The 115,343-nt window shown below is 47.5% G+C and carries 117 protein-coding genes and 1 tRNA gene (1 of these 118 running past the window's edge); 80 read left to right on the top strand and 38 right to left on the bottom strand.

Annotation, left to right across the window (positions count from 1 at the left end; genetic code table 11):
- Positions 1–759 carry the 5' portion of an FAD-binding oxidoreductase gene (locus AC3WTF_RS15980; protein ID WP_047936395.1) on the bottom strand. Its footprint begins 597 nt before the window's first position, so the window shows 759 of its 1,356 coding nt (coding positions 1–759); the start codon lies at positions 757–759; the stop codon falls past the left edge of the window.
- A gap of 258 nt (positions 760–1,017) precedes the next feature.
- On the opposite strand from AC3WTF_RS15980, the gene AC3WTF_RS15975 reads away from it, so the two are divergent.
- The 6 genes from AC3WTF_RS15975 (at position 1,018) to AC3WTF_RS15950 (ending at position 6,805) form a co-directional block, all read left to right on the top strand.
- Positions 1,018–1,197, top strand: coding sequence for an FbpB family small basic protein (locus AC3WTF_RS15975; RefSeq protein ID WP_003155431.1), 180 nt, complete (start codon positions 1,018–1,020; stop codon positions 1,195–1,197).
- Positions 1,198–1,199: 2 nt separating this feature from the next.
- Complete coding sequence (locus AC3WTF_RS15970; RefSeq protein WP_047935494.1) at positions 1,200–2,921, top strand: ABC transporter substrate-binding protein; 1,722 nt, start codon at positions 1,200–1,202, stop codon at positions 2,919–2,921.
- Between the two features lie 68 nt (positions 2,922–2,989).
- Positions 2,990–3,946, top strand: a complete 957-nt coding sequence (locus tag AC3WTF_RS15965; protein WP_047935496.1) for an ABC transporter permease — start codon at positions 2,990–2,992, stop codon at positions 3,944–3,946.
- A gap of 12 nt (positions 3,947–3,958) precedes the next feature.
- Positions 3,959–4,864: an oligopeptide ABC transporter permease gene (gene opp4C / locus AC3WTF_RS15960; RefSeq protein WP_014417251.1), complete on the top strand. Its 906-nt coding sequence runs from the start codon at positions 3,959–3,961 to the stop codon at positions 4,862–4,864.
- Entirely contained in the window at positions 4,861–5,847 is a 987-nt protein-coding gene (locus AC3WTF_RS15955; RefSeq protein ID WP_020955542.1) for an ABC transporter ATP-binding protein, read from the top strand. The genes opp4C and AC3WTF_RS15955 overlap by 4 nt, the downstream gene beginning before the upstream one ends.
- On the top strand, positions 5,840–6,805 hold the full coding sequence (locus AC3WTF_RS15950; RefSeq protein ID WP_020955543.1) for an ABC transporter ATP-binding protein: 966 nt from the start codon (positions 5,840–5,842) through the stop codon (positions 6,803–6,805). The genes AC3WTF_RS15955 and AC3WTF_RS15950 overlap by 8 nt, the downstream gene beginning before the upstream one ends.
- Positions 6,806–6,876: 71 nt before the next feature.
- On the opposite strand, the gene katA is transcribed toward AC3WTF_RS15950, so the two are convergent.
- Entirely contained in the window at positions 6,877–8,322 is a 1,446-nt protein-coding gene (katA, locus tag AC3WTF_RS15945; protein WP_003155420.1) for a catalase KatA, read from the bottom strand.
- 256 nt (positions 8,323–8,578) lie between these two features.
- Between katA and AC3WTF_RS15940 the strand changes: the two genes are divergently transcribed.
- The 6 genes from AC3WTF_RS15940 (at position 8,579) to rpsN (ending at position 13,947) form a co-directional block, all read left to right on the top strand.
- Entirely contained in the window at positions 8,579–9,514 is a 936-nt protein-coding gene (locus AC3WTF_RS15940; RefSeq protein WP_039062853.1) for an amidohydrolase family protein, read from the top strand.
- Between the two features lie 222 nt (positions 9,515–9,736).
- Positions 9,737–10,504 (top strand): ABC transporter ATP-binding protein, encoded by a 768-nt coding sequence (locus AC3WTF_RS15935; protein ID WP_047935500.1) that lies wholly within the window; start codon positions 9,737–9,739, stop codon positions 10,502–10,504.
- 15 nt (positions 10,505–10,519) lie between these two features.
- Positions 10,520–11,509 (top strand): aliphatic sulfonate ABC transporter substrate-binding protein, encoded by a 990-nt coding sequence (locus AC3WTF_RS15930; RefSeq protein ID WP_047935501.1) that lies wholly within the window; start codon positions 10,520–10,522, stop codon positions 11,507–11,509.
- Positions 11,509–12,342: an ABC transporter permease gene (locus AC3WTF_RS15925; protein WP_047935502.1), complete on the top strand. Its 834-nt coding sequence runs from the start codon at positions 11,509–11,511 to the stop codon at positions 12,340–12,342. Before AC3WTF_RS15930 ends, AC3WTF_RS15925 begins: the two co-directional genes overlap by 1 nt.
- Before the next feature lie 24 nt (positions 12,343–12,366).
- The gene (gene ssuD / locus AC3WTF_RS15920; RefSeq protein ID WP_039252247.1) at positions 12,367–13,503 is read left to right on the top strand and encodes an FMNH2-dependent alkanesulfonate monooxygenase; all 1,137 of its coding nucleotides are present in this window, start codon (positions 12,367–12,369) and stop codon (positions 13,501–13,503) included.
- Between the two features lie 174 nt (positions 13,504–13,677).
- The gene (rpsN, locus tag AC3WTF_RS15915) at positions 13,678–13,947 is read left to right on the top strand and encodes a 30S ribosomal protein S14 (RefSeq protein WP_047935505.1); all 270 of its coding nucleotides are present in this window, start codon (positions 13,678–13,680) and stop codon (positions 13,945–13,947) included.
- Positions 13,948–13,967: 20 nt separating this feature from the next.
- Here rpsN and AC3WTF_RS15910 read toward each other — a convergent pair whose 3' ends face one another.
- A complete protein-coding gene (locus AC3WTF_RS15910) occupies positions 13,968–14,435 on the bottom strand; it encodes a hypothetical protein (RefSeq protein ID WP_025284464.1) in 468 nt (155 codons plus the stop codon).
- Positions 14,432–14,635 (bottom strand): helix-turn-helix transcriptional regulator, encoded by a 204-nt coding sequence (locus tag AC3WTF_RS15905; protein WP_003155407.1) that lies wholly within the window; start codon positions 14,633–14,635, stop codon positions 14,432–14,434. Before AC3WTF_RS15905 ends, AC3WTF_RS15910 begins: the two co-directional genes overlap by 4 nt.
- A gap of 190 nt (positions 14,636–14,825) precedes the next feature.
- Between AC3WTF_RS15905 and AC3WTF_RS15900 the strand changes: the two genes are divergently transcribed.
- Positions 14,826–14,899, top strand: a tRNA-Gly gene (locus AC3WTF_RS15900).
- Positions 14,900–14,989: 90 nt separating this feature from the next.
- Here the strand turns inward: AC3WTF_RS15900 and AC3WTF_RS15895 are convergent.
- Positions 14,990–15,613 (bottom strand): hypothetical protein, encoded by a 624-nt coding sequence (locus AC3WTF_RS15895; protein WP_047935512.1) that lies wholly within the window; start codon positions 15,611–15,613, stop codon positions 14,990–14,992.
- A gap of 84 nt (positions 15,614–15,697) precedes the next feature.
- Between AC3WTF_RS15895 and queG the strand changes: the two genes are divergently transcribed.
- The 18 genes from queG (at position 15,698) to AC3WTF_RS15805 (ending at position 31,945) form a co-directional block, all read left to right on the top strand.
- On the top strand, positions 15,698–16,858 hold the full coding sequence (gene queG / locus AC3WTF_RS15890; protein WP_039062847.1) for a tRNA epoxyqueuosine(34) reductase QueG: 1,161 nt from the start codon (positions 15,698–15,700) through the stop codon (positions 16,856–16,858).
- 75 nt (positions 16,859–16,933) lie between these two features.
- Positions 16,934–17,845 (top strand): amidase domain-containing protein, encoded by a 912-nt coding sequence (locus tag AC3WTF_RS15885; RefSeq protein WP_042634993.1) that lies wholly within the window; start codon positions 16,934–16,936, stop codon positions 17,843–17,845.
- A gap of 36 nt (positions 17,846–17,881) precedes the next feature.
- Positions 17,882–18,364 (top strand): tRNA (uridine(34)/cytosine(34)/5-carboxymethylaminomethyluridine(34)-2'-O)-methyltransferase TrmL, encoded by a 483-nt coding sequence (gene trmL, locus AC3WTF_RS15880; protein WP_492314308.1) that lies wholly within the window; start codon positions 17,882–17,884, stop codon positions 18,362–18,364.
- A 137-nt stretch (positions 18,365–18,501) separates the two neighbouring features.
- Positions 18,502–19,134: a YhbD family protein gene (locus AC3WTF_RS15875; protein ID WP_007408428.1), complete on the top strand. Its 633-nt coding sequence runs from the start codon at positions 18,502–18,504 to the stop codon at positions 19,132–19,134.
- On the top strand, positions 19,125–19,838 hold the full coding sequence (locus tag AC3WTF_RS15870; RefSeq protein WP_012117144.1) for a polymer-forming cytoskeletal protein: 714 nt from the start codon (positions 19,125–19,127) through the stop codon (positions 19,836–19,838). Before AC3WTF_RS15875 ends, AC3WTF_RS15870 begins: the two co-directional genes overlap by 10 nt.
- An 11-nt stretch (positions 19,839–19,849) precedes the next feature.
- On the top strand, positions 19,850–20,560 hold the full coding sequence (locus AC3WTF_RS15865) for a hypothetical protein (RefSeq protein WP_053104661.1): 711 nt from the start codon (positions 19,850–19,852) through the stop codon (positions 20,558–20,560).
- Positions 20,561–20,918: 358 nt separating this feature from the next.
- Entirely contained in the window at positions 20,919–22,814 is a 1,896-nt protein-coding gene (gene prkA / locus AC3WTF_RS15860; RefSeq protein WP_003155391.1) for a serine/threonine protein kinase PrkA, read from the top strand.
- 190 nt (positions 22,815–23,004) lie between these two features.
- On the top strand, positions 23,005–24,189 hold the full coding sequence (gene yhbH, locus AC3WTF_RS15855; RefSeq protein WP_007408433.1) for a sporulation protein YhbH: 1,185 nt from the start codon (positions 23,005–23,007) through the stop codon (positions 24,187–24,189).
- A gap of 180 nt (positions 24,190–24,369) precedes the next feature.
- On the top strand, positions 24,370–24,834 hold the full coding sequence (locus AC3WTF_RS15850) for a MarR family transcriptional regulator (RefSeq protein WP_003155389.1): 465 nt from the start codon (positions 24,370–24,372) through the stop codon (positions 24,832–24,834).
- Positions 24,835–24,870: 36 nt separating this feature from the next.
- Positions 24,871–25,536 carry an HlyD family secretion protein gene (locus AC3WTF_RS15845; RefSeq protein ID WP_007610259.1) on the top strand — a complete coding sequence of 222 codons (666 nt, stop codon included), beginning with the start codon at positions 24,871–24,873 and terminating at the stop codon, positions 25,534–25,536.
- Positions 25,537–25,576: 40 nt separating this feature from the next.
- Positions 25,577–27,172 carry an MFS transporter gene (locus tag AC3WTF_RS15840; protein ID WP_003155387.1) on the top strand — a complete coding sequence of 532 codons (1,596 nt, stop codon included), beginning with the start codon at positions 25,577–25,579 and terminating at the stop codon, positions 27,170–27,172.
- A gap of 24 nt (positions 27,173–27,196) precedes the next feature.
- Positions 27,197–27,730: an NAD(P)H-dependent oxidoreductase gene (locus tag AC3WTF_RS15835; RefSeq protein ID WP_003155386.1), complete on the top strand. Its 534-nt coding sequence runs from the start codon at positions 27,197–27,199 to the stop codon at positions 27,728–27,730.
- Between the two features lie 12 nt (positions 27,731–27,742).
- Positions 27,743–28,114: a hypothetical protein gene (locus AC3WTF_RS15830; protein WP_025284468.1), complete on the top strand. Its 372-nt coding sequence runs from the start codon at positions 27,743–27,745 to the stop codon at positions 28,112–28,114.
- A gap of 119 nt (positions 28,115–28,233) precedes the next feature.
- Positions 28,234–29,001 carry a hypothetical protein gene (locus AC3WTF_RS15825; protein ID WP_012117148.1) on the top strand — a complete coding sequence of 256 codons (768 nt, stop codon included), beginning with the start codon at positions 28,234–28,236 and terminating at the stop codon, positions 28,999–29,001.
- A gap of 2 nt (positions 29,002–29,003) precedes the next feature.
- Positions 29,004–29,381: a GntR family transcriptional regulator gene (locus AC3WTF_RS15820; RefSeq protein WP_012117149.1), complete on the top strand. Its 378-nt coding sequence runs from the start codon at positions 29,004–29,006 to the stop codon at positions 29,379–29,381.
- Positions 29,371–30,087 carry an ATP-binding cassette domain-containing protein gene (locus AC3WTF_RS15815; protein ID WP_059366816.1) on the top strand — a complete coding sequence of 239 codons (717 nt, stop codon included), beginning with the start codon at positions 29,371–29,373 and terminating at the stop codon, positions 30,085–30,087. The genes AC3WTF_RS15820 and AC3WTF_RS15815 overlap by 11 nt, the downstream gene beginning before the upstream one ends.
- Positions 30,088–31,005, top strand: coding sequence for an ABC transporter ATP-binding protein (locus tag AC3WTF_RS15810; protein ID WP_025284470.1), 918 nt, complete (start codon positions 30,088–30,090; stop codon positions 31,003–31,005).
- Positions 30,998–31,945, top strand: a complete 948-nt coding sequence (locus AC3WTF_RS15805; protein ID WP_025284471.1) for an ABC transporter permease — start codon at positions 30,998–31,000, stop codon at positions 31,943–31,945. Before AC3WTF_RS15810 ends, AC3WTF_RS15805 begins: the two co-directional genes overlap by 8 nt.
- Positions 31,946–32,036: 91 nt before the next feature.
- On the opposite strand, the gene cspB is transcribed toward AC3WTF_RS15805, so the two are convergent.
- Positions 32,037–32,237: a cold shock-like protein CspB gene (gene cspB / locus AC3WTF_RS15800; protein WP_003155376.1), complete on the bottom strand. Its 201-nt coding sequence runs from the start codon at positions 32,235–32,237 to the stop codon at positions 32,037–32,039.
- Between the two features lie 382 nt (positions 32,238–32,619).
- Between cspB and AC3WTF_RS15795 the strand changes: the two genes are divergently transcribed.
- Complete coding sequence (locus AC3WTF_RS15795) at positions 32,620–33,450, top strand: MetQ/NlpA family ABC transporter substrate-binding protein (protein ID WP_053104659.1); 831 nt, start codon at positions 32,620–32,622, stop codon at positions 33,448–33,450.
- A 16-nt stretch (positions 33,451–33,466) separates the two neighbouring features.
- Here AC3WTF_RS15795 and AC3WTF_RS15790 read toward each other — a convergent pair whose 3' ends face one another.
- Positions 33,467–34,546: a GGDEF domain-containing protein gene (locus tag AC3WTF_RS15790; protein WP_015239460.1), complete on the bottom strand. Its 1,080-nt coding sequence runs from the start codon at positions 34,544–34,546 to the stop codon at positions 33,467–33,469.
- Between the two features lie 151 nt (positions 34,547–34,697).
- Here AC3WTF_RS15790 and AC3WTF_RS15785 point away from each other — a divergent pair, with 151 nt between their 5' ends.
- Positions 34,698–36,089 carry an L-cystine transporter gene (locus tag AC3WTF_RS15785; RefSeq protein ID WP_015239461.1) on the top strand — a complete coding sequence of 464 codons (1,392 nt, stop codon included), beginning with the start codon at positions 34,698–34,700 and terminating at the stop codon, positions 36,087–36,089.
- A gap of 67 nt (positions 36,090–36,156) precedes the next feature.
- On the opposite strand, the gene AC3WTF_RS15780 is transcribed toward AC3WTF_RS15785, so the two are convergent.
- Positions 36,157–36,642 carry a hypothetical protein gene (locus tag AC3WTF_RS15780; protein ID WP_327948240.1) on the bottom strand — a complete coding sequence of 162 codons (486 nt, stop codon included), beginning with the start codon at positions 36,640–36,642 and terminating at the stop codon, positions 36,157–36,159.
- Positions 36,643–36,786: 144 nt separating this feature from the next.
- On the opposite strand from AC3WTF_RS15780, the gene AC3WTF_RS15775 reads away from it, so the two are divergent.
- Together AC3WTF_RS15775 and AC3WTF_RS15770 are read left to right on the top strand one after the other, a co-directional pair.
- Positions 36,787–37,326: a YhcN/YlaJ family sporulation lipoprotein gene (locus AC3WTF_RS15775; protein WP_003155362.1), complete on the top strand. Its 540-nt coding sequence runs from the start codon at positions 36,787–36,789 to the stop codon at positions 37,324–37,326.
- Positions 37,327–37,446: 120 nt separating this feature from the next.
- Positions 37,447–38,349, top strand: coding sequence for a hypothetical protein (locus AC3WTF_RS15770; protein ID WP_015239463.1), 903 nt, complete (start codon positions 37,447–37,449; stop codon positions 38,347–38,349).
- On the opposite strand, the gene AC3WTF_RS15765 is transcribed toward AC3WTF_RS15770, so the two are convergent.
- Positions 38,350–39,015: a spore coat protein gene (locus AC3WTF_RS15765; protein ID WP_007408445.1), complete on the bottom strand. Its 666-nt coding sequence runs from the start codon at positions 39,013–39,015 to the stop codon at positions 38,350–38,352.
- 192 nt (positions 39,016–39,207) lie between these two features.
- On the opposite strand from AC3WTF_RS15765, the gene AC3WTF_RS15760 reads away from it, so the two are divergent.
- Both AC3WTF_RS15760 and srtD read left to right on the top strand, forming a co-directional pair.
- Positions 39,208–41,262, top strand: coding sequence for a bifunctional metallophosphatase/5'-nucleotidase (locus tag AC3WTF_RS15760; RefSeq protein ID WP_492314307.1), 2,055 nt, complete (start codon positions 39,208–39,210; stop codon positions 41,260–41,262).
- Positions 41,259–41,855, top strand: coding sequence for a class D sortase, LPxTATN-specific (srtD, locus tag AC3WTF_RS15755; RefSeq protein ID WP_031378431.1), 597 nt, complete (start codon positions 41,259–41,261; stop codon positions 41,853–41,855). Before AC3WTF_RS15760 ends, srtD begins: the two co-directional genes overlap by 4 nt.
- On the opposite strand, the gene AC3WTF_RS15750 is transcribed toward srtD, so the two are convergent.
- Positions 41,852–42,760: an RluA family pseudouridine synthase gene (locus AC3WTF_RS15750; protein ID WP_007408447.1), complete on the bottom strand. Its 909-nt coding sequence runs from the start codon at positions 42,758–42,760 to the stop codon at positions 41,852–41,854. The two genes, srtD and AC3WTF_RS15750, sit on opposite strands and share 4 nt — an antisense overlap.
- 109 nt (positions 42,761–42,869) lie before the next feature.
- On the opposite strand from AC3WTF_RS15750, the gene AC3WTF_RS15745 reads away from it, so the two are divergent.
- The 13 genes from AC3WTF_RS15745 (at position 42,870) to AC3WTF_RS15685 (ending at position 56,999) form a co-directional block, all read left to right on the top strand.
- A complete protein-coding gene (locus AC3WTF_RS15745) occupies positions 42,870–43,265 on the top strand; it encodes a DUF5365 family protein (protein WP_007408448.1) in 396 nt (131 codons plus the stop codon).
- 130 nt (positions 43,266–43,395) lie between these two features.
- Complete coding sequence (locus AC3WTF_RS15740; RefSeq protein WP_007408449.1) at positions 43,396–43,818, top strand: CBS domain-containing protein; 423 nt, start codon at positions 43,396–43,398, stop codon at positions 43,816–43,818.
- Positions 43,819–43,945: 127 nt separating this feature from the next.
- Positions 43,946–44,635, top strand: a complete 690-nt coding sequence (locus AC3WTF_RS15735; protein ID WP_007408450.1) for an HAD family hydrolase — start codon at positions 43,946–43,948, stop codon at positions 44,633–44,635.
- Positions 44,628–46,166: a bifunctional GNAT family N-acetyltransferase/carbon-nitrogen hydrolase family protein gene (locus tag AC3WTF_RS15730; RefSeq protein ID WP_007408451.1), complete on the top strand. Its 1,539-nt coding sequence runs from the start codon at positions 44,628–44,630 to the stop codon at positions 46,164–46,166. The genes AC3WTF_RS15735 and AC3WTF_RS15730 overlap by 8 nt, the downstream gene beginning before the upstream one ends.
- Positions 46,167–46,410: 244 nt before the next feature.
- Positions 46,411–47,763 (top strand): aspartate aminotransferase family protein, encoded by a 1,353-nt coding sequence (locus AC3WTF_RS15725; RefSeq protein ID WP_492314306.1) that lies wholly within the window; start codon positions 46,411–46,413, stop codon positions 47,761–47,763.
- Positions 47,764–47,779: 16 nt separating this feature from the next.
- Complete coding sequence (locus AC3WTF_RS15720; protein WP_007409286.1) at positions 47,780–48,355, top strand: glycerol-3-phosphate responsive antiterminator; 576 nt, start codon at positions 47,780–47,782, stop codon at positions 48,353–48,355.
- Between the two features lie 172 nt (positions 48,356–48,527).
- Positions 48,528–49,355, top strand: a complete 828-nt coding sequence (locus tag AC3WTF_RS15715; RefSeq protein WP_007409285.1) for an MIP/aquaporin family protein — start codon at positions 48,528–48,530, stop codon at positions 49,353–49,355.
- A gap of 16 nt (positions 49,356–49,371) precedes the next feature.
- Complete coding sequence (glpK, locus tag AC3WTF_RS15710; protein ID WP_007409284.1) at positions 49,372–50,862, top strand: glycerol kinase GlpK; 1,491 nt, start codon at positions 49,372–49,374, stop codon at positions 50,860–50,862.
- 137 nt (positions 50,863–50,999) lie between these two features.
- Positions 51,000–52,667 carry a glycerol-3-phosphate dehydrogenase gene (gene glpD / locus AC3WTF_RS15705; RefSeq protein WP_003155341.1) on the top strand — a complete coding sequence of 556 codons (1,668 nt, stop codon included), beginning with the start codon at positions 51,000–51,002 and terminating at the stop codon, positions 52,665–52,667.
- Positions 52,668–52,806: 139 nt separating this feature from the next.
- Entirely contained in the window at positions 52,807–54,549 is a 1,743-nt protein-coding gene (locus tag AC3WTF_RS15700; RefSeq protein WP_007409283.1) for a phospho-sugar mutase, read from the top strand.
- Positions 54,550–54,694: 145 nt separating this feature from the next.
- The gene (locus AC3WTF_RS15695; RefSeq protein WP_129003801.1) at positions 54,695–55,831 is read left to right on the top strand and encodes a GAF domain-containing sensor histidine kinase; all 1,137 of its coding nucleotides are present in this window, start codon (positions 54,695–54,697) and stop codon (positions 55,829–55,831) included.
- Complete coding sequence (locus AC3WTF_RS15690) at positions 55,831–56,478, top strand: response regulator (protein ID WP_047935530.1); 648 nt, start codon at positions 55,831–55,833, stop codon at positions 56,476–56,478. The genes AC3WTF_RS15695 and AC3WTF_RS15690 overlap by 1 nt, the downstream gene beginning before the upstream one ends.
- Positions 56,475–56,999, top strand: coding sequence for an NADPH-dependent FMN reductase (locus tag AC3WTF_RS15685; RefSeq protein ID WP_007409280.1), 525 nt, complete (start codon positions 56,475–56,477; stop codon positions 56,997–56,999). The genes AC3WTF_RS15690 and AC3WTF_RS15685 overlap by 4 nt, the downstream gene beginning before the upstream one ends.
- A 13-nt stretch (positions 57,000–57,012) precedes the next feature.
- Here the strand turns inward: AC3WTF_RS15685 and AC3WTF_RS15680 are convergent, their stop codons facing one another.
- Positions 57,013–57,255: a YhdB family protein gene (locus tag AC3WTF_RS15680; RefSeq protein ID WP_003155335.1), complete on the bottom strand. Its 243-nt coding sequence runs from the start codon at positions 57,253–57,255 to the stop codon at positions 57,013–57,015.
- Between the two features lie 190 nt (positions 57,256–57,445).
- Here AC3WTF_RS15680 and AC3WTF_RS15675 point away from each other — a divergent pair, with 190 nt between their 5' ends.
- Positions 57,446–57,769: a DUF3889 domain-containing protein gene (locus tag AC3WTF_RS15675; protein ID WP_007409279.1), complete on the top strand. Its 324-nt coding sequence runs from the start codon at positions 57,446–57,448 to the stop codon at positions 57,767–57,769.
- A 44-nt stretch (positions 57,770–57,813) separates the two neighbouring features.
- On the opposite strand, the gene lytF is transcribed toward AC3WTF_RS15675, so the two are convergent.
- The 3 genes from lytF to AC3WTF_RS15660 all read right to left on the bottom strand — a co-directional run bounded on the left by lytF (position 57,814) and on the right by AC3WTF_RS15660 (position 61,529).
- Positions 57,814–59,268, bottom strand: coding sequence for a peptidoglycan endopeptidase LytF (gene lytF, locus AC3WTF_RS15670; protein WP_492314305.1), 1,455 nt, complete (start codon positions 59,266–59,268; stop codon positions 57,814–57,816).
- 180 nt (positions 59,269–59,448) lie between these two features.
- Positions 59,449–59,883, bottom strand: coding sequence for a nitric oxide-sensing transcriptional repressor NsrR (gene nsrR, locus AC3WTF_RS15665; RefSeq protein WP_007610306.1), 435 nt, complete (start codon positions 59,881–59,883; stop codon positions 59,449–59,451).
- 131 nt (positions 59,884–60,014) lie between these two features.
- Positions 60,015–61,529 carry a mechanosensitive ion channel gene (locus AC3WTF_RS15660; protein WP_492314304.1) on the bottom strand — a complete coding sequence of 505 codons (1,515 nt, stop codon included), beginning with the start codon at positions 61,527–61,529 and terminating at the stop codon, positions 60,015–60,017.
- A gap of 169 nt (positions 61,530–61,698) precedes the next feature.
- Between AC3WTF_RS15660 and AC3WTF_RS15655 the strand changes: the two genes are divergently transcribed.
- Positions 61,699–63,105, top strand: coding sequence for a SpoVR family protein (locus tag AC3WTF_RS15655; RefSeq protein WP_007409274.1), 1,407 nt, complete (start codon positions 61,699–61,701; stop codon positions 63,103–63,105).
- A gap of 37 nt (positions 63,106–63,142) precedes the next feature.
- Here AC3WTF_RS15655 and phoA read toward each other — a convergent pair whose 3' ends face one another.
- Positions 63,143–64,522, bottom strand: a complete 1,380-nt coding sequence (gene phoA, locus AC3WTF_RS15650; protein WP_043021357.1) for an alkaline phosphatase PhoA — start codon at positions 64,520–64,522, stop codon at positions 63,143–63,145.
- Positions 64,523–64,981: 459 nt separating this feature from the next.
- On the opposite strand from phoA, the gene AC3WTF_RS15645 reads away from it, so the two are divergent.
- On the top strand, positions 64,982–65,806 hold the full coding sequence (locus tag AC3WTF_RS15645) for a C40 family peptidase (protein ID WP_007409272.1): 825 nt from the start codon (positions 64,982–64,984) through the stop codon (positions 65,804–65,806).
- 68 nt (positions 65,807–65,874) lie between these two features.
- Here the strand turns inward: AC3WTF_RS15645 and citR are convergent, their stop codons facing one another.
- The gene (gene citR / locus AC3WTF_RS15640) at positions 65,875–66,750 is read right to left on the bottom strand and encodes a transcriptional regulator CitR (protein ID WP_007409271.1); all 876 of its coding nucleotides are present in this window, start codon (positions 66,748–66,750) and stop codon (positions 65,875–65,877) included.
- A gap of 109 nt (positions 66,751–66,859) precedes the next feature.
- Here citR and AC3WTF_RS15635 point away from each other — a divergent pair, with 109 nt between their 5' ends.
- The 4 genes from AC3WTF_RS15635 (at position 66,860) to AC3WTF_RS15620 (ending at position 72,119) form a co-directional block, all read left to right on the top strand.
- A complete protein-coding gene (locus tag AC3WTF_RS15635; protein ID WP_039062859.1) occupies positions 66,860–67,963 on the top strand; it encodes a citrate synthase/methylcitrate synthase in 1,104 nt (367 codons plus the stop codon).
- A 79-nt stretch (positions 67,964–68,042) separates the two neighbouring features.
- Positions 68,043–68,912 carry an SDR family oxidoreductase gene (locus AC3WTF_RS15630; RefSeq protein WP_015417120.1) on the top strand — a complete coding sequence of 290 codons (870 nt, stop codon included), beginning with the start codon at positions 68,043–68,045 and terminating at the stop codon, positions 68,910–68,912.
- 333 nt (positions 68,913–69,245) lie between these two features.
- Complete coding sequence (gene bcaP / locus AC3WTF_RS15625) at positions 69,246–70,649, top strand: branched-chain amino acid transporter BcaP (protein ID WP_327948239.1); 1,404 nt, start codon at positions 69,246–69,248, stop codon at positions 70,647–70,649.
- A 114-nt stretch (positions 70,650–70,763) separates the two neighbouring features.
- Positions 70,764–72,119 carry a sodium-dependent transporter gene (locus tag AC3WTF_RS15620; protein ID WP_015239483.1) on the top strand — a complete coding sequence of 452 codons (1,356 nt, stop codon included), beginning with the start codon at positions 70,764–70,766 and terminating at the stop codon, positions 72,117–72,119.
- A gap of 36 nt (positions 72,120–72,155) precedes the next feature.
- Here the strand turns inward: AC3WTF_RS15620 and AC3WTF_RS15615 are convergent, their stop codons facing one another.
- The 3 genes from AC3WTF_RS15615 to sigM are packed head-to-tail and all read right to left on the bottom strand — an operon-like array spanning position 72,156 to position 73,991.
- A complete protein-coding gene (locus tag AC3WTF_RS15615) occupies positions 72,156–72,446 on the bottom strand; it encodes an anti-sigma-M factor (RefSeq protein ID WP_003155315.1) in 291 nt (96 codons plus the stop codon).
- Entirely contained in the window at positions 72,434–73,507 is a 1,074-nt protein-coding gene (locus AC3WTF_RS15610) for an anti-sigma factor (RefSeq protein WP_042635015.1), read from the bottom strand. Before AC3WTF_RS15610 ends, AC3WTF_RS15615 begins: the two co-directional genes overlap by 13 nt.
- A complete protein-coding gene (sigM, locus tag AC3WTF_RS15605) occupies positions 73,500–73,991 on the bottom strand; it encodes an RNA polymerase sigma factor SigM (RefSeq protein WP_003155312.1) in 492 nt (163 codons plus the stop codon). Before sigM ends, AC3WTF_RS15610 begins: the two co-directional genes overlap by 8 nt.
- A 240-nt stretch (positions 73,992–74,231) precedes the next feature.
- Here sigM and AC3WTF_RS15600 point away from each other — a divergent pair, with 240 nt between their 5' ends.
- On the top strand, positions 74,232–74,831 hold the full coding sequence (locus tag AC3WTF_RS15600) for a lysophospholipid acyltransferase family protein (RefSeq protein WP_007409265.1): 600 nt from the start codon (positions 74,232–74,234) through the stop codon (positions 74,829–74,831).
- Between the two features lie 45 nt (positions 74,832–74,876).
- Here AC3WTF_RS15600 and AC3WTF_RS15595 read toward each other — a convergent pair whose 3' ends face one another.
- Complete coding sequence (locus AC3WTF_RS15595) at positions 74,877–76,211, bottom strand: hemolysin family protein (RefSeq protein WP_047935535.1); 1,335 nt, start codon at positions 76,209–76,211, stop codon at positions 74,877–74,879.
- 61 nt (positions 76,212–76,272) lie between these two features.
- The gene (gene cueR / locus AC3WTF_RS15590; RefSeq protein ID WP_007409263.1) at positions 76,273–76,698 is read right to left on the bottom strand and encodes a Cu(I)-responsive transcriptional regulator; all 426 of its coding nucleotides are present in this window, start codon (positions 76,696–76,698) and stop codon (positions 76,273–76,275) included.
- A gap of 179 nt (positions 76,699–76,877) precedes the next feature.
- Between cueR and AC3WTF_RS15585 the strand changes: the two genes are divergently transcribed.
- The 3 genes from AC3WTF_RS15585 to AC3WTF_RS15575 all read left to right on the top strand — a co-directional run bounded on the left by AC3WTF_RS15585 (position 76,878) and on the right by AC3WTF_RS15575 (position 80,958).
- A complete protein-coding gene (locus tag AC3WTF_RS15585; protein ID WP_015417125.1) occupies positions 76,878–78,062 on the top strand; it encodes a pyridoxal phosphate-dependent aminotransferase in 1,185 nt (394 codons plus the stop codon).
- Positions 78,063–78,094: 32 nt separating this feature from the next.
- Positions 78,095–79,339 carry a beta-ketoacyl synthase N-terminal-like domain-containing protein gene (locus tag AC3WTF_RS15580; protein WP_492314303.1) on the top strand — a complete coding sequence of 415 codons (1,245 nt, stop codon included), beginning with the start codon at positions 78,095–78,097 and terminating at the stop codon, positions 79,337–79,339.
- Between the two features lie 230 nt (positions 79,340–79,569).
- Complete coding sequence (locus AC3WTF_RS15575; protein ID WP_047935536.1) at positions 79,570–80,958, top strand: hemolysin family protein; 1,389 nt, start codon at positions 79,570–79,572, stop codon at positions 80,956–80,958.
- A 13-nt stretch (positions 80,959–80,971) separates the two neighbouring features.
- Here the strand turns inward: AC3WTF_RS15575 and crcB are convergent, their stop codons facing one another.
- The 3 genes from crcB to AC3WTF_RS15560 are packed head-to-tail and all read right to left on the bottom strand — an operon-like array spanning position 80,972 to position 82,441.
- Positions 80,972–81,331: a fluoride efflux transporter CrcB gene (crcB, locus tag AC3WTF_RS15570; protein ID WP_047935537.1), complete on the bottom strand. Its 360-nt coding sequence runs from the start codon at positions 81,329–81,331 to the stop codon at positions 80,972–80,974.
- Positions 81,328–81,723 carry a fluoride efflux transporter FluC gene (locus AC3WTF_RS15565; protein ID WP_007409258.1) on the bottom strand — a complete coding sequence of 132 codons (396 nt, stop codon included), beginning with the start codon at positions 81,721–81,723 and terminating at the stop codon, positions 81,328–81,330. Before AC3WTF_RS15565 ends, crcB begins: the two co-directional genes overlap by 4 nt.
- A 1-nt stretch (position 81,724) precedes the next feature.
- Positions 81,725–82,441, bottom strand: a complete 717-nt coding sequence (locus AC3WTF_RS15560) for a glycerophosphodiester phosphodiesterase (protein ID WP_047935538.1) — start codon at positions 82,439–82,441, stop codon at positions 81,725–81,727.
- 169 nt (positions 82,442–82,610) lie between these two features.
- On the opposite strand from AC3WTF_RS15560, the gene AC3WTF_RS15555 reads away from it, so the two are divergent.
- From AC3WTF_RS15555 to AC3WTF_RS15545, 3 genes are all read left to right on the top strand, one after another.
- Positions 82,611–82,715: a YhdX family protein gene (locus tag AC3WTF_RS15555; protein WP_003155299.1), complete on the top strand. Its 105-nt coding sequence runs from the start codon at positions 82,611–82,613 to the stop codon at positions 82,713–82,715.
- Positions 82,716–82,878: 163 nt separating this feature from the next.
- A complete protein-coding gene (locus AC3WTF_RS15550) occupies positions 82,879–83,994 on the top strand; it encodes a mechanosensitive ion channel family protein (protein WP_007409256.1) in 1,116 nt (371 codons plus the stop codon).
- A 63-nt stretch (positions 83,995–84,057) separates the two neighbouring features.
- Complete coding sequence (locus tag AC3WTF_RS15545) at positions 84,058–84,789, top strand: NAD-dependent protein deacylase (RefSeq protein ID WP_369878810.1); 732 nt, start codon at positions 84,058–84,060, stop codon at positions 84,787–84,789.
- Positions 84,790–84,822: 33 nt separating this feature from the next.
- On the opposite strand, the gene AC3WTF_RS15540 is transcribed toward AC3WTF_RS15545, so the two are convergent.
- The gene (locus tag AC3WTF_RS15540) at positions 84,823–85,671 is read right to left on the bottom strand and encodes a polysaccharide deacetylase family protein (RefSeq protein WP_025284491.1); all 849 of its coding nucleotides are present in this window, start codon (positions 85,669–85,671) and stop codon (positions 84,823–84,825) included.
- 256 nt (positions 85,672–85,927) lie between these two features.
- On the opposite strand from AC3WTF_RS15540, the gene dat reads away from it, so the two are divergent.
- The gene (gene dat, locus AC3WTF_RS15535; RefSeq protein WP_047935539.1) at positions 85,928–86,779 is read left to right on the top strand and encodes a D-amino-acid transaminase; all 852 of its coding nucleotides are present in this window, start codon (positions 85,928–85,930) and stop codon (positions 86,777–86,779) included.
- Positions 86,780–86,820: 41 nt separating this feature from the next.
- Here the strand turns inward: dat and AC3WTF_RS15530 are convergent, their stop codons facing one another.
- Positions 86,821–87,405, bottom strand: a complete 585-nt coding sequence (locus tag AC3WTF_RS15530; protein ID WP_012117186.1) for a TetR/AcrR family transcriptional regulator — start codon at positions 87,403–87,405, stop codon at positions 86,821–86,823.
- A gap of 108 nt (positions 87,406–87,513) precedes the next feature.
- Here AC3WTF_RS15530 and AC3WTF_RS15525 point away from each other — a divergent pair, with 108 nt between their 5' ends.
- Positions 87,514–88,065, top strand: coding sequence for a hypothetical protein (locus AC3WTF_RS15525; protein ID WP_007409251.1), 552 nt, complete (start codon positions 87,514–87,516; stop codon positions 88,063–88,065).
- Between the two features lie 38 nt (positions 88,066–88,103).
- Here the strand turns inward: AC3WTF_RS15525 and AC3WTF_RS15520 are convergent, their stop codons facing one another.
- Entirely contained in the window at positions 88,104–88,604 is a 501-nt protein-coding gene (locus AC3WTF_RS15520; protein ID WP_007409250.1) for a universal stress protein, read from the bottom strand.
- 421 nt (positions 88,605–89,025) lie between these two features.
- Here AC3WTF_RS15520 and bmrC point away from each other — a divergent pair, with 421 nt between their 5' ends.
- Complete coding sequence (gene bmrC, locus AC3WTF_RS15515; protein ID WP_047935540.1) at positions 89,026–90,783, top strand: multidrug ABC transporter ATP-binding protein BmrC; 1,758 nt, start codon at positions 89,026–89,028, stop codon at positions 90,781–90,783.
- Positions 90,780–92,801 (top strand): multidrug resistance ABC transporter ATP-binding protein/permease BmrD, encoded by a 2,022-nt coding sequence (bmrD, locus tag AC3WTF_RS15510; RefSeq protein ID WP_492314302.1) that lies wholly within the window; start codon positions 90,780–90,782, stop codon positions 92,799–92,801. The genes bmrC and bmrD overlap by 4 nt, the downstream gene beginning before the upstream one ends.
- A gap of 39 nt (positions 92,802–92,840) precedes the next feature.
- On the opposite strand, the gene AC3WTF_RS15505 is transcribed toward bmrD, so the two are convergent.
- The 6 genes from AC3WTF_RS15505 to AC3WTF_RS15480 form a co-directional block, all read right to left on the bottom strand.
- Positions 92,841–93,461: an NAD(P)-dependent oxidoreductase gene (locus tag AC3WTF_RS15505; RefSeq protein ID WP_015417136.1), complete on the bottom strand. Its 621-nt coding sequence runs from the start codon at positions 93,459–93,461 to the stop codon at positions 92,841–92,843.
- 28 nt (positions 93,462–93,489) lie between these two features.
- The gene (locus tag AC3WTF_RS15500) at positions 93,490–93,615 is read right to left on the bottom strand and encodes a hypothetical protein (protein ID WP_007409245.1); all 126 of its coding nucleotides are present in this window, start codon (positions 93,613–93,615) and stop codon (positions 93,490–93,492) included.
- Positions 93,616–93,716: 101 nt separating this feature from the next.
- Positions 93,717–93,923, bottom strand: a complete 207-nt coding sequence (locus tag AC3WTF_RS15495) for an alpha/beta-type small acid-soluble spore protein (protein WP_007409244.1) — start codon at positions 93,921–93,923, stop codon at positions 93,717–93,719.
- 224 nt (positions 93,924–94,147) lie between these two features.
- Positions 94,148–94,363 carry a YheE family protein gene (locus tag AC3WTF_RS15490; RefSeq protein WP_096335138.1) on the bottom strand — a complete coding sequence of 72 codons (216 nt, stop codon included), beginning with the start codon at positions 94,361–94,363 and terminating at the stop codon, positions 94,148–94,150.
- 82 nt (positions 94,364–94,445) lie between these two features.
- Positions 94,446–95,804, bottom strand: a complete 1,359-nt coding sequence (locus tag AC3WTF_RS15485; RefSeq protein ID WP_007409242.1) for a YheC/YheD family endospore coat-associated protein — start codon at positions 95,802–95,804, stop codon at positions 94,446–94,448.
- On the bottom strand, positions 95,794–96,885 hold the full coding sequence (locus tag AC3WTF_RS15480) for a YheC/YheD family endospore coat-associated protein (protein ID WP_012117192.1): 1,092 nt from the start codon (positions 96,883–96,885) through the stop codon (positions 95,794–95,796). The genes AC3WTF_RS15485 and AC3WTF_RS15480 overlap by 11 nt, the downstream gene beginning before the upstream one ends.
- 237 nt (positions 96,886–97,122) lie before the next feature.
- Between AC3WTF_RS15480 and AC3WTF_RS15475 the strand changes: the two genes are divergently transcribed.
- Together AC3WTF_RS15475 and AC3WTF_RS15470 are read left to right on the top strand one after the other, a co-directional pair.
- Positions 97,123–98,256, top strand: a complete 1,134-nt coding sequence (locus AC3WTF_RS15475; RefSeq protein ID WP_025284496.1) for a DUF445 domain-containing protein — start codon at positions 97,123–97,125, stop codon at positions 98,254–98,256.
- An 85-nt stretch (positions 98,257–98,341) separates the two neighbouring features.
- On the top strand, positions 98,342–98,692 hold the full coding sequence (locus tag AC3WTF_RS15470) for a YlbF/YmcA family competence regulator (protein WP_007409239.1): 351 nt from the start codon (positions 98,342–98,344) through the stop codon (positions 98,690–98,692).
- Between the two features lie 39 nt (positions 98,693–98,731).
- Here the strand turns inward: AC3WTF_RS15470 and AC3WTF_RS15465 are convergent, their stop codons facing one another.
- Positions 98,732–99,805, bottom strand: coding sequence for a DNA alkylation repair protein (locus AC3WTF_RS15465; RefSeq protein WP_047936397.1), 1,074 nt, complete (start codon positions 99,803–99,805; stop codon positions 98,732–98,734).
- Positions 99,806–100,254: 449 nt separating this feature from the next.
- Here AC3WTF_RS15465 and AC3WTF_RS15460 point away from each other — a divergent pair, with 449 nt between their 5' ends.
- From AC3WTF_RS15460 to AC3WTF_RS15450, 3 genes are all read left to right on the top strand, one after another.
- Positions 100,255–101,121, top strand: a complete 867-nt coding sequence (locus AC3WTF_RS15460; protein WP_007409237.1) for a Cof-type HAD-IIB family hydrolase — start codon at positions 100,255–100,257, stop codon at positions 101,119–101,121.
- A 112-nt stretch (positions 101,122–101,233) separates the two neighbouring features.
- Complete coding sequence (locus AC3WTF_RS15455) at positions 101,234–102,736, top strand: coproporphyrinogen III oxidase (protein WP_007409236.1); 1,503 nt, start codon at positions 101,234–101,236, stop codon at positions 102,734–102,736.
- 102 nt (positions 102,737–102,838) lie between these two features.
- Positions 102,839–104,128: a lysine N(6)-hydroxylase/L-ornithine N(5)-oxygenase family protein gene (locus AC3WTF_RS15450; RefSeq protein ID WP_047935543.1), complete on the top strand. Its 1,290-nt coding sequence runs from the start codon at positions 102,839–102,841 to the stop codon at positions 104,126–104,128.
- A 24-nt stretch (positions 104,129–104,152) separates the two neighbouring features.
- Here AC3WTF_RS15450 and AC3WTF_RS15445 read toward each other — a convergent pair whose 3' ends face one another.
- The 3 genes from AC3WTF_RS15445 to AC3WTF_RS15435 are packed head-to-tail and all read right to left on the bottom strand — an operon-like array spanning position 104,153 to position 106,253.
- Positions 104,153–105,367 carry a cation:proton antiporter gene (locus AC3WTF_RS15445; RefSeq protein ID WP_003155266.1) on the bottom strand — a complete coding sequence of 405 codons (1,215 nt, stop codon included), beginning with the start codon at positions 105,365–105,367 and terminating at the stop codon, positions 104,153–104,155.
- Between the two features lie 7 nt (positions 105,368–105,374).
- Positions 105,375–105,872: a cation:proton antiporter regulatory subunit gene (locus AC3WTF_RS15440; protein ID WP_007409234.1), complete on the bottom strand. Its 498-nt coding sequence runs from the start codon at positions 105,870–105,872 to the stop codon at positions 105,375–105,377.
- Positions 105,873–105,899: 27 nt separating this feature from the next.
- Entirely contained in the window at positions 105,900–106,253 is a 354-nt protein-coding gene (locus tag AC3WTF_RS15435) for a hypothetical protein (RefSeq protein ID WP_007409233.1), read from the bottom strand.
- 183 nt (positions 106,254–106,436) lie between these two features.
- Here AC3WTF_RS15435 and AC3WTF_RS15430 point away from each other — a divergent pair, with 183 nt between their 5' ends.
- Positions 106,437–107,204, top strand: a complete 768-nt coding sequence (locus tag AC3WTF_RS15430) for an enoyl-CoA hydratase (RefSeq protein ID WP_007409232.1) — start codon at positions 106,437–106,439, stop codon at positions 107,202–107,204.
- A 24-nt stretch (positions 107,205–107,228) separates the two neighbouring features.
- Here the strand turns inward: AC3WTF_RS15430 and AC3WTF_RS15425 are convergent, their stop codons facing one another.
- A complete protein-coding gene (locus AC3WTF_RS15425) occupies positions 107,229–107,414 on the bottom strand; it encodes a YhzD family protein (protein WP_003155259.1) in 186 nt (61 codons plus the stop codon).
- Positions 107,415–107,519: 105 nt separating this feature from the next.
- On the opposite strand from AC3WTF_RS15425, the gene AC3WTF_RS15420 reads away from it, so the two are divergent.
- The 6 genes from AC3WTF_RS15420 (at position 107,520) to AC3WTF_RS15395 (ending at position 115,241) form a co-directional block, all read left to right on the top strand.
- Positions 107,520–108,416 carry an ABC transporter ATP-binding protein gene (locus tag AC3WTF_RS15420; protein WP_003155257.1) on the top strand — a complete coding sequence of 299 codons (897 nt, stop codon included), beginning with the start codon at positions 107,520–107,522 and terminating at the stop codon, positions 108,414–108,416.
- Positions 108,409–109,668 (top strand): ABC transporter permease, encoded by a 1,260-nt coding sequence (locus AC3WTF_RS15415; protein WP_020955581.1) that lies wholly within the window; start codon positions 108,409–108,411, stop codon positions 109,666–109,668. Before AC3WTF_RS15420 ends, AC3WTF_RS15415 begins: the two co-directional genes overlap by 8 nt.
- Before the next feature lie 110 nt (positions 109,669–109,778).
- Entirely contained in the window at positions 109,779–111,002 is a 1,224-nt protein-coding gene (locus AC3WTF_RS15410) for a metallophosphoesterase family protein (RefSeq protein WP_047935544.1), read from the top strand.
- Positions 110,999–113,881, top strand: a complete 2,883-nt coding sequence (locus tag AC3WTF_RS15405) for an ATP-binding protein (protein WP_492314301.1) — start codon at positions 110,999–111,001, stop codon at positions 113,879–113,881. Before AC3WTF_RS15410 ends, AC3WTF_RS15405 begins: the two co-directional genes overlap by 4 nt.
- A 73-nt stretch (positions 113,882–113,954) precedes the next feature.
- Entirely contained in the window at positions 113,955–114,899 is a 945-nt protein-coding gene (gene yhaM / locus AC3WTF_RS15400) for a 3'-5' exoribonuclease YhaM (RefSeq protein WP_003155251.1), read from the top strand.
- A gap of 114 nt (positions 114,900–115,013) precedes the next feature.
- A complete protein-coding gene (locus AC3WTF_RS15395; protein WP_012117207.1) occupies positions 115,014–115,241 on the top strand; it encodes a sporulation YhaL family protein in 228 nt (75 codons plus the stop codon).
- Positions 115,242–115,343: the final 102 nt, after the last annotated feature.

Genomic DNA, 115,343 nt, shown 5'->3' with positions numbered 1-115,343 from the left:
CGCTTCTATGCGGTTGACTTCCTTAGGCCAAAACTGAATTGATGAGGTAAGCCGGTTGTCTGTAAATGGAGCCCAGCGCTGCCATGTGTTAAATACTTCCTCAAAATCATCCCAGCCCCAAGTGACAGAAAAAACAGACACGCACGAGATCGGCACGGCTTTAAACATCATGGATGTGACAATGCCGAAGTTGCCTCCCCCTCCTCCCTGAGACGCCCAAAATAGATCAGAGTGCTTTGAACGGTTGACTGTGATCAAGTCAGCACCTGTTTTTTCGTCCGCTATGATCATTTCGAGCTGGAGGAGACGATCGCAAGTAAGTCCGGCTGTCCTTGTTAAATATCCGATTCCTCCCCCGAGCGTCAGCCCCGTGATTCCCACATTCGCAATGGTTCCCGCAGGAAGGGTCAAGCCGTACCGCCAGAGTGTCCGGTAGACTTCCCCCAATTCGGCTCCCGCTTCAATCGAGACCAGCCGCTTATCCTCATTTACTCTTATTTTCTTCATTTCACTGAGATCAATGACTAGTCCGTCATTTAACAGAGAAAAGTTTTCGTAGCTGTGTCTTCCGCCTCTGATACGGAAAGGCACATTGTTCTCACGCGCCCATCTCACCGCATTGAGGGCGTCATGTTTGTTTTGACAAAACACAATGATGTCTGGATATCTTTGCAGGCTTAAATTGATATTGGTTCTCGCAGCATTATAGTCCGGGTCATCTTTTTTGACGATGCGACCGGTCAATGTTGTCTTTTCCACATTCTCACTCACTTTCACTTGTAATCTGCTATGTTTTCTAGCATATGCGGAAAAATGAGAGAGTGTATGAGGAAAACCCCCGGAAGGAAACGATATTTTAAATTGTAGTTGACAGGTAGGGAATGTATGAATTAACATAATCATTACATATTTCCAAACAATGGCTGATCGGATCACCGAAGGCTCTTATCTTTTAAACAGATAAGGGCCTTTTTTGCGTGAAAGTCATGAATGAAATGAAAAGCGGAGGGATGAAAAGTGGCGTTAAAAAAGGTATCACATGTGCGCAAAAAGAGCAAAAAACGAAAAAAGTACAGAAAACACACATTGAATTTCGAACTGCTTGTAGAGAAAAACAAACGGGAGATTATGAGAAATGAGGAACAGATGGAGCAGATTTATATAAAGATAGATGAAAAGCATGCGGGGGTTCGATAAAGATGAAGGAGAGAAAATGGAGGATAAAAACAACGGTACTCGCGCTGTCGGTATCCATCATGTTATCAGGGTGCGCGTTCGGGAGTGCCGGAGAAGAACCGTCATCTGCGGCGGATAAAAAGGAAGAAACACGTATTGCCCATGTCAAGACAAAGGAATTTAAAGCTTCTCATCCGGCGGCGATTCCCGCTAAATCGAAAGCCAGAACTGACACTTTTGTTGCTGGGATTTCCGCGCCGGGCGGCGTGTTTCTGCCGTACTTTTACGAAAACGGCTGGGACGGAAATGCGACAGATCCTATTTTTGAACCGTTAGTCAAACTGGATAAAACGGGGAAGCCTGCCCCGGCTCTTGCGGAAAGCTGGAAAATTTCCAAAGATCAGCTTACATACACGTTCCGTTTAAGAAAAAATCTCGTTTTCAGCGACGGTTCACCGCTGACCGCAAAGGATGCCGCATTCACTTTAACACTGTTGCATGATCCTGCCTACGCGGGCTATGAAGATATCACCACGGCCTATATTAAAGGCGGTAAGGCTTACAAAGAAGGAAAGGCAAAGACGATAGAGGGCATTTGCGTCCTTGATGACAGAACCATTCAAATCACGACTGAGAAAGTCAGTGCGAAGTCGCTGCTTCTTTTAGGCGGGCAGGTGCTGTCAGAAGCCTACTACGGGAAGAAATATCAATTCGGCAAACTGGACTATTTAAAAGAGCTTTATGCCAAACCGCTCGGAGCGGGACCTTATCAATTTACAGAATATCTTCCGGGACAGGAAATACGCTATCAGGCTAATGAACACTATTATGCAGGAAAACCGAAAACGGAAAAGCTCATTTATAAAATTATCGATCCGTCAACTTCCCTTCAGCTGTTTGAAACGGGTGACCTTGATTACGCTTCTTTCTCACCTGATGATGATACGGTTCAGCATTTAAAAAGTCTCGGTTTTGCTAATATAAGCGTATCTGTCGTGAATGATTACGGGCTTGTGTACGTCAATCACAAGCGTCCGCCTTTTCGAGATAAGAAAGTGTCCCAGGCGCTTATTTACGGACTTGACCGTCAAAAAATCGTCGATGTCCGCTTTAAACGCTACGGAGAAGTCGCGAATGTGCCGGTGTCTCCGGTTTCGTGGGCTTATGATGACAAAGATGTCAATCGGTACGCGTTTAACCCTGAAAAAGCCAGAAAGCTTCTCGATGAAGCAGGCTGGAAAACGGGCAAAGACGGTGTACGTGAAAAAAACGACAAAAAGCTTGAAATCAGCTATTACACGTCTAAAGCGGATGATGATTTTATCCCGATCGCGAAAGAAAATTACGCGGACATCGGAATCTCATTAAAACCGGAAGTGATGGATTTTAATACAGAAGTAGCGAAAATAAATGACAAACAATATGACCTTGCCGCCGTTTCCACCTCGCAGATTCTTGATCCGAATGACACGGTGGAAAAGCTGGCTTCCGGCCATCCCAATAATGTAACGGGGTATTCCAATCCGAAAGCGGACCGGCTGATAGAGAAAGGAGCCGGCACGCTTGATATCAGCAAAAGAAAAGAGATTTATCACCAGCTGTACCGGGAGCTCGGGGAAAACCCGCCTTACATTCTGATTCATTACCGTCAGAGCGCAAGGGCGGTCAGCGGAAAAATAAAAGGGCTTGAGCCTGACAATTATTCTGGAATCAGTTCAAGTCTCTCAAATGTCTCAATTCAATAGAACGGTTGGGCAAAATACCCGGTGCATCCCGGGGATTTTGCCCTTTCAGCGGAAAGGAGGGGCTTTTTATGAAACGGTATGCCGCAGAACGATTCATTCAAATGCTTGTGATCTTATTCGGTACGTCCTTTATTATTTTTTTCTTATTCGCCATGCTGCCGGGCGACTATATTGATTCCAATGTAAACCTGACTCCTGAAAGAGCGAAGGAGTTAAAAGCGCTTTACGGGCTGGATCAGCCGATTTGGCAGCGCTATGTGACATGGCTCGGAAATGTGCTCAGCGGAGATTTTGGGTTTTCTTTGAAATATCAGGAGAACGTCCTGTCACTGCTTCGGGAATATGTCTGGAATTCGTTTTTTGTCGCGTTTTTGGCGTTGCTTGTCACATGGTCAGCCGCGATGATAACGGGTGTCATATCCGCTGTCAGGAAATACTCATGGTTTGACGGGATCGTGACGTTTCTTGTTTTTGCTTCCATGGCGTTCCCGTCTTTTTTTATCAGCCTTCTGTTTATTAAGTGGTTTGGGGTGGATTTGAAAATATTGCCCGTCGGCGGGATGATTGATACCGGAAGCACGAGTACAGGTTTTTCGTACGTGCTTGAAGCCGCCAGACATATGATTCTTCCGGTCGTGATTTTATCTATGCTCGGCATCGGCTCGCTGACAAGGTATTTCCGCTCCGGCATGCTGGACGTGATCAGACAGGATTATATCAGAACGGCGAGAGCGAAGGGATTGAAAGAGCGCACCGTCATCTGGAAACATGCGTTGAAAAACGCGCTCATTCCGGCCATCACCCTGCTTGCTTTTGAACTGCCGGGACTGTTTTCCGGAGCCATCATTATTGAACAGATTTTCGGGTGGCCGGGTGTCGGACGTATTCAGCTGGAATCTGTGCATTATCGTGATTATCCGGTTTTGATGGCGTTTACCTTGTTTTTGTCTTGTTTAACGATTGTGGGGAACTTCTTGGCGGATATCGCTTATGCCGCGGTTGATCCGCGGGTCAGGCTGAAATAGGGGGTGTTCGGAATGAAAAAACAAAAAGGGGTGCCGCCTTCTCTTTGGAAGCAGACGTACCGCCGCCTGCTGCAGCATAAGCTGACGGTCATCAGTCTTCTTTTCTTATGTTTTATGTTTTTATTGTGCTTTATCGGGCCGTCTTTTTCTCCGTACATAACAGATCGGACGGATATTTCAAATGCCAATCAGCAGCCGGGAATCCATCATTGGCTGGGAACTGACCAGTACGGGAGAGATGTGCTGACGAGGCTGATGCTGGCGGGGCAGATTTCTCTGACCGTGGGGCTTGCTTCAATGGTGCTGTCGCTTGTCATCGGTTCTTTACTCGGGGCTGCGGCCGGATTTTATCGGGGAGCCGCTGATATGATCATTATGCGCATCGCTGATATGCTCATGTCCATCCCGGGCCTGCCGCTGCTTTTGATTTTGGCTGCGGTGATGTCGGAGTGGAAAGTGCCTTCTGAATACAGGATGTACCTGATTATGATGATGTTAAGCCTGATCGGATGGCCCGGTCTGGCGCGGCTTGTACGCGGACAGATTTTGTCGCTGAAGGAGCAGCCGTTTATGATGGCCGCGGAAGTTTTGGGGCTTAGTGATAAACGGAAAATCCTCTATCATTTGCTTCCCAATACATTGCCGTTATTACTGGTAGCGGCGACTTTGCATGTGGCGGGAGCGATGCTGAGTGAATCGGCGCTGAGTTTTCTCGGGCTTGGCGTTGCTCCGCCGACACCTTCTTGGGGAAACATGATGGAAGCGGCGAATCATTTTATGGATTTTACACTCCGTCCGTGGCTGTGGATTCCGCCGGGAACGGCCATTTTTCTGACCGTTGTGGCGATTCATCTTCTTGGAGACGGTTTAAGAGACGCTTTTGATCCTAAGGTAAAACGGCAGGTGAAAATGAAATGAAAAAACCGCTTTTAGAAGTGATGCATTTGGAAACGGCTTTTTATACAGAGGAGGGGGCGGTAAAGGCCGTGGACGATGTCAGCTTTACGATACATGAGGAGGAAACGGTTTGTATTGTAGGGGAGTCCGGCTGCGGGAAAAGCATGGCGTCATTGTCCATTATGCAGCTTATTCCCGAGACGGGGAGAATCGAACGGGGAGCGGTGCATTTTTCCGGACGGAACCTGTTGGAATTGAAACCAAAAGACATGCAGAAAATCCGCGGCAGCGAAATCGGGATGATATTTCAGGAACCGATGACATCTTTGAATCCGGTGTTTACAATCGGTGAGCAGCTGGCCGAACCGATTCGCGAACATTTATTGCTGAGTAAGAAAGAAGCATGGCGGAGGGCCGTTGAACTGATCACGTTAGTGGAGATCCCGCATGCCGAGCAGGTTATGCACCAATATCCTCATGAACTGAGCGGCGGCATGCTGCAGCGCATCATGACGGCTGTCGCGCTAAGCTGCGAACCGAAACTGATCATTGCCGACGAGCCGACGACAGCGCTTGACGTAACCATTCAGGCGCAGATATTGGATTTATTGCGGGATATGAAAAAGCAATTTCGCATGTCTATTTTATTCATTACTCATGACCTTGGCGTAGTTGCTGAAATGGCTGATTATGTGATTGTCATGTATGCGGGAAAAATTGTGGAGGAAGGACCGGTTGCAAAGCTGTTTTCTGATCCGAAGCATCCGTATACGAAAGGGCTGCTCGCGGCCAAGCCGGTTATCGGTCAAAGAAGGGAGACGCTGTACACCATTCCGGGGCAGGTCCCCGAGCTTGCGGACCTGTCGGGATCGTCTTGTTATTTTGCGGAGCGATGTGAACACAGCATGGAAATATGCCGGAAATCGAGCCCGCATTTTACTGAATTCGGGAAGGGGCATCAGGCGGCGTGCTGGCTTTACAGAGAGGAGAAAGCAGATGAGTGATGTATTGCTGGAGGTCAAGGGGCTGAAAAAATATTACGAGGAGCATGGGGGGATGAGAAAGACCCGCAAAAATCCCGTAAAAGCAGTTGACGGTGTCAGTTTTACGATAGAAAAGGGAGAAGTGTTCGGCTTAGCGGGAGAATCGGGCAGCGGAAAGTCATCAATCGGCAAGACCATTTTGAGGCTTCATGAAAAAACAGCGGGAGAGGTGTTTTTTCAGGGGCGTGATGTGTTTCGGATGAGCCGGCGCGAGCTCAAAACTTTCAGATCAGAAGCGCAGCTCATCTTTCAAGATCCGTTCAGTTCTTTAAATCCCCGGCGCCGGATCGGAGAAGCCATCGGTGAAGCGATGATCGAGCATCAATTGGCGGTGAAGCGGAACGCGCGTGATAAAGCGGCGGAAGTTCTTGAAGCCTGCGGACTTTCCGCAAACTTTATCGACCGTTATCCGCATGAATTTTCCGGAGGGCAGCGGCAGCGGATCGTGATTGCAAGAGCAATGGCGCTCAAGCCGCAATTTATCATTATGGATGAACCCGTGGCGGCGTTAGATGTCTCCATCCAGGCGCAGATGATCAATTTGTTCAGCAGCCTTCAAAAACAGCATGGGCTGTCATATTTGTTCATTTCTCATGATTTAAGCGTGGTGGAGCACTTATGTACGAAGGTCGCCATTATGTATTTAGGGACGATTGTGGAATACGCGTCAAAGGAGGAGCTCTTTTCACGGCCGCTTCATCCTTATACGAAAGCGCTGTTATCAGCCGTGCCTGTTCCTGATCCCGGAGTGAAAAGGGAGCGGATAATTTTAAAGGGTGATATACCGAGCCCCTCTGATCCGCCTTCAGGCTGTAAATTCCGAACGAGATGCCCGGCAGCCAAGAAGATATGTGCTGAGAAAAGTCCGGCGCTGTCAGAAAAAGGGCTTCATCATTTTGCGGCATGCCACTTCGTATAATTGAGAAAAAAACGGTTTTATTGATAATAAACAGGAAAAACCTGCCGGGCAGACCGGCAGGTTTTTTGATGTTATTTTGGTGATGGCAGTCCGAGTCCTTCGGCAACGCGTCTGCCGTATTCAGGATCAGCTTTGTAGAAGTGGCCGATCTGGCGCAGCTTAATTTCTTCTTTTTCCACAGGTTTCATCGCACTGACGATATTGGCGACAAGGCGCGCGCGCTCTTCTTCGCTCATCAGGCGGTACAGGTCGCCGGCTTGTGTGTAATGATCATGATGATTATAGCTTACACTGTCTGCGAAACCTGATACAGGATATGCCGCCTGTTTATCTTCAGGTGACTCTTTCGGGCCGCCGAAGCTGTTAGGCTCGTAATAGACGGAGCGGCCGCCGTTATCATCAAAACGCATTTGTCCGTCACGCTGATAGTTTTTCACTTCATTGCGGGAACGGTTGATCGGCAGCGCCTGATGGTTCGCGCCGACACGGTAGCGATGCGCGTCATGGTATGCGAACAACCGGCCTTGAAGCATTTTGTCAGGTGAGACGTCGACGCCGGGGACTAATGTGCCGGGAGAGAACGTCGCCTGTTCTACTTCCGCAAAGTAATTTTCCGGATTGCGGTTCAGAACCATGCGGCCGACTTCAATGAGCGGATAGTCTTTTTGAGACCATACTTTTGTGACGTCAAACGGATCAAAGCGATATGTGTTTGCGTCTTCTAACGGCATGATTTGAACATATAATTTCCATGCGGGGAAATCGCCGTTTTCAATCGCATTGAACAAATCTTCCGTATGGTAATCGGGATTTTCGCCCGCGATTTTTGCGGCTGTATTAACATCAAGGTTTTTCACGCCTTGCTCTGTTTTAAAGTGATATTTGATCCAGACGCCTTCGCCTTTATCATTTGTCCATTTAAATGTATGGCTTCCGAATCCGTGCATATGGCGAAGAGTCGCCGGAATGCCCCGGTCTGACATCAGAATGGTTACCTGGTGCAGGGATTCCGGTGACAGAGACCAGAAATCCCAAACGGCCGTCGGGTTTTTCAGATGTGTTCTCGGATCTCTTTTTTGTGTATGGATAAAGTCAGGGAACTTGATGGCATCGCGGATGAAGAACACGGGTGTATTGTTTCCGACGATGTCGTAGTTTCCTTCTTCTGTATAAAACTTAACGGCAAATCCGCGCGGGTCGCGCACTGTGTCACTAGAGCCCAGTTCGCCCGCAACGGTTGAGAAACGGATGAAGAGCGGCGTGCGTTTACCGACTTCTGACAGAAATGCGGCTTTCGTATATTTTGTAACGTCATTTGTGACTTCAAAATAACCGTGTGCGCCCGCGCCTTTTGCGTGAACGACACGCTCGGGAACGCGTTCTCTGTTAAAGTGCGCCAATTTCTCAAGCAGATGGACGTCTTGTATTAAAGCAGGACCGCGATCGCCGGCCGTCATTGAGTTTTGGTTATCTCCGACAGGAGCGCCCCAGCTGGTTGTCAATTTATTTGAACTCATGTGATCACCTCTTTAGATTTATAAAAATATAATATCACCTATCATTAAAAAGTCAATATTATTTTATAATGATTATAAAATAATTATTTTTATTATCGAAAAAAGGGTTTGGATTTGAAAGCCTACTTGACTGACGGGAATAATGGGTTTAAGATGAGAAAAAATAGAAACCGCTGACTTGGACACAAGAGGCTCTTATTCTTCACTGGATAAGGGCCTTTTTTTATTGTCAGGCGGTAAGGGAGGCGGCGATTGTATGCTTTTCCGGCAGCATTTTAAACCTGTCGATATTCACGGTCATCTGCCGTACAGCCTTTATTTCGGCAAAAACGATAAGACATTTTCCGATTATAACCGGGAGCGGTCAGATAGAATGAATCTGACTTGGGATTTTCCTGATCCGCATGATGTTGAGGGCGATGACGGCGAAATCGCTTTGATGACAAGATGGGAGAATGAATTAGATAAGTACGGCATTGACGTGCTGAATTTTTTAACAGCAGAGAGCAATGACCGGATGGCGGCGTTTATTCAAGCCAATCCCGCGAGATTTACCGGATTTGCATATCATCCTTTGGAGCGGGAGGATGCGTATGAAGAGCTGAAAAGAGCGGTAGAAGAGCTCGGTCTGAAAGGATATAAACTGTTCGGGCCGCTGACAGACATCGATTTTCATGATCCGTCGCTGAAAAAGCTGTGGACGTATCTGGCTGACAAAAGGCTGCCTGTATTAATTCACTTCGGGCTTTTAGGAAGAGCGGGGGGCATTGTCAGCCATCGCAACATCAACCCGCTCTCCATCTATCGCGTCGCGAGAGAGTATGCTGATATCCCGTTCATCATTCCGCATTTCGGCGCCGGATATTATCAGGAACTGCTGCAGCTGTGCTGGAGCTGTCCGAATGTGTATATTGACACGTCCGGCTCAAATCAGTGGATGAGGTGGATGCCGTACCCGCTTGATTTGGAAATTCTGTTTCGGAAGACATCTGAATTAATCGGTGCTGAACGGATCATCTTCGGGACGGATTCGAACGGATTTCCGAGAGGATATGTATACAGATATCTTCAGGAGCAGGTGAGGACCTGCCGGGAAATCAATATGCGGGAAGAAGATATAGAGAACATTTTCGGCAACAATGCGCGGACATTATTGAAAATCGCCCGCCAAGAAAAGGAAGTAAATACGTGATACAGCCGATGCGCTCTCTGGCAGGGTTATGCCGGAGGGCGTATTTTAATCCTTATAAAAAACAGTTGACAAGTCGGAATAATTTGAATTAACATGATATTCAAATTTAAAAACAAACGGGTTGCCGATCGGACCGCCGAAGGCTCCCATCTCTGCAAGCAATCGGAGATGGGGGCCTTTTTGTTTTTCGATCGCACGCGGCAGAAAGAGAGGGGAAGACAGATGGCTGTAACCATCAGCATACAAGAAAAAGCTTTTGAGCATGAAGGCCGGAAAACGCCGGTGCTGAATGATATTGAGCTGTCAATTGCATCGGGAGAATTTTTGACTGTCATCGGGCCGAGCGGATGCGGCAAAAGCACGCTTTTAAAATTGATTGCCGGTCTTGATACCGATTATAAAGGCTCTGTCACAATAAACGGCCGCAATGTATCGGGACCGGGCATCCGGCAGGGATTTATCTTTCAGGAGCACCGGCTGTTTCCCTGGCTGACGGTAAAACAAAACATCGCTGCCGATCTCAATATGAACGACCCGGCCGTTCGGAAAAAAGTGGATGAACTGATTGAGGTTGTCAGGCTGCAGGGAGCGGAGAACGCTTATCCGCGCGAATTATCCGGCGGCATGTCGCAGCGGGTTGCCATCGCCAGAGCCCTTTTGCGTGAGCCGGAGGTGCTGCTTTTAGATGAACCGTTCGGGGCGCTTGACGCTTTTACGAGAAAACATTTGCAGGATGTGCTGCTTGATATATGGCGCGAGAAAAAAACGACGATGATTCTGGTCACGCATGATATTGATGAATCCGTCTATTTAGGCGATAAGCTGGCGATCCTCAGGGCAAAGCCCGGCCGGCTGCACAGCCTGATGCCGATTCAGCTTCCGCATCCGCGCAATCGGACGTCAGCGGATTTTCAGGCCGTCCGGCAGAAGGTGCTTTCTGAGTTTGAGAAAACGGAAGACCTCCGGTTTGCGGATGGGTCCGGGATATAGAAGGGACGAAGCAAAGTGAAAAAAATCATCATTCTTTTAGCCGCAGCAGTCATGGTGTCAGCCGGATGCAGTGCAGACGGGACAGGAGGGAGCGGGAAAACGGTGAAAGAAATCCGGATCGGCATCCAGCAGAGTTTAAGCCCGCTTCTCATTGCCAAGGAAAAAGGCTGGTTTGAAGAGGCCTTCAAAAAAGACGGAATAAAAGTAAAATGGGTCGAATTCCAAAGCGGTCCTCCGCAGTTTGAAGGTCTTGCCGCCGATAAGCTTGATTTTTCCCAGGTCGGCAATTCACCGGTCATTTCCGGTCAGGCGGCAGGGATTGATTTTAAAGAGATCGGGCTGTCTCAGGACGGGTTAAAGGCAAACGGCATTCTCGTAAACAAGGGCAGCGGGATTCAGAGCCTGAAAGAATTGAAAGGTAAAAAAATCGCTGTAGCCAAAGGCAGCAGCGGCTTTGATTTTCTCTATAAAGCTTTAGATAAAGCGGGGCTTTCCGCCGATGACGTCACCATCATCCAGCTTCAGCCTGATGAGGCGGTTTCCGCTTTTGAAAACAAATCAGTTGACGCATGGTCCATTTGGGAGCCGTATTTGTCGATTGAAACGCTGCAGCACGGGGCGGAAATATTGGCGAACGGAGAAAGCACAGATTTATATTCTCCCGGTTTCACGTTAGTCAGAACGGGATTTTCCAAAGAACACCCGGATGAGGTGGTCCGTTTTCTGAAAGTGTTCAATAAAGCAGTTACATGGCAAAAGGAACACAAAGATGAAGCTGTCTCCTTATATGCGAAAATCAAACATCTTGATCCGAAAGTCGTCAGAAACGTGCTTAACAATACTGAGCCTCTCAATGAACCGATCAATGATGATATTGTCAAAGCCCAGCAGGAAACCGCTGATTTTCAATATCAAACAAAAGCGATTCATAAGAAAATTCATGTAAAAGACGTTGTCGACAATTCATTTATTAAAAAAGCGCTTGAAACGGGGGATGGCAAGTAATGAAAGCAGAAGCATCAACGGCTGCCGGCGCAATAAGCCAATCAGAAAAGAAAGCTCTGGCAAGATCCCGGAAGTATTCATACCAATGGATGAAAGGGATTGTACTCCCGGCTGCGGTCATCGCAGTATGGCAGGTTATCGCAAGTCTGGGCATCGTCTCGGCCACGGTGCTCCCCTCACCTGTCGTCATCTTGCAGACGTTTCAGGAACTTCTTCTTTCAGGTGAGCTTTGGGGTCATTTAGAGATCAGCTTATACCGGGCGGCTGCCGGATTTCTGCTTGGCGCGGGCCTCGGCCTTGTTTTCGGGCTGCTGGTCGGTTTCTCAAAGCGGACGGAAGCATATCTTGATCCGTCTCTGCAAATGCTCAGAACGGTTCCGCACTTGGCCGTGACTCCTCTGTTCATTTTGTGGTTCGGATTTGATGAGACATCAAAAATTCTGCTGATCGCATTGGGGGCTTTTTTCCCCGTGTACATTAATACGTTTCTCGGAATCCGCAGTGTGGACGCGAAGCTGTTTGACGTCGCGCGGGTGCTGGAATTTAACTGGTATCAGCAGATGACGAAATTAATTCTTCCGGCATCTCTGCCGAATATCCTGCTCGGCATCAGGCTCTCTCTCGGCATTGCGTGGCTCGGTCTCGTGGTGGCGGAACTGATGGGATCGAGCGAGGGCGTCGGTTATATGATTATGGATGCCAGACAATTTTCACAGACAAATAAGGTGTTTGTCGGCATTATCATTTTTGCGGCTGTCGGCAAGCTGACAGATGCATTGGTCAGAATGCTCGAACGGAAACTATTAAAATGGCGGAACAGTTATGAAGGGTAACCTATTAAAAAAGGAGAGATTCATATGGAGATTCTTTGGTTTATTCCGACGCATGGTGACGGCCGGTATTTAGGGACGCAAACGGGAGGGAGAACGGCGGATCATCTTTATTTTAAGCAAGTGGCACAGGCGGCGGACAGACTCGGGTATACGGGGGTTCTGCTGCCGACGGGGAGATCATGTGAAGACCCGTGGCTGACGGCTGCCGCTTTAGCGGGGGAAACGAGTGACTTGAAATTTTTAGTGGCGGTCCGTCCGGGACTGATGCAGCCGTCTGTCGCCGCGAGAATGGCGTCGACAATGGACCGGCTGTCAGACGGCCGTTTGCTCGTAAATGTCGTAGCGGGCGGAGATCCTTATGAACTGGCGGGAGACGGCATGTTTATCAGCCACGACGAACGTTATAAGGCGACTGAAGAATTTTTAACCGTCTGGCGCGGACTCATGCGGGGCGAAACGGTGACATATGAAGGGGACCATATCAAAGTGGAAAACAGCAATCTGCTGTTTCCGCCAAAGCAGTCTCCGCATCCGCCATTATATTTCGGCGGTTCATCACAGGCGGGAATTGAAGCTGCGGCGAAACATACAGATGTCTATTTAACATGGGGAGAGCCGCCGGAGCAGGTAAAAGAAAAGATTGAAACCGTTAAAAAACAGGCTGCCAAGGAAGGAAGGACGATGCGTTTTGGCATCAGGCTTCACGTGATTGTCCGGGAGACTGAGGAAGAGGCATGGGAAGCGGCTGATCGATTAATCAGCCACTTAGACGAAGAGACGATTGCGAAAGCGCAGGCTGCGCTTCGGCGCGCTGATTCATCGGGACAAAAACGGATGGCCGATCTCCATAACGGTGACCGCTCGAAGCTTGAGATCAGCCCGAATCTCTGGGCCGGCATCGGACTGGTCAGAGGCGGAGCGGGCACGGCGCTTGTCGGTGATCCGCAGACTGTCGCTGCTCGAATTTTAGAGTATCAGGCACTCGGCATTGAGTCGTTTATCTTTTCAGGCTACCCGCATCTGGAAGAAGCTTATTATCTGGCTGAACTCGTGTTTCCGCTTCTGCCGTTTCAGAATGAACGGACTAAAAAGCTTGAGCGCAGACTGGGTGAAGCAATGGGAAACGACCATTTTGCAAGAGGAAATAAAGCGACAGTCTGATGACGTCGCAAGGCGGATAATTGACGGCGGGCGCTTTCTGCGGTTTCATTTCCGGGGAAATGCCGGCAGTGAAGGCGGGTATTCACCCGCCTTTTTAAGCGCTTAGCTTGCACGATGCTCATATGGATGATATGATACAAAACGTAACAATTACGATTTGAAAGGAGTGCTGAAATGGCAAAAAAATCAAAAGTGATCAAAGAGCTCAAGCGGCAGAAGCTTGTTGAACAATATGCGGACATCCGAAGAGAATTAAAGGCAAAAGGAGACTGGGAAGCGCTGAGCAAACTGCCGCGTGATACTGCTCCGGCCAGGCTTCATAACCGCTGTACGGTGACGGGGCGGCCCCGCGGATATATGAGAAAATTTAAACTGTCCAGAATCGCATTCAGGGAGCTGGCCCATAAAGGCCGGATTCCCGGGGTGAAAAAAGCGAGCTGGTAATGTAAAAAACTCCGGATCTGTCATGAACCGGAGTTTTTGCCGTGCTTATGAAAAGTGAAAGCATAAGCCAAATGCTGAATCATCATCAGAATGAAAATCAAAAGAATCGGAAAAAAGGGTAGATGCGGCTGAATCAGCGGATAAAACAAAAGCAGAACGGCTGCGGCTGGCAATGAGAAGTAAACGGCGATATACGAGGAACGGCAAGCTTTAGCCGTCATCATTCGTTCTCTTTCATCCTGTTCCTCAAATTCATCGGGCACAAGCCTGTGCTTTTTGCCGTTCCGTTTTTTCTTTTCAGTATAGATATATAATGCGGCACAAACGGTAAACAGCAGAAACGGAGTGATATTCAGCTCAAATGAACCGCTCCCCTCCGTTTGGAAAAACTGAGCGATCCGCGGCGCCGCTTCCATAAAGGAAATAAGCGTCCAGCAGGCCAATCCGTAGAGTGCAAGGTGAAAACACGCTTTTCTTTTCAAACTCATTTTTTCTCCTCCTCCAGCCAGAAAACTTCCTCCATCGGCAGGGAGAAAGCCCGGCAGATGTTAAGCGCCAATAAAAGTGAAGGCACATAATCTCCTTTTTCAATCGCTGCAATCGTCTGTCTGGTGGCTCCGGCTTCTTTTCCGAGCGTTTCCTGAGAATAGCCGAATCTGGCTCTCAGCTCTTTTACTTTATTTTTCATCATCAGGCGTACCTCAAGTTTTCTTCTTTTTTATATTGTATGAGACTCTTAACAAAATGTAAACCCAACTTAACATGTGGACAAAAAAAGAACTTTTTTCGACAAATTTTTTAACATTCCCTTGACGAAAAAAAAATAAACATGTAATATTAGAAACATCAAATCGGTACTGACAAAAAATAATTTTGATGCGGGTGTAGTTTAGTGGTAAAACCTCAGCCTTCCAAGCTGATGTCGTGAGTTCGATTCTCATCACCCGCTCCATACATACGTTATTAACGCAGTGTTTCGTTTCTCTGATAAACGAAGTATTGCGTTTTTTTATGTGAAAAAAGACACGAAAGGCGTGTCTTTTTATGAAAGCCAAGAGACGGTATGCGTGCCTCCGTGAATTTGTTCAAACATTTTTGTTAAGGATGATAGCAGCTCATCCGCCGCGTCGGCATGAAATGAAGGCGGGAAAAAGATCAGCTGCAGCATTTTCTTTGTGCCGGGCGTGACAGGGCGTGTATTGATATGTCCGGTGAAGTCGCCGAAAACGCCGTCCGGGCCGGAGAAGGACAGTACGCTTTCTTTTTCTCCGATCGTAATTGAAATTGGTTCATCTATTTCTGAGGAATCATACGCCATGATAGGCAATGAATATTTCAAGGAGAAAAAAAGTATGGTATCATGGGCTGAATTCACACTTTCAATGAATCGTTCCCGGGAAATATCGCCGAGCATAAGCTCCATCGGCGTTTTTTGTCCTGAAAAGGCGGGACTGAGCTGTTCCATTATACGCGCCCACTCTTTTACAAAAGGCTGCTCTTCTATACCGCCGTCAGGATAATCAAAGTAAAGAGATTCTTGAAATAAACGGAGGCGGCCTTTCAGCATTTGCGGAGCAGGCCCGACTTCGATCTGTTCATATAAGACGGCTGCCGCTTTGATCCCCGGCACCCGTTCAGCAATAAGTGGATCTAAACTGATGTTCAAGTGTGTTCACTCCATTTCGGGATGATAAAACTCTATTATACCTGTGCGGGAGCCTGATCACAAAGAAAGGAGGCTGTGCAAAAAATGAATATTCATAAACTGAAAGAGGAATTAATCGAATACGCCAAAAGCATCGGAGTCGACAAAATCGGGTTTACGACGGCTGATACGTTCGACAGTCTGCGGGACCGGCTGATTCTTCAGGAATCACTCGGCTATTTATCCGGGTTTGAAGAGCCGGATATTGAAAAACGGGTTACACCGTCTTTGCTTCTCCCGAAAGCCAAATCAATCGTCGCCATCGCCCTTGCTTATCCTTCCAAAATGAAAGATGCGCCGAGGAGCACGAGGGACGGGCGGCGCGGCATTTTTTGCAGAGCTTCCTGGGGGAAGGATTATCATGACGTGCTGAGGGAAAAGCTTGATCTGCTGGAGAATTTTCTCCAAAGCAAACATGAGGATATCCGCACAAAGTCAATGGTGGATACAGGGGAATTGTCCGACAGGGCCGTGGCTGAACGGGCGGGAATCGGCTTCAGCGCCAAAAACTGCATGATCACCACGCCTGAATACGGCTCTTACGTCTATCTGGCTGAAATGATTACCAATCTGCCCTTTGAACCGGATGTGCCGATTGAAGATATGTGCGGTACGTGCACAAAATGTTTAGATGCGTGTCCGACCGGCGCGCTCGTCAATCCCGGACAGCTTAACGCCCAGCGCTGTATTTCGTTCCTGACCCAGACAAAGGGATTTTTGCCGGATGAATTCCGCACGAAAATCGGAAACCGTCTGTATGGCTGTGACACGTGCCAGACGGTCTGTCCGATTAATAAGGGGAAAGATTTTCATCTTCATCCGCAGATGGAGCCTGATCCGGAAATCGCAAAGCCGCTGTTAAAGCCGCTTTTGACCATAAGCAACCGCGAATTCAAAGAAAAATTCGGACATGTATCGGGATCATGGCGCGGCAAGAAGCCGATACAGCGGAATGCGATTTTAGCTTTGGCTCATTTTAAAGATGCCTCGTCTCTTCCGGAATTAACGGCCTTGATGCACCAAGATCCGCGCCCCGTTATCAGGGGGACGGCCGCCTGGGCCATCGGGAAAATCGGTGATCCTGATTATGCGGGGGAATTAGAAAAAGCGCTTCAAAAGGAGCAGGATGAGGAAGCTATACGGGAATTTGAAAAGGGACTGGAGCTGTTATCGGTTTCTGATAAGACTAAAACCGGCCGGTCCTGACATATGTATAGAGAAAAAGCACTTGGCGTGAGTTCAAGTGTTTTTCTTTATAAAACAGTATGGTGGGTGGAGCGCTTGAAGCATATTATTGAAGATTTAGCGGAGGCCCGGCTTCATTATTTAATCAACGGAACCGAGATGAGACACAATGGGCAGCCCGGCGATCTTGAGGTCCTGACGAGAAAAAAAGAGCTGTTTGAAAAACGGAAAGTTGACATTGTGAAAGCGAAGGCAAAAGCCGTCATTGTCAAAAGCAGCCTTGAGGACGACGGCACGTTATGCGTCATGTACACGATTCATTTCGAATATTTGTGCAAGGAGCATGACGGACACCTTTACTTAGAAGAGCAGATTGAGGAACGGACTGCATTTCTCTATGATCAGCTTTTGATTAAAGACCGGGAAGTAAAGAAAAAACCGGCGGGATTTTCTGACGGAAACAGCGTAATTGAATATGAGCGGAGTGAACGGGAAGATTTCGGGCGGGCGTTTCTATACGACCGTCTGGCTGCCGTGCAGTACGCGGAGAAGTTTTGGAATAAACGAAATCCCGCTTATAACAATTTCAGCGACAACTGCACCAATTTTATTTCCCAATGTTTACATGCCGGAAAAGCACCGATGCGGGGGCATCCGAACAGAGGCTCAGGCTGGTGGATGAAGGCAAGCTCGTGGAGCTACAGCTGGACGGTCGCGCATTCGATGAAGATGTATCTGGCCCAATCCAAGGCAGGGCTTCGCGCGGTGCAAGTATCAAGAGCCGAAGAACTGATGCCCGGAGATATCATTTGCTATGATTTTGAAGGGGACGGCCGTTTTAATCATACGGCGATCGTGGTCGCGAAAGATAAAAGCAATATGCCGCTTGTCAATGCCCAAACGTATGACAGCAGAATGAGATATTGGTCATATGAGGATTCAACGGCGTATACTCCTTCCATCAGATATGCGTTTTTTCATATTACGGATGATACGACAAAAGTGTAATTAATGATATAATGGTGGGCGGAATAAAAAACAGAGGTGAACATCGTGACATTACATGTCGTTTTATATCAACCCGAAATCCCGGCCAATACGGGAAATATCGCACGTACTTGTGCGGCAACAGACACAACGCTTCATTTGATCCGCCCGCTCGGATTCTCGACCGATGATAAAATGCTGAAGCGCGCCGGACTCGATTATTGGGAGTTCGTCAACGTCGTATATCATGATTCATTGGAAGAGTTATTTGAGGCATATGAGAACGGAAAGTTTTTCTTCATTACAAAATTCGGCCAAAAGCCGCACACATCATTTGATTACTCAAATACGGAGGAAGACTTTTTCTTCGTATTCGGCAGAGAAACGAGCGGACTTCCGAAAGAATTGATCGAAAACAATATGGACCGCTGCCTGCGTCTGCCGATGACCGAGCATGTGAGATCATTAAACCTGTCCAACACGGCCGCGATTCTTGTATATGAAGCGCTGCGCCAGCAAAATTACAGAGATTTGACGTGAAAAAAACGCCCGCATCCGGGCGTTTTTTTTATTGAATAAAAAAGACGGACAGCAGCTGTTCACAGCATTTTTATATTTCCAGGCTTAACAACGTAACAGTGTTATGTTACAATGCATTCATCGAAGGAGCTGGATTCATGGAGGAACAACTGATTTCTAAAAAAGAATTGCTGGAAGAAACATCAATTTCATACGGGCAGCTGTACCGCTGGAAACGGAAAAATTTAATTCCTGAAGAATGGTTTATCCGAAAATCAACATTTACAGGCCAGGAAACATTTTTTCCGAGAGCGGAAATATTAAAACGCATCTCAAAAATACAGAAAATGAAAGAAAATCTGTCTTTGGATGAAATGAGAGAAATGCTGTCTCCGCAAATGACTGATGTCAATATAACGTCTGCGGAGCTGCTTCAAAAGGGACTGATTTCAAAAGCCGCGCTGCAAGTTTATGGCGAAGACGGCGTGACATTCACGTCCCGCGCGCTGCTGTCTTTATATGTGCTTGAAGGACTTTTGCGATCGGGCAATATCAGCCTTGAGGAAGGAAAATTGGCGGCAGGGGTGCTGAAAACGTATGAGGCTTCCGAACTGAAAGCAAATACGGAGCTTGTCATGCTCCGAAAGCTTGGCGTAACGACGTGCTTCATCGCAGACGCGGAACATATTTTATTTGAACCGACTGTCAAAGTGGTTGAACGGGTGGCGCTTGCTGCGGCATCGGAAGAATTAAAAACGAAATGGATGCAGGAGGACCATCAATGGAAGTAACAGATAAATTAATCATCAACGGTTCAGGAAGTTCAAAAGGAGGCCGTTTTCATACAGTGGAGATCAACGGAAGCGGCACGGTGTCAGGTGATGTGGAGTGCGCGAGCTTTTTGTTTAACGGCAGCGGAAAAACAGACGGACATGTCAAGACGCAAACGCTGACGATCAGCGGTTCGGGGAAAATTTCCGGCAGTGCCGAAGCTGAATCCATCCGTATCAACGGAACGGGTGTCATTAAAGGTGATGTCAAAACGGAGCGGCTGAACGTCGCGGGATTTTCATCTTTCGGCGGCGGTGTGAAAGCTGATGATATTTTCATATCCGGGAAAGCCGGGATTGAAGGCGATTGCGAGACAGAGACGTTCCGTTCGGAAGGCAAATGCAAGATCGGCGGCCTGCTGAATGCCGATGAAGTCAGTATTAAGCTGACGGCGGGAGAGAGCCATGTGAAAGAGATCGGCTGCCGCCATTTGAAAGTGATGAGCAGAAAGAGCGTGCTTACGCGTTTTAAGCTGATGCCGGCCCCGGTGCTGACAGCGGAGCTGATTGAAGGTGACATCATTGAATTGGCGGACACGAACGCGAAGACAGTCCGCGGAAATCATGTGCGGATCGGCGCAGGCTGCACCATTGGGACTGTGGAATACAGCGGCGATTTTACATGTGATCCTTCCGCTTTGGTTAACAAAGTCGTGAAACGATAGGAGGAACTGCGATGGAAACGACAAAAAAATTGAGTCATTTAAAAATGTACGGAGCCGGACACGCCTCCGGCGGCTCCTACCAAAATGTAAGCATTAAAGGGGAAGGAACTGTCGGCGAAGGACTTCAAAGCGAACGCTGCCGGGTATTCGGTACGGGACTTTTTCTCGGAGATGCCGAGATCAACAGGCTGAAAATTTTCGGAGAGCATGAAGTTGCAGGAGATTTATCAGTACGTTCAGCAAACGTGATGGGCACATTGAAAGTCGGCGGCTCCATGCGTTTCGCCACGATGAGGCTGAAAGGACTTGCTGAAATTGGCGGCGGGGCCGCGGGAGAGCAGTGTCATATAAAAGGCAGTCTCACCGTCGGCGGCGATTGCGAGACGGAGCTGCTTCATGTAACAGGATGTATCAATGTGGCGGGATTGTTAAACGCGGGGGACGTAAACATCCATTTGCGTTATGACCGAAGCCGCGTGAAAGAAATCGGCGGCACATCGATCACCGTCAGACGGAAACCCGGTTTTCTTAAACGGAAAGCCGGCACGCTTTCTGCTGAATTGATCGAAGGAGACGCAATTTACCTCGAATACACGGAAGCGGACATCGTCAGAGGGAAACATGTGGAAATCGGCCCGGGTTGCAAAATCGAAAAAATCGAGTATCAAACAAGCTGCAAATCTCATGAAAAATCAACTGTCCAAGAACATATTCAAATATGAAACATTGTTATGTTGTACAGGAAAGGGTGCTCTTCATAAAGAGCACCCTTTTGCCGTTATTTGTTTTCAGGTTTGCTGTCGTAACCCGCCGTAAAAATGGATACTAAAAAAGTGAGAATGACACCAAGTAAAATGATCGTTTTCATCATTTCTCCTCCTCTTTGCTTTTCCATTTGATGTCCGAGTCTGGATGAAACTGTATTTCTTTCATTATGAACGGTACACCGGACCCTTGTCAATGACGGCCTTGTAACGTCTTTATTTTTAAGAAACGAAAAGCATGTATTATCACGTCACCGCATAGATTGTAACAAAGTACCTTATTTCTAGTGCATTAACCATGATAGAGGAGGTTCTTATGGATATATTAAAGAAAATTGAAAAGTACAGAGAGGAAGAGCAGCGTCTCAAATGGGAAGGGACGTTCGCTGATTATTTGGAGATCATAAAAGAAAATCCATTGGTCGCGCAGTCTGCTCATTCTCGCGTTTTTAATATGATAAAAGACAGCGGAATCGAGGAGGATGACGGTAAAAAGACATACAGCTTTTTCTCGCGGGAGCTGTTCGGCCTTGAGGAATCTCTGGAACGGCTCGTGGAGGAATACTTTCACCCGGCTGCCAAGCGGCTCGATGTAAGAAAGCGGATTTTACTATTGATGGGACCCGTCAGCGGCGGAAAATCAACTCTTGTCACTATGCTGAAAAAAGGGCTTGAAGCCTACTCGTTGACAGACAACGGCGCTGTTTACGCCATTAAAGGCTGCCCGATGCATGAAGATCCTCTCCATCTCATTCCCCATCATCTGCGCGACGACTTCTACAGAGAATACGGCATCAGAATTGAGGGCAGCCTTTCTCCGCTTAATGTCATGCGGCTTGAAGAAGAATACGGCGGCAGAATTGAGGATGTAAAGGTTGAACGTATATTCTTCTCGGAGGATAAACGTACCGGAATCGGAACCTTCAGCCCGTCTGACCCGAAATCACAGGATATCGCCGACTTGACGGGGAGTATTGATTTTTCAACAATTGCCGAATACGGCTCAGAATCAGATCCGCGCGCTTATCGGTTTGACGGTGAATTAAATAAAGCGAACCGCGGAATGATGGAGTTTCAGGAAATGCTGAAATGCGATGAAAAATTTCTGTGGCACCTTCTGTCACTCACGCAGGAAGGGAATTTCAAAGCCGGACGGTTTGCGCTCATCTCAGCCGACGAATTGGTTGTTGCGCATACGAACGAAACGGAGTACCGCTCGTTTATTGCCAATAAGAAAAATGAAGCCCTTCACTCCAGGATCATCGTGATGCCTGTTCCTTATAATTTAAAGGTGTCAGAGGAAGAACGGATTTATGAAAAAATGATTTCTGAAAGTGATGTTTCTGACGTACACATCGCCCCCCATACATTAAAAGTGGCCGCGATGTTTTCTATTTTGACCCGGCTGAAGGAACCGAACCGCTCTGATATTGATCTCGTCAAAAAAATGAGGCTCTATGACGGAGAAAGCGTTGAAGGTTACAATTCCGTTGATCTTGAGGATATGAAGAAGGAATTCCATGATGAAGGAATGAGCGGAATTGACCCGCGTTATGTCATCAACCGCATTTCCTCAACGATTATCAGGAAAAATATGGAATCTATCAATTCGCTTGACGTGCTGCGTTCCTTAAAAGAAGGACTCGACCAGCATCCGTCCATCTCCGCCGAGGACAAAGAGCGGTATATGAATTTTATTTCCGCCGCCAGGAAAGAGTACGATGACATCGCTAAAAAAGAAGTGCAGAAGGCGTTCGTCTATTCATATGAAGAATCCGCGAAAACTCTCATGGACAATTATTTAGATAATGTGGAAGCGTACTGCAATAAAAATAAGCTCCGCGACCCGCTGACGGGTGAAGAAATGAATCCTGACGAAAAACTGATGAGATCCATTGAAGAGCAGATCGGCATTTCAGAAAACGCGAAAAAAGCGTTCCGCGAAGAAATTTTAATCCGCATATCCGCCTATGCAAGAAAAGGAAAACGCTTTGACTATAATTCGCACGAAAGACTCCGCGAGGCGATTCAGAAAAAGCTGTTCGCAGACTTAAAAGATGTGGTGAAAATTACGACCTCAACCAAAACGCCGGATGAGCAGCAGCTTAAAAAGGTCAATGAGGTAGTGGCAAGGTTAATAGATGAACACGGCTATAATTCGACTAGCGCTAATGAACTGCTGAAGTATGTCGGAAGCTTGTTAAACCGTTGATGTTTGATTTCATTGAGAGGCCCGTCTGTAAAAGGACGGGTTCTTTTGTCTGTTTTTCGCAATTGTTTGTCAATTGGAGAGTCCGGCCGGCATAATATAAAAATAAATCTTTTCGCCGGACTTGTTTCATAAACAGGACCAAGCCGGAATACACATGTAAAACGACCATAACGGTTAAGGAGGGGAATTCATGTCCCGTAATGACAGCGGAAATTTTTTGATTTCAGAGGAAGACTGGTCCCTCCATCGCAAAGGCTTTGACGACCAGCAGCGCCACCAAAAGAAAGTACAGGAAGCGATAAAAAACAACCTTCCGGATCTTGTCACTGAGGAAAGCATTATTATGTCCAACGGAAAAGATGTCGTGAAAATCCCGATTCGTTCGCTTGATGAATATAAAATCCGTTATAACTATGATAAAAATAAACATGTCGGCCAAGGCGACGGCGACAGCGAAGTCGGCGATGTCGTCGCAAGAGACGGCGCAGATAAAAAGCAGGGTGCTGGAAAAGGCCAGGGAGCAGGCGATCAGGCAGGCGAGGATTATTATGAAGCGGAAGTTTCATTGATGGATCTGGAAGAAGCGCTGTTTCAGGAATTAGAACTGCCGAATCTGCAGCAAAAGGAAAGGGACAATATCGTCCATACCGATATCGAGTTCAATGATATCCGGAAAACCGGGCTGACAGGGAATATCGATAAGAAAAGGACGATGCTGTCGGCCTATAAACGAAACGCCATGACAGGCAAGCCGTCGTTTTACCCTATTTATCCGGAAGATCTGAAATACAAAACATGGAATGATGTGACGAAGCCGGAATCGAAAGCTGTCGTTTTAGCGATGATGGATACAAGCGGTTCGATGGGCGTATGGGAAAAGTATATGGCGAGGAGCTTCTTTTTTTGGATGACACGATTTTTACGGACAAAGTATGAAACGGTTGATATCGAATTTATCGCCCACCATACGGAAGCGAAGGTTGTGTCGGAAGAAGATTTTTTCTCGAAAGGGGAGAGCGGGGGCACCATCTGTTCCTCCGTTTACCGGAAGTCTCTTGAATTAATTGATGAAAAATATGACCCCGCCCGCTACAATATCTATCCCTTTCATTTTTCAGACGGAGATAACCTGACTTCGGATAACGCCCGGTGCGTAAAGCTCGTCAATGACATCATGAAAAAATCGAATCTGTTCTGTTACGGTGAGGTCAATCAATATAACAGGCATTCCACCCTCATGTCCGCCTATAAAAATGTCAAAGATGATAAATTTAAATACTACATCCTGAAACAGAAATCAGACGTATTTCAAGCGCTGAAAAGCTTTTTTAAAAATGAGGAAGCCGGTGTAAGCAAAGCATCGTATGAAATATAAAGCCGAGTGAAGAATCGTGCGGCCGCGGTTCTTCACCCGGCTTTTTTAAATTAAAAATAAAGAGAAAAAACGGCATAAAAAAAATCCTTAAAAAATGAAACTTTTCTCTTTACAAACCTTCTTTCATTTATTAATATTTTATCTTGTGAACTATTATTAAGGGAATGAGGTGAAAATACGGTGATTGAATCAGAGCTCGCTTTGCTCAGTTTTGAACAACTGTTTGATACTTCCAGATCGATTTACAAAAAGCAGAAAATGATTCTGGAGACAGTTCTTGAACCTTTTGATATTACAGTGCTGCAGTATCTGCTGATGTTCAAAATACATAAGAGCAAAAGCACGCAGCTTTCAAGGCTGGCTTTGTCGCTTGATCTGAAACCGGCGTCTGTCACGAGAATGACCGATATTCTGTATAAGCGCCGCCTAATGGTTCGGAGCGACTATCACGACGACCGGCGTGTTGTTATGATTCAGTTAACCGAAGAGGGGGAAGAACTTCTAAAGAAAGCTGCTGTTCAATATGCCGAAAAAGCGGCGGTCTTATACCGGCAGCTCAATACCGCTGAACTGCAGTACCTGCGCAAGCTTGCGGAAAGTTTAACGAAGCTTGCAAACGGCTGTGCAGTGAAAAACGGAAAATAAAAAAATCCCCACATATTTTTATCATCATTCCACAAAATGATAGAGGAAGAAACGAAAGGAGAAAACAAAATGAACAGAGGACGTTTAATTCTGACCAACATTATCGGTTTGATTGTTGTTCTTGCAATTATAGGCGGAGGTGCTTACTACTATTATCAAAGCACACACTATGTAAAAACCGATGAAGCAAAAGTTGCCGGCGACATGGCTGCTATCACAGCTCCTGCTGCGGGTAAAGTAACTGACTGGAACCTTGATGAGGGGAAAGAAGTAAGCAAAAACGACGTTGTTGCAAAAATCAAAGGACAGCAAAATGCTGACGTAAAAGCCATCATGGATGGAACAATCGTGAAAAACGAAGTGAAAAACGGCCAAATGGTGCAAGCCGGTACGACAATTGCCCAGGAAATTGACATGAAACACCTTTACATCACTGCAAACATTAAAGAAACAGACATTAGAGACATTGAAGTAGGAAACAAAGTAGACGTAATTGTTGACGGCGACCCTAATACAACATTTGACGGAACAGTAGAAGAAATCGGTTATGCGACAAATTCAACATTTGATATGCTGCCTTCTTCAAACTCAAGCGGCAACTACACAAAAGTAACGCAAAAAGTTCCTGTTAAAATTTCACTCAGCAACCCATCTGACAAGGTGCTTCCTGGTATGAACGCATCTGTAAAAATCTCTGAATAATACAGATCAGTCATCAAACCATGAAGGGAGGTTGTCTTAGGTGGCTAAATCAGATAATCAAGTAAAAAGTCCTAAAACATTGCTTATTGTGCTTATGGCCGGGTTATTCCTGGCGATCTTGAACCAAACGCTTCTTAACGTGGCGATGCCGCACTTAATGACCGAGTTCGGTGTGAGTGCGACGACGATTCAGTGGCTTACGACCGGATACATGCTGGTCAACGGTGTTTTGATTCCGTTATCTGCGTTCTTAATTACCCGGTTCGGACAGAGAAGCCTCTTTCTCGTAGCCATGTTCTGTTTTACAGCGGGAACGTTAGTCTGCGGAATCGCGCCTAACTTCTCAACAATGCTGATCGGCCGGTTAATTCAGGCGGTCGGCGGCGGTATCCTGCAGCCGCTGGTCATGACAACCATTCTGCTTATCTTCCCGCCTGAAAGCAGGGGGAAAGGAATGGGGATTTTCGGTCTTGCGATGATGTTTGCTCCGGCGGTCGGACCGACTCTTTCCGGCTGGATCATCGAGCATTACACATGGCGCATTATGTTCTACGGCCTTGTTCCGATCGGGGCAATCGTTATTATCATAGCGTTCTTCCTCTTTAAGAACTTGGTGGAACCGCAAAAAATCAAACTCGACAGCTTGGGTGCGATTCTATCCATTGTCGGATTTGCCTCATTGCTTTACGGAGTCAGTGAAGCGGGCAGCGACGGCTGGGGAGATCCGATCGTGCTGTCTACCGTCATTGTCGGTGTCATCGCGATTGCCGCGTTTGTCATTCAGCAATTGCGCTCTGAAAAACCGATGCTCGACTTCCGGGTATTTAAATATGATATTTTCTCACTTTCCAGTGTGATTAACATCATTATTACCGTTGCGCTTTACACAGGAATGTTCCTGCTTCCGATTTACCTGCAGAACTTAGTCGGCTTTACGGCGCTGCAATCGGGCCTCTTGCTATTGCCGGGCGCGATTGTCATGCTGATCATGTCGCCGATTTCCGGTATTCTGTTTGACAAAATCGGTCCAAGACCGCTTGCGATTATCGGGCTGGTCATCACGGTCGCAACGACATTCCAGTACACAAAATTAACAATTGACACACCTTACACGCACATTATGCTTGTCTATGCCATCCGCGCATTCGGTATGTCACTGTTAATGATGCCTGTTATGACAGCCGGAATGAACCAGCTTCCGGCACGGTTGAACAGCCACGGCACGGCGATGAGCAACACGCTCCGCCAGATCAGCGGTTCAATCGGAACAAGTTTGATCACAACGATTTATACGAACCGTACGACAATGCACTATTCGCAGATTGCGGATAAAACGAGCACGGCTGATCCAAGCTTCATGCAGTCGTTCCAAAGCGCGGTTTCGAATTTAATGGTCAACATGAACATGTCGCTTGATGCGGCGAAACAAACCGTTTATTCTTATCTCTACAAAACAGCTTCACTTAATTCCAACGTTATGGGGATTAATGACGCGTTTATGTGGGCGACGATCTTTGCGGTTATCGGCGTAGTCCTGAGCCTGTTCTTGCGTGACGTACGGAAAGACAAACAGCGGGCGAAGAAAAAAGAGGAGCTGTCATTGCTTCCGGCCCCTAAAGAAGTGAAGGAATCTTAATCATCTGAATGGGAGGTTTCCTGAATGAAAATTTACGTAGTGTACGATAGTGAAGGCGAACATACAAAACACCTTGCTGAAGCCATTGCCGAAGGAGCACGAGAAAACGCTGAGGCTGAAGTCCTGATCGACCATGTCGATCAAGCAGACATCCGCAAGCTGAAAGACATGGATGCCATTATCTGGGGATGCCCGGGACACTTTGGCACCATCAGTTCAGGCTTAAAAGCGTGGATCGACAGACTCGGCTATCTGTGGGCTGAAGGCGAGCTGATTGATAAAGTCGGCGCCGTATTCTGTACGACGGCGACAACACATGGCGGATTAGAAATGACAATGCACAATCTGATCACTCCTATGTTTCACCAAGGCATGATTGTTGTCGGACTTCCCGGCAACGTTCCTGAAAACGCGCTGTACGGCTCTTACTACGGTGCGGGCGTCACATGCCCGGTTGACAGCGATGTGCTGATGACGGAAGAAGGCCTTCAATTAGGCCGTGCGCTTGGCAGACGTGTCAGCCAAGTCACAGGTAATCTAACTGCCGGACGACAGTAAGGAGAGGGTTATATGGCCATTATTATAGCGGTTATTGCTGCTGTCATTGTGATTGCACTTCTTATCACATTCAATGTCCGCAGCACTTCTGCAGGACAGAATGTCAAAGAAGAAAAGAGAGAAGCGATCGGCACTACAGCCGAACAGCCGGAAAAGCATGATCCGGCCGAGGAGCGCTCAGCCGAGCATGCTCCCGTCGTTGTAAAATCTGAATCTCCCCGTGAGAAAAAGAATACAATGGGCGATGATGTGTACCGTCAGGCGCTTCAGAAGTTTAAGACTTCTGAGACGGATCAGGAACCAAACGATCCTGATAGCGGCGGCAAAATGCAGGATAGCAGCTATCGTGATGCGCTGCTCTCCTTAAAAAACAAAAAGAAGTAATTGAAAAGGCAAATCTGCGTAAGAGCGGATTTGTCTTTTTTTTATTGAAGATATTGTAATACGTGATGATCTAGTGTACTATGTTACTCATACACTTGATCCGAATGGAGAGAGAAAGAATGACATCGTTTTTAGGTTTGCTGAAAAAAGATGCGAAAGTTTCATGGATTTGGCTCGCGGTGTGGCTTTGCGGCATGATTTGCTGGGCGTTTGCAGCCCACGTCATCGCTGCCCGTCAGAAAGAACCGCTCGTCATTTTCGGCTTTTTTACGGCAATGGGGTTTTTTCAATTTCTTGTAGCGCCGCTTTTTATGTACTATCACCTTCATAAAGAAGGAAAAAACCAGCTGTGGCTTTACAATCCGAATGGAGGATTTTATCTGCTGGCTTCCAAGCTGACGGCCTCACTGCTGTATCAGTTGATCGGGCAGCTGGCGCTGACCGGTTACGGCATTTGGATGTACCGGATGCTTTCTGCAAAAGGAGCGCTGGAACACACCATTCCCCTGGCCGGCACATTAACCGGACTGAATGCTTACCTGCTGATCAGTTCAGCGTATTTATCTGTGATCGTGGCCGTATTTTGGACTGTTTTTCACTCATTAAAACATGTTCCCGTCCTCCGGTGGGTGATCTGCATCGTGCTTGCGTTTGTCTGGACCTATATTGACGATAAAATCATTACGCCATTCACTTCATCTCAACATGATTTATGGCCGGTAAAAGTGTATGCGGATTTTGATTTTCACTATACAAAATTGACCGGCTGGACGGTGGAGCTGAAGGCCGTCCACATCTCGCTTTTCAGCTTCCTGGCAGTGATCGTGCTTGCGGCGCTCTGTCTCGCGCTGGCCTCTATGCTGCTGAATCGAAAGGTTGAGGTGTAATGATGGAGAATGAATTTCAGTCATCCAAGCCGATTTATCTGCAGATTGCCGATCGTGTATATTACCGGCTGATCCGAAGTGAGCTTTCACCGGGGGACAAACTGCCGTCCGTAAGGGAGATGGCCGTACAGATGAAAGTGAATCCGAATACGATACAAAGAACGTACAGTGAAATGGAAAGGCTGGGGATCGTGGAGACGAGAAGAGGACAGGGAACCTTTATAGCGGAAAGGTCCGATCTGAAAGCGGAGCTGAAAGACAGGCTGACTAAAGACGTTTTCAAACGCTTTATTCAGGAAATGGCGGAGCTGGGGTTATCTCCTGAGGAAATGATCGACGGGATCAAACAATATGCGGAGGAAGCAAACGATGAATCTTGATTTTGAACGCGTAACAAAAAAATACGGCCGCAGGCTCGCGGTCAGCGATGTATCATTTTCATTGTCTCCGGGTAAAATCTATGGAATTTTAGGGCCGAACGGAAGCGGTAAATCAACAACGCTTAAAATGCTTGCCGGGCTTGCGTTCCCGACCTCGGGCGCCGTCCGGATCGGAGACTGCGCAGTAAGCAGGAACATGCTGTTTCGTACGGCTTATTTAACCGAACATGATATGTTTTTCGCCCGGACGACCGTCGGTGATATGCTCACATTTTATCATTCGCAATTCCCGGATTTTCAGCTGGAAAAAGCACATAACCTATTAACGGAAATGAATCTTTCAGCGGGGCAGAAGATAAAAGAGCTGTCCAAAGGCAGCCGGGGCAGGCTGAAAATCGTTTTGGCCCTGTCGAGAAAAGCATCCGTCATTCTGCTGGATGAGCCGTTTTCAGGTCTTGATCCGGCGGTCAGGGAGTCGATTGTCAACAGTCTCGTATCTTATATTGATTTTGACAGCCAGATCGTCGTCATCGCCACGCATGAGATCGGCGAGATTGAGACGCTGTTAGACGAAGTGATGGTTTTCATAAAAGGGAAAATCGCTGAACGGCGCGAGGTCGAAGAAATTCGGGAACAGGAAGGAATGTCCGTGCTGCAATGGTACAGAAGCGTCATGCAGGCGCACGAAATAGAAGGGGGATTCTAATTGGAAACGGTATTAGAACTGCAACAGGTAAAGAAAACGATAAAAGGACGAACGATTATTCATGATCTGAGCTTCTCCGTCCGGGCGGGCGAAGTGTTTGGGTTTCTAGGGCCGAACGGAGCGGGGAAAACCACTACGATCAGAATGATGGTCGGATTAATGAAACTGTCTCAGGGAGACATCGTAATCTGCGGGGAATCCATTACGAAAAACTATGCAAAAGCGGTCAGGCACGTCGGAGCCATCGTGGAAAACCCGGAGCTGTACAAATTCCTGAGCGGTTATAAAAATTTACAGCAGTACGCAAGGATGGTAAAAGGCGTTACGAAAGAAAAAATAGATGAGGTCATCGAGCTCGTCGGGTTGCAGGACAGAATACATGACAAAGTAAAAACCTACTCTCTCGGAATGAGACAGCGTCTCGGCCTCGCCCAAAGCCTGCTGCATAATCCTAAGGTGCTGATTCTGGATGAACCGACAAACGGCCTTGATCCCGCGGGCATCAGGGAAATCAGGGACCATCTGAAAAAGCTGACACGTGAAAAAGGAATGGCTGTCATCGTCTCAAGCCATCTGCTGTCAGAAATGGAGTTAATGTGCGACCGAATCGGCATTCTGCAAAAAGGGGAGCTTGTCGATATTCAAAAAGTAAGGGATGAAGGAAAAGAGGATAAAGATACATACTTCTTCCATATTGAACAAAGAGAAGAGGCTCTTGCCGTTCTGAGTCAGTTTGACTGTGTGAAGAAGACAAACGGCATTGAGATCAGGCTGTCAAAACAGGAAGTACCTGATGTGATTTCACTGCTCGTCCGTGAAAACATCCGCTTATATGAAGTGAAAATCATGACAAAATCTTTGGAAGACCGTTTCTTGGAGATTACCGGCGGGACGAAAGAGGAGGTTCAATATGTTTAAGCTGATCTATAATGAATGGATAAAAATTTTCAGCCGCGTCGGCACGTGGGCTATGATTGTAATTTTAGGCGTTTCGATGATCGGTTTTGCGCTTCTGTCAAACCATTTCACCTCGAGCGAAGCCAATCCGAATTGGAAACAGGAGCTCCAGGCCGAAAACAAAGAAATGAAACAGCAGATGAAGGAAACCGGAAACCAGACTCTCATTGATAACCTGAAACAGAATGTCGCGATAAATCAATACCGTATGGATCATAACATCCCTGAGGATACAGGGTACACAGTGTGGTCATACGTAGCTGATTCTTCGATGATGACTGTTTTGACCGGGCTGTTTACGATTATCATTGCCGCAGGCATTGTGGCGAATGAGTTCAACTGGGGCACGATCAAGCTGCTTGCCATTCGTCCGCTCAGCCGTTTTCAGATTTTGCTATCTAAATATATGACGGTGCTGCTGTTCGGACTGCTGATGCTTGTGATTTTATTTGCCGGCTCCGCTCTGTTGGGATTGGTCTTTTTCGGTACAGGCGGAGATACTGCGGCTGATGTTCATCTCGTATACAAAGACGGCCATGTTTTTGAGCAAAATATCATCGCCTTCCTCGCTAAAACATATGTCTATGAATCTGTCTCCGCTTTTATGCTTGCGACGATGGCGTTTATGCTGTCTGCGGTATTCCGGAACAGCTCATTAGCGGTCGGATTTTCTATTTTTCTATTGGTTATGGGAAACACGGCGACTGTATTTCTTGCCACGAAATTTGAATGGACCAAATATATTTTATTCGCCAACACGGATTTGTCGCAATATATGAACGGGACTCCTTTAGTAGAGGGGATGACGATGACATTTTCGGTTGTGATGCTTGTGATTTACTTCGTTATTTTTCTGGCGCTCGCATTCGGCGTCTTCTTAAAACGCGATATTGCCACCTGATATAAAAAAGCTGTTTTGCCTTTGCAAAACAGCTTTTCGTTTTAGATGAAAAAAACCCTGCCGGCGTACACCGGCAGGGTTTTTAAACAATTTATGCTTTTGTTACGTTAGCAGCTTGTGGTCCGCGGTTTCCTTCAACGATTTCGAAAGAAACAGATTGGCCTTCTTCTAAAGTTTTGAAGCCTTCGCCTTGAATAGCAGAGAAGTGAACGAATACATCGTCTTGACCTTCTACTTCGATGAATCCGAATCCTTTTTCAGAGTTGAACCATTTTACTTTACCTTCTAACATGAAATTTCCTCCTAAAGCGACATAACGCTTAAATTCACTATTCTTGCTCTAAAACAAACTTCCAAGACGAAAACTCTTACAAAACTTTCTTCTTAAAGATAGTTCGAACAAAAATAATTACCTTTACTCTACCAGTAATTCGAAGAAAAAACAACTGCTAAATGTAACTTTTTTCGAAATAACATGTTTTAAGAGGAGAACGCTCTGATACGGAAATCTGATTTGAGACTAGAACAGCCCATTTTCAGCTGATAAAAACCGCTTTACGGTCTCTTAAGGAAGCAATTGACAACCCTTTTTTTAATCGGTATTGTATGTAATCATGAGCCCGAATACCATGGTGCAGCCTCTGTACATAAAAATAGATAGGGAGTAGGTCAACTTGAACCTGCGGCTTATAAACAGTCTGTTTCTTTTCATTTTGATCATGTCACTTACTTCATGTCATTATCCTGACGGGAACCGGACAATTACTATCGGAATCAATGAATCTGATCAATCGATCTGGGAGTTTGTCGCGAAAAAAGCCGGTGAGGAAGGATTGCAGCTTTCTTTGGTAACGTTTTCGGATTATGCCGAGGCCGATTTGGCGCTTGCCGGCGGGGATCTCGACGCCAATGCGTTTCAATCCGTTTCTTATTTTCAATCTTTGCCGCCTCATGTGAAAAAGAAGCTGGCTCCTTTAGGAACGACATATGCGGCATCTCTGGGGGTGTATTCAAAGCAACATAAACGGCTGAAGGATATACCGGACGGAGCGGTCATTGCCGTGCCTGGTGAAGCGGCGGCCTTCGGCAGGGCGCTTTTTCTCATGCAGGAGGCCGGACTGATGACATTGAAAAAGGGATTCACCGGTACGGGTTCAACTGATATGATCAAGGACAACCCGAAGCATCTGACCTTAAAAACGGAAACAAAAAAGAACGCCTATCAGGCGGCGGAACATGCTGACGCAGCAGTTCTCAGTCAAAGCGAGGCGAAAAGAGCAGGATTTCATGCGGAGAAGGACGCGCTGATCCGATCGGCGCAAATGAAGGAAGCATATATTCATCTGATCGCCGTCAGAGCTGAGAATAAAGATGATGAACGGATGCAAAAACTCCTGTCTTTGTATCAATCAGATGATACCGCGGCGTTTATTGAAAAAGAATATGAGGGCAGCCTGATTCCTGTTTTCCTGAGGGGCGGTTTTCTCACTGAAAAGAAAGAATGATTTCCTCTTCGGGCGATCATTCTTTTTTTTCAGTGCTGCACACTTGATTGCGCCCTGATGTTTTCGCTTTGTACAGCATCCGGTCCGCGATCAGGGGCAATGTCTGAGGATCCGATGTATTTGTCGGATAATGCGCGATGCCGAGGGAAACGGTCACGGGAATTGTATCTCCGCTCGTCAGCAGAATCGGGTTCGCGTCAATCGTGTGCCTGATTTCTTCTGCGAGGTGAAGCCCTTTTGTATACGTGCAATTGGGCATAAGCACGGCAAATTCTTCCCCGCCGATACGGGCTGACGGATCAGAACTGCTGAGTAAGAACCTCAGGCGCGCCCCCAGTTCCTTCAGCACTTGGTCCCCTTCATAATGGCCGTATTGGTCATTGATCTGCTTAAAGTGATCAATATCCAAATAAATAAGAGCGAGCTGAGACGAGGGGGATTGAGACGCCCGATCGTACAGAACGCGCGAGACTTCCTCGAATTTTCTCTTATTAAAAATCCCCGTCAGAAAATCATAATTCGCTTGAAACTTGTATTGCTTGAACAAAAGGCGGGCATCGGCTTCGTGTTTAATGATATACAGCGACAGCATTCCGCCCAAGGTAGAAATGAGCCAAAAATAAACGAGGGCCCCGGCAGGCTGTTCAGGCATAAGTAACAGCAGCGTCAGGGTGATAATAACATTTGAAAAGAGCAGCATAACGAACGCATTTTTGTGATTCGGCTTTTTTCCTCTGAATACGGCCACAGAAAGTATCGCAATCATGCCGACTGCTGCGATAGAATAAATGGCGCTGGCATTGAAATTGATCAGGATACGGCCTGCCACGATAATGATAAAGGCAGCTGCTGTAGACACCCAGCCTCCGTAAAGAGCGGCGATGATAATGGGGATATTTCTGAGATCAATGATGGAATCGGAGTAAGAAAAGCCGAAAGCAATCAGAAAAACCCCTAAAAGCCCGCAGACCGTCCCCTTCAGTAATTGAAACATCGGACGGTCTTCTTTATGTGAAAGCGACTCTTTAAAAAGAACGGTGAAGAGATAATTAAATGTGATTAAAATCGTCAAATTAAGAAACAGTTCCTTCAGCATAACAATCACCCTTATATAAGTTACTAAAGAAAGGATGGAAAGAAAAGAGAAAAATCATTAAAAATACATATATTGTCAATTCTTACTTGACCGATCGGAATTGATGTAATATAGTGTTTAAGGATAATAAGCAAGGGAGTGTTTACCTGTTTTGGAGAATTTATTTGTAATCTTACATGTTTTTATTTTGTTTTTGTTTATAGCAGGTCTGTTTGTGATGCAAAAAAAACACGTTTCCTTTTCTAAACGTGTCTTTACCGCGCTCGGATTAGGCATTGTATTCGGTTTTGCGCTGCAATTGATTTACGGGCCGGCCTCACATGTCGTGACACAAACGGCCGATTGGTTTAATATCGCCGGCGGCGGTTATGTCAAGTTGCTTCAGATGATCGTCATGCCGCTAGTCTTTATTTCTATTCTCGGCGCATTTACGAAGCTGAAACTGACCCATAACATCGGGAAAATCAGCGGACTGATCATCGGAATTTTGATTGCTACGACAGCAATTGCCGCGGCAGTCGGAATTGTTTCGGCGCTTTCCTTTGATCTGAAAGCCGTTCATATCGACCAGGGGAGCACTGAGTTATCAAGGGGTCAGGAGCTGCAGCAAAAATCTGAGGATATGACGGCCAAAACGCTGCCTCAGCAAATCGTTGAGCTTCTGCCGGGGAATCCGTTTCTTGATTTCACGGGAGCCAGACCGACTTCCACCATCGGAGTCGTTATTTTCGCCGCTTTCCTCGGCATCGCTTTTCTGGGCGTGAAACGGAAGCAGCCGGAGCACGCAGCGACATTCAGCGGAATTGTCGATGCGGTTTACGCGATTATTATGCGCGTCGTGACATTAATTTTAAGACTGACGCCTTACGGGGTATTGGCGATTATGACCAAAACGATCGCGACAAGCGACATCGACAGCATTGCGAAACTGGGGATGTTTGTGATCGCTTCATACGCCGCGCTTATCGCCATGTTTATCATTCACTTGCTGCTGATCACGTTCAGCGGTTTAAATCCGATCACATACGTGAAAAAAGCATTTCCGGTTATGGTGTTTGCGTTTACGTCCCGTTCAAGCGCAGGGGCTTTGCCGCTCAATATTAAAACACAAAAAAGCATGGGCGTACCGGAAGGCATTGCGAACTTCGCCGGTTCATTCGGCTTATCAATCGGTCAAAACGGCTGTGCCGGTATTTATCCGGCGATGCTCGCGATGATGATTGCGCCGACAGTGGGGCAAAACCCGTTTGAACCGGGATTTATCATTTCCGTCATCGCCATCGTGGCAATCAGTTCATTCGGTGTAGCAGGCGTGGGAGGCGGCGCGACATTTGCGGCTCTGCTCGTCCTATCCGCTTTGAACATGCCTGTGGCGCTTGCCGGACTGCTCATTTCAATTGAGCCGTTAATTGACATGGGGCGCACCGCCTTAAATGTCAGCGGCAGTATGACCGCAGGGCTGTTAACAAGTAAAATGACGAAGGAAACCGATACCGCGGTGTACAATGATTCCACAATCGTCATTGAAACTGAAGAAGCTTAATAAAAAAGCAGATAGCACTAAAACGAAAAATCCTTCATCGTTGAACGAATGAAGGATTTTTTCGTTTCTAATGATTTCCGGGTTCAATTTCTTCCAGCATATTCATCACGGTGCTGTCATTTAAAACATTCACCGCGCTTTCTTCGAAGTGAATCGGCTCGGTATAGTGAGGCTTCGGCGAAGTTTCTTTACTGCGGCTGCGGTCTGCCTGTCCGTCCGTATGGGATGAGCCGGAGTGATTGCGGGAAGTCTGCTCATGCTGCTGTCCGCTGGATTCCCCGCCGAAAGCCTGTTTGATCAGCTCGGCAGGCTGTAATGAGCCGGTTTGTGAATGCCGGGCTTTGTCCGTGTGCTGCTGTCCGCCGGATTCCCCGCCGAAAGCCTGTTGAATCAGGTCAGCAGGCTGCATGGAGTGTGTGCCATCTTTATGCTGCATTCTGCCTGAAACCATTCCGGAGATTTTCCGGCGGATTTCGGGTGATAAAGCTGCAATCAGAATCGATGATCCGATCAGCAGCGCTGTCGGGCTGATGCCGCTTTTTTTTCTGAACAAGTTAAATCCCTCCTCATTCAATTGATTACGCTTACCTTTCCCTTTCCTTCTGATATTTATCCAAACCGCTCAGAATGCAAACGGCGTGCATAAATCCCGCCGAATAGAAAAACCTATACGTAAAGTGAGAAAGGAGGAATTCACATGATAAAAAAACAAGCAGTTATCTCTGCCCTTCTTCTGCCGATGCTGATTACCGCAGGGTGCAGTATGGGGAACCAAGGAGAAGGAAAACGAAATGACAACCGCACCCAGAATGTAAATTACCGCAACACGCCTAACGACGGTGCGACAAATATGAATACAGTGAACCGTCATAACCAAAACACCGATCACAATGACAATCGTAACCTGAGAGTGGCTGATAAAGCCGCCGACAAGGTGACTGATTTAAAAGAGGTTAAAAATGCGACTGTGATCGTTGCCGGAAACAGCGCATATGTTGCCGTTGTTTTGACAAACGGGCAAAAAGGCGCCATCGCCAACCATTTAAAAAATAAGATTACCGATAAGGTGAAATCAGCCGATAAACATGTCCGGACTGTATATGTATCAGCGAACCCGGACTTCGTTGAACGCATGCAAGGCTACGGAAAACGAATCCAAAACGGACATCCTGTATCCGGTCTGTTTGATGAATTCGGCCAAATGGTTCAGCGTGTATTCCCAAACCCCAATAAATAAATGAATGGAAAAGCCGCATTTGCTGCGGCTTTTTTATTTTATCTGCCGTCACGACCCAGCGCTCCTGAGCATAAAGTAAAGAATGAGATGAAAATGAAAGGATCGGGGAGGGGAGCTTGTTTGCGTGACGGCATGGGGAAACGGGCGGCATTCACTCTGATCCTGTGCGGAGTCCTTGTCATATTGGCTGTCAGTTCAGCCGTTTCAGTAAGTATGATGTACGTCCTGTCAGGCCAAAACAGCCGCTCTGTTCCGACGAAGGAACAAGTGACTGAACACATGAATAAAGAAATTTACAAACATACAGCGATTTACTATACGGCGGATGAAAAGCCGCTCTTGGATCTGACCAAGCTTGCGCTGGACCACGCAAAGCGTATCAATCAAATCATTGTCGGCTATAAAGGTGCAGCGCCACTTGAACTCATTTTCTTTTCAGATGAAGCTGAAATGGAGCAATATTCAGGATTGAAAAATGTAGTCGGTTTTTATTCAGAACAGGAGCAGATGATGGGGCTTTTGCCTGAAGAGAAAAAACAGCTTTTGAAAAAAGATGAGCTGGCCGTTTTCATGTATAAGCAATTGATTATACATGAATATACACACTACGCGTTTCATCAAAAAACGCGGCAATTGGGGACGGATACGTCTGTATTTCCGCTTTGGTTTCATGAGGGGCTGAGCGAGTGGGTCGCGCATTATGATGTAGTCATTGATCCGATTGCATTTTCCGTCGTGCCGTTTGATCAATTAACGACCGACCGAAAATGGCAGAAATCGCGTATGGAATATGAAACGGATGTCTATTTGCAAAGCTTCTATATGATAAAGGATTTAACCGAAACATTCGGAGAAGGCATTATCTTAACCATTATCAACAAAACCGCCGAAACACAGGATTTTGAAAAAGGCTTTGAAGCGGCTACGAAAGAAAGCCTGAAACAATTTGAACATGATTTCATAAAAGCATATGAAAAAAAGAAAACGGCATTGGAGAGTCAGGTTTCCAACGCCGTTTTTTAATCAATGGAGGTTTTGCTGCTGCTGTCCCATTTGTCCTTTAATCGGAGGCATTTGCGGCTGTCCCTGGGCCGGTGCAAATGAATTCAGCATGGTCTGCATATCTTGTGCATTGAGCTGAGGAACCTGATAATAACCGTGTTTGTTTTGGTATAAGAAGATTTCATACGCCATTTCGACATATTGCTGTATTTGGGCGGAGAGCACTCTTCTAGTGACGGGATTGGTCATTTCAAGCGAGCTCATCGTCAAGAGAGAAGCTTGAGCTTTAATCAGGCCGAGCATATGGCCGCTGATCCCGAGATCTTTGACATCATTTAATGATTGATTCGGTTTTTTCGGCTGAGTCGGTTTTATACCGTAGACGGCCTGGTTCTGTTCCTTCATCATATATGTCGACGTTTCCTGAGAAGGCTTTTGGCCGGTCTTAAAGCATTCTGCCGTCAGATTATAGAGTCCGAGAATGAATTGATACTGGCGGTCAAGGATGTCGGCCAGCTGCTGATCCTGTATAAACTGTCTGAGCATCATAAATTGATCCAAAACGCCGACTGTTCCGGCCAGCACTTCATGCATATCGAAAAGCTCATGTCCTCCGTGATTCACTTGCGGTGAACCCGGGATCCCTTGATTTACTGGCGGCTGCTGCTGATTCTGCTGCTGTTCCACTGGTTGTTTTCCTCCTTCATGTCAAATCATCATTAAGATGTGAAAAAAGCCGATCCGTTATACATCAAAACCTGTTTCGTTACGTGGGGATTATTTACTATTTTGCGCCAGTGAAGACAATCTTTACAAAAAAGTGATGTGATTTCTAAGAAAATAAGCTAACGTATTTCTTAGAAGACAGGGGGGAAATGAATGAAGAAAAAAAGGGGTATGCGTCTTACGTGCTGTTTGCTGACGTTTTGTTTTTTGATGTTCAGCGTGAAAGATGCGGAAGCAATCGGACAAGCAGGATCACTGAATGAAGCTGGAACGGATAAAGCGTATAAAGAACAGCAGACAGAAGACTCCGGCCGTGTCCCGCTCAGAATCATCAGCATGAATGATCTGCACGGAAAAATTGATCAGCAATATGAGTTTGACCTTAACGGAGACGGTAAACCGGATGGCACGTTCGGGCGGATGGACTACGCCGCAGCGTACATTAAAAAGGCGAAAGCCGAGAAAGAACACGCCTTTGTCGTGCATGCGGGCGATATGATCGGGGGCAGCTCTCCCGTGTCAGCCCTTTTTCAGGATGAACCGACAGTAGAATTGATGGAAGACATCGGTTTTGATGTCGGAACTGTCGGCAATCACGAATTCGATGAAGGAACGAATGAGCTTAAACGGATCATCAATGGAGGAGATCATCCGGACGGTAAGGGGACAAGCGGTTATGACGGCCAAAATTTCCCGCTCGTCTGCGCCAACTGTAAACTGAAGTCAGGGGAGTCCTTTCTGCCGCCGTATGAAATTAAATACGTTTCCGGAATTCCGGTCGCATTTATCGGGGTTGTAACCAGATCGGCGGCAGGCATGGTCATCCCGGACGGAATTAAAAATATTACGTTTACGGATGAGGTAAAGGCTGTCAATGACGCCGCCGCTGACCTGAAGAAAAAAGGAATTAAAGCAATCGCCGTGCTCGCCCATATGTCTGCTGAACAAAATGGCTCAGCCATCACGGGAGAATCCGCAAAGCTTGCAAGCGGAACAGACTCAGAGATTGATGTGATTTTCGCCGCGCACAATCATAAAGTCGTAAACGGAGAAATCAACGGCAAGCTGATCGTGCAGGCATTTGAATACGGAAAAGCAATCGGAATCGCCGATCTTGAACTTGATAAAGAGTCGAAGGATATCGTGAAAAAATCAGCGGAAATCCAATATATCGATCAAAGCAAAATCAAGCCTGACCCGGCTGCGGCAGGCATATTAAGCAAATATGAAGAGAAAGTGAAACCGATTATCAGCGAAGCAGTCGGGGAAGCGGCCCATGATATAACGGGCGGGTATTCAAATGACGGCGACACGGCGCTCGGAAATCTGATTGCCGACGGTATGAAAGCGAAGATGAAATCCGATTTTGCGCTTATGAATGGAGGAGGCATCCGGGACGGCTTAAAAAAAGGGCCGATCACATGGGGAGACCTTTATAATGTACAGCCGTTCGGCAATGTGCTGACGAAGCTTGAAATCAAAGGAAAAGATTTGCGGGAGATCATTAACGCGCAAATTTCTCCGGTGTACGGACCGGATTACAGCATCAGCGGATTTTCCTATACATGGAACCCGGAAACCGGACAAGCGGTTGATATGAAGATGGCGGACGGGACAGACATACAGCCCGAAAAAGGATATACAGTAACAGTCAATCAATTTATGGCAACGGCAGCGGGGGCAAAATACGGTCCGATCGGGAAACTCGGCAAGAATCCGGTGACGGGGCCTGAGGATTTGGAAGCGACAGTAGACTATGTCAAAAGCTTTTCCGCGCCGATTTCTTATCAAACCGACGGCCGAATCCGCACGGCATCAACCGCCGAAACACCTGATGACACCGGCAATCAGCCGGGAAGCGGGGAAACACCGGGCGGCACCAGGCCTGATAAAGGAGAAAAACCGCAAGCGGAAAAACCCGCTAAAAAACCGGATGCGGCAGAACAGCCTGATCAAACCAAAAAACCTGAACGTCCTGTCGTAAAAGAAACAGCATCTGATACAGTGCAGTCAATTCCCGAATCCCGTCCGGCGTCTGCCGCAAATTCGGAACAAAGCACAAAACAGACTGAAAGCGGCACACAAAAAGGCCGCCCATTGCCTGATACTTCAGCGGGCAGCCATCAGACGGCATTGGCCGGTCTGGTGATCACGGGTGCCGGCGTATATTGGCTTTTCAGAAAGAAAAGGGGAACCCGCACACGATGAACAAACTGAAACTTATTCCGCTTTTCGTCATCATCGCCGGTATCATCATCACATGTTACGGAAGCTGGAAGATCATTGATTCACATATGAAAACGAACCATTCGCTTGAAGAAGCAAAAAAAGCAACAGAACCTGTCTTGGAAAAGAACGAAACAAAAAGCGCTGTGCTGACACAGCGCAAAAAAGAATTTCACCCCGAAACGGGTGAGGCAAGCGGCATTTTAGAAATCCCTGAAATCGACGCTGAGCTCCCGATCGTGGAAGGGACTGACGCAGATGATTTAGCAAAAGGCGTCGGACATTATAAGGACAGCTATTATCCGGGCGATCACGGCCAAATTGTGTTATCCGGCCACAGGGACACGGTGTTCCGCCGGACCGGCGAACTGAAAAAAGGAGACAGACTGAACGTGATTTTGTCTTACGGCACGTTTTCTTATAAAATCAGCCGTACAAAAATCGTCAGCCGGGATGATACATCTGTCATCACCCTTCAGCACAAGCGGGAGGAACTGATCCTGACCACTTGCTATCCGTTTTCTTACATTGGAAATGCGCCGAAACGATATATTATATATGCCGACCCTGTTTAAGAAAAATACGTTTCGGTAAAATGAGCCAGATCAGCCGGCATCGGCGCCTCGGCAACGATTTCTTCTCCTGAGATCGGATGGACGACACTGACTTTTTTTGCGTGAAGCGCCTGCCTGTGAAACAGCGTCCTGCTTCCGCCGTACAGGTCATCGCCCGCCAACGGATGGCCGATGCTTGCCATATGCACCCTGATTTGATGTGTTCTCCCGGTTTCCAGTTCAAGCTCTGCCAATGTAAGCTGCGCACCGGGATGATAGCCTTTCACTTTGTAATGGGTGACGGCGGCTTGTCCGCCGGGTGAGACGCGCCGTCTGACGGAATGTGACCTGTCGCGGCCGATCGGCGAGTCAACCGTGCCTTTTTTCGGCGTGACTTTTCCTTCCGCCGCGGCGATATAGGTGCGTTTTAATGTTTTGGTTTCGAGCTGACGGTCAAGGATTGCATGGGCCAGGCGGTGTTTCGCGAAAACGACCGCGCCTGACGTGTCACGGTCAAGACGGTGAACGTGGCGCACTTTCGCCTGCTCGCCGTTGATTTGAAAATGGTAAGCGATCAGGTTGCTGAGGGTGCCGGTCTGACCCTCTTCATTTGGATGAGTCGGCATTCCCGCCGGCTTATTTGCAATCAGCATATGATTGTCCTCAAATAAAATGTCCGGCTCTCCGTATTCCGGAGTCACCGAAGAACCCGTTTTTTCCTGAAGATCAATGAATAAGCGATCTCCGGTTTTCAGTATGATGTTGTTTTTCGGGGATGTTCGATTCACCTGAATGCTTTCTTGGTTCATCCATTCCGTAATTACGGGTTTTGACGCCTGGAATTCAGATTTCAGGACTGAAAACAGCCATTGTCCGGCGTGCTTTTCCGTAATCAGGAGTTCCAGACCGCGGTCATTTTGTTTCATATCATAAAGCTCCTTTTCAAGCGGAAAGCGGCTGTTTCAATAGGAAACACTTACCTTAGCTTTCGCGTTTTTTTCTATGCTATTCTTGATAAAGATTAAGGATATTCACATGGCAAGAAAGGTGATTGATGTGAGAATTGTGAACGCAGCGACTGACGGACAAGAAAGCGCGATACAAGAGCTTTCCTCTGAATTGTTTCAAAATGTCTTTCCTCTTTATTTCTCCGAACTGGAAATTCAGCGCTTTAAAAAAAGGGGCGTATTATCATTACAAAACCAACGTTACCAAGGAACTTTAAAAGAAGCGTTTCAAATTATGGCTTGTCTGCAAACGGTACATATCATGCTGTCAAAGCCGCACCCGGTATATGACGTCAAAGAGCGGGCGCTGTTTGATAAAAATTGCGCTTTGCTGAATGAATGCGGAATGAATTTTCCCTTTACCTATGATGATTTCGAGACAGGGGCCGGATCAGAAGCCTGCGGTCACAGAAGGCTGATCTGACGGGTATAAAGAGCCTTTTAACAGGCTCTTTTTTGCTTCCTTGACATGATACCACAATTTCTTTCCTCTAACTCCCTTTATAATGAGACAAATCCCCGAGCATAATAAATGTCGAAAGGGGTGCTTTACAATGAGTTCAATCAAACAATCAATGACTACCCACGTGGCTACCGTTTCTCCCAATCAAACGATTCAGGAAGCGGCTGCGCTGATGCACCAGCATAATGTCGGAGCAATTCCCGTCGTTGACGGAGGGGAATTAAAAGGAATGCTGACAGACCGTGATATCGCATTGAGAACAACGGCTCAAGGCCGCGATGGCCAAACACCTGTTTCACACGTGATGTCTTCTGCAGTTGTATCCGGAAACCCGGAAATGAGTCTTGAAGAGGCGTCACATCTGATGGCCCAACACCAAATCCGCCGCCTTCCCATTGTCGATCAAAATCATCTGGTCGGGATCGTTGCGCTTGGAGACTTAGCGGTCGATCAGCGTTCAAATGAGTCTGCGGGAGCAGCTCTTTCCAATATTTCCAGTCAAAACACACAGTAACGGATGAAGAGAGCTTGCACTCATGCAGGCTCTTCTTTCCGTGAGAATGTTACATTTTGAACGCGAAAGAAATTCACGGTATAGTGTATACATAGGTCAGTACGTTTAGCTAAAGGAGCTGTAACCATTGATAAAAGCATTAATCTTTGATTTTGACGGGTTAATTTTAGATACAGAAACCCATGAATATGAAGTGCTGCAGGAAATGTTTGAAGAACACGGTTCAACATTGCCTTTATCCGTCTGGGGAAAGGTGATCGGAACGGCCGCGGGGTTTAAGCCGTTCGCATATTTAGAGGAGCAGCTGGGAAGAAAGCTCGATCATGATGAACTGACGGCGATCAGGCGCGGGCGCTTCGAACAGCGGATGAAGACGGAAACGGCGCGTCCCGGGGTGGAGGCTTATTTAGCCGCGGCAAAAGAATTAGGATTGAAAGTGGGGCTCGCGTCCAGCTCAGATTTTAAATGGGTATCGGGCCATCTGAAGGAATTAGGCCTGTTTGATGAATTTGAAGTGATTCAGACGGCTGACGACGTAGAAGAAGTGAAGCCGAATCCGGAGCTCTATCTGAAAGCTGCGGAACATTTAGGCGTTGAACCATCTGAATGTCTGGCCTTTGAGGATTCGGTCAACGGCTCAATCGCAGCCAAACGGGCCGGCATGAAATGTGTCATCGTCCCGAATAAGGTAACAAGCGCCCTGTTATTTGAAGAATACGATCACAGACTGGAATCGATGGCGGAAATGGAACTTGAATTACTCTTACAGCGATTGAACGATCAAAACGAAACGGCAGGGGGAAGCAGCATTGTCTGAGAAACTTGATCTGACCCGTTTTGAAAAGAAAATGGTCATCCGGAATATGGAAGAGAAAGATATCAACAAAATTATTGAGCTGCAAAAGGATTGTTTTCCGGGGATGGAGCCGTGGGAGCCTGAGCATTTAATCAGCCATCTCGCGCACTTTCCGGAAGGTCAGTTTTGCGCCGAGTATGAAGGGGAAATTATCGGTTCATGCTCAAGCCTGATCATCAATTTCGATGAATATGATGACCGCCACACGTGGCAGGACATTACAGACGACGGTTATATCACGAACCACAACCCGGACGGATTGAATCTGTACGGGATTGAGGTAATGGTTCACCCGGAATACAGACGGATGAAAATCGGACACCGGCTGTATGAGGCGAGAAAAGACTTGGCGAGACGATTGAATCTGAAAAGCATCATTATCGGCGGGCGGATTCCGAATTATCATAAGTATGCGGAAGAAATGACGGCGAGAGCCTATGTCGAACAGGTGACGCGCCATCAGATTTATGATCCGGTGCTTTCTTTCCAGCTGATGAACGGATTTACGCTCATGCGGATCAATCCGAATTATCTCCCGGATGACACCGCGTCCATTAAATATGCGACATTAATGCAATGGAACAATGTCGATTACCTGCCGCAATCGAAGCGCTATTACAAATCGGCATTTCCGGTGCGCATCTGCGTCATTCAATATGAAATGAAAAAGATTTACTCCTTCGAGGAATTTGCCAATCAGGTTGAATATTATGTCGATGTGGCTTCCGATGCGAGATCTGATTTCGCAGTGTTCCCGGAGATTTTCACGACGCAGCTCATGTCTTTCCTCGAGGAGCGTTCTCCGAGTCTGGCCATTCAGAGGATTACCGAATATACCGAGGACTATATCAGCCTCTTTACAGATCTCGCGGTGAAATATAACGTCAACATCATCGGCGGCTCCCACTTCGTTGAAGAAGAGGGGAAAATTTATAACATCGCGTACTTATTCAGACGTGACGGCACGATTGAAAAACAATATAAGCTTCACATTACGCCGAATGAGCGGAAATGGTGGGGCATCAGCGCCGGAGACAGGGTGCGCGTATTTGATACGGACTGCGGAAAGATCGCCATTCAGATCTGTTACGATATCGAATTTCCGGAGCTTGCGAGAATTGCCGCGGATCAAGGGGCGAAAATTATCTTTACGCCGTTCTGCACTGAAGACCGCCAAGGCTACTTGCGCGTAAGGTACTGCTCTCAGGCGCGAGCGGTTGAAAACCAAATTTACACCGTCATCTCAGGTACGGTCGGAAACCTGCCGCAAACAGAAAATATGGATATTCAATACGCGCAGTCAGCCATTTTTGCTCCGTCTGATTTTGAATTTGCCAGAGACGGAATCGTCGGTGAAACGAATCCGAATATCGAAATGGTCGTGATCGGGGACGTGGACCTTGAAATCTTAAGAAGGCAGCGTGAAAACGGAACCGTGCGCCAGCTGAAAGACCGGCGCAAAGACATTTACCGGATTACGCATCTGAAATAAAAAAAACGCCCGCTCCGCTTAAGGGGCGGGTTTTTTTATAAAAACACTTGCACCGGCCCCTGTTTCGGGATATGCTCTTGTAGCCCTTTCGCTTTCTGGGAGAAAGCGTTTTTTTAATTGCCGCCGCTTTATTGACTCGCCCATGCCGCGCCTTTATATTCTTATTAAGAGGAAAACTTCACCAAGAGAATCGGCGTCAGAAGCCGGGCAGCTTTCGATACAGTGCAATGATATTGAAAGGGAGATGAGCGGTGTGGAACATGTACAAAAAAATCAGTCACTCAAACAAAAGGATAAAGAGCTGATTTGGCACGCGATGAAAGGGGCGGAGCCGGATGACAGCATAATCGTCCAAAAAGGGGAAGGCGCCTGGGTTACGGACATTGACGGCAGACGGTATTTGGACGGCATGTCAGGCCTGTGGTGCGTCAATATCGGATACGGCAGAAAGGAACTTGCCGATGCGGCTTACAGCCAATTGAAGGAGCTTCCTTATTATCCGCTGACCCAAAGCCATCAACCCGCGATTGAGCTTGCGGAAAAATTGAATGAATGGCTCGACGGCGATTATGTAATCTTCTTTTCCAACAGCGGATCGGAAGCAAATGAAACCGCGTTCAAAATTGCCCGCCAATACCACATTGAAAACGGCGATCACAGCCGCTTCAAATTCATCTCCCGGTACAGAGGCTATCACGGCAATACGATGGGGGCGCTCGCCGCTACCGGCCAGGCGCAGAGAAAATATAAATATGAGCCGCTCTCACAAGGTTTTTTGCACGCGGCGCCGCCTGATCTCTATCGGAATCCCGGCGATGCCGTCACATTGGAAAGCGCGCATGAAATCGACCGGATCATGACGTGGGAGTTAAGCGAAACGATTGCCGGCGTTATTATGGAACCGATTATTACAGGCGGAGGGATACTGATGCCCCCGGACGGGTATATGGCAAAGGTAGAGGACATTTGCCGCCGCCACGGCGCGCTTCTGATCAGTGATGAAGTCATTTGCGGTTTCGGCCGCACGGGAGAGCCGTTCGGATTTCAGCATTACGGCGTTTCACCGGACATCGTCACAATGGCAAAAGGCATTACGAGCGCTTATCTGCCGCTGTCGGCAACGGCAGTAAAACGGGAGATTTTTGAGGCGTATTCGGGCGGTGAGCCGTACGGCCGCTTCCGGCACGTGAATACATTCGGAGGCAATCCGGCAGCCTGCGCCCTGGCCTTGAAAAACCTGCAATTGATGGAGGACGAAAATCTGATCGCCCGCTCCCGGGAGCTTGGAGAAAGGCTGCTCCGTGAGCTTGAGCCGCTCAGAGAACATCCGGCGGTCGGAGATGTACGGGGCAAGGGCCTTCTTGCAGGCATTGAGCTCGTCAAGGACAAAATCACGAAGGAACCCGCTGATGCCGCCCTTGTGCAACACGTCATCACCGCGTGCAGAGAAAAAGGCCTGCTTGTCGGGAAAAATGGCGATACTGTAGCGGGATATAATAATGTCATTCAGCTGTCTCCGCCTTTTTGCCTGTCGGACGAGGAGCTCTCTTTCATCATTTCGACCGTCAAGGAAAGCGTGCTGAGCATTGATTTTTAATGTAAAGGAGTAAAACATGAGTTTTCACAACCAGCAGATTCTACCGGCAATCCGGAACATGAAGCAATTCGATGCATTTTTAGAAAGTCCGTTCTTATACGGCGTCATTTTAGATATCCACCTCGGTCAATTAAAAGGTGTCGTGAATGAAGCGAAAAAACACGGAAAACTTCTGATGGTTCACGTCGATTTAATCCACGGCATTAAGCATGATGAATACGGTGCGGAGTTCATTTGCCAGGATATCCGGCCCGCGGGCATCATTTCGACGAGATCATCAGTCATCGTTAAAGCGAAACAAAAGAAAATATACGCGATCCAGCGTCTGTTTCTCTTAGATACGAGCGCCATGGAGAAAAGCATGGAATTCGTCGGAAAGCATAAGCCTGACTTTATCGAGGTTCTCCCGGGCATCGTTCCGACTTTAATCAGAGAAATTAAAGAAATGACGGGGATTCCGATTTTTGCCGGCGGCTTCATCCGCACGGAGCAGGACGTTGAAAACGCCTTGCAGGCAGGAGCCACGGCCGTGACGACTTCAGACACCGACCTATGGGCTAAATATGAACATTCTATGACAAAAAAAGATTGACACCGCTTACACCCATTGTTACAATAGACCTAGGTTAATACTATGTGATGGAGACCCGGAGACCCACAACAGCTCTTTACGGAAGCAATAAAGCGTAAAGCGGTTTGTTGTGGGTTTTTTATTCTCTATAACTCTGTCAAACCTGCTATTATGTCATTTAGGAGGAATGATGATGACAGCATTTTGGGGAGAAGTAATCGGTACAATGCTGCTTGTTATTTTCGGCGGCGGCGTTTGTGCGGGAGTCAATTTAAAGAAATCGCTTTCATACCAATCCGGATGGATTGTTATTGTATTCGGCTGGGGATTGGGAGTAGCCATGGCGGCATATGCCGTCGGCAGCATCAGCGGCGCCCACTTGAATCCGGCTTTAACGATAGGCCTTGCGCTTGAAGGCAGCTTTCCTTGGAAAGAGGTACCTGTTTATATTGCGGGACAGATGATCGGAGCAATGATCGGTGCGGTTGTTGTGTACCTTCATTATCTGCCGCATTGGAAGGCGACGGATGATCCGGCCGCTAAACTGGGCGTTTTCTCGACCGGCCCGAGTATTCCTCATACATTTGGGAATATGATAAGTGAAGTCATTGGTACGTTTGTGCTTGTGCTCGGCATTTTGGCAATCGGAGCGAATGAATTTACAAAAGGGCTGAACCCGCTGATTGTCGGATTCCTCATCGTTGCCATCGGGATTTCTCTTGGAGGGACGACCGGATATGCGATCAACCCTGCGCGGGATTTGGGGCCGAGAATCGCTCACGCCTTTTTGCCGATTCCGAAAAAAGGGCCGTCAAATTGGAAATATGCCTGGATTCCCGTAATCGGTCCGATCATGGGCGGTGCGTTCGGCGGCGTATTTTACAATGCCGCGTTTAAAGGAAATGTGACACCTAGCTTTTGGTTTGTAAGCGTTATAATGGTTGTAGTGCTTTTCATACTTTATCTTTATACCAAGAAATCTCAATCACAGAAAACATTATCAAATTCTGAATATATTTAAAAAGGAGAGCGGCATCATGGAGACCTATATTTTATCAATTGACCAAGGCACAACAAGTTCAAGAGCGATTCTTTTTAATAAAGAAGGAAAAATCGTGCATTCCGCTCAAAAGGAATTCACACAGCATTTCCCTCAGCCGGGCTGGGTGGAGCACAATGCGAACGAAATCTGGGGATCGGTGCTCGCCGTTATCGCGACTGTGATCTCCGAGTCCGGAATCAGCGCTGATCAAATTGCCGGTATCGGCATCACGAACCAAAGGGAAACGACGGTCGTATGGGATAAAGATACCGGAAAGCCGGTATACAATGCGATTGTCTGGCAATCGAGACAAACATCCGGCATTTGCGAAGAGCTTCGTGAAAAAGGATATAATGATACATTCAGAGAAAAAACGGGACTTTTGATCGACCCTTATTTCTCAGGAACGAAAGTCAAATGGATTCTTGACAATGTAGAAGGCGCGCGGGAAAAAGCGGAAAACGGAAGTCTTCTGTTCGGAACGATTGATTCATGGCTCATCTGGAAAATGTCCGGAGGGGCGGCGCACGTAACGGATTATTCCAACGCTTCAAGAACGCTGATGTTTAATATACATGAATTAAAATGGGATGACGAGCTGCTTGATATTTTAGGCGTGCCGAAATCAATGCTGCCGGAAGTGAAACCGTCTTCTCATGTGTACGCGAAAACGGTTGATTATCATTTCTTCGGTAAAAACATTCCGATTGCGGGAGCGGCCGGAGACCAGCAGTCTGCGCTGTTCGGTCAGGCGTGCTTTGAAGAAGGCATGGGGAAAAACACATACGGCACAGGCTGCTTTATGCTGATGAATACCGGAGAAAAAGCCATCACTTCTGATCACGGCCTTCTGACGACAATCGCCTGGGGATTAGACGGAAAAGTCGAGTATGCACTGGAAGGAAGCATCTTTGTCGCAGGTTCTGCCATCCAATGGCTGAGAGACGGCATGCGGATGTTCCAAGATTCAAAAGAAAGCGAGACATACGCAGAGCGTGTGGATTCCGCTGACGGTGTTTATGTCGTGCCCGCTTTCGTCGGATTAGGCACACCGTACTGGGACAGTGACGTGCGCGGCTCAGTTTTCGGCCTGACACGCGGAACGACGAAGGAGCATTTTATCCGGGCTACGCTTGAATCTCTCGCTTATCAGGCGAAAGATGTGCTTGATGCCATGGAGGCTGATTCAGGCATCTCTTTAAAAACATTGCGTGTAGACGGCGGAGCGGTAAAAAATAACTTCCTCATGCAGTTCCAAAGCGACTTGCTTGATGTGCCGGTCGAACGTCCGGAAATTAATGAAACGACGGCGCTCGGTGCTGCGTATTTGGCCGGAATCGCTGTCGGCTACTGGAAGGACAGCACTGAAATCGCTGATCAATGGAACCTTGATAAGCAATTCAAACCGGAAATGGAAGATGAAAAACGCGATGAATTGTACGGCGGATGGAAAAAAGCAGTAAATGCAGCTATGGCTTTTAAATAAGATAAAAATGTGGTATACTGAAAACAAGTTAATAGGAACGGTCCTGAGATGAGGAGAGACCACAGCACCAAAGTGATAACTGCGCTTTGGCTGTTGTGGTCTCTTTTTCTATACCGTGACAACAAGGAGGAAACGTAATGATGAATCACCAATTTTCAAGTTTAGAACGGGATCATATGCTGGAAGACATGACTAAAAAAACATACGATCTGTTTATTATAGGGGGAGGTATTACGGGTGCCGGTACGGCGCTTGACGCTGCTTCAAGGGGAATGAAAGTCGCTTTGAGCGAAATGCAGGATTTCGCGGCCGGCACATCAAGCCGATCCACAAAGCTTGTCCACGGCGGTTTGCGTTATCTGAAGCAATTTGAAGTCAAAATGGTTGCAGAAGTCGGTAAGGAACGTGCCATCGTGTACGAAAACGGCCCGCACGTCACGACGCCGGAATGGATGCTGCTGCCGTTTCATAAAGGCGGCACGTTCGGTTCATTCTCTACTTCCATCGGCCTGCGTGTGTATGACTATTTAGCGGGAGTAAAAAAATCAGAGCGCAGAAGCATGCTGTCTGCTAAAGAAACGCTGCAAAAAGAGCCGCTCGTCAAAAAAGACGGCTTAAAAGGCGGAGGCTATTATGTAGAGTACCGGACGGACGATGCGAGACTGACGATTGAAGTCATGAAAGAAGCCGTTAAATTCGGTGCGGAGCCTGTCAACTATTCTAAAGTGAAAGAACTGCTTTATGAAAAAGGAAAAGTTGTCGGCGTTTTAATTGAAGATCTGCTGTCAGGCAAGGAATACAAAGTTTACGCCAAAAAAATCGTCAATGCGACAGGTCCGTGGGTCGACGAGCTGAGAGAAAAAGACCACAGCAAAAGCGGAAAACATCTTCAGCACACAAAAGGGGTCCATCTCGTATTCGACCAATCCGTATTCCCGCTTAAACAGGCGGTGTACTTTGATACGCCGGACGGCCGGATGGTGTTCGCCATTCCGCGTGAAGGAAAAACATACGTGGGTACGACCGATACGGTTTACAAACAAAAACTTGAGCACCCGCGCATGACGGTGCAGGATCGCGATTATGTCGTCAGCTCCATCAATTATATGTTCCCGGAACTGAACATTACGGCGGACGATATTGAATCAAGCTGGGCCGGCCTCAGACCGCTTATTCACGAAGAAGGGAAAGACCCGTCTGAGATCTCCCGTAAAGATGAAATCTGGACATCTCAATCAGGCCTGATTACGATCGCCGGAGGAAAACTGACGGGCTACCGTAAAATGGCTGAGCACATTGTCGATCTTGTCCGCGACCGCTTGAAAGAAGAGGGCGGCCAGGACTTCGGCGGCTGCAAGACGAAGACGATGCCGATTTCCGGCGGACATGTCGGCGGCTCTAAAAACTTCGAGTCATTTGTGGAAGCAAAGACAAAAGACGGCTTGAAAATCGGTTTATCACAGGAAACCGCTAAGCAGTTAGCCATCAGATACGGCTCTAACGTTGAAAATGTATTCAGCCGGATTGAAGGTCTGAAAGACGAAGCGGAAAAACGCCAGATTCCGGTTCACATTTTGGCTGAAGCGGCTTACAGCATCGAAGAAGAAATGGCTGCGACACCTGCCGATTTCTTCGTCCGCAGAACGGGAAGACTGTTCTTCGACATCAAATGGGTGCAAACGTATAAAACGGCCGTGATTGATTACATGAGCGACCGATTCCAATGGAATGACGAAACGAAAGAAAAACACACTGAGTGGTTAAATACGCTGCTGCACGACGCGGTTGTTCCGCTCGAACAATAATAACCGGAGGGCTGTGCCGAAAAGGCATGAGCCCTTCTTTTATCTTTTTACATAAAGCATTTGGTTAAGTTATCAAGTGACACGGGCAGCCGCTTCATATTAAAATATGGTCATAAGCTGAAATTATAGGAGGACGAACATGAGTTGGAGTAAGAGTTACGAACGCTGGAATCAGGCCGAACAATTAGATTCAGAATTGAAAAAATTATTGGCGGACGCAGAAGGAAACGAGCAGCTGCTGGAAGATTTTTTCTACAAAAATCTTGAGTTCGGAACAGGAGGCATGAGAGGAGAAATCGGGCCGGGTACGAACAGGATGAATATTTACACGGTCCGCAAAGCATCCGCCGGACTTGCGGCGTATATCGCGAAACAGGGGGAAGACGCGAAAAAAAGAGGGGTTGCGATCGCATACGACTCCCGTCATAAATCTCCTGAGTTTGCGATGGAAGCTGCAAAAACCCTTGCTTCCCAAGGCATTCAAACATACGTATTTGATGAGCTCCGCCCGACGCCTGAGCTGTCTTTTGCGGTGAGAAAGCTGAACGCTTATGCCGGTATCGTCGTGACGGCCAGCCATAACCCGCCTGAATATAACGGATATAAAGTGTATGGCGATGACGGCGCACAGCTGCCGCCGAAAGAAGCGGACATCGTCATTGCGGAAGTGAATGCCATAGAAAATGAACTAACGATTCAAGTTGAAGATGAACAGTCGCTGAAAGAAAAAGGTTTGATTAAAATAATCGGTGAAGAAATTGATAAACCATATACTGAAGAACTGACTTCCATCTCCGTACATCCCGAGCTTTCGGATGAAGTGGATGTCAGCGTCGTGTTCACTCCGCTGCACGGCACGGCAAATAAACCGGTGCGCCGCGGTCTTGAAGCACTCGGTTACAAAAACGTCACCGTCGTGAAGGAGCAAGAGCTGCCGGACCCGGATTTTTCAACCGTCAAATCGCCGAATCCGGAAGAGCACGCGGCATTCGAATATGCCATTAAACTCGGAGAAGAACAAAACGCTGATATTCTCGTCGCTACGGACCCGGATGCCGACCGTCTCGGCATTGCGGTAAAAAACAGCGAAGGCAAGTACACAGTGCTGACGGGAAACCAGACAGGCGCGCTTTTGTTGCATTACCTGCTTTCCGAGAAGAAAAAACAGGGCGCCCTTCCTGAAAACGGTGTCGTCATGAAAACGATTGTCACGAGCGAATTGGGCCGCGCCGTCGCTTCATCGTTCGGATTAGATACGGTTGACACGCTGACAGGCTTCAAATTTATCGGTGAAAAGATCAAAGAATATGAAAAATCAGGCCAATACACGTTCCAGTTCGGGTATGAAGAAAGCTACGGCTACTTAATCGGCGATTTCGCGCGTGACAAAGACGCGATACAGGCTGCGCTGTTAGCCGTCGAGGTATGCGCCTTTTATAAAAAGCAGGGCATGTCGCTTTATGACGCGCTGCTGTCCATTTTTAAAGAATACGGTTATTACCGTGAAGGCTTGAAGTCATTGACGTTAAAAGGAAAACAGGGAGCAGAGCAGATTTCCGCTATCCTGACTTCTTTCCGAAACGATCCGCCGAAGCAGATGGCCGGAAAACAAATCACGCAGGCTGAGGACTATTCAACGGGAAAACGGACTGTATTTGCCGATCATCATGAAGAAGATATTGATCTGCCGAAGTCAAATGTCCTGAAATATTTCCTTGAAGACGGCTCTTGGTTCTGCCTTCGTCCATCAGGAACGGAGCCGAAAGTGAAGTTCTATTTCGCCGTGAAGGGAACTTCTTTACAAGACAGCGAACAGCGTCTTGCCGCATTATCTGAAGCCGTCATGAAAACGGTGGATGGCATAGTGGAAAAAACGAAATAAACAACAAACCGCCGGAAGCGACATCCGGCGGTTTTTTTATACGCCTCATCCGAAAGTATGAGGAAAATTCATGCTGAAAACAAAGGAATATACAGAAAAGAATTGATATAATATGGATAATTCTGATTGGCCGGAGTGAGGGAAATTGACGAAAACGACGGTAGAAACGTTAAAAACGTTAAAAGCGATTGCGGAAACCTTAAACCAAAGCCACGATTTAAAGGAAGCGCTTGATAAAGTGCTTCGCGAACTGCTCAGCCTGACCGGGCTGCAGACAGGGTGGATTTTTCTGATTGAGCCGGACGGATCTTATACGCTCGCCGCATCCGCTTATTTACCGCCGGCTCTCGGTCAGCGGGAAAATGCACTCATGTGCAGCGGGGAATGCTATTGTCTGACCAAATTCAGCAATGGCGGATTGACAAAGGCCGTAAACATAATGAATTGTAAACGGATTGAATTTGCGGAACAGACGACGAACTGCCGCGATACGGAGGGCATTACCCATCATGCGACCGTACCGCTTGAGGACGGCGGCCGGAAGTTCGGTTTATTAAACGTCGCCGCAAGCGAAAAGACATTTTTCAACGAAGAAGAACTGCATCTGCTTGAAGCGGTTGCATTTCAAATCGGAACGGCGATTCAGCGGATGAAATTGGCCGAATTTGAGCAGCAGAACGCCCTGTTGATGGAACGAAGCAGACTTGCGCAAGAGCTGCATGATTCCGTCAATCAGATGCTGTTTTCTGTCAGCTTAACGGCAAAAGCCGCAAAGAGCTTTACAGATGATGATCGGCTCCGGCAGATGATTACGTTTATTCAAGAGCTGTCTCAGAATGCGCTAACAGAAATGAGAGCGCTTATTTGGCAGCTGAAGCCGGAAAGTTTGACGAAAGGGCTGTATGCTTCGATCAAAAGCTATGCCGCTCTTATCGGCCTGGAAGCCGTTTGTGAAATGGAGGATGAGCTGGAGCTTACGGATGAACAGGAACACGCGCTTTGGCGGATCGCCCAGGAAGCCTTGAATAACTGTAAAAAGCATGCGGGAACGGACCGGGTTATCATTTCCGCCGTTAAAAAGCCGGATTGCGCTGAGCTTCATATTAGCGACCGTGGAGCGGGCTTCAGCGCTGATGCGCATGCTGTGCTGCCGTCGCTCGGCGTGACCGGCATGAAAGCGCGCGCCGAAGCAATCGGAGGCCGCTTTACATTGCAATCCGAGATTGGCGCCGGAACGATTGTCTCCGTTCGGCTTCCATTTCGGGACAGGAGGTCTGATTGATGAAAATTGTGATTGCTGATGATCATCACGTTGTCCGCAAAGGACTGCGCTATTTCTTCGCCACTCAGGAAGACATTGAAGTTGTCGGTGAGGCGTCCACCGGTGCTGAAGCGCTTCAGCAAGCTGAAAAGACGGAGCCGGACATCATTCTGATGGATTTATCAATGCCTGATATGGACGGCATAGAAGCGGCAAAAATTGCGGCTGAACGATTTCCGGACATCAGTATCGTCGTTTTGACGAGCTATTCTGATCAGGAGCATGTCATTCCCGCCCTTAAAGCCGGCGCAAAAGCGTATCAGCTGAAAGACGCCCAGCCCGATGATTTAGTGAAAACGCTCTGGGAAGTGTATTCCGGACGTTACCGGCTGTCGGCGGATATTGTGCCTCACGTGCTGACCCATATGGTTCAGGATGATCAGGATAAGGAAAAATATGATCAGCTCACCCCTCGTGAAAAAGATGTTCTTCAAGAAATAGCCAAAGGGAAAAGCAATAAGGAAATTGCGGCGGCACTGTTTATTTCAGAAAAAACAGTGAAAACCCACGTGTCCAACCTGCTGTCAAAGCTGAATCTTTCCGATCGGACGCAGGCGGCATTGTATGCGGTAAAATATAATGTTTTTGGAAAGGCGGTAAAATCATGAGCATATTAGTGATCAGCGGCACACCGAGAAAAAACGGGCGGACTAGAATTGCCGCTTCTTATATAAGAGATCGGTTTCATACCGATTTTATTGATTTGAGCGAAAGTGATCTGCCGCTTTATAACGGTGAAGAAGAACAGAACGAGCTGCCTTCAGTGCAAGAGTTAAGGCGGCAGGTGAAAAAGTCGGCGGCCGTCGTCTTATTATCTCCCGAGTATCACAGCGGCATGAGCGGCGCTTTAAAAAACGCCATTGATTTTTTAAGCAGCGATCACTGGGCATACAAACCGGTGGCAATCATGGCCGCGGCGGGCGGAGGAAAAGGAGGCATGAACGCGCTGGCGAATATGCGGACGGTCATGCGGGGCGTCTATGCAAATGTCATCCCGAAACAGCTGGTCTTAGACCCGATTCACATCGACATGGAGCGCCGGACCGTATCTGAGGATATGGCTGTCAGCCTGAAAGAGATGATCGAAGAGCTGAATATGTTCACAAACATAAGAAATCCCGGCGTCTGACGCCGGGATTGTTTTATGTCAGCATGGCTAATTGATCTTCATAAGCGAGCTCTGTCGCATGATCAATATACCCGAGAAGAGAATACAGCTCTTTTTCAAGCACCGCATGATCATATTCGAAATGATACGCGTGCAGAAAGTGCTCAATACGCTTTGATAATAAATCATCTTTTGTACGAACCATCAATATTAACAAATTGTCCCATTGAGACCGGTGTGTGTAATACAAGGCTTTGTCATAATCGGCATGATCCATCTAACGCTTCTCCTTTCAATGAGAAGTTCTCCGTTAGTTTATGCCGTCGAAGCCCGATGCAACGGGGGAAAAGTTGGTGGCCTTATCACAGCGGCATAGCAATATGAGGGAGACATAAAATAAAACCGCATATCCGTCTCTTCTTTGGACACGCTAAGATTGACAAAAAACGACTCAGGAGAACATAAAGATGAAATCCCTTCCATTTGCGCTTGCCCTCTTGTTTTGCGGCATTCTCATTGCCTCGATCGCTGAAAAAGGGCATACAGAACACCTTGATCCATCAGTTGAAAAATGGGAGCAGCTCGCATGGAACCAGCTTGAACGTGAATACAAGGGGTCCGAGCTTACCGATTATTCGTACATGGGCCGTACAAAAGTGAACCGGGAACAGACGAAAGATGTGTTTCGCGTAACGGTGCAAACAGCAAAAGAAACGTTTTCATCCCGTGCTGAAGTGTATTTCCATCCCGTGACAAAACACGTGATCAGCATTAATATTTTCAGACTGTAAAAAAAGCTGCACAGCCTTATTGAGGCCGTACAGCTTGTCAGATATCAGAAGAAACGTTTTGCGCCGAGGTAGCGCTGTTTCCAATAGGAATTGTTCATGCTGGAAATAACGACACCCGAATCGTTTGCATTAATAAACTGGCCGTTCCCGAGATAAATACCGACGTGGGAAGGTCCGGCTTTATAAGTTGAGAAAAAGACAAAGTCACCGACCGCCGGCTGGCTGACTGATGTCATCGTATTCCAGTAGCCTGCGGCTGAAAGTCTGGATACAGAAGTGACCTTATTGAGAACGTAATAAATGAAACCGCTGCAGTCAAAGCCTCTCGGCGTCGTCCCGCCCCATACATACGGTACGCCCAGCTGAGCTTTTGCGGCATCGATCATTACATTAATCTTCGCGCTTGTTGAACCTGTGCCGCCTGTGTTGCCGGACTGATTCGGAGTCGTGTTTGTCTGCTGCCCGGTAATCGTCAGCTTTTGTCCGATTTGAAGAACATCTGTTTTCAGATTGTTTTTCTCGCGGATCTGCTGGGCGGTCACATTGAACTTTTGGGCGATCACCCATAAAGAATCCCCGCTTTTCACGGTATATGTAGTGGTTTTCCCTGTATTTCCGGACTGGTTCGGAGTTGACGGTGAAGTCGAAGAGCCGGAAGATGACGTTTTGGTCAGCTTAAGCACTTGTCCGACCCGCAGCATGTCTGACGTCAGTTTGTTGATGCTTCTGATTTGCTGAACCGTCATATTGTATGCGTTTGCGATTTTCCAGAGTGAGTCTCCGCTTTTTACTGTATAGGAGGACGTTTGCGTCTGGTTTTTATTTTGGTTTGAATTGTCCTTTGACGGCGTGTTTCCCGAAGAAGACGTTCCTTTTGTTTTCAGGACTTGGTTTACGTAGATCGTATCCGTTTTTAAGTTGTTTAATACTTTGAGTTCCGCAATGGTCATATTGACGCTGTTTGCGATCTTCCATAGTGAATCGCCGAGTTTGACTTTATACGTCCCGGAAGATGATGACTGCTTTTTGCTGCTGTTTGAGCTGCTGCCCGGCGTGGTTTTTTTCTGATCGGTGCTTGAGGAAACTTTCCCCGTCACTTGCAGCTTCTGTCCCGCGCGGATTAAGTCGCTTGTCAGACCGTTCAATTTTTTCAGTTCCTGTACGGACATTTTAAAATCAGATGCGATCAGCCACAGCGAGTCGCCGCTTTTCACTGTATAAACGCTTTTAGTCGTGCCGCTGTTCTTTGAAGATGGATTTTTGCTGCCGGAATCTGATTTGCCGTTAGGAATGTTGAGTGTCTGCCCGATAGAAAGAACGGTGGATTTTAGATGATTGGCTGATGTAATGGCATCCACGCTCGTATTGTAGTTTTGGGCAAGTTTCCATAATGAATCTCCGCTTTTAACCTTAATCGTTTGTGCTTCTGCCGGTGTTACAGCTAACGCAGACCCGACGATCGCAGATGCAGTCAAACCGACCGCTACCTTTTTTTTCATAATGAATCTCCCTTTTCCTGCGATGATTTTACTATCCCCATTCGTTGCAGCCGCAAGGTGAGGATATCAGTAATGATAATCTTTATATCGGCACTTGTCTGCAATCGTTTATCATATTAATAGAAATAGTCCTTTTTTCTTATGCCGGCATAAAAAAAAAGAAGGAATGCGGACATTCCTTCAGCTTCTGAGCAGTCTCATAATCTCCTCTTTGTTTTTGACCAGATCCCTTAACGTATATTTGTCTAAAACGGCCAGGTAAGCTTGCAGGGCTTCATTCAAAAGGTTCTTTAAGTTGCAGGCGGGAGATATGATACAGAGATTTTTTTTGGAGTCAAAGCATTCTACGATGTTAAAGTCGTCTTCTGTATTTCGAACGACTTCTCCAATGTTTATGTCTTCCGGTGTCATTCCTAATCGGATTCCGCCTCCCCGGCCCCGGATCGTTTCGACATACCCGAGCTGGCCGAGGCGGTAAATGACTTTCATGAGGTGGTTTTTAGAGATGGAATAAGTATCTGCGATTTCTTTTATGTTGGAAAGTTCATCGGAATGTCTGGAAGCCAAAAAAATCAAAACGCGTAAAGAATAATCGGTATAGTTCGTTAATTTCATAGAATGACCTCGAAAAAAGAGATTTTGCTTCTGTTACAGTCTATCATATATGAATCTAAAATGAAAAAAAAGGAATTTGCCCCCTTAACTCAAAAAAAACGTGCGCTCCTTCTGAGCACACGTTTTTTTCGTTAAGACATCGGCGGCTTCCGATCGTCAGCCGATTGATGTTTTTCAATTTTGCGATCCAATTTTGCGAGATAACGGGAGGCGAAATCTTTTCCGCCAAGACCGAATGAAAGTCCGAAGGCAAGCGCGAAACCGCCCAGAATCAGAATAAACGCGGCATTTACGATCGTGTCGGCGACACCGAGCTGATCCAGCGCCATAAAGATTGAAAGAGTGATAATGGTATATTTCGCAAGCGGCGCCAGGAATCTGAATTCCTTTCCGCTCAGCATGCCGGCAAGCAGCCTGCTGACGAGCTGTCCGGCCAAAAGTCCGATTCCGAGAATAAATACAGCGGCCAGAACATTAGGCAGGTAAGCGATAATACCTGTTGCGATAACGACGAGAAATTCGAGATGAACAAGCTGCAGCGCCTCTGCCGTAAACAGCAGGACGATGATGATCTGAACAATCATGCCGACCGTCTGAGAAAGCGTCAGCTTCGGGGTACCCGTCTGTTCAAAACCCATTTTACCGAGAAGAGAGTCGAAACCGGCCCGGTGCAAGAGCCCGGATACAATGCTGTTGACCCATTTTCCGATCCAGATGCCGGCGATGATCAGCACGATACCGATGATGATATTAGGGAGCATTGTGAAGACCGTGTGCAGCATGGCTGACGCCGGTTCAGAAATACCCGCCACATCAAGCCGGTCAAGCGCAGAAATGATCACCGGAATGAAAATCAGCACGTAGACAATCGTTCCGATGATTGCCGACAGGCTTGTATCCTTCAGGTATATAGAAAGCCCTATACGTGCGGCGAGCCTTTCCGTGCCGATACTCGCCAGAAAGTTTGTGACGATATCACGGACGAGACGGGCAACAAGCCAGCCGATTAAAACAATCAGCGCCGCGGCGAATAATTTCGGTATAAAGGACAAAACGCTTTGGATCATATTTGTAAACGGCCCTGATACTCCGCTTATCTGGAGAGCGGCCAAGACGCCGGGCAGGAACAAGAGCAAGACGAAGTAAAAAACGATTCGTGAAGCGGCCGTAACGGATCTGCTCATCTCCGCTTCTTCAGACACCATTGTCCATTTTCTGAGCCGGCCGTTTTCAGCGAGTTTCATGCCCGCTTTTTTGACGAGATAGCTGAAAAGCGAAGCGGCCGCCCAGCCCACGAGCAGAATCAGGCCGGCTTTTAAAATGCTCGGCACAGCCGCCGTTATCGCTGACAGCATGCTGACAAAAGGCGAAGCCACGGTTGTCAGATGCAGAATGTTAAAGAATAGAATAAAAACGATGATTAATGCGATAAAATAAATGACTTTACTGATGACTTTTTCTGAGGAATAGCGCGCCGGCTTTTTTTCGGCGAACAGCCTGTCGTCGATTTTTGTTTTTTGCAGGCCTTTGTATACGGCTTTTTCAATGATTTTGGCAATGCCCCAGCCGATAAGCAGGACGAGCAGTGCGATGATCAGATTCGGGAGTTTGCTGAGATACGTCGTAAGCATGTCTGCTGTATTCAAGTAGAATCGCTCCTTTTCTTTTTGGGGTATGGTGTGTGTTTTACCCACTTACATATAAAGCAAACGGGGCGGATGTGCCGAAAGTTTTCAGCCGGAAACTGGTCTGTTATTTCATCTTTTGAGAGGAGGGGTCATACATTATATATAAGTCCAAGTAGGGGGGATTCGGTTGAACGCGGAGGAGACAAAAGGTTTACAGCGGGCAATTGAGGAAATAACCGACATTGCGAAGGGTTTCGGCCTTGATTTCTACCCGATGAGATATGAAATTTGTCCGGCTGAGATTATTTATACATTCGGCGCGTACGGCATGCCGACGAGATTCAGCCACTGGAGTTTCGGCAAACAATTTCACAAGATGAAACTCCATTATGATCTCGGTTTGAGCAAAATTTATGAACTTGTCATTAATTCCAACCCTTGCTACGCTTTTTTGCTGGACAGCAATTCGCTGATCCAAAATAAATTAATTGTAGCCCATGTTCTTGCCCATTGTGATTTTTTCAAACATAACTGCCGCTTTCAAAATACGAACCGGGACATGGTTGAGAGTATGGCGGCTGCGGCGGAGCGGATTAAGCATTATGAAAGAATTCACGGGATCAAAGAGGTGGAGTCCTTTTTAGATGCCATTCTGGCGGTTCAGGAGCATATCGATCCGTCGCTCGTCAGGCCGAAGCTGCTGTGGAGCGTCGATGACGAAGAGGAGGACGAAGAAGAAACCGCGCCATCGCCTTACGATGATTTATGGGGAATGGATAAGCCGAAGCAGGTGAAAAAGAAAAAAGGGAAAAAACCGTTTCCGCCCCGGCCGGAAAAAGATATTCTGCTGTTTATCGAGGAACATTCGCGGGAGCTTGAACCGTGGCAGCGTGACATTTTAACCATGATGAGAGAAGAAATGCTGTATTTCTGGCCTCAGCTGGAAACGAAAATCATGAACGAAGGCTGGGCATCCTATTGGCATCAGCGGATTATCCGCGAGCTTGACCTGACTTCAGATGAAGCCATCGAATTTGCGAAGCTGAACGCAGGCGTCGTTCAGCCGTCAAAAACGGGAATCAACCCGTATTATTTAGGGCTGAAAATTTTTGAAGACATCGAAGAGCGTTATGACAACCCGACAGATGAAATGAAAAAAACAGGAGTAAAGCCCGGTTCCGGACGCGAGAAAATGTTTGAGGTCAGGGAAATTGAATCGGATATATCATTTATCCGCAATTATTTGACGAAAGATCTCGTGATGCGTGAGGATTTGTATTTATTCCAAAAGCAGGGCAGGGACTATAAAGTGATCGACAAAGAATGGAAGGCCGTGCGCGACCAGCTCGTGAACATGCGGGTCAACGGGGGATTTCCTTATCTGACCGTCAATGACGGGGATTACCTGAAGAATAATGAGCTTTATATTAAACATTGGTATGAGGGAATTGAGCTTGATCTGAAATATTTGGAGAAAGTGCTGCCGTATCTGTACCAGCTGTGGGGCAGGAGCGTGCACATCGAATCTGTTCTTGAAGACAGAGAAGTGATGTTTTCGTATGACGGCAAAGGAGTGCACCGGAGATATCTGTAAAAGAAGAAAGGATGCGGGGAAACCCCCGCATCCTTTTTTATTTTCCGTGTTTCAGGATGTGAAAGATCTTTTTGGCCTGGTCCGTGTTGTTTAAAAGCCCCGTAAATGACTCTCTTCCCGGACCGTATGCGTAAACGGGAACTTCTTCGCCTGTATGATCGCCGGTTGTCCAGCCGCTGTTGGTTTTCGCATTAAAGAGCTTAATGATCGCTTTGTAGATGCTCTTGTCAGCATCCTGTTTTGCGGCCGTTTCGATCTGTTTGATTTCAGCTTTTGACCATTTCAGGTCTGTATAGCGCGCAAGCACGGAAGATACGGATTTGCCCGCTTTGATTTGGTCAGCCATAAATGCCGGGGTTTTTTTTGCGGCAAGAATCGGTTCAACATGCCAGTTTTTATCGTCATTCGCGCCGATCGTCAATCCGCCGGTGGTATGATCAGCCGTGGCAACGACAAGCGTATGTTTGTCCTTTTTGGCAAATGCGATCGCTGCTTTATACGCTTTTTCAAAATCCTTCATTTCGCTCATTGCGCCGACTATATCATTGTCATGTCCCGCCCAGTCAATTTGGCTGCCTTCGACCATTAAGAAAAACCCTTTTTTATTCTTGTTCAGCCTGTCGATCGCTGCCGTTGTCATGTCTTCTAATGAAGGGACGGCGTTTGAGCGGTCGATTGCTTTGTCGAGTCCGCCATCGGCAAACAGGCCGAGAATCTTCTTGTTACGATCCTTTTTGAGCTCCTGTTTTGATGTCACGTAGCTGTATCCCGCTTTTTTGAAATCCTTTGTTACATTGCGGTCTTTACGGATAAAGTTTGACTTGCCGCCTCCGAGGAGCACATCGACTTTCTGTTTTCCGTTGATGCGGTCATCAAAGTAGCTGCTTGCGATGTCATCCATGTTCTTTCGGGATTTGTTATGGGCTCCGAATGCCGCAGGGGTGGCGTGGGCAATCTCCGAAGTTGCGACAAGTCCGGTGGATTTCCCTCTTTGTTTCGCTTCTTCGAGGACGGATTTTACCCGCTTTCCTTTTTTATCGACTCCGATCGCCGCGTTATACGTTTTCACGCCCGTGGCCATTGCCGTGCCTGCCGCCGCGGAATCGGTAATATTGGAATCAGGATCGTCAGGATAAGTCATCATCATACCGGTGAGATTGGGGTCGAATGCCGTCAGTTTCATACCATCCGAAGGCTTTCCTTTGTTAATGACCGAACGGTAGGCGTTCATATAGGGAGCGCCCATTCCGTCGCCGACCATGAAGATGACGTTTCTGATTTCGTTTTTGTCAGGCTGTTTTTTTGCCGCAGCCTGTTCGGAGTGCTGAAGCCCCGCGCCCGCAATCAGACCGGCTGTCAGCACGGATACGGCTGCCGCCGGCAGAAGTTTTGATCGAACCTGTTTAAATAGACTCATTCTCACTCGTCCTCCTTTAATCGTGTCTGCATGTCTAATGGTAGGGGGTGTTTGTAAAGAGCGCCTGTTCCTCCTGTAAATTTCAGGTGAAACATTGTTAGAAATGTAAATTCCAGTGTAAAGTTATGTTTTCAAGAAAGAGTGAAAACCATTCACTTTTTTGAAAAAGTCGAGGATTTTTTTAACAAGGGGTTATTTGGAAAATAAACTGCTTTGTTTTTCCAAAATACGAGGATCACAGGAAAAAAACATGACAAATTGACTCGTTTTTCGTCACGTTTGAAATCAAATTGAAATATTTAATACCCTTAAAAACTTTTTTCTAAAACGAATTAGTAAGAAATTTGTCACGGGAAGTCAAGTCTATTTCTAGTGGAAATTGAACCTTATAATAGGAAACAGATAAAAACTTTAAAAAAGAGACACATAAAATAGATAGAATCATTCAGGGAGGAAAATATGAAAAAGCAACTTGTTACAGCAACAACGGCAGTGGTTTTGGGGACGACTTTGTTTGCGGGCGCGGCATCTGCGCAAACGATTAAGGTAAAAAAAGGCGATACATTATGGGGACTTTCAAATCGGTATGGAACGTCAATTAATTCCATTAAATCTGAGAACAAATTAAAATCGGATATCATTTACATCGGTCAGACGCTTTCGATTAACGGTAAATCATCCTCAGGTTCAAGCTCAAGCAGCAAGTCATCATCGTCTACATATAAAGTCGTAAAAGGCGACAGCCTTTGGAAAATTGCGAATAAATATAAAATGACGGTAAACCAATTAAAAAGTTTAAACGGTTTAAAAACGGACCTGATCCGCATCGGACAAGTTCTTAAAGTAAAGGGATCAACTTCCGGTTCAACGTCTTCAGGATCTTCGTCATCAAAGCAGCCTTCATCCAGCCATAATGCTGCACAGACGAGCCTGAATGTAAACAAGCTGATTTCTGATGCGCAATCTTTAATCGGCACGCCGTATGTATGGGGCGGAACAACGACTTCCGGCTTTGACTGCAGCGGATTTATCTGGTACCTGTTAAACAAACAGACGAGTGTCGGCAGAACGAGCACTGCGGGATACTGGAGCTCAATGAAGAGCGTGTCCAGCCCGTCAAGAGGAGACTTCGTCTTCTTTACAACATATCAGGCCGGCCCTTCACACATGGGTGTGTACATCGGAAACAACAAGTTCATCCATGCCGGTTCTGACGGCGTCACAACAAGTGATCTGAATAACAGCTACTGGAAACCGCGCTACCTGGGCGCGAAAAGATTCTAGCAGCGATAGAAACCCGTTCATCAGAACGGGTTTTTTATTTAGACGGGACAGAGCTCCATTTGTTTCACCTAAAAATGAAAATGTGATAAAAAATCTAAAAAGGTTTTCTTTTTTTCATTTTCATAGAGGGCGATGGCGTATGCGCCCGCGCTCGGCATCTGGGCGAATTCGCACGGAATTTCAATCATGCTGCCTGCGGCGAGTTCGGCCCGTACCGCTGACAGCGGCAGAAATGAGACACCCAGCCCCTCTTTAATAAATCGTTTCGTAATATGCGTCTGTGTCACCTTCATTGTCCTGACGAAAGGGAACTGTATTCTGACCTGGCGGAGCAAATCATCCCAATAGTCAGGATGGTTATGGGTCAAAAGCAGATATTGTCCGAACAGGTCTTTCACTTCATCCGCCTTCCCTGTTCCGGGTTTTCGGCCGGGCGGCGCGACGAGGACAACGGGGTCATTGTACAGGGGGCGGCAAGTGAGGGAAGATGATTGCACCTTTAAGCAGCTCAGTCCGATATCGGCTGAGCCGTTTCTGATTTGAGAGGCGATTTCTTCCGATTCGAAAATGGTGACCGTCATTTCGGTTTCTTTATTGTCCTCTGTATAACGCTTCATGACAGACGGGAGAACGGTGTCGGCGATAAGCGGCGAAACAGCGAGTGTCAGCGTGTGCGAGTAGCCCTGGCGCACCCTGTGCAGCTCCGCCATGCTGTTTTCATAGTCTTCCAAAAGCCTCATGGCAAACGGCACGTATGCTTTTCCTTCTTCGGTCAATTGTATTTTCCGGCCGCTTCGCTGAAACAGCTTGCAGCTGATTTCTTTCTCTAATAATTTTATATGAACGGTGACGGTCGGCTGAGATAAAAAAAGCGTTTCCGCCGTTTTTCTGAAATTCTCATATTTTGCCGCGGTGACGAAGGTGTGAAGCCATTTAAAATCCATAGATGCACTCCTCTGATTAAAAGTTTTAATTAATTCCCTTAAAAATATTCATTATTTTTTAAATATTATATTTACTATAATAACAGAAAGAGGATAAGGGGGAATGAAATTGATTTATCGTGGATTGAAAGGGATTACTTGTGCAGAAACGGCGATCAGCCACATTGACGGAGAAAAGGGGCATTTAATATATCGCGGCTATGATGCGAAGGATATCGCGCTGCAATCCAGTTTTGAAGAAGCGGCGTATCTCATTTTGAACGGGGCGCTTCCTGATGAGCGGCAATTGCTTGCGTTTCAGGAAGAACTTGCAGCCGAGCGCGGGCTTCCGAAACATTTGATCGACTTACTGGAAACGCTTCCGGATGAAATGGACGACATGGCGGTGCTGAGAACGGCTGTTTCAGGTTTGGGCACAGATTCATTTACATATCCGCCCAAGCCGGAAGAAGCGGTTAAACTGATTGCCGTCACACCGACGATTATTGCGTACAGATACCGCCGTAAACAAGGGCAGGAAGCGTTGTCACCTGAGGCGCGATACGGACACGTTGAAAACTATTTGTATATGCTGACAGGCAGGCAGCCGTCCGCAGCCCAAAAGAAAGCGCTTGAAACGTATATGATTCTGGCGATGGAGCACGGGATGAATGCATCGACTTTTTCAGCGAGAGTCACCGTTTCGACTGAATCGGACTTAGTGTCTGCCGTCACTGCCGCACTGGGTACGATGAAAGGGCCGCTGCACGGAGGCGCGCCTTCAGGCGTCACGAAAATGCTTGAAGACATCGGGAAAAAAGAAAATGCAGAAGCGTATTTGGCAGCGAAGCTTATGAGGGGAGAACGCCTGATGGGCTTCGGGCACAGGGTGTACAAAACAAAAGACCCGCGGGCGGAAGCGCTGCGCATAAAGGCTGAAGAAGTGGCGGGAAATGATCCGTCGCTTGACTTGGCGCTTTATGTGGAGAAGGAAGCCATCCGCCTGTTAGAGCAATATAAGCCCGGACGGAAGCTGTATACGAATGTGGAGTTTTACGCAGCGGCTGTGATGCAGGCCATTGATGTCGACAATGATTTGTTTACGCCGACCTTTTCAGCAAGCAGAATGGCAGGCTGGTGCGCACACGTGCTTGAACAGTCCGCTGACAACATGATTTACAGGCCGTCTGCGAAATACACCGGCGCTTTTCCCGAAACGGCTCAGCAGCTTTAATTACCGGCATATTTGTCCGTTTAACTCTCCGCGCTGCGTGGTATCGTTTCAGTAATACCAATTGCAGGAGTGTGAGAATATGAATCCGATGGACAGACAGACGGAAGGACAAAAGCCGCAGGTGCAAAACCGCCAGCCCGGCATTGAGTCAGACATGGAGCCGAAACCGCTCTTGGAGGACCCGGATGTAAAAGGGTCGGGCAGATTAAAAGGAAAAGTCGCCGTCATCACGGGCGGAGACAGCGGCATCGGCGCAGCGGCTGCGATCGCTTACGCGAAGGAAGGGGCGGATCTTGCCATCCTGTACCTAGACGAACATGCCGATGCCGAGAGAACGAAAAAGCGTGCGGAAGAATACCAGGCCGAATGCCTGTTAATTCCGGGAGACGTCGGTGATGAGGCGCATTGTCAGAAGGCGGTCCGGCAAGTCTTAGATCACTACGGAAAAATAGATATTCTCGTTAATAATGCGGCTGAGCAGCATCCGCAAAACGGGATTCTTGATATTACAGCTGAACAGCTGGAGAAGACATTCCGTACAAACATGTTTTCTATGTTTCATATGACAAAAGCCGTGCTGCCCCACCTGCAAAGAGGGAGCGCCATCATTAATACAACGTCTATTACCGCTTATCAGGGAGACACATCATTGATCGACTATTCGTGCACGAAAGGCGGCATCGTTTCCTTTACGCGTTCAATGGCGATGTCATTGGCCGATCAGGGGATCAGAGTAAATGCGGTGGCCCCCGGGCCGATCTGGACCGCCCTGATTCCGGCAACGTTTACTGAAGAAAAGGTGGAAAAGCATGGTCTGGACACTCCGATGGGAAGACCGGGACAGCCTGCGGAACACGCCGGAGCTTACGTGCTTCTGGCTTCAGACGAATCTTCCTATATGACGGGGCAAACCATTCACGTAAATGGCGGCAGATTTATTTCAACATAATACGCAAGTCTTATCCCGCGCTTTTAAAAAGGGCGGGATTTTTATTTGAACGTACATATGAATACGATCTTCAAAAAATGGAAGTCTCCAGCTGAATCACTAATGTTAATATTTCACAGTGGAGAATCCGCTGAGTTCTGTTTTATGAAAACTAAAAATAATATATAGAATTTTCAAAAAAGTTATTTTCATTTTTATATTTTTCGCTATAATATGACATAGGAGAAAGGAATGATGTGCTGAAACATTTCATGCGAAAAATAAGAATTTAGTCATTATTGCTATTGTTATCTGAATATTCTAACATATATTGATTTACAAGGAGTGAAGCAGATGAAGGGGAGCGTATTCAGAAAGAAAAGCATTCAGGACCTGCTTGCCGCAACGGGCGGGGAAAAGTCGCTGAAAAGAGAGTTAGGGGCCTTTGATCTGACCCTTCTGGGGATAGGGGCCATCATCGGAACGGGGATTTTTGTATTAACCGGAACAGGCGCTGTCACGGCGGGGCCGGGGCTGACCGTTTCATTTGTCATCGCCGCTCTTGCGTGTTTATTTGCGGCTCTGTCATATGCCGAATTTGCTTCAAGCGTCCCGGTTTCGGGTTCCGTCTACACGTTTACTTATGCGACACTGGGTGAACTTCTCGCGTTTATCATCGGATGGGATTTAATCTTGGAATATATGCTCGCCGTCAGCGCGGTTTCGGTCGGCTGGTCCGGCTATTTTCAATCATTCTTGGCGGGCTTCGGCATTCATCTTCCGACCGCATTAACGGCCGCGCCGGGATCCATTAAAGGCACGGTCACATTCTTTAATCTCCCCGCATTTGTTATCGTGCTTGCGATTACATTCCTCCTCTATTTAGGCATTAAGGAATCGAAGCGGGTCAATAATATTATGGTCATTTTGAAGGTTCTGGTTGTTCTATTGTTTATCGCCGTTGCGGCCGTATATGTCAAACCTCACAACTGGCAGCCGTTTATACCGATGGGGTTCGGCGGTGTTTTCAGTGCCGCGGCGCTCGTTTTCTTCTCTTTTATCGGTTTTGACGCCGTCTCTTCCGCCGCTGAAGAAACGAAAAATCCGGCGAAGGATCTGCCGAAAGGAATTATCTTTTCATTAATCGTCTGCACCGTGCTGTATGTGACCGTATCGGCGATTATGACGGGCGTCGTTCCGTTTGCCCGCTTTGAAGGCGTTGACCATCCCGTGTCTCTCGTCCTGCAGATGGCCGGACAGAATTGGGTGGCCGGGATTATTGATATCGGCGCAGTGTTGGGAATGACAACGGTGATGCTCGTCATGCTGTACGGCCAGACGAGGGTGATGTTTGCCATGTCCCGTGACGGTTTGGTGCCGGGGTCGCTTTCAAAAGTCCATTCGAAGCATAAAACGCCGCACGTGGTGACATGGGTGTTCGGCATCCTGTCGGCATTACTCGGCTCGCTTGTCCCGCTTGATGAACTGGCGAAGCTGGTGAACATCGGCACGCTTGCCGCATTTGTCCTGATTTCCGTGGCGGTTATCGTATTGAGAAAGAAACAGCCTGATCTGCCGCGGGCTTTTAAATGTCCGGGGGTTCCCTTTATTCCGGTATTGTCCATTCTGTTCTGCGTGTTTTTGATTATTAACCTCGGCGCCACCACCATATTCCGTTTCTTTATCTGGCTGATCATCGGTCTGGTGATTTATTTCTTATATTCGAGAAAGCATTCGAAATTAAACGGGGATTTGTAAGGAGCGGCACCCGCCGCTCCTTTTTATTTTTCGGAATAATGAAACATATTAAAATGGGCTTAAGTTATCGCAGCGAATAAGGGATAATATAGGGCGGAAGGGAAGTGGAAAGTCGTGTCTGACCAAAAAAGGGTTCAATGGGCCTCAAAAATAGGATTTATTATGGCCGCTGCCGGTTCGGCGATCGGCCTGGGAGCCATTTGGAAGTTCCCTTACGTAGCGGGTACGAACGGGGGAGGCGCTTTTTTTCTTATATTCGTCCTCTTTACCGTGCTTTTAGGCTATCCGCTTTTGCTCGGTGAATTTATTTTCGGAAGACGGAGCCAGACAAATGCGATTGATGCCTACAAACAAGCCGCGCCGAAGTCGGTATGGCACCTTACGGGTTATGTGGGTGTGGCGGCCTGTTTTTTAGTTTTGTCTTTTTACAGTGTTGTCGGCGGGTGGATTTTGCTTTATGTGTTAAAAGCCGTTACCGGTTCTTTATCCGGGCTCACTCAGGAGCAGTACGGCACGGTGTTCGGGACGGTCATTGAAAATCCGATCCAGACTCTCATTGCGCAGCTTGTATTTATGATCATGACGGTGGCGGTCGTCGCAAAAGGCGTGCAGAAAGGGATTGAACGTGTCAGTGCGGTGCTGATGCCGATTTTATTCGTGCTGTTTCTATTGCTTGTGCTGCGATCAGTCACGCTCGATCATGCCGTTGAGGGGATTAGATTTTTATTGGTTCCGCACTTTGAAGATTTGACGCCGGAATCCATCCTATATGCTTTAGGACAGGCGTTTTTTACATTAACGCTCGGTGTTTCGGTCATGGTGACATACAGTTCGTACCTGCCGAAAACCCAAAATCTTCCGGGTTCGGCGGGTTCCATTGTTATGATGAATGTGCTCGTTACGCTGTTTGCGGGACTGGCCATTTTCCCGGCGGTTTTTTCGTTCGGCTTTAAACCGGATGAAGGGCCTACACTGCTGTTTACCGTGCTGCCGGCTGTGTTTGACCGGCTGCCGTTCGGCTCGCTGTTTTTTATCAGCTTTTTGGCGGTCTTTTTCTTCGCCGCGCTGACTTCGGCCTTTTCGATGGTGGAAATTATCGTGGCGACTGTGGGGAAAGGTGATGAAACGAAAAGAAAGAAGCTGTCGTGGACAAGCGGTCTGCTCATTTTCTTAGTCGGAATTCCGTCTTGTTTATCATACGGTGTGCTCGGTGATGTTCATTTGTTCGGAAAAACGTTTTTTGATCTTGCGGATTTCACCGTCAGCAATGTGCTGATTCCGCTCGGCGCTTTATTAATATCAATCTTCGTCCCGCTGAAAATACCGAAGCAGGAGCTGTTTGCCGAGATGAAAAGCGGTTCCGCCATCGGCTATCGTTTCTTTCAGGTGTGGTATTTCCTTCTGAAATATCTCGTGCCGCTGGCTATCATCGTCGTATTGCTGCATTTAATCGGCGTTCTTTCATTTTAAAAAAACAGGCCCCCGTAAAAGGGCCTGTTTTTATGTTTAAAAACCGAATTGCAGATTCGTATCAACCGCAACGATCGTATATACACAGACAATGACGAACAGATTGAGAATGACACCGAGCAGTCCCGGGCCCGTCCGTCCTTTTTTAATAAACAGCTCAATGATGCCGAACGGCACGGCGGCCATCGCAAACGGCAGCATCTGATAAGAATAGAAAGTCACATTGCTGATGATTGCCACGTTCAAAAGCAGCAGCGACAAAATCGCGGTACCGACTGATATCCAGCCGAAAACATTATGCTCTTTAAAAATTCTTACCAATTCCATAATTCCACCTCACCGATGTTTGCTGCTTTTACTGTTTTGTTTTTCAGCAGACGTTCGATTTCTTTTGTCGGCCCCGTCACGACAGAGCCGTATACGTTCATTCCGTGATGTTCAACATAGTCGATTCGGCTGCCCAGATTCATGTCTTTGCGTTTCGATATTGCATGCGCCCATTTTTTATGGCGGGACATAAATTCAAGGGCATTGATAAATTGTTCACGGTCTGTCTGTCCTTGCGTTTCGAAAGAGGACACCATCTTGGAATCTTTCCCGGGAAATCCTAACGGCTCTGCATAAGGACTGTCTTTCAGATTTTTCTCCGTTTCGACCGCGTTCCATAAAAACTTCACATCGTATTTTTTAAAAGTCGAATATATTTGAGAAGAAGGGTAGGCCCTGTCATAAGAAAGATAGACCTCCGCCACGCTTCCTTCAGGCAATTTTTTTAATGTCTGTCCGGCTTTGTCAATCGTGGGTTCCTTTAAGCCGGAAGGATGGGCGAAATAATGCTTTGCCTGTGCCGCGTCTAGATCATAGTAGTTAACGGCAGGCGATTTGACCGTATCTAAAAACATTTCAATCCGTTCTCCGCCGACCGATTTCGTTTTTGTGCCGATCTGCTTTTGCAGCGGAAATTCCGTATTCATTCCAAACAGCTTCACCTGGCTTTTCAGTCCGGAGGTATCGACGAGGACGTTCGGCATTGTGGTCGCCACCGTCACTGCCGCGGTCTCCATTAATTGATTGCCGGTGCTTTCTTTTCCTCCCAGACCGTAATAGAGGTAGCTTCCTAATGTGCAAAGCGGCAAAATCATCAAAGTGGAGATGACGGCGAGAACTGAAATCCGCAAATACGATTTGCGTTTTCCGTATGATAAAATGGCCTTCTGTTTTTCCGGGCTGATGCCGACGTCCCATTCCCGGTCGTCCTGCATTTCGCTTTCAATCAACTCCTGATAGACTTCCAGCTTTTCCAGCTCTTCTTCAAAGGCGGCCATTTCCCGGTCGCTCATTTCTCCATTTTTGTATTGGTAAAAACGCTTTTTAAATTCTTCATTCATCATTAACACCTCTATTATAAAGTGCTTTCAGCCGCTGTCTGGCACGAAATAAAACACTTTTAAAATTAGCCTCTGAAATATTCATAATATGGGATGCTTCTTTGTAATTCAGTTCTTTTAAATAATACAGTGTTAAGGCCTCCCGATAATTGTCGGGAAGTTCGGACATATACCCTGTCAGCACTTCCTTGATTTCAATCTGATGAGCCGGGCTTTGAACAGCCGTCTGAAAAAGGCTCCCAATTAAGTCATCGGAAATGGTCACTTCCTTTTTATGTTTTCTGACATAATCTATAAACGCATTTCTCGCCACTTGAAAAAGCCATGGCTTTACTTTGCTGTGGTCGTAGGAGTGAATGTGTATGTATGCCCTCATAAAGGTTTCCTGCAGCAAATCTTCAGCGAGATGCTTGTCTTTTGTCATGGAGAGCAGGAACCGGTAAACATCATTCATATACATTTGGTAAATTTCATCGATCGTCACTGCCTTTTCTCCCCTCTATGTTATACACGCATAAGAAAGGTTTAAAGTTGCACGTTCCATGCAAACGGCTTAAATTCATTTTCACCTCATCAAACACCATTTCTCTATAGTACCCAAAATCCGTCATAAAAGATAGAGATCGGCGGAGGAAAAATATAATTATTAGTACCAGGTAATAAAAAATATTGTTATAATAGAGAGAGAGAACACTTTTGATCATTACAACAAAGGAAGTGCGTTATGTATAAGTTTTGTGCAAATGCCATCAAATGCATTCTATCCCTGCGCGGAGGAGTGAAAGTGTACAATAAAGAGAATCTTCCGTCTGATAAAGGATTCGTTATCGCGTGCACGCATGCGGGCTGGGTGGACGTCCTCACGCTCGGTGTCGGGATATTGCCCCATCAGATTCATTATATGGCGAAAAAAGAGCTGTTTCAGAAAAAGTGGATCGGACGTTTTTTGAAGAAGATTCACGCGTTCCCGGTTGACCGTGAAAATCCGGGCCCAAGCAGCATTAAAACGCCGATTAAGCTTCTGAAGGAAGGAAAGATTGTCGGGATTTTTCCGAGCGGCACGAGAACATCTGAAGACGTCCCGCTGAAAAGAGGGGCCGTGACCATCGCCCAAATGGGAAAAGCGCCGCTCGTTCCGGCCGCATATAAAGGGCCGTCTACGGGAAAAGCGCTGTTTAAAAAGGGAAAAATGCGGCTTATCATCGGCGAGCCGATTTTTTTGGAGGACTTTTCCGATCTTGCGCCAAAGGAGAGGCTTGCGGCCATGACAGAAGAGCTGAATGCCAGAATTAAAGAGCTTGAGAAAAAACTTGAACAATTGTAAATGAAAAAAAGCTTGCCGTCTGTATCAGACGCGCAAGCTTTTTTGTTATGCTTCTTTTTGTTCGGCGGTTTCCAGCAGTTCATCAAACGCCATTTTTTTCACTTCGATATATGCGACGTGGTGGCCGTCAATTTCATTAATGATAAATTCGCAGCCTTCTTCGATAATCGAGTCGTATTGTTCGACGTCGTATTTCTGGGTAAGGAACCAGCCGCCGATGGTGTCGACCTCGTCATTTTCCAAATGGATGCCGAGGAGTTCGTTCACTTGATCAATCAGGACCTTGCCGTCAAGCATGTAATGGCCGTCGCCGAGTTTACGGATTTCGTTGATTTCATCGATATCAAATTCATCACGGATTTCCCCGACGATTTCTTCAATAATGTCTTCAACGGTGACAAGCCCCGCGGTTCCGCCGTATTCATCCGACAGAATCGCCATATGAACGCGTTCCTTCTGCATTTTTACAAGCAGATCGTGAATCGGTGCCGACTCAATCACATGGATGATCGGATTGACAAAATCGGTAATCGGCGAGTCGACTGATACTTCGCCGCTGATGCAGGCGGTCAGCACTTCTTTAATGTTAATAACGCCGATAATATTATCTTTGTCACCCTCTTCGACAGGGTACCGGGTATATTTTTCAATCTGAATGATGTCCATCATTTCAGAAATTTTGATATCATGCGGCAGACTGACGATTTCCGTACGCGGAATCATGATTTCTTTTGCAAGTCTGTCGTCAAATTCAAAGATTTTGTTCACGTATTTAAATTCAGACTGGTTGATTTCACCGCTTTTATAGCTTTCCGATAAAATGATGCGCAGCTCTTCTTCAGAGTGGGCAAGCTCATTTTCAGACACCGTCTCAAGACCGAACGCCTTCGTTAAAAGACGGGCGGAGTTGTTCAGAAGCCAGATAAACGGGAACATGATGCGGTAAAACCAAATGAGCGGTTTCGAAAACAGCATTGAAACGGCTTCCGCTTTCTGGATGGCGACTGTTTTCGGCGCCAACTCTCCCACGACCACGTGTAAGAATGTAATGATCGCATAGGCGAGAATAAATGAAATAATATGCGATAATGAGCTTGGTACGTTTATCTTTGTGAAAAGCGGATGAAGCAAGCGTTCAATCGTTGATTCGCCTAAGACACCAAGACCGATGGAAGTCAATGTTATGCCGAGCTGGCACGCCGATAAATACTCATCTAAATGCGTGGTCACTTTTTTGACACCGATTGCGGCTTTATTTCCTTCTGCTATAAGCTGGTCAACCCGTGAGCCTCTGATTCTGATTATCGCAAACTCAGATGCTACGAAAAATGCCGTCAGCGCGATTAAAACCGCGACTAAAATCAAATTCACAATGTCCAATTAGAACCTTCACTCCTTTTGGGAAGATGAAGGTAACACCTCCTGTTAGTAAGATAATGGTTTAACTTAACAGCAGCATAAATGATTGAAGCACTGCAAGCTTTTCAGGAGCCAGCCTTTTTTTCAGCTGGGCGCGCTCCTCTGGTTCAAGCTTTTCAAACCGATTCAAGATCACGGAGATGTTTTGATTCATGTGATCAATTTCCGATGCCAGATTTCCAATATCGTCAGGCAGGGCTGAAGAGGGAAACTGGTTCTCCAGTCGATCTTTTATATCAGACAGGGCCAATCGCTGCTTTTTACAAGCGACTATAAACTTTAACCGATTAAGTGCAAGTGTATCGTAGTAACGATAGTTCGAACAAGACCTGTCAGGCTTTAAAAGCCCGAGGTTTGTGTAGTAATCCACCGTGCGTTTCGTTACACCGGCAAGCTCTGCTAATTCACTGATGCGATAAGTCTCAGCCCCATCTAAATCCCTCCCCAACCATCACGTTATAGTTATGAGAATAGTTTAATATATGAAGGGGAGTTTGCACAAGTTTATTGTTTTCCGTCTTTCTCCTGAAACGGCGCGGCGGGCTGTCTGAAAAAGCGTTGACTGCGCCATGTAAATCTTTCATAATCATTGTAAATAGAAACGGAAGAAAAAGACAGAAGGGACAGATGACAGTGGCCGGTTTATCACGGGAAGTGACACAGAATCTGGAGAAAGGGTCATGGATACGCAAACTATTTGATGAAGGCGCTCGGCTGAAAAAAGAGTTCGGCGCCGATAAGGTGTTTGACTTTTCAATAGGAAATCCGGTTGCGGAGCCGCCTGAAACATTTAAAAAGGCGCTTTGCGAAGCGGCTGAAACAGGGCGGCACGGATACATACAAAACCAGGGGCTTCCGGAGGCGAGAGAAAAGGTTGCGCGCTTTTTGTCAGAGCGGTTTCAGACAGAAATTTCCGCCAGGCATACAGTCATGACGGTCGGAGCCGGCGGGGCGCTGAATGTCGCGCTGAAGAGCATTTTAAACCCGGAGGAAGAAGTCATCCTTCTTTCGCCTTATTTTGCGGAATATAAAGCGTATGTTGAAAATTACCGCGGCAGACCCGTCATCTGCCCGCTGACTGACTCATTTGAGATTGATATTGAAGCGGTTAAAGGTGCGATCACCCCCCGTACGAAAGGACTGATCGTTAATACGCCGCATAATCCGACGGGGACTGTGCTCAGCCAGAAAAACCTTAACGAATTGGGCGCCTTATTAAAAGAAGCCGAAGAGCGGAACGGCCAAAGCATATTTATTTTATTTGATGAACCGTACAGCCAGCTGATCTACGGAGAAGAGCAGGCGAATCCGTTTCAGGCGTATCACCGCGTGATTTTAGTCAGTTCGTTCAGTAAAGATCTCGGCATTGCGGGGGAAAGGCTCGGGTATATCGCGGCAGACGCCCAAATGCCTGAGGGCGATCTTCTGACGGATGCGTTCGTTTTCTGCAACCGGACGCTCGGCTTTGTGAACGCTCCGGTCATGATGCAGCGTGCCGTGGCGAAAATGGATGATCTTTCGATTGACGCTGAACCTTACAGAAAGCGGAGAGACCTTATGGTGGACATCCTCACAGAAGCCGGTTTCGAATTTGAAATGCCGAAAGGAGGCTTTTTCGTCTTTCCGAAATCACCGATTGAAGACGAGGTGGCATTCTGCATGCATGCCGCACAGAAATACAAACTATTGATCGTACCCGGCAGCGGATTTGGAAAAAGCGGCTATTTCCGATTATCTTTCAGCGTGCCTTCAGAACAGATCAGACAGTCGCGCGATATTTTCAAAGCACTGTATCAAGATTTTTCTTCATAGCTTCCAATACATAAAGATGGGAGAACGGACAAATGTCGAGGAGTAATAATGGCACGTCAGACATCAGCATTACAGGAATCGGAGTCTTAACCGCGGTCGGACAAGGCAAGGAGGCGTTTCTCGATGCGCTTATGGAGGGGCGGCACGCCTTTGATGTGATGAAACGGCCCGGCCGGCAGAAAGGCAGTTCGTTTATCGGCGCGGAGCTTAGCGAATTAACGCCGCCGGACGCGCTGTCGAAGCGCTTGTACCGAAGGGCCGCATTATCGGGAAAGACGGCGCTTATCGCTTTATATGAAGCGTGGCATGACGCTCAATTAGACGGCGCTGATCACAGCCGCACCGGTCTGATTATCGGCGGCTCGAATATGACGCAGCGCGAATTGCTGCAGGCCTTTGAGAAAAACGGTGAAACGCCGCAATTTGTAAATCCGACATACGGGCTTTCTTTTATGGATAGTGATTTGTCGGGGCTTTGTACGGAGCAATTCGGGATAAAAGGGCCGGCCTTTACGGTCGGCGGCGCGTCGGCAAGCGGCCAGGCGGCGGTTATTCAGGCTGCTCAAGGAATCAAAGGCGGCCTGTTTGACCGGTGCATCGTGGTCGGGGCGCTGGCCGATCTGTCGTACATGGAGTGTCATGCTCTCCGTTCTTTGGGAGCGATGGGCACTGATACATACGCTGAACGGCCTGAAGCCGCCTGCCGCCCGTTTGACCGGCATACGGACGGGTTTATATTCGGAGAGGCGTGCGGGGCGATTGTGCTGGAACGCGCTGAATCTGCCGAACAGAGGGGCGCGCGTTCGTGGGCCGGCTTAAAGGGCTGGGGGATGGCTTCTGATGCGAACCGCAACCCGAATCCTTCAGCAGAGGGCGAAATGACGGTGATCCGCCAGGCGCTGGAGCGGGCCGGTCTTTCAGCAAAAGAGATCGATTACATCAACCCGCACGGCACCGGTTCGCCGATCGGTGATAAGACTGAATGCCGGGCGCTTTCTGAAAGCGGCCTGTCGCACGCGCGGATTAATGCGACAAAATCGATTACCGGACACGGTCTGAGTGCGGCCGGAACGGTGGAAATCATTGCTGCTCTCTTGCAAATGCGGGAAAACAAGCTTCATCCGATCCGAAACTTAACGGAGCCGATTGACGATTCATTTCAGTGGGTGACCGACGGGCCGAGCGCCCATACCGTACACCATGCGTTAAGCTTAAGCATGGGATTCGGGGGGATTAATACGGCGCTTTGTTTAGAAAATCATTTCCGGAGCAGATAACGGCAGCCTTCTTTTTGAAGGCTGTTTTTTATATGATAAAAAATCTGAAAATGATGAAAGAATGGAGTTGTGATACAATAAACTATACAAATGACAATCATGCTTTGACTTAGGAGGTGGCAGGATGGGGCCCTCTGTGTAGTCAATCACCCATTTCGTTCCTCTCGCTTAAGAAAAAACGATGAAATCAGGAGGTGACGTCCTTATCCTTCAATTCGGGATAAGGTGAAATGGACGATATTGACAGTTTGATTTTAATCGGTGTGCTCATTACGTTAACGGCATTTTTCGTGGCGAGTGAATTTGCGATCGTCAGAGTGAGAAGATCCAGAATCGATCAGCTCATTTCAGAAGGGAACAGACGGGCGGTGCTCGCAAAGCGTATCATTACGGATCTTGATGAGTATTTATCCGCCTCGCAGCTTGGCATTACACTCACATCCATCGGGCTCGGCGTACTGGGAGAGCCTGCATTTGAGCGGATGCTTCATCCTGTGTTTCAGGGCATGGGGCTGCCGGATTCTGCTGAGCATGTGATTGCTTTTGCTGCGGCGTACGGGCTGATTACGTTTCTGCATGTCGTCGTCGGTGAGCTTGCGCCTAAAACGGTTGCGATTCAAAAAGCGGAAAAGCTGACGTTATGGATTGCCGGACCGCTTCGGTTATTTTACGTGTTCATGTTCCCGTTTATTTGGGTGCTGAACGGCTCCGCGAGAATTCTGACCGGTTTGGCCGGATTAAAGCCGGCATCTGAGCATGAAGGCTCCCACTCTGAAGAAGAGCTGCGGATCCTGCTGTCAGAAAGTTTAAAAAACGGAGAAATCAATCCGTCTGAATATACGTTTGTGAATAAAATTTTTGATTTTGATAATCGGATCGCCAAGGAAATCATGATCCCGAGAAAAGAAATCGCGGCTGTTTCCACTGATATGGACGTTCCGGAAATGCTTGATATGATGCTGAAAGATAAATATACGCGCTGGCCCGTAACGGACGGGGACAAAGACAGTGTCATCGGCATGATCAATACGAAGCATCTCTTTTCAGATCTGCTGTTTATGACAGAAGATGAAAAAGCGGAAGTATCCATCACGTCTTACATCCGCCCGGTGATTGAAGTCATCGAGACGATCCCGATACACGACCTGCTGATAAAAATGCAGAGAGAACGGATTCATTTGGCGATATTGTCTGATGAATACGGCGGAACGTCCGGTCTTGTGACGACCGAAGACATACTTGAAGAAATCGTCGGCGATATCAGAGACGAATTTGATGAGGACGAACAGCCGCAGATTCAAAAGCTGTCCGAACGCCATTATGTGCTGGACGGAAAGGTTCGGATCGATCAGGTGAATCATCTTCTCGGCGCAGGGATTGAAGAGGAAGTCGACACGATCGGCGGTCTTGTGCTGAAACGGAATATTGACATCTGTGCGGGTGAGTCGATACAAATCGGGGGATACACTGCCCTCATATTAGAAATGGACGGCCGGTTTATTAAACAGCTTGAACTCAAAGAAGAACAGGGCCGCCCGGGCGGTCAGGGAACAATAAACCGCCAGCTGCCCGTGCCTGAAACGGTCATGCTTCATAACGCAACCTTGAGCGAAAAATAAGCTCAAGGTTTTTTTACATGGATATCATAACAAAGCCGCACCAGAACGCCAAAAGGCTTCCGGCTGCTGAAACAGCGATGTAGAGCAGGCTTTCCTTTATGCGGTTGTTCATCATCAGCTGCACGGCTTCAATACTGAACGTGGAAAAGGTCGTAAACGCACCGAAAAAGCCCGTCGCGATGATGATGCCGGCAGAAGGATTATCCAGGCCCAGGCCGGTGAACATGCCGAGGCCGAAGGAGCCGAGCAGGTTGACCGCAGCCATGCCAAGCGGAATCGGAAAACCTTTTGTTCTTTCTGAAATTGTTTTACCCAGCAGAGAACGTAATATCGCTCCGATACCCGCTGCGATAAGCATCAGGACGATCGTCATGGCGTATCATGCCCCCTTCCCGCTGCGTGAAGGGCAATCCGCCGTCCCCAGAAAATGCCGGCACATGCAAGGGCAATGCCAGAGACTAATGTCGCGGCAGCATAACAAAAAGCCGCTGCGGGAGACGATTGCAGCAGAAAAATGGTTTCTTTTGCGAAGGTTGACATCGTCGTGAAACCTCCGCAAAAACCGGTTCCTAAAAAGGCGGTCAAAAGAGGGCGTTTGGCCCGAATGATGAAATAACCCGTAATAAGACCGAGTAAAAGGCTTCCCGCCGCATTTTCGAGGAAAGTGGCCGCCGGGAAAGAACCGCTGTGAATGTGCGCGCTCATTTCAAAGCGGAGCAATGCGCCAAGCGCGCCTCCGATAAAAATTGCGATGTATTGTTTCATATCAGCCATCCTTAGAAATAAAATCCGGAAAATCAGTTACAATGCCGTCAACTGCCATCATTTGCAGTTTTTCGGCCGTCTTTTGATTTCTGACCGTCCAGGCAAATACTTTCAGGCCGTGTCTGTGAGCGGTGGAAATCAAGAACCGATTCAGGCGGGTATATTTAATATTGACATAATTTACGGCTGATTTGTAGGCGGCCAGCTGGCTTTTGGAAAACATCCCGAAGCTGGGTCTTGCAATTATTGCAGTCGGAACGGACGGATACATGTCGTGAAAGGACTGAATTGACTTGAGGCTGAATGATTGAACGATAGGGTGGATGGAAAAGGAAAACCTGCTTAACAGCTGGCCGACTGCTTTTTCAAGACCGACTTGAGAAACGTGCCCTTTCAGTTCAATTAAAAAACCGATTTCAGAATGATAACGCTTCAAGACCTCTTCGAGCAGGGGAATCCGCTCCCCTTTAAACTCAGCCCCATACCAGCTGCCGGCGTCCAGAGACTGCAGCTTCTTCAGCGTAAAATCTTTTACAAAACCGGAGCCGTCCGTCGTCCGGTCGACTTTGTCATCATGGATGACGACAATCTGGCCGTCTTTTGTGAGCTGGACGTCAAGCTCAATGAAATCAGCGTTCATTTCGGCAGCGATATCAAATGCCGCAAATGTATTTTCGGGCGCGTAACCGGATGCGCCGCGATGAGCGATGGTATACAAGCTTGTCAGCTCCCCTCATGGGCATTTCTGTTATTATATCAGATTCGTATATGCACAGCGATTCAAACTGGTGAATGTGCGAAACAGTATTTTTTTGGAATAAAGATAGTGCTTTTTTCGGTTTACAATCCGCAGTGATGATTTATAATGGCAAAAAGGAGGCGAGATCATGGGAAAAGGGAGATTGAAAGTGGAAGAAAGAATTAAGGCCGAAACCGATGCTGAAATCCAAAAAGCGACTCTCCTGAAACAGACACAATCAAAGAAGAAATAGTGCCTGACCCTGTTGTATCTGGCTGAAAGATGAACGAATGTGTGAAAAACCCCGGCTGTGCTCTGATGCCGGGGTTTTTCAGGCTGCCTAAAGACATTAAAAGAAGCTGATGTCCGAATGTTTTAGTATAATAGATTTTCGACAAGACAAAGGAGCATATGCCATGATGACACAATTTCAGAGCTTTTTTACTCTTGACCATATTTTGCAGATCAGTATCAGCATCGGAATTTTAGCGGCTTTTCTCGTTTTGAGAAAACTGTTTGTCAAATACTTTTTTCAGCTCATTTACAAATTGGCGAACAAGCCGAAAACCGACATATTCAAACAGATTGCCGTAGCGTTTGACAAGCCGGCCAGATGGTTTTTCGTGGCGCTGGGTCTGTTTTTGGCGATTGAGTATTCGCCGTTTTTAGACGGGCAGATGGACATTGTCAAAAAATTGTACCGCTCTCTGATCGTTGCGCTGATCGCCTGGGGGCTTTGCAATCTGACATCGGCGTCTTCGTTTTTATTTCATAAAGTCAATCAGCGCTTTGAGCTTGATATGGATGACATTTTGGCGCCGTTTTTATCCAAGGTGCTGCGCTTTGTCATTCTCGCGCTCAGCGTCAGTGTGATCGCGCAGGAATTCAATTATGATGTAAACGGGTTCGTGGCCGGACTCGGACTTGGCGGATTGGCCTTCGCGCTTGCGGCTAAAGATACGATCAGCAATTTTTTCGGCGGCATTATCATCATTACGGAAAAGCCGTTTACGATCGGCGACTGGGTCGAGACGTCATCTGTGACGGGGGGCGTTGAAGATATCACATTCCGAAGCACAAGGTTCCGCACGGCGCAGGGGGCGCTTGTTACCGTACCCAATTCAACGCTGTCCATGGAAGCCATCACAAACTGGACGAGGATGACGAAGCGCCAGGTCACGTTTTCCGTTCGTGTTTCTTATGCGACGCCGATTGATCGTTTAGAGCGGTGCATCACAAGGCTCAGAGAAATGCTTCGTGAACATGAAGGCGTGCATGATGATACGATTATGGTTAACTTTGACGTGTTTGCAGACAGCTATTACAATCTGTTTTTCAACTTTTACACAAAGACCATCGTCTGGGCGGAAAGCCTGGACGTGCGGCAGGATATCAACCGCCGGATTATTGATATTTTTGCTGAGGAAGGCGTGGAGTTCGCCTATCCGGGCCAGAATGTATTCGTAAAACAGAAAAGCCACGATGATCCGGTTCATGTGAAGGATCATTCCGGAGAAAAAGAACGGGCATAACAGGCGCCGTTCTTTTTTCATGATATGATAAAAAGAAAAGGCGGTGGAAGAGTGGAAGCGTTTATGACATTGATCAATCAGGCGGAACGTATCGTGGTGCTGACGGGAGCGGGAATGAGCACGGAATCCGGCATTCCTGATTTTCGTTCGGCGGGCGGTATATGGACCGAAGACACCTCCAGAATGGAAGCGATGAGCAGGGAATCCTTTGAACGCCGTCCGCGTGAATTCTGGCCTAAATTCAAACAGCTCTTTCAGATGAAAATGAGCGGAAGCTATGAGCCGAATGCCGGCCATACGTATTTGGCGGATCTTGAAAAGCGGGGAAAGCAGGTAGACATTTTCACGCAGAATATTGACGGGCTGCATAAGAAAGCGGGAAGCAGCAGTGTCTATGAGCTTCACGGTTCAATTCAGACCGCCGCATGCCCCCGCTGCGGAGCGCGCTACGGGCTTTCTCATCTGCTGAAGGACGAAGTGCCGGAATGTACGGCGGAAATCGGTGATCATGCGGTATGCGGCACCGTATTAAAAACGGATGTCGTGCTGTTCGGCGATCTCGTTCAGCATTTTGAAACCCTTTATGAAAAGCTTGATAAAGCTGATCTTCTTCTTGTGATCGGCACTTCGCTTGAAGTGGCGCCGGCAAGGTTTGTCCCTGAGGATGCGGGCCGGATTCCCGGTTTGAAGCAGGTGATCATTAACCTTGAGCCGACATATTGCGACCATTTATTTGATCTTGTCATTCATGAGAAGATCGGTGAATTTGCAAAACGGATCAGCGCCGCGACATAAAAAAAGCCGGATCATATACAGATCCGGCTTTTCTTATTCATGGACGGGAATCATTTGATCCGTCAGAACATCAAAGGAGTAGCCCTGGGCTTTCAGTTTTTGGATCAGGCTCGGCAAAGCGTGCACCGTCGCAGGCAGATCGTGCATTAAAATGACATGCGGCCTGCTCGTATGAACGCTTTCCAAATATGCGAGCTGATTCAATACTTCCGGCACGTACCGTGCGTTTTTGTACTTCCAGTCTTCACTGTCTATCGTCCAGTCCCAGTACACGAATCCGCCTTTTTCGAGATTCTTAATCTGGGCATCCGTCAATGACGGTTTACTGCCGTAAGGCGTGCGGACAAGATCCGTTTTTACTCCGGTGATTGCCTCGAGTGTATCGCGTCCCTGCTGCATTTCGTTCAGCGGTGATGTCGGTGTTTGATAAAACAGGTGATTATCGTGCGTCACGCCGTGCAGGCCGAGCGCGATTCCTTCCTGCTTCGCTCTTTGCACGGAATGCTGATAGGCTTTCATCCGCGGTTCAAGCATAAAAAAAGTGGCCTTTGCGCCATTTGCCTTCAATACATTCAACAGCTGTTCAGTATATGGAGACGGCCCGTCGTCGAAGGTTAAATATACCGTTTTTTTCCCTGGGTCACGCTCTCTCTGCAAATGTTTCATTAAGACGTCGGGAGAATCATTTTTCAGCCGCAGGCTTTCTGCTTCATCCCGAAGCTGCCCGTTTGCGGTCACGGTGACCTGTTTGTTTTTTGCGGCGGAAGCGGAATATCCCATTATGACGATTACCAGAAGCAGTCCGCACAAAACTGCTAAACTCGTAAGTTTAAAAGCCAATGAAAACAGAGAAGGGGAAGCACCTTCTTTTGTGTTGCGCATAACAATCTCTCCAGTAGCATAAGTTTCTGCATAATGCCGATAACAGCGGAGGCTTGCGAAGTGCCATAAGTTAACAGCATATGTATGTCGAATCAAGTATACAGGAACAAAACTGGAAAAGACATAGAAAAGATGTCGAATAATAAGATTTTAAGAAAAAAATAAACTCCGCAGCCGGCTCGTTCAGTATGATAGAATAGTTGACAATAACAGCTGAGAATGCACATCACGGCAGATAACGATGAGGAGGGTTTACATGAAGACATTAGTAAACGGCCAGTTGATTGATCGTGAAGAAGCGGCAGTTGATATTGAGGACCGCGGATATCAATTCGGTGACGGTGTGTATGAGGTCATCAGAGTGTATAACGGCGCCTTATTCGGTCTGCGTGAGCACATCGACCGTCTTTTCAGAAGCGCCGCAGAAATCGGCATCACCCTGCCGTTCTCCGCAGAGGACATAGAATGGGATCTGCAAAAGCTTGTACAGGAAAACAAACTCATTGACGGCGGGATCTATATGCAGACGACGAGAGGGAAGGCGCCGCGCAAGCACCAGTATGACGAAGGTTTGGAACCGCAGACGACGGCATATACCTTTTCAGTGAAAAAACCGGAAAATGAACAAAAAGCCGGAGCGCAGGCCATAACGGCGGAAGACAAACGCTGGCTGAGGTGTGACATTAAGAGTCTGAATTTACTGTATAATGTGATGATTAAACAAAAAGCCTATGAAGCAGGCGCTTATGAAGCGGTGCTGATAAGGGACGGAGCGGTCACGGAAGGAACCTCTTCCAATGTATACGCCGTCATAAACGGCACTGTCCGGACGCATCCTGCAAATGAGCTGATTTTAAACGGCATTACGCGGATGAAACTGTTAGAGCTGATGAAAGAAAACGGGATTGAGGTGCGGGAGAAGGCTCTTACCGAAGACGAACTCAGGGATGCGGATGAAATTTTCATCTCGTCAACGACGGCTGAATTAATCCCGATCGTAACCCTTGACGGGAAACCGGTCGGAAGCGGAGCGCCGGGACCTGTAGCCAAAACGATTCAGGAGGCTTTTCAGTCGCACATTCAGCAGGAGCTCGGGGTTCAGTCATAAGCTGAAAAAAGGCCGGAACACATCCGGCCTTTTTGCTTCAGTCAGATAAAAAGAGATTCGATATGCTGCACGAGCACACGGGAGATCTTCTCTTTTGAAAGACGCTCAGGTTCAAGCATGGCATGCAGCGCCAATCCGTCGGCGATGGCGTACATTTTCTCCGCTTCGATCTCTTTATCAAGATTCGGTTTCAGAAGCTTATTTTCATCCAGCCAGTCAATCAGACCGCGGATATATGCCAAGATCCCGTCCTGCTGGGGTTGAAACTCTTCTCCCTTATGTCTGGCATAAGCTGTGAAAGCGAACCATACCTCCATTTCAGCCATCGTTTCTTCATCTGTCGGGATGATTTCAAGCATCAGACGCACCGCTTTTTCTTTCGGCGGCAGATCTTTCATGGCAACTTCGTTAATTCTGGCGGCCGCTTTTTCTTTTACGAGTGTCATCGCATACCCTAAAAGCTCATCCTGGGTGGTGAAATAGTGCCTCAGCGCGCCTAAAGAAAGACCCGCTTCCTGGGCGATGTTTCTCACTGTCGCTCCTTCCATTCCCCGCTCCAAAATCGTCCGCCAAGTGGCTTCGGCTATTTGTTTTCTTCTTTTTTCATGATCGATTATTTTAGGCATGGTTCCAGTGTAACAGGAAATATTTTTTCTTGCAATTTTGTAATACAGTTGTATTAAATAAAAAGCAGTGATACAATGCATTTTAGAAAACGATAAGGGGGAACCGGATTGAACGCGATTGCTTGGTTGATTGTCATTTGTGAGGCTGCTTTTTGGGCGGCTGTCATCTTCGGATTGGCGGCGCGCTATATATTCAGGCGGCAAAAGCTCGGAATGTTTTTTTTCGCTCTCATTCCTTTATTGGATGCCGTACTGTTTCTGGCGGCCGCAGCTGATTTATACAGAGGGGCGGCGGCGACTATGGCGCATGCGGTGGCGGCCATTTATATCGGAGTGTCTGTCGCCTTCGGGAAAAGCATGATTCAATGGGCGGATGAGCGGTTCCGCTATTATGTGGTCAAGGAAGGGGCAAAACCGGTCAAACGGTACGGGCTGGATTATGCCAAACATTATGCAAAAGGATGGGGAAGACATGTATTAGCATTTGTCATCGGCGGCGTTCTTTTAGCCGGAACGGTATTTCTCATTCAGGACGCTTCCCGCACCGAAGCGCTCAGCAAGCTGTTAAAGGGCTGGTCTGTCGTATTGTGCATCGATTTTTTGATCATGGCGAGTTTTTTTGTGATGCCGAAAAAAAGAAGAAACAGCCGGGAGCTGTAAAAAAAGCAGCTTTTGATTAAGCTGCTTTACAGAAAGAATTATTTTACGATCAGCACGGGAATATCGGATTTCGATGACAGTTTTTCACTGACACTTCCGAATAAAAGTTTTTTCAGCCTGTTCTGGTCCCGGCTCCCCATGACGATCAAATCCGCCGATATACGGTCGGCATGCTCGATAATGGCATCAGCGGGATCACCTTCTAAAATGTCGATATCCCCGTCAATCTGGCTGTCGTTCATCAGCATTCTCGCTTCCGCAACGATTTCTTCCGTACGGTCTTCATAAATCATCGGATCAGGGGAGATTCTTTCCGCCTGGAGCGGGTCAGGAACGCTTGCAATCCCGCCGCCGATATACGTTGCCCCGGCTCCCGGCCTCGGGGGATCAACAATCGTCCGGGTATCTTTTGCATTGTGGGAATGTACGACCGTTAAATCCGCGTGAAATGTTTTTGAAAGGTCTATGGCTTTTTGAAGCGCTTTTTTACTATCATCACTTCCGTCAAAAGCTGCTATCAACCGGTCCGCGTGAAACATCGGCCTCATCCTTTCAGTAAAAAAGGTTTGTTTTACAATACCCGAGTGGCAGAAATGTAAAACCTGCATTGACAAAAAAAGGATTTGTTTATATGATGAAGGAACAATATAGGGAAAAAGGAGGTATGGATCATGTCAAAACTAAAGCTTGTCAACTCATCTTCAGCTGAATACCGGCGTGACTCCCATACAGCGTCCGTTTTCTGAACATTCGCTTAAAAACGGGGCAGTCGCGCATAAACGGCGGGTCTGTACCTTATTTATAATAATAAGAGGCATGGAGCTGAGGCTTCATGTCTTTTTTTATACAAAAAAATGAAAGAAAGACAGGTGTGATGCATGTGGCGGTATTAGCGAAAACAATGAAAAACAATCCGGAAAAGCTTGAGGGCGGCTGATTGATGAAAGGGGATGACAGTATTTGTTTACTGTATTAAAAAAGCTCGCATGGTTTTTTAAAGCCTATTGGCTGCGCTATACGACAGCGATTGTTCTGTTATTGATTGTGAATGTCATTGAAATGTTTCCGCCTAAACTTCTCGGTAACGCGATAGACGATATGAAGGCGGGTGTGTTTACAAAAAGCGGGATGCTGTTTTACATATGTGTTTTTCTCGCATTAACGGCAGCCGTCTATTTACTGTCTTATTTTTGGATGTATCAGCTTTTCGGCGGGGCGAATGTCATGGAGAAGATTCTCCGTTCAAAGCTGATGGGAAGGCTTCTTCAAATGTCACCGCCGTTTTACGAGAAATACAGAACGGGCGATTTAATGGCGCGGGGGACAAATGACTTGCAGGCCGTCAGTATGACGACGGGCTTCGGGGTCTTAACACTCGTTGATTCGACGATGTATATGCTGACGATATTTTTGACAATGGGGCTTCTCATCAGCTGGAAGCTGACATTTGCCGCGATTATTCCGCTGCCGATAATGGCGGCTGCGGTCAGCCTGTACGGAAAAAAGATCCATGAGCGGTTTACGGAAGCGCAGGATGCTTTCGGATCATTAAATGACAAGGTGCTGGAGTCGGTATCCGGCGTCAGGGTCATCCGGGCTTTCGTACAGGAAAAAAATGATGTCAGCCGGTTCGGTGATATGACGGCGGATGTATATGAGAAAAACATGAAGGTGGCGTTTATCGATTCACTTTTTGAACCGACTGTGAAACTTCTCGTCGGCCTCAGCTATCTCATCGGTCTCGGCTACGGCGCTTATCTCGTTTTTCAAAACCGGCTGACGCTGGGAGAGCTGGTATCGTTTAACGTGTATCTCGGAATGATGATCTGGCCGATGTTTGCGATCGGAGAATTAATCAATATCATGCAGCGCGGGAATGCCTCCTTGGATCGTGTCAATGAGACGCTTTCCTATGAGCCTGACGTGACAGGACCCAAGCACCCCGCCGGCATCAAGGAGCCCGGGCGTCTTGTTTTTGAACAAGTGACTTTCACGTATCCGAGCGGAGCGGGACCGGCGGTTTCTGATGTATCTTTTTCCGTAGAAAAAGGGCAGACACTCGGCATCGTCGGGAAGACGGGAAGCGGAAAGACGACGATCATTAAGCAGCTGTTGCGTGAATATCCGCCCGGCGCGGGAGCAATCACGTTTACAGGCGTTCCGATTCAGGAGATTCCGCTTGAGGAGCTCCGCGGGTGGATCGGCTATGTGCCGCAGGATCATATTTTATTTTCAAAGACTGTAAAAGAGAATCTGCTTTACGGACGGCAGGATGCAAACGAAGAGGAAATCGGCAGCGCGCTGAAAGATGCGCATTTTGAAAACGATATCGGCATGCTTTCCGACGGGCTTGAGACGCTTGTCGGCGAGAAGGGCGTAGCGCTCTCTGGCGGACAAAAGCAGCGCATCTCAATTGCGAGAGCGCTTTTGACCGATCCTGACATTCTCATATTAGATGATTCGCTTTCTGCCGTAGACGCGAAAACGGAAGCCGCCATCATTGACAGCATCCGTAAAAAACGGCGGCATAAAACAACGATTATCACCACCCATCGGCTCTCGGCAGTTGAACACGCAGATCTCATTCTCGTCATGGATGAAGGCCGGGTGTCTGAAAGAGGCACGCACCGGGAGCTGTTGGCGCAGAACGGCTGGTATCGAAAACAATATGAGAGGCAGCGGCTGTCCTCTCTTGAAGAAGGGGGGACGGGCGCATGAAGACCGGGAGAAGATTATGGAATTACGCGCTTCAATATAAGAAGCTGCTGATATGGGCGGTCGTCCTGCTCATTATTGCGGTCGGCACTGAGCTGACCGGCCCGTTTATCGGAAAAAAAATGATTGACGACCACATTCTCGGCATTGAAAAAACATGGGTTAAAGCCTCTGCGGACGATCCGGGCGCCGTCAGGTTCCGGGGGCATGATTATGTCAGGGAGGACCGGCTCAAACCGGGGGCGGACAAAACCGGAGAGGCGCACATTTATCAAGTCGGTGCGGGCTACTATTTTGTTGACCGTCCCGTCAGTTTTGACGGAAACCGTTCGGTGTCTGACGGCCGGCTGACAATATCAAACGGTAAAGAAAGCAGGTCATATCCCGCCATTACGTTATCAAGACAGGAGATTTTTCAATTTTACCGTCCCGAAATAAAAGGATTGCTGACGCTGACCGCCATTTACGCGGGACTGCTCATGTTTTCCGTATGTTTTCATTACGGCCAGCATTATCTGCTGCAGATGGGAGCGAACCGGATCATACAGCGCATGAGGCAGGATGTATTTTCACACATTCAGAAAATGCCGATCCGCTACTTTGATAATCTGCCTGCCGGAAAAGTCGTGGCCTGCATTACGAATGACACAGAAGCGGTCAGGGATTTATATGTAACGGTGCTGTCGACATTTATCACAAGCGGCGTTTATATGCTCGGCATTTTTACGGCGCTGTTTATGCTTGACGTCAGGCTGGCCGCCGTTTGCCTGCTGATTATTCCGATATTAATGATCTGGTCGGTTGTGTACCGCAAATACGCATCCGTCTTCAACCAAAAAATCCGTTCCATTAACAGTAACATCAATGCGAAAATGAACGAATCCATTCAAGGAATGCCGATTATTCAGGCGTTCCGCCGCGAAAAGGAAACGATGAAGGAATTTGAAGAATTGAATGAAGCTCATTTTCGCTATAAGAACAAAATGCTGTCCTTAAATTCCCTCATGTCCCACAGTCTTGTCAATGTGTTGCGCAATCTGGCGTTTGTCGGGCTGATATGGTATTTCGGAGGCGCGAGTCTGAGTGTGGCCGGAATTGTTTCGATCGGCGTTTTATACGCGTTTGTTGATTATTTAAACCGTTTGTTCCAGCCGGTTACGGGGATTGTCAACCAATTTTCGAAGCTTGAATTGGCCCGTGTCTCTGCCGCCAGGGTATTCGAGCTTTTACAGGAGGAGGAAACGGAAGAAGAAGGCGCTCCCGCAGACAGAAAGGCGGAAGGGACAGTGGAATTCCGCGATGTTTCTTTTGGATATCGAAAGGGGGAAGAGGTGCTGAAACACATCAGCTTTACAGCTGAAAAAGGGGAGACGGTCGCCCTCGTCGGCCATACGGGGTCCGGCAAAAGCTCCATCCTGAATCTTCTGTTCCGTTTTTATGATGCCCAAAAAGGAGATATCCTGCTGGACGATAAAAGCATATACGGCATGTCAAGGCAGGAGCTGAGGTCGCATATGGGCATTGTGCTGCAAGACCCGTATCTTTTCTCGGGCACGATCGGCTCCAATGTGACACTCGATGATCAGCGTATTTCTTTGGAGCAGGCGGAAGAAGCGCTTCGCCAAGTCGGCGCCGCAAGTCTTCTGCAATCCCTGCCGAAGGGCATCAGAGAGCCCGTTACCGAAAAAGGCGGCACACTGTCCTCAGGCCAGCGTCAGCTGATTTCTTTTGCAAGAGCGCTTGTGTTCGATCCGGCCATTTTAATTTTGGATGAGGCGACGGCGCACATTGACACCGAAACAGAAGCAGTCATTCAAAAAGCGCTGCAAGTCGTTCAAGAAGGGCGCACGACATTTATTATCGCCCATCGGCTTTCCACGATCAGACACGCAGACCAGATTCTCGTGCTGGAAAAAGGCCGCATTATTGAAAAGGGAAGCCATGACGAATTAATGGCGCAAAAGGGGCAGTACCACCAAATGTATGAATTGCAGAAAGGAACGGCGAAGTCCGCGGTGTAATCGGAAAGGGTGAATCTAAAGATTCGCCCTTTTTTTCATTCAGTAAGCCAGTCCCACCCGTTTTCTGACAAACTGCGGGCTGATCAGCTCACGGTACAGAAAGTGCGCCGTGTCTCCGACGGTGATTTCAGCGCCGTCTTCAGGAAGGCGATCCTGTTCGAACCGGTAAACTCCGGCAGCATCTCCGTCAGGAAGGTAGGTGGGACAGATGATCGTCCAGTCAAGATCCTCTGCCAGCAGCATTTCGTATACGCGGGCGTGTTCCTTTGCGGCTCTTGTTGATTTTCGTTTTGATTCTGCCGATTCAAAACGGTATTGATCAGGCATAAGCCGTGATTGAAGGATACCCGCCGTGCCGATCGTAATCAGACGCTGAACATGATGCCGTTTCATGCTGTCTATTATATGGGTCATAGCGGCTGAAAGGGTATCGTCACCGTCCGTGCCGAGACAGCTCACGACTGTGTCCGCTTTGGAAATCAATCGGCTTACATCTTCCCGCCGCCTCGCATTCCCTGTTATGATTTGTTTTTCAGGAATGGGAAGGACTGTTCCGGCTGATCTGACAAGAGCGAATATCTCCATGTGTCCATGTTTCTGCGCTTCTTTTATAAAAGCCTGTCCGACTCTTCCCGTTGCTCCGAGTAAAGCGATGTTCATGTAAAAAACCTCCTCGCCGCTCATTATATCATTCAAAGCAGCGGGGAAAAGAATACCTGTGAATAAACGGGAAATGGTGGGCAACATATTCATTGACCAAAGAGACACTTACGAACTGAATCAGCTCCCAATTGACTGAGGCAATGAATGACATGTTTTCCCTCCTTTTTTCCTAGGGTATGTGGAATAGGAAAAAAGGGTGACGGCATAAAAGAAGACGCGGTATCCCGCGCCTTCTGTAAGCCATTTATTGAGTTATTGTACGCCTTGGCCGCCCATGTTCTGCTGTGCGAAAGATACTAAACGTTTCGTGATTTCTCCTCCGACAGAACCGTTTGCGCGAGAAGTTGTTTCTCCGCCAAGGTTTACGCCGAACTCAGAAGCAATTTCGTATTTCATTTGGTCGATTGCTTGAGCAGCGCCGGGTACTACTAGGTTGTTTGAAGAGTTGTTGTTTGCCATTTGTATGATCTCCTTTATAAAGTAGTATGGTTGGGTTTGCTGGAATTGCACCAGCCGATGGTTTTCGGAATGAAAACCATTGCCAGCTCGGCTTCACCCAATGCTGTTTGCCGCTTTGTACTACGTATTATGGTGAATCAAACGGCATCTCATTCGGAAAACGGTGTGGTAAATAGCGGAAGGAAAAAGAAAAGCCCAGCCTGGTGCGGCTGAGCTTTTAGCTTTCAGTCATATATGTGATAAAGCATTAATTCATGCAGCTCTTTTACGAGAGCCGGCTCTTCTTTTCCCGGATGTGTGTGTCCCCATTCAATGTCTCCGGACTTGTGGTAAATCCCTTCGTAATGCGTACCCTGCCAGTAAAATGAAATCTGCCATCCGGGCAGTTTCTCTTTTTTAAATAACGGTTTCCAGCTGAAGTGCGAAATCATGGCGTTCACGCTCCTTATGGGAAATGTTGATCTTGTTCATTGTAGCTCATCGTTCAATGCCTGTCCCGGGTAAACCTAAAAAAAGACAGCCTCACCGCCAAAGTTTTTCCGGGGCGGTGATGGACCGTTCTGATAAATACGACGCGTATTCAAAATTTCTCCGTTTTGTCAGGTAATCGACCGATCTCAGCTTCGGATGGGAAAAAATGCTGCGCCCGGGGCGGGAATTGGCTTCAAACATCCAAACTTTCCCTGAATGATCGACGCCGAGGTCAAAACCGATTTCGCCGATAAAACCTTCAATGTGCTCATTTAACACGCGGCTGACCGCCAAGGCGGCTTTTGAAAGTTTCCGCATCATGCCGACTCTCTCGCGCGGATCGCCGTATAATTCAGCTAACGTCCTGACTTCTCCGCCGGTTGCGAGATGCGTCGTGATGCTGTTTTCACCGGAAATTTTTGCCGCAATGGCCGTCACTGTCCATTTCCCCTCGGCGTTTTTATTCGTGTGCACCCTGAAATCGACGGGGCGCCCATCCAGCCGGATCAGGTCAATGCCTTGCTGAATCAAAAATGCGGACGGGTCATTGTTTTCTTTAAATGATGTCATGAAGGATGCCGCATCTGAATACTCTGCCGTCACCACCGTTTTTTCCTCATTCGTGTGTTTGACAGATAAGCCGGCATCTGTTTTTTCCACCTTGTAAATCCCCGTTCCGAGTGCGCCGTCTGCAGGTTTGATATAGACGGTGCCAAACGTGCTGCATAATGTTTCTAACGCTTCCGCATTCGGGTGCAGGACAGATTTTGGCAGAAGTGAAGCGGTGAGACTGTTTTTTTCCAGAAGCTTATGAATGTCCCATTTATTAAAGAATTGCGGATTAAACCACGGAATCTGATAGTCATTCATCAGCCTTTGTTTTGTCTGCTGTAAAAGCGGAACTTCTTCCGTTTTTCGGCTCGGGAGCCTGTCATATACGACATTCGGAAGCGGGACGGCCGTCCGTTTCCAGCTGTTTTCTTTATAAATCAGCGCTTGGACGGTGCCTTCTTCCCAGTTGATCTGATGGGCCCCGAAAACGAAACAATATCCGTTCGCCTGTTCATGAAGAGAGAGCATCTTGGAAAAGAAGGCTGTACGGTCTCTTAACGGGCGGGACGGCGATGATGTGAACCCGGCTGTGAAAACGCCGATCAGCGGTCCGATGTGCACCGTCTGGCCGTGTATGAGAAAGTCAGCCCGGCTTTTATGCGGTATCAACAGCTCCTCAAACAAATCTTCAGAAAGGAGCGCGCTTTTTTCAAGTGATTGAGAAAAGGCTACACGGCATTTGACAACCTTGGTCCCGAAGGCAGCCGATAAAAGCCCTTCCCGTTTCATGGAGGAGGGGAGAAACAGCGTATTTTTGCTTTTTTTATCGATGCCGACAATCATCCCTTTATGATTCACGCGGTAATACTCCTTTCCGGCTTTCCTGTGACTGAAGTTCGCGGAAGCGTCTCAGCGGACTCGTATACAAATCCTCTTTCGCCTCCGGAGCCACGCTTAAAATAGCTTTCCGTCCCGGCTTTGAGTTGACATCCAAAAGCCAGATGCGTCCGTCTTTGGCATAACAAATATCGAGCCCCAGCTCAAACAGCGGCCCGAACCGTTCATCAAGGAAATAAGGGACGGATTGGGTGATCGAAAAGACATCATCCAATAAAACGGCCTGCTGCTTTCTCGGAATTTCCTCAAACCATGTGTCAAACTTAATCGGTTCGGATCCTCCGGGCAAATGAGATAAAAGACCGTTCTGATAACCCCTTCTGACCGCTTTTCCGACCGTTTCCCAAACGCCTGACTCAGTTTTGCGCATGAAAATGCGGATGTCGCACGGATGCCGCTCTTTATCCTGGATATTTAAGTAGGATTGAAGCAAATAGCGGTGCTGCAGCACTTTTTTGCACCAAGACTTAAAAGACACGTGATTGGAAAATGATTTTGTTTGTTTGTTTTTTCCGATATAGTAAGTGGCCGTAATTGATTTTTTGCCTGTTTCAAGCAGGATGATGCCTCTGCCTCCCGCGCCGAAAGCGGGCTTAAGTATACATGCTTTTTCCTTGGCTAAGTATGATTGCACCTGTTCATAGCGGCTGACTTCGGCCGTTTCGGGAATATAGGGACTGATCAGATGATGCTTTTGGAGCGCATCCGTGACCGTCCATTTATCAGGAAGCCCCCGGCCGATAAATTCCGTTTTCCGATATTTTTTCAGCCATTCGACGATCGGTTTGGCTTTTTGCGCTTCAGCGGATTTTCCGTAAAAACAGCGGTCGTAAATATATTCGGGAATATCGATTTCCGTTTCGTTCCACTTTCCGCTTTGCGGGTGATAGACGAGCGCTTTCACGCGCAAAGAATCCGGAAATATATCAAACGGTGTAAAGCGGGCTAAGCGCACATTATATTGAGGCGCTCTTTCAGCCAATTCCCCGGCGTAATCTTCTTCGTGCCGGCGGGATACAGACATAAAACCGAGTGTTGTCATATTATTACTCCCCCTTTATTCAAAAAGCCGCTGATGGAACGGCCCTTCCATCCAATAAATATGCTAAGCGCATCATAAAAGATGATCTACTGTAAAGAGTACGAAACAGCATCTTGCCTTATTCCTCACAAACAACAATTCAGGTTCTTCATTTGCCCGCATGCCCGCCAGCCTCTATAATACGAATAGATATATCATCAAGAAAATAGAACATAAGATGGAGGCAGAAGAAAAGGAATGGGCATAGCAGGAACGTTTCTATTTATGATTGTGATCGGAGCCGCGATCGGCGCGGTGACGAATCATCTTGCCATTCAGATGTTATTTCGTCCGTACCGGCCGTATTACCTGTTCGGAAAACGGGTTCCGTTTACGCCGGGGCTGATCCCGAAAAGGCGGGATGAATTGGCAAAACAAATGGGGCTCATGGTGACGAACCACCTTTTAACCCCGGAAGGAATAAAAAAGCGGCTTTTATCAGATACCGTTAAAAACCAGGCGCTTCTTTTCGCCGAACAATTCACGCAAAAAATGGCCGCTTCCGAGATGACGGTGCACGAAGCTTTGGCCGCCGCGGGCATCCGGAATCCGCAGGAAAAGACGGATGCCTGGATTGACCGTTTTACCGATGAAAAGCTTTCGGAACTGTACCGGAAATATGAGCACCGCGCCATAAAAGACTGGCTTCCTGATGAGCTTCAGGAAAAGCTGGATGAAAAAGTCCCGTTGGCCGCAGATTATATTCTGAAGCGGAGCATTGATTATTTTGAGAGCGAAGAAGGGAAAGACAGGCTCGGAAATATGATTGACGACTTTTTGAATTCCCGGGGGATGCTCGGCAGCATGGTGCAGATGTTCCTCGGCAATTCAAGCTTGGCAGACCGTGTGCTGCCTGAGCTGTTAAAGTTTTTGCGCAATGAGGAAACGAAAAAGCTTCTGGCTGATCTGCTTTCTCAAGAATGGGGCAAGCTCAAATCTTATACACTTTATGAGGCCGATGAAAAGTGGAATGCGAAAGATCTGCTGTTCAGCATGAAAAAGCGGGCTTTGGCCGCACTTCAAACCGCGCCCTTTTTCGAATGCCGGCTCGGTGACATCATTTCCCGTTATGAAGGGGAGATTACGGGAACGTACGCGCCGAAGCTGCTTGATGCGGCACTCGGCAGTATTGCCGCTCATTTGGAGGATGTGCTGAAACGGCTGCGTCTTGAGGAAGTGGTCAAAGAGCAGGTTGATCAGTTTCCCGTTGAACGGCTGGAGGAAATGGTGCTGTCGATTTCCAAGAGAGAATTTAAGATGATAACGTATTTAGGCGGTCTGCTCGGCGGGATAATCGGAGCAATTCAGGCTTTGTTTGTCATTCTTTTCTAAGGAAAACATACGCCGATGATGAAAGTCGCTCCGCAGTCTGTTATAGTGGAGTGGTATGTCCGAAAGGAAGAAAGGAGCGGTTACTATGGCAGTTCATTTTTATGATGCAGCATATGATCTTGAAAAAGCTTTGCGAAACAGTGATGAATACAGCCGTCTGAGAGGGCTTTATGATCAAGTAAACGCAGATGAATCCGCAAAACGCATGTTTGATAACTTCCGCAATGTACAGCTGCAGCTGCAGCAGAAACAGATGTCAGGTGAAGAAATCACTCAGGAAGAGGTAGAGCAGGCACAAAAAACGGTGGCTCTCGTACAGCAGCATGAATTGATTTCTCAGCTGATGGAAGCGGAACAGCGCATGAGCATGCTGATCGGCGAGTTAAACAAAATCATTATGAAACCTCTTGAAGAGCTTTACGGCAGCCCGCAATAAGCTCCACATCCCTCCATCTATGAAATGGAGGGGCTTTTTTTATTCAACAGAAAAATCAAGCGAACCTTTTACCGTTCCGTTAATGATGACAGACAGAGTGTGAATTCCCCGATAATGCTTGCGGGTGGTTAAATCTTTAAGGGAATGATGTTTGCTGAAGGCTTTTACGTCTCCGTTATCCATGGCGGACTCCGACATCTTAAACACCTTGCGGCTGCGGTGCCCCCTTTTCTTTACAAAATCAATCGCGTATTCAACCCTGACTTTTTGCCGGGCGGATGAGCGGATCTGAAAAGAAAAATGTATGCTTGTTCCGATGGCGGCCGTTTCCGAATTCAGTGTAAAACGTTCCAATGAAATCCGGGAGGCGTCTTCAAACCCGAAAACCGCGAGCGCCTGTTTGTCTCCTCTTTTTAACAGTGTCCTGCAGGCGTGCTTCAAAATCCAGTCCGTGTGCGGACAGCTTCCGAACCGCTCGGCTGCGATCTGTGCCAGAAGATCCGGATGTGTTTTGGAGATGTCATTCAGGTTATTCGCCACGCTTTTTCTGACATATAACGAGTCATCCTGCATCAAGCGGTCCAGAACAGGGAGAATCGGGGAAGGATCTTCAAGAAGAGCCGGAATGGAGATTCCCCATGGCAGGCGCGGTCTTGAGCCTTCGCTGGCAAGCCTTCTGACATGTTCGTCCGGATGCTCCGTCCAGGAAAGGAACTCTTTGAACATCCGCACCCGGTCAAGCCTGATATACGGGCGGACCGCAAATTCGGAAGTGGAAAAACGAGTGAAATACTGAAGCGCCTTCATTGATTCGTCCCAGTGATCCGTTCCGTACTGTTGGACATAATCGGGAAAAATAATCCCGGCGAGCCCTGAGAAGTGGGGAGCTGTCTCATATAAGACGTCAAGCGCCCGTATGTAATCCTTCGGCAGTGTTTCATATAAAGAGTCTGTGATCCGGCGCATTCGCTGTTTTAACGTCAGTCCGGGCCAATCTTCCTGAAACATCAGCGCCCGGCACTTGTCCCGCTCAAAAGCCGGATACGCCGATTTGATTCTGTTCAGAAGTGCTTCTGCAAATTCTTCGTTATAAATATCTTTTAATAGAGACATGACAGTCACCGCTTTTTTTCTTTTATTATATGGGAATGTATGTTCTCTTTCAACTTTATCATACATTCAGCATAGATATTTCCTCTGATTTTTTTAGTTAAAAAAACCCTTGTTTTTTAACAATATAATTGAGATAATAACTCTGAAAGCGCCTACACTTACAGATGATCTAAGGATACGGTCGCCTATACTGCCTGGTATGATAAGGGGTAGCAACAGAGAGTAAGTGAAACGAGCGCATCAACGGTCAAATAAGGGGTTCCTGATATATTTCGTAAATAGAAATACACATTGGGGAGAAGGCAGCAAATCGATCGTATCCCAACAAAACGACAGTTCAAAGTCTGCTTGAGGCAGGCTTTTTTGCTGCGGAGAAAAGGTTGTTCTAAACATAGAGACAGGGTCATATCCTAATGACAAGTACAGTCATCAAGGAGGGGGACTTCTCTGTGTCAAAACAAATGCTGGCGTTAAATATAGACGGAGCGCTTCTTCGCTCCAACGGCAAACTTCATCAGACGACAAAGGATGCCATCGAATACGTCAAGAAAAAAGGAATTTACGTCACACTGGTCACAAACCGCCATTTTCGCTCCGCTCAAAAAGTGGCGAAAATATTAAAGCTGAATGCGAAATTGATTACCCACAGCGGCGCATACATTTCTGAAAAAATAGATGAGCCGTTTTTTGAAAAGAAAATATCAGAAGATCACACGTTTAATATTGTTCAGGTGCTGGAAAGCTATCCATGCAATATCCGGCTTCTTCACGAAAAATATTCGATCGGAAACAAGAAGAAAGTGAACTCCAATCTGGTCGGGAAAACGATGATTCATCCGTCTGACCCGATTTTTTATCCGGTGCAGTTTGTCGAATCATTAAGTGACCTGCTCCTTGATGAGCCGGTTTCAGCGCCCGTCATTGAAGTGCATGCCGAAGATGGCCTGCAGGCTGATATAACGGATACGATAATGAAAGCATTCCCGGCCGTCGATGTGATCCGCGTCAACGGAGAAAAACTGAACATCGTGCCTAAAGGGGTTTCAAAAGAAAGCGGACTTTCGATGGTCGCCGCTGATCTCGGGCTTTCAATGGAAGAGGTTGTGGCTATCGGCCATCAGGAAGATGATCTGCCGATGATCGAGCTGGCCGGTCTCGGCGTTGCGATGGGGAATGCCTCAAATGAATTAAAAAGAAAAGCGGATTGGGTGACAAGGTCAAATGATGAACAGGGAGTCGCCTATATGATTAAGGAATATTTCCGCATGCAGCACCGCAAAGGCTTTCTCGATAAGTTCCATATGAAACGGCCGTAATCAAGAGCCGCAGACGCGAAACGCCGGTCTGCGGCTTTTTCGCGGATTGATTTTAGCCTGTTCTTTCTGTACACTAAAGAAAGTTTTGAATCTGAAAAATAAGGTGATCACATTGCAAATAAAAATAGACGGCATCACGGATGACAGGCTGCATCGTCCGCTGCAAAACATCGCGAATTTATTTTTTGAAGAGTGTGTTCTTGCGTACGGCGAAACGGAGGAACCCTCTGATCTCGTCATCTCACTTGCCATTTCTCAAGATGCAGACAGCGTGTCGGTATCCGGAGAAATCAAAGGAACCGGCGAAAAGGAACATCACACGAAACCGCTTCTTGCCGGATGGAGCGAAAAAGAAGTATTTAAACAGGTGAAAAACACGCTGTCATATGTCTACTTAAATCTTCTTCAATCGCATACGGGCATGACACAAAAATGGGGAATCTTAACCGGCATCAGGCCTACTAAACTTCTTCATAAAAAGCTGCAGAGCGGCCTGACAAAAGAAGAGGCGCATGCCGATCTGAAAAAAGATTATTTGATCCATGATGAAAAAATCAATCTGATGCAGGAGATTGTCGACCGCCAGCTCGCTGCGGTTCCCGATCTGTACCGCGTCAAAGATGAAGTCAGCATATATATCGGCATCCCGTTCTGCCCGACGAAATGCGCCTACTGCACGTTTCCGGCTTATGCCATTCAAGGACAGGCGGGAAGAGTCGGCTCCTTTTTATGGGGGCTTCACTATGAAATGCAGAAAATCGGAGAATGGCTGAAGCGGCATGATATCAAAGTGACGACCATTTATTTCGGCGGCGGCACGCCGACAAGCATTACCGCTGAGGAAATGGATCTTTTATATGAAGAAATGGTCCGCTCTTTCCCGGATGTCGCGAATATCAGGGAGATTACCGTTGAAGCGGGCCGACCCGACACGATTACGGAGGAAAAGCTGGCCGTTTTAAATAAGTATAAGATTGACAGAATCAGCATCAACCCGCAATCTTATGAAAACGAAACGCTTAAGGCCATCGGCAGACATCATACAGTTGAAGAAACCATCGAAAAATACCATCTTTCCCGCAAACACGGCATGAACAACATCAACATGGACCTGATCATCGGCCTGCCGGGAGAAGGGACGGCTGAGTTCAGGCACAGTCTTGAGGAAACGGAAAAGCTGATGCCTGAATCTTTGACCGTTCATACGCTTTCTTTTAAACGGGCGTCAGAAATGACGAGAAACAAGCATAAGTATAAAGTTGCCGACAGACAGGAAGTGTCCCGCATGATGGATGACGCCGTCCGCTGGACAAAAGAGCACGGCTATACGCCGTACTACTTGTACCGGCAGAAAAACATTCTCGGAAACCTTGAAAATGTCGGATACTCCTTCCCTGGTCAGGAAAGCATCTACAACATTATGATTATGGAAGAAGTGCAGACGATTATCGGTATCGGCTGCGGCGCGGCAAGCAAATTCATTCATCCGGAAACCGGAAAAATCACGCACTTCGCCAATCCGAAAGATCCGAAATCATATAATGACCGATTCGAGCATTATACAGAAGAGAAAATCAAATACTTAGATGAGATGTTCGTCAAATCTGCATTATAATATCAAAAACGGCACGGAATCAGCGTGCCGTTTTTTTTATGTTTAACCGTCTTTAAAAACGGGAAAAGACTATCAGACTGTTATTCGCAAGAGGTGCATAATATGTATGATGTCATAGGAGCGGGAATCGGGCCGTTTAATTTAGGGCTTGCCGCATTGTTAGAGGATATACCCGGAACAGACGCTCTTTTTTTCGATAAAAAGAAAGAATTTGCGTGGCATCCGGGCCTGTTAATTAAAGGAACGGATTTACAGGTGGCGTTTCTGGCGGACCTGGTCACGCTCGCCGATCCGAAAAGCCGCTACACGTTTTTAAACTTTCTCCATGAACATGACCGGCTGTACCGGTTTTATACGTTTAATGAATTTGATATTCCGAGACGGGAATTTAACGACTATTTGAGCTGGACGGCTTCAGAAATCAAATCATGCCGTTTCGGCTCAGAGGTAATCGGCGTGAAAAATGCCGGCGGACATTATGACGTCAGCGTCAAGAACATTGAGGACGGAAGCATCAGTGTCTATCAAACGAAGCATTTCGTCATGGGGACGGGGTCTGAACCGCTTATTCCCGCAGAGATTGCTGCCGAAGCGCGTCAGGACACGATGGTCAGCACGGAATATTTGTTTCGGAAAGACGAGCTCGCCGGCGCCGAATCAATTACAGTGGTCGGCTCCGGACAGAGCGCCGCGGAGATCTTTTCTGACTTATTGCACGATGAAAAATACCGCCGCAGCCGGCTGCAATGGGTGACACGCTCCGCCGGATTCCGAGAATTAGAAACCGCCAAGCTCGGGCAGGAAATGTTTACACCTGATTATGTGGAATATTTTAACCGCCTGCCTTTTAAAGAACGGCTGAACACACTTCCTGAGCTGGACGGACTGCGCCACGGCATTGATTCTGACACACTTGCCGCCATTTACGATGCCCTGTATCACAGATCGATCAGCGGAGGTTCGCCTGACGTGTATATTCAGCCGATGGCGGAGCTTGAAAAAATTGAAAAGCAAAACGGGCGCTGCGTACTGAGCTTTCATCAATGGCAGATGGATGAAACCTTTACGGCCGATTCAGAAAAAGTGATATTGGCGACCGGTTTTAAACCTCATATTCCGGAATGGTTTACGGCAATTGCCCCCGATATCGAATGGGAGGATGAGAAACGGTTTAAAGTGACGGCCGATTCCCGTCTTGTCTTTAAGGACGACAGGCGGCATCATTTTTTCACATTAACGAATCTTGATCATGCTCACGGAACGGGCGCTACGAATTTGAAGCTGTCTGTTTACAGAAATCAAAAAATCATCAATACCATTCTGGGAAAAGAGCATTTCTCCATTAATAAAAAAACGGCTTTTCAGCAATTTCTTCCCGCTCAAAAAAACTGACCCCTTATGAAGAGGTCAGTTTTTTTATGATTTCTGCGGCTTCTTTTCAGGCGTCTTCCATTTGAACACGCTGTTCAACAGGAGATATATCCGCTTCGATTCTTTCGTGAGCAAAGGGCCGAAGATGGCCAGTATCAAAACATATAAGGCGGCGAAAGGTTTAAGTGAAGCGGACAGGCCGCCGGCGATGCCGAGATTTGCGACGATAATGGAGAATTCGCCGCGTGACACAATGGTCAGCCCGATATTAGACGATGCTTTATGAGAAAGCCCCGCCCGGCGCCCGGCGATCATGCCGGCGATAAAGTTTCCGGCAATCGTCAGCAGAACGGCGCCAAGGGCAAGCCATACCGCATCTCCGAGTGAAAACGGATCAATGCTGAGACCGAAGCTGAAGAAAAACATGGCCCCGAAAAAGTCACGGAACGGCACGACAAGATGCTCAATCCTGTCAGAATGGGCCGTCTCCGAAAACACGAGTCCGAGCAATAGCGCGCCGATCGCTTCAGCGACATGAATCGTTTCGGAAAAGCCGGCAATGAAAAAGAGCGCGGCGAAAATGACGATGACAAATACCTCGTTTGAACGGATATCAAGCAGCTTGTTCAGCAGAGGCGGCAATTTTCGGGCGGCAATGAAAAACAGCAGCATATATCCGAAAGCGATCACGATTGACATCAGCGCGCCTCCGACAGACGTCGCGTCTCCCAGAACAAGCCCGGAAACGACCGATAAGTAAACCGCCAGAAAGATATCCTCAAACATAATGATGCCGAGAATCAGCTCCGTTTCCGGATTGGCCGTGCGCTTTAAGTCGACAAGCACCTTTGCGACAATGGCGCTTGATGATATCGTGATGACGCCCGCCAATACAAGCACTTCCAAAAAGGAAAAGCCCGTGATAAAGCCGTAGATCAGCCCTAAACTGAAATTAATCAGAATATAAATCGTTCCGCCGGCGGCGATTGAACGTCCGGATTTGACTAATTTTCCGACCGAGAATTCAAGCCCGAGGTAAAAGAGGAGGAACAGGACGCCCATCCGTCCAAAAAATTCAATCACTTCCCGGCTTTCGATAAACGTCAGGTCAATGATGCCCGCTTGGGGCGCGTGCGGCCCGACAAGCATTCCTAAAATGATCAGGAAGGGGATGATCGAGAATTTAATTTTATTGGCGATGACACTCGCAATGGCTACAAGAACTAACGCCGTACCGACTTCAAATACGAGATGGTCCATAAACAGATCACACTCCGTCTCTGGAGAGGAAGTCTTGGATCAGCTTTTTCAGATGCTTTCTTTCACCTGAGAGGACGAGTGTATCGTTTGCTTCAAGGAGCGAATCAGCGCCCGGGTTTAAAAGCTTTTTCCGGTTATGCTTAATGATGGCGATGACCGTCACGTCATAGTTCTGCCGCACATCCAGTTCGCCGAGCGTCCGCCCTGCCGCTTTTGCCCCTTTTTCAACTTTAAACCATTCGATAATCAGATCGTTGAACGCCATTTCAATCGATTCAAGCGCCTGCGGTTTATACACCATACCGCCGATAATCGCGGCAATCTGTCTTGCTTCCGCATCATCAAGTGAAATGCTTGCCAGAAGCTCATCAGGGTCGCGGTCATCAAATCTGTAAATTTCCCGCCTGCCGTCATCATGAATGATGATCGTCATTTTTTCATGATTTCTCGTTTCGATTTCGAATTTTTTCCCGATACCGGGCAGATCGTTTTCTTTAATATTCATAAAAAATCCCTCCGGAATATACTGTTTTTACATCGTAAATACAGATTGGCAATGAGAAATGGTCTGATGCCGGAGGTAATTTGACTGGTATTGTATCGGAATGGCGCATGTCCTTTCCATTGTGGAATCAATGAATTGATCAAGAGGTTTGACAGATAACAGGGAGATCATCCGGGATAACGCACCGTATCCTTTTGACAGGCCTTGCGGAGCGGTTTTGGTTTGAACCGGCGTCTTTGCCGATTCCGTTTCCTGCGGGTAAACCGAAATTTGTACATGGCTGTCTGTTTCTGTCACCAATTGGGAAGGAAGAGCGACATCCGAAGGGGGGAACAGCACCATAAAAAAGCTCAGTAACAAGCTGAGTATCACATATTTCATTATCGGCGTTTTTCCCCCTTTTGTTTTGTATATCAATTTCACTATATAAAAATGTATGTTCAGTTTCAAATGATATGCATTTTTCGGTATCTATTGACCTTGAAAAATAAAGGAGTTTCGCTTCGGCGGAAGGAATATATCATTTGAACAAAATATGTAAGCGGATACAAGGAGGGTGTAAACATGCAGTATATTCGTTATGAAGAAAAGGGAAAGATCGCAGAGATTGTGCTGAACCGGCCTGACAGTTACAACGCGCTGAATGAACAAATGCTCCGGGAATTGGAAAATGCATGCGTGATGGCCGCCGACAGCGAAGCGCTTATCGTCCTCTTGCGGGGGGAAGGCCGGGGATTTTCTGCGGGCGGTGATATCCAGATGATGACGTCTGATCATGATTCAGGAGAATATGAACGGCTCATGAAAATGATCGAATCCATTACGCTGACGCTCTATGATATGAAAAAAATTGTGATAGCCGCCATCCACGGAGCCGCGGCGGGGCTCGGGCTGAGTTTCGCGCTGTGCGCCGATGTGGTGCTCGCTGAAGAAAACGCCCGCCTCGCGATGAATTTCATCGGCATCGGATTGGTTCCCGATGGAGGAGGCCATTATTTATTAATGAGACGCGTCGGTGAGATCGAAGCGAAAAAACTGATTTGGAGCGGTGAAAAATTGCCGGCTGAAAAAGCGGTGCGGCTCAAGCTTGCCGACGGGCTGTTCAGCGGCGGCCCTGCGGAGGGGGCGCAACCGTATATCGACCGATTGCTGCATGCGCCGCTGTCAGCGATGATTGAAACGAAGGCTATTTATCAGAGCCTCCATATCAGCCGGTTAAAAGACGTTTTGTCTCTTGAACGAAAGGCCCAGGAAAATATGAGAAAAACGGATGATCATAAAGAGGGCATCCGCGCCTTTTTAGAAAAACGGACGCCGCAATTTAACCGGTAACATACAGAAGCCGGAAAGCTTCTGTTATCTGTGGAATAAAATCAGCTTTCCGGCTTCATTTACCAAGCGGTGAGTACTGTTCTCAAGCTTTTTTTCCTTTAACAAAGCCTCTCCGGCGGCCTTCGCCTCCGCCTCATTATCCGCTTCGATCCGTTCATCCAGCAGCGTTTCTCCCGACGCATGGAATGCGGTCAATACATATTGTCCCATCATGTCACCCCCTTTATAGAATGATATTCTGATAAAGAATTTAAAATCCTCCATTAATTTTTACCCATTATTAGTATATAATGGGTCAAGGAAGGAGTTGGATTCGTGCTTACAATTGAAAACGTAACGAAAACATTCGGCAGCTTTACCGCTGTTGACAATTTGAACCTGCAAATACCTGAAAGGGAAATGTTCGGGCTGCTCGGCGCAAACGGCGCGGGAAAAACGACGACCTTTCGGATGATTTTAGGTCTTTTAAGCCTGACTGACGGGCATATCACCTGGAAAGGGAAGCCGGTCAATTATTCCATCAGTGAAAAAATCGGCTATCTCCCGGAAGAGCGGGGGCTGTATCCGAAAGTGAAGGTGAGTGACCAGCTTGTCTATCTGGCGAGATTAAAAGGAATGAGCAAAAAAGAGGCGGAAAAAGAGCTCATGACATGGCTCGAGCGGTTCGGCATTACAGATTACAAGAATAAGAAAGTAGAAGAGCTGTCAAAAGGAAACCAGCAGAAAATCCAGTTCATTTCGGCCGTCCTGCATAAGCCTGAACTGCTGATTCTCGATGAACCTTTCAGCGGTCTTGATCCGGTGAATGTCGAGCTGCTGAAAGAAGCGGTCATTTCTTTGAAAAACAGCGGCGTTTCCATCGTTTTTTCAAGCCACCGAATGGAGCATGTGGAAGAGCTTTGTGAGAATTTGTGCATTCTCCAGAAGGGAAAACCCGTCGTTCAAGGCAATCTGAAAGACATTAAGCGGTCTTTCGGCAAAAAAAATGTCACCGTTCATTCAGATGATGACCTCAGCTTTTTAAAAACGCATGAAGGCGTCGTGAAATGGAAGGAAACAAATGACGGAATCAGACTGCAGGTCGCGAATGAACCGGTTTCTCAGGATATTTTCCGGGCGCTGCAAGGGAAAGGTTTTATACGGAAGTTCGAATTGGAAGAGCCGTCACTGCATGATATTTTTATAGAAAAGGTGGGGGCCGTATATGAATAAATTTTGGATTATGCTGTTTCATACATATAAAAACAAAATCGCGACAAAGTCATTCATTATTTCGACCGCCATTACCGTTTTATTAGTATTAGCGGTGACCAACCTGCAATCGATTATATCCGTGTTTCAATCGGATGACGGCAAGCAGCAAATCGCGGTGATTGATGAAACGGGCGGGCTGTACCCGGCGTTTGCAAAACAGCTTAAAGCGGCGGATACAGACAATGATCTGCAGGCAATGGAGACGAAGGAGTCCGAAAAAGATGCCGTAAAGCGTGTCAAAGACGGTGAATGGGACGGACTGTTTATCATCAGACAAGATCAAAAAGGAACGATAACAGGAGCATACAAGGCGCTGACCATTTCCGATGAATCAGCGTATAAACTGCTCAAGCAGGCTTTAACCCAGACAAAAACCGCTGTTGAAACCGCCAAGCTCGGCATTTCGGCAGAAAAAGTCAGCAGCCTCTACACTCCGCCGGAAGTCAGCAAAGACGCGCTGGAAAAAGGGGCGAAATCCGAGGAAGAGCTCGGTCAGGTAATGGGGCTTGTATACATCATGCTGTTTGTCATCTACTTCTCAGTTATCATGTACGCAAGCATGATTGCGATGGAAGTGGCGACGGAAAAATCGTCCCGCGTCATGGAAATTTTAATTTCAAGCATGCCGCCGATTCAGCAGATGTTTGCCAAACTGTTCGGTATCGCGCTCGTGGGGATCACACAGTTTGCGGTGCTGATTGCGGCTGGTTATCTCTCACTGAAGCTGAACCCTCAAAATGATGCGTCGTCGCCGATCAGTGCATTTCTCAATTTTACGGATGTTCCCGTCTCGACGATAGTCTATGCTGTCATTTTCTATTTGCTCGGCTATTTTCTTTACGCGACGCTTGCCGCGTTTCTCGGCAGTGTTGTCAGCCGGATAGAGGACGTACAGCAGACGATTCAGCCGATGGTTTTTTTAGTCGTGGCAGGTTTTATGATCGCCATGTTCGGCATCGGCAATCCTGACGCCGGTTTTATTACCGTTACATCTTACATTCCGTTTTTCACGCCGATGATTATGTTTTTACGCGTCGGGATGCTCGATATCCCGTTTTGGCAGGCTGCGGCCGGAATCACCCTGACACTGGTCACTATCGTGATCTTTGCAGCGGTCGGCGCGAAAATTTACAAAGGCGGCGTTTTGATTTACGGAAACGCCAGCGGATTCAAAGCGATCAAACAAGCGCTGCGCATCTCCAAAAAATAAGTGAAACAGCCCGGAACAGCCGGGCTGTTTTTTTATTTTACAGAACGTGCATTCGTATAAAAACGGTGCTAAAATAAGGGTAATTCAATTTGCAGAAAGGGGAGGGCGAGATGGCTGATCTGACGTTTATTCATGCCGCTGACCTGCATCTGGACAGCCCGTTTTACGGCATTTCGAATCTGCCTGAACCGGTATATGCGCGTATTAAAGAAAGCACATTTCACAGCGTCCGCCGACTGACGGACGGGGCACTCCGGGAGCAGGCAGATTTCGTGCTGCTTTCGGGGGATCTGTTTGACGAAGCCAACAGAAGTTTAAAAGCCCAGCTGTTTTTGAGAAAACAGTTTGCGAGATTACAGGAAGCGGATATCCAAGTGTTCGTCATATTCGGCAACCATGATCATTTGGGCGGTAAGTGGACGCCGATTGAATGGCCTGAAAATGTACATACATTCTCCTCAGATACACCGGAGGAAAAATCTTTCTTTAAAAACGGAGAGCTTGCGGCAAGCATATACGGATGCAGCTATCAGGAAAGAAGCGTAACGGTCAATCAGGCGGCCCGTTACCGGAAAATGACCGGTGCGCCTTATCATATCGGCATGCTCCACGGCATGTTATCAGGAGCGGAAGGGCATGACCCGTACTGCCCGTTTACGAAAGAAGACCTTGAAAAAAGCGGCATGGATTACTGGGCGCTCGGACACATTCATAAACGGCAGGTTCTGTCCGCCCAGCATCCCGCCGCCATTTACCCCGGGAATATTCAAGCCCGGCATTTAAAAGAAACCGGGCCTAAGGGATATTATCTCGTCCGGGCGGCAAACGGTGAGATGTCTTGGGAATTCAAAGAAGCGCATGATGTGTTATGGGAGGAAATTGATCTTGATATCTCCGGAGCTGAACATATGACTTCACTTCTGAAAGCCGCATCAGATACATTCTCCGGCTTGCGCGCGGCGGGCCGCCCGGCATGTGTCAGGCTGGTGCTTCGCGGCGCAGCGCCCCGCTTTTGGACGGAGGCGCCCGCAGGCATCGCGGAGGAGCTTCTTTCCGCTTTACAGGAGGAAGAGGCCGAAGAGGAATGTTTCGTCTGGCCGCTTGCGCTTGAGGATCGGACGGATGAAACAGAAACCGTGCCGCTCGATCCGTTTTTTAAAGGGCTCCTTCAGGACATAGAACAATGCGCGGATATGAGCGGTGTATTTGAAGCCCTTGAGCGTCATCCCGTATACCGGCGTCAGATGGCTTCATTTACAGATGAAGAGATACTGGATATTAAGCGGCAGGCTCAAGCCGTTTTAAGACGCCAGATGAAGGAGCTTCAGCGATGAAAATAACGGCGATGCATATTTACCAATACGGAAAATTTTCCGACCGAAGTTTTCAGCTGTCAGATTCTCCCGTGCAAGTGATCTACGGGTTAAATGAAGCGGGCAAAACGACATTGATGTCCTTTATCAAAAGCGTGCTGTTCGGTTTTCCGAAATCAAAAAAATACGAACCGAAAAACGGCGGTGTTTACGGCGGTACTGTGGAATTGAAGCATGGCGATCACGGCGCTGTCAAAATCGAACGGACAAAAGGCGCTGCCGAAAAAGTCAGAGTGTATACGGCTTCAGGCGAAATCAAGGACGGAGAATGGCTCAAACAGCTTCTCTCCGATACAGACCGGGCGCTGTACGAAGCGATCTATTCGTTCGATGTATTCGGACTGCAGGAGATTCAAGCTTTTAACCGGGACAAAATCGGCGAGTTTCTCCTGTATTCGAGCTTATTCGGGTCGGAAGCGGCGGCAAAGCTTGACGGGCGGCTGGCAAAAGAACTTGACAGGATGTATAAGCCGAACGGGCGGAACCCCCGCTTAAATCAGGAGTTGGATACATTAAAGCGGCTCAGCGCCCAGCTGAAACAGGCGGAAGCTGCGGAAGCGGGCTATCACAGCCTTCTGGAAGAGAAAAAAAGCGCCGGCGGCCGTTTGCAGGATGCCGAAGCACGATTGAAAGACATAACTGAAGAAATCAAAACAGTAAAATCGGCGATAGAAGCAAAGCCGCTCGCAGACAAAAAAACAGCCTTGGAAAGCGAACTTTCTTCTTATCCGGAAGCATTGAAGCAATTCCCGAAGGACGGAATGCATCAGCTTGAAAAATACGAATCGCATCTCCATCCGAAAGCGGCCCGTCTTGAGGGGCTTCGGGCAAAAGCGGCTGAACTCAGGCGGCAGGCTGATCTGCTCGCTCCAAATGAGGACTTGCTGCAAAAAGAGCGGCAGCTGCAGGAGCTTTCCGGCGAGCAGCATATGTACGAATCGCGCGGCGAACAGCTTGCCGCCATCCAATCACAGATCCGGCAGACATCTGCCCGCGTTTCGTCAGGATTGCAGCAGCTCGGAAGACATGAGGAAGACGGCATTCTTTCACTGAACACCGATTATGAATATGAATGGCGGCTGCAGGAAGCCGTGCAGAGCGCCGGACAGGCAAGAGAAAGAAAGACACAGCTTGATGCGATTTTCGAACAAGCGCGGCTGGAGCTGGAAGAAGCCGAACGAAAACATGCCTTGACGGCGGAAAACATTTTGGACCCCGCTGTCAGGAAAGAAAAAGAAGCCGCTTTACAATCATATAAGCAAACGGCTGATACAGAAGGAAACGAATGGCAGGCACATGTTCAGCATCTGGAAAAACAGCGCGCCAAACAAAAAAAGCTCTTTCTCGGTGCGGGCATTCTGTTCATTGCGATTTTCGCTATGTTAAAGGAATGGCTGCCCGCCGCCCTTTTTACCGGTGCTCTGCTGCTGTATATGCTGTCCGGCATGCAAAAACCGCTGCCGTCAGAAAGAGGAGGGCCCGGACACAAGAAAAAGAAGCCGGCGATCTCTAAAGAAGCGGCTGATCTTCTGCAGGAAGAGCTTTGGCGTGACGGCCGGCACCGGCAGCAGCTGATTGCGGATCAAGCCGTGCTTGAACAGAAAGAAGCGGCATATGAAAGAGTCATCCGCCAATATGAAGAATGGGAGGCCGAAATGGCGCCGTCTGAAAAACAGGCGGAACTTTTTATGAATGAACTGGGGTTTTCAGGAAGTCCTTCCCATCTTCTTGACGCATATCATGTGATGAAAGATGTCAAAAAAGAAATCCTTAACAAGCATGAGCTGACCATTGAAGCGGGCAGGCTGCAAAAGCTGCAAAGAGCATTTGAGGACCGGGTCAAAAAGCTGAGTCCTTCAGACGGAAGGGAGCTGTCCGTAAAAGAAAGACTGCACGTTTTGCTGGCGCAGGCGGAACGGACCCGTGAGGAAGCAAAACGAAAGCAGGCGCTCGAAATGGATCTGCTGCATGCACAAGAGCAAATGCGTGAATTAAACGAAGAAGTTCATTACTACGAACAGCAGGTCAAACAGCTTTTCATGGCGGCAGGCGCAAAAAACCGCGAACACTTTTGTGAACTCGCCAGGCTGACTGAAAGCCGCCGGGAAACAGAGCGGCAGTTGCGCGAAATCAAAACGCACTTGTCCGGCATAGGCGGAAAACAGCTGGAGCCGTACATGAGCCGCACAGTGTCCGAACTTGAACATACAGTCGTTCAGAAGGAAACAGAGAAAAAAACGCTTGAGGAAAAAAGCGCCCAGCTCCGTGAGCAAACCGCTTTATTAACGGTGAAGCAAGAGCAGCTGGAGTCCTCGGGGCTTGTATCCGATTTAAAACAGCAGACAGAAATGCAGAAGGAGCGCGTGAAAAAAACCGCTAAAGAGTGGGCCGCATTACAGACGGTCAGACACATTATAAGGGAAAAAATGGAGCGGCATAAAAAAGTGACGCTTCCCCGTCTGTTAGAAACCGCCGGTGCATTATACGGACCGCTTACGGACGGACGCTATCACAAATTGTATTTTTCCGAGGCTGATGATTCCATTATGGTCATGCGGAAAGACGGAACGGTGTTTTCTGCAGGCGAACTGTCACAGGCGGCATGCGAGCAGCTTTATGCGGCGATTCGTTTTGCCCTTGCGTCAGAGAGGGAATCTGCGGTATCACTGCCGTTTTTACTTGATGACAGTTTTGTCCATTTTGACAGGCAGCGGCTGCAGCGGCTGTTTGATGTGCTGAATCAGCTTTCAGAAGGCGGGCGGCAGATACTTTATTTCACCTGCCATGAGCATGTCAGCCGGTCTTTTCACAGCGGACAAGTCATGCGCCTCCTGTCATAAAAGAGTTTATTTTCAAAAAAGAGGTATGTGCTATACTGGTATTATGTAAGATATGGAGGGAGCTTTTAATAGAATGGCAAAAGGTATTATGCTGCACGAGGTCGGCGAGCAGGTCGATCAATACTTTCTGATTAAATCTTCGACTAAGGGAATCGCAAGCAACGGAAAACCATTCCTGACGTTAATGCTGCAGGACCAATCGGGAGATATCGAAGCGAAGCTGTGGGATGCCAAGCCGACTGATGAAGTAACGTACGCGGCGCAGACGATCGTGAAGGTGATCGGAGATGTCCATCACTATCGCGGACGAAACCAGCTTAAGCTGAGAAACATCCGGCCGGCCGGCGAGAACGAAAATGTCAGCATTGATGATTTTCTGGAAACGGCGCCGATTCCGAAAAACGAAATGATGGAAACCGTCACTCAATACATTTTTGAAATGAAAAATCCAAACATCCAGCGGATCACAAGACATCTGGTCAAAAAATATGCGGCTGAGTTTATGGATTACCCGGCGGCGGCTAAAAACCACCATGAGTTCGTTTCGGGGCTTGCGTATCATGTAGTGTCCATGCTGAACCTGGCAAAAGCGATAGCCGATCTGTATCCGTCTCTTGACCGGGATTTACTGTATGCCGGAGTCATTCTGCATGATCTCGGCAAAGTAAAAGAGCTTTCAGGCCCCGTCTCCACAACGTACACCGTGGAAGGGAATCTGCTCGGACACATTTCGATCATGGTGACAGAGCTTTCAAAAGCAGCCGAAGAGCTTCAGATTGACGCTGAAGAAGTGCTGATTCTGAAGCATTTGATTTTAAGCCATCACGGAAAAGCGGAATGGGGAAGCCCGAAACCGCCGATGGTGAAGGAAGCGGAAATTCTTCACTACATTGACAATCTGGATGCAAAAATGATCATGATGGACAGAGCGCTGGAACGGGTGAAGCCGGGCGAATACACAGAGCGTGTATTTGCGCTTGAAAACCGTTCTTTCTACAAACCGACTTTCCATCAATAAGATAAAAAGGCCGATTCTCTATGATCGGTCTTTTTTACGTTCAGCTCTCATAACTTGTCTTTATCAAGCATAGCTTAGAATAAAGACTCTGGGTAAAAAAGGGAGGAAACCGACGTGCTATTTTTTCCTTGGTGGGTATACCTTTGCATTATCGGAATTATTTTCAGCGCTTATAAGCTTTTCACAACAGCTAAAGAAGAGGAAAAGCTTGACCAGTCGTTTATTGAAAAAGAAGGAAGGGTGTATATTGAACGGATGGAACAGGAACGCGAGCGCCGTATGGCGGCGCCCGCAAGTGAAAACGGGGATGCGGAAGAAAACTCCAATCATTCCATCGCATAAAAAAACTGTGCGGCTCGCCGAGAGCCGGGACTGACCCCATAAGATGAGACAAATAAAAACACCTTCAAGTTTGAATACGGATGATTGTTATCCGAAATTAGA

It is taken from the genome of Bacillus sp. EB106-06-01-XG163, from assembly GCF_058791615.1.
This window is presented reverse-complemented; position numbering and strand designations above follow the sequence as displayed.

Bases quoted from the DNA above. Each gene is read 5' to 3' on its own strand.
- AC3WTF_RS15530 (WP_012117186.1), bottom strand. From the start codon at position 87,405: ATGCCTAAAATAATCGATCATGAAAAAAGAAGAAAACAAATAGCCGAA.
- AC3WTF_RS15745 (WP_007408448.1), top strand. From the start codon at position 42,870: ATGGCAAGAAAGGTGATTGATGTGAGAATTGTGAACGCAGCGACTGAC.
- AC3WTF_RS15870 (WP_012117144.1), top strand. From the start codon at position 19,125: ATGGAAGTAACAGATAAATTAATCATCAACGGTTCAGGAAGTTCAAAA.
- AC3WTF_RS15505 (WP_015417136.1), bottom strand. From the start codon at position 93,461: ATGAACATCGCTTTACTCGGAGCAACGGGAAGAGTCGGACAGGCTTTT.
- ssuD (WP_039252247.1), top strand. From the start codon at position 12,367: ATGGAGATTCTTTGGTTTATTCCGACGCATGGTGACGGCCGGTATTTA.
- AC3WTF_RS15865 (WP_053104661.1), top strand. From the start codon at position 19,850: ATGGAAACGACAAAAAAATTGAGTCATTTAAAAATGTACGGAGCCGGA.
- lytF (WP_492314305.1), bottom strand. From the start codon at position 59,268: ATGAAAAAAAAGGTAGCGGTCGGTTTGACTGCATCTGCGATCGTCGGG.
- glpD (WP_003155341.1), top strand. From the start codon at position 51,000: ATGATGAATCACCAATTTTCAAGTTTAGAACGGGATCATATGCTGGAA.
- AC3WTF_RS15905 (WP_003155407.1), bottom strand. From the start codon at position 14,635: ATGAAAAATAAAGTAAAAGAGCTGAGAGCCAGATTCGGCTATTCTCAG.
- nsrR (WP_007610306.1), bottom strand. From the start codon at position 59,883: ATGAAATTAACGAACTATACCGATTATTCTTTACGCGTTTTGATTTTT.
- citR (WP_007409271.1), bottom strand. From the start codon at position 66,750: ATGGATTTTAAATGGCTTCACACCTTCGTCACCGCGGCAAAATATGAG.
- AC3WTF_RS15470 (WP_007409239.1), top strand. From the start codon at position 98,342: ATGGCAGTTCATTTTTATGATGCAGCATATGATCTTGAAAAAGCTTTG.
- AC3WTF_RS15910 (WP_025284464.1), bottom strand. From the start codon at position 14,435: ATGAGTTTGAAAAGAAAAGCGTGTTTTCACCTTGCACTCTACGGATTG.
- AC3WTF_RS15545 (WP_369878810.1), top strand. From the start codon at position 84,058: ATGACATTGATCAATCAGGCGGAACGTATCGTGGTGCTGACGGGAGCG.
- AC3WTF_RS15815 (WP_059366816.1), top strand. From the start codon at position 29,371: ATGAATCTTGATTTTGAACGCGTAACAAAAAAATACGGCCGCAGGCTC.
- AC3WTF_RS15465 (WP_047936397.1), bottom strand. From the start codon at position 99,805: ATGTCTCTATTAAAAGATATTTATAACGAAGAATTTGCAGAAGCACTT.
- AC3WTF_RS15700 (WP_007409283.1), top strand. From the start codon at position 52,807: ATGAGTTGGAGTAAGAGTTACGAACGCTGGAATCAGGCCGAACAATTA.
- AC3WTF_RS15825 (WP_012117148.1), top strand. From the start codon at position 28,234: ATGACATCGTTTTTAGGTTTGCTGAAAAAAGATGCGAAAGTTTCATGG.
- AC3WTF_RS15440 (WP_007409234.1), bottom strand. From the start codon at position 105,872: ATGAATATTAAAGAAAACGATCTGCCCGGTATCGGGAAAAAATTCGAA.
- AC3WTF_RS15610 (WP_042635015.1), bottom strand. From the start codon at position 73,507: ATGAATGAAGAATTTAAAAAGCGTTTTTACCAATACAAAAATGGAGAA.
- AC3WTF_RS15760 (WP_492314307.1), top strand. From the start codon at position 39,208: ATGAAGAAAAAAAGGGGTATGCGTCTTACGTGCTGTTTGCTGACGTTT.
- crcB (WP_047935537.1), bottom strand. From the start codon at position 81,331: ATGACGATCGTCCTGATGCTTATCGCAGCGGGTATCGGAGCGATATTA.
- AC3WTF_RS15480 (WP_012117192.1), bottom strand. From the start codon at position 96,885: ATGACAACACTCGGTTTTATGTCTGTATCCCGCCGGCACGAAGAAGAT.
- AC3WTF_RS15500 (WP_007409245.1), bottom strand. From the start codon at position 93,615: ATGTCATTCATTGCCTCAGTCAATTGGGAGCTGATTCAGTTCGTAAGT.
- queG (WP_039062847.1), top strand. From the start codon at position 15,698: ATGAATATTCATAAACTGAAAGAGGAATTAATCGAATACGCCAAAAGC.
- AC3WTF_RS15685 (WP_007409280.1), top strand. From the start codon at position 56,475: ATGAGCATATTAGTGATCAGCGGCACACCGAGAAAAAACGGGCGGACT.
- srtD (WP_031378431.1), top strand. From the start codon at position 41,259: ATGAACAAACTGAAACTTATTCCGCTTTTCGTCATCATCGCCGGTATC.
- cspB (WP_003155376.1), bottom strand. From the start codon at position 32,237: ATGTTAGAAGGTAAAGTAAAATGGTTCAACTCTGAAAAAGGATTCGGA.
- AC3WTF_RS15845 (WP_007610259.1), top strand. From the start codon at position 24,871: ATGATAGAGGAAGAAACGAAAGGAGAAAACAAAATGAACAGAGGACGT.
- AC3WTF_RS15580 (WP_492314303.1), top strand. From the start codon at position 78,095: ATGTCGAGGAGTAATAATGGCACGTCAGACATCAGCATTACAGGAATC.
- AC3WTF_RS15430 (WP_007409232.1), top strand. From the start codon at position 106,437: ATGCAGTATATTCGTTATGAAGAAAAGGGAAAGATCGCAGAGATTGTG.
- AC3WTF_RS15615 (WP_003155315.1), bottom strand. From the start codon at position 72,446: ATGGAATTGGTAAGAATTTTTAAAGAGCATAATGTTTTCGGCTGGATA.
- AC3WTF_RS15725 (WP_492314306.1), top strand. From the start codon at position 46,411: ATGAGCGGTGTGGAACATGTACAAAAAAATCAGTCACTCAAACAAAAG.
- AC3WTF_RS15600 (WP_007409265.1), top strand. From the start codon at position 74,232: ATGTATAAGTTTTGTGCAAATGCCATCAAATGCATTCTATCCCTGCGC.
- AC3WTF_RS15790 (WP_015239460.1), bottom strand. From the start codon at position 34,546: ATGCTGAAGGAACTGTTTCTTAATTTGACGATTTTAATCACATTTAAT.
- AC3WTF_RS15415 (WP_020955581.1), top strand. From the start codon at position 108,409: ATGAATAAATTTTGGATTATGCTGTTTCATACATATAAAAACAAAATC.
- AC3WTF_RS15965 (WP_047935496.1), top strand. From the start codon at position 2,990: ATGAAACGGTATGCCGCAGAACGATTCATTCAAATGCTTGTGATCTTA.
- AC3WTF_RS15585 (WP_015417125.1), top strand. From the start codon at position 76,878: ATGACAGTGGCCGGTTTATCACGGGAAGTGACACAGAATCTGGAGAAA.
- AC3WTF_RS15830 (WP_025284468.1), top strand. From the start codon at position 27,743: ATGGCCATTATTATAGCGGTTATTGCTGCTGTCATTGTGATTGCACTT.
- AC3WTF_RS15940 (WP_039062853.1), top strand. From the start codon at position 8,579: ATGCTTTTCCGGCAGCATTTTAAACCTGTCGATATTCACGGTCATCTG.
- AC3WTF_RS15450 (WP_047935543.1), top strand. From the start codon at position 102,839: ATGTATGATGTCATAGGAGCGGGAATCGGGCCGTTTAATTTAGGGCTT.
- prkA (WP_003155391.1), top strand. From the start codon at position 20,919: ATGGATATATTAAAGAAAATTGAAAAGTACAGAGAGGAAGAGCAGCGT.
- AC3WTF_RS15550 (WP_007409256.1), top strand. From the start codon at position 82,879: ATGATGACACAATTTCAGAGCTTTTTTACTCTTGACCATATTTTGCAG.
- AC3WTF_RS15520 (WP_007409250.1), bottom strand. From the start codon at position 88,604: ATGTTTCACGCGGACCGGTTGATAGCAGCTTTTGACGGAAGTGATGAT.
- AC3WTF_RS15630 (WP_015417120.1), top strand. From the start codon at position 68,043: ATGAATCCGATGGACAGACAGACGGAAGGACAAAAGCCGCAGGTGCAA.
- bcaP (WP_327948239.1), top strand. From the start codon at position 69,246: ATGAAGGGGAGCGTATTCAGAAAGAAAAGCATTCAGGACCTGCTTGCC.
- AC3WTF_RS15820 (WP_012117149.1), top strand. From the start codon at position 29,004: ATGGAGAATGAATTTCAGTCATCCAAGCCGATTTATCTGCAGATTGCC.
- AC3WTF_RS15445 (WP_003155266.1), bottom strand. From the start codon at position 105,367: ATGGACCATCTCGTATTTGAAGTCGGTACGGCGTTAGTTCTTGTAGCC.
- AC3WTF_RS15575 (WP_047935536.1), top strand. From the start codon at position 79,570: ATGGACGATATTGACAGTTTGATTTTAATCGGTGTGCTCATTACGTTA.
- AC3WTF_RS15835 (WP_003155386.1), top strand. From the start codon at position 27,197: ATGAAAATTTACGTAGTGTACGATAGTGAAGGCGAACATACAAAACAC.
- bmrD (WP_492314302.1), top strand. From the start codon at position 90,780: ATGAAGACCGGGAGAAGATTATGGAATTACGCGCTTCAATATAAGAAG.
- phoA (WP_043021357.1), bottom strand. From the start codon at position 64,522: ATGAGTCTATTTAAACAGGTTCGATCAAAACTTCTGCCGGCGGCAGCC.
- yhbH (WP_007408433.1), top strand. From the start codon at position 23,005: ATGTCCCGTAATGACAGCGGAAATTTTTTGATTTCAGAGGAAGACTGG.
- AC3WTF_RS15495 (WP_007409244.1), bottom strand. From the start codon at position 93,923: ATGGCAAACAACAACTCTTCAAACAACCTAGTAGTACCCGGCGCTGCT.
- AC3WTF_RS15410 (WP_047935544.1), top strand. From the start codon at position 109,779: ATGGCTGATCTGACGTTTATTCATGCCGCTGACCTGCATCTGGACAGC.
- AC3WTF_RS15935 (WP_047935500.1), top strand. From the start codon at position 9,737: ATGGCTGTAACCATCAGCATACAAGAAAAAGCTTTTGAGCATGAAGGC.
- AC3WTF_RS15740 (WP_007408449.1), top strand. From the start codon at position 43,396: ATGAGTTCAATCAAACAATCAATGACTACCCACGTGGCTACCGTTTCT.
- AC3WTF_RS15675 (WP_007409279.1), top strand. From the start codon at position 57,446: ATGAAATCCCTTCCATTTGCGCTTGCCCTCTTGTTTTGCGGCATTCTC.
- AC3WTF_RS15435 (WP_007409233.1), bottom strand. From the start codon at position 106,253: ATGAAATATGTGATACTCAGCTTGTTACTGAGCTTTTTTATGGTGCTG.
- AC3WTF_RS15680 (WP_003155335.1), bottom strand. From the start codon at position 57,255: ATGGATCATGCCGATTATGACAAAGCCTTGTATTACACACACCGGTCT.
- katA (WP_003155420.1), bottom strand. From the start codon at position 8,322: ATGAGTTCAAATAAATTGACAACCAGCTGGGGCGCTCCTGTCGGAGAT.
- AC3WTF_RS15955 (WP_020955542.1), top strand. From the start codon at position 4,861: ATGAAAAAACCGCTTTTAGAAGTGATGCATTTGGAAACGGCTTTTTAT.
- AC3WTF_RS15805 (WP_025284471.1), top strand. From the start codon at position 30,998: ATGTTTAAGCTGATCTATAATGAATGGATAAAAATTTTCAGCCGCGTC.
- AC3WTF_RS15970 (WP_047935494.1), top strand. From the start codon at position 1,200: ATGAAGGAGAGAAAATGGAGGATAAAAACAACGGTACTCGCGCTGTCG.
- AC3WTF_RS15715 (WP_007409285.1), top strand. From the start codon at position 48,528: ATGACAGCATTTTGGGGAGAAGTAATCGGTACAATGCTGCTTGTTATT.
- AC3WTF_RS15645 (WP_007409272.1), top strand. From the start codon at position 64,982: ATGAAAAAGCAACTTGTTACAGCAACAACGGCAGTGGTTTTGGGGACG.
- dat (WP_047935539.1), top strand. From the start codon at position 85,928: ATGAAGACATTAGTAAACGGCCAGTTGATTGATCGTGAAGAAGCGGCA.
- AC3WTF_RS15875 (WP_007408428.1), top strand. From the start codon at position 18,502: ATGGAGGAACAACTGATTTCTAAAAAAGAATTGCTGGAAGAAACATCA.
- AC3WTF_RS15775 (WP_003155362.1), top strand. From the start codon at position 36,787: ATGATAAAAAAACAAGCAGTTATCTCTGCCCTTCTTCTGCCGATGCTG.
- AC3WTF_RS15720 (WP_007409286.1), top strand. From the start codon at position 47,780: ATGAGTTTTCACAACCAGCAGATTCTACCGGCAATCCGGAACATGAAG.
- AC3WTF_RS15425 (WP_003155259.1), bottom strand. From the start codon at position 107,414: ATGGGACAATATGTATTGACCGCATTCCATGCGTCGGGAGAAACGCTG.
- AC3WTF_RS15475 (WP_025284496.1), top strand. From the start codon at position 97,123: ATGGGCATAGCAGGAACGTTTCTATTTATGATTGTGATCGGAGCCGCG.
- AC3WTF_RS15405 (WP_492314301.1), top strand. From the start codon at position 110,999: ATGAAAATAACGGCGATGCATATTTACCAATACGGAAAATTTTCCGAC.
- yhaM (WP_003155251.1), top strand. From the start codon at position 113,955: ATGGCAAAAGGTATTATGCTGCACGAGGTCGGCGAGCAGGTCGATCAA.
- glpK (WP_007409284.1), top strand. From the start codon at position 49,372: ATGGAGACCTATATTTTATCAATTGACCAAGGCACAACAAGTTCAAGA.
- AC3WTF_RS15750 (WP_007408447.1), bottom strand. From the start codon at position 42,760: ATGAAACAAAATGACCGCGGTCTGGAACTCCTGATTACGGAAAAGCAC.
- rpsN (WP_047935505.1), top strand. From the start codon at position 13,678: ATGGCAAAAAAATCAAAAGTGATCAAAGAGCTCAAGCGGCAGAAGCTT.
- AC3WTF_RS15555 (WP_003155299.1), top strand. From the start codon at position 82,611: ATGGGAAAAGGGAGATTGAAAGTGGAAGAAAGAATTAAGGCCGAAACC.
- AC3WTF_RS15690 (WP_047935530.1), top strand. From the start codon at position 55,831: ATGAAAATTGTGATTGCTGATGATCATCACGTTGTCCGCAAAGGACTG.
- AC3WTF_RS15565 (WP_007409258.1), bottom strand. From the start codon at position 81,723: ATGAAACAATACATCGCAATTTTTATCGGAGGCGCGCTTGGCGCATTG.
- opp4C (WP_014417251.1), top strand. From the start codon at position 3,959: ATGAAAAAACAAAAAGGGGTGCCGCCTTCTCTTTGGAAGCAGACGTAC.
- AC3WTF_RS15540 (WP_025284491.1), bottom strand. From the start codon at position 85,671: ATGCGCAACACAAAAGAAGGTGCTTCCCCTTCTCTGTTTTCATTGGCT.
- AC3WTF_RS15950 (WP_020955543.1), top strand. From the start codon at position 5,840: ATGAGTGATGTATTGCTGGAGGTCAAGGGGCTGAAAAAATATTACGAG.
- AC3WTF_RS15925 (WP_047935502.1), top strand. From the start codon at position 11,509: ATGAAAGCAGAAGCATCAACGGCTGCCGGCGCAATAAGCCAATCAGAA.